Origin of the sequence: Streptosporangium pseudovulgare (assembly GCF_014648055.1) — a bacterium.
Classification (GTDB): Bacteria; Actinomycetota; Actinomycetes; order Streptosporangiales; family Streptosporangiaceae; genus Streptosporangium; species Streptosporangium pseudovulgare.
The window spans coordinates 124,342-235,724 of the sequence record NZ_BMQJ01000009.1 but is presented as its reverse complement, the minus strand read 5'-3'; the positions used below and the strand labels follow the sequence as shown (position 1 = coordinate 235,724).

Annotated in this window: 109 protein-coding genes, 1 tRNA gene, 3 pseudogenes and 1 riboswitch (1 of these 114 running past the window's edge); of the genes and pseudogenes, 67 read left to right on the top strand and 46 right to left on the bottom strand. The window is 72.0% G+C overall.

Annotation, left to right across the window (positions count from 1 at the left end; genetic code table 11):
• Positions 1-412, top strand: partial view of an SAM-dependent methyltransferase gene (locus tag IEZ10_RS19535; protein WP_189247937.1) — the 3' portion only. The gene continues 392 nt to the left of window position 1, outside the view; the window shows 412 of its 804 coding nt (coding positions 393-804); its start codon lies beyond the left edge, outside the window; it ends in the stop codon at positions 410-412.
• An 88-nt stretch (positions 413-500) separates the two neighbouring features.
• Positions 501-583, top strand: a riboswitch (ZMP/ZTP riboswitch).
• A gap of 12 nt (positions 584-595) precedes the next feature.
• Positions 596-1,576, top strand: coding sequence for a bifunctional 5,10-methylenetetrahydrofolate dehydrogenase/5,10-methenyltetrahydrofolate cyclohydrolase (locus IEZ10_RS19530; protein WP_189247936.1), 981 nt, complete (start codon positions 596-598; stop codon positions 1,574-1,576).
• Between the two features lie 46 nt (positions 1,577-1,622).
• On the opposite strand, the gene IEZ10_RS19525 is transcribed toward IEZ10_RS19530, so the two are convergent.
• Positions 1,623-1,982, bottom strand: a complete 360-nt coding sequence (locus IEZ10_RS19525; RefSeq protein ID WP_179820064.1) for a DUF1801 domain-containing protein — start codon at positions 1,980-1,982, stop codon at positions 1,623-1,625.
• A gap of 162 nt (positions 1,983-2,144) precedes the next feature.
• Positions 2,145-2,714, bottom strand: a complete 570-nt coding sequence (locus tag IEZ10_RS19520) for a flavoprotein (protein WP_189247935.1) — start codon at positions 2,712-2,714, stop codon at positions 2,145-2,147.
• A gap of 342 nt (positions 2,715-3,056) precedes the next feature.
• On the opposite strand from IEZ10_RS19520, the gene IEZ10_RS19515 reads away from it, so the two are divergent.
• From IEZ10_RS19515 to IEZ10_RS19505, 3 genes are all read left to right on the top strand, one after another.
• Positions 3,057-3,887 (top strand): GNAT family N-acetyltransferase, encoded by an 831-nt coding sequence (locus IEZ10_RS19515; protein WP_229811422.1) that lies wholly within the window; start codon positions 3,057-3,059, stop codon positions 3,885-3,887.
• A gap of 40 nt (positions 3,888-3,927) precedes the next feature.
• Complete coding sequence (locus tag IEZ10_RS19510) at positions 3,928-4,560, top strand: LysE family translocator (protein WP_189247934.1); 633 nt, start codon at positions 3,928-3,930, stop codon at positions 4,558-4,560.
• 215 nt (positions 4,561-4,775) lie between these two features.
• Entirely contained in the window at positions 4,776-5,018 is a 243-nt protein-coding gene (locus tag IEZ10_RS19505; protein ID WP_189247933.1) for a cell division protein SepF, read from the top strand.
• A gap of 120 nt (positions 5,019-5,138) precedes the next feature.
• Here IEZ10_RS19505 and IEZ10_RS19500 read toward each other — a convergent pair whose 3' ends face one another.
• Positions 5,139-5,357, bottom strand: a complete 219-nt coding sequence (locus IEZ10_RS19500; RefSeq protein ID WP_189247932.1) for a hypothetical protein — start codon at positions 5,355-5,357, stop codon at positions 5,139-5,141.
• A gap of 143 nt (positions 5,358-5,500) precedes the next feature.
• Between IEZ10_RS19500 and epsC the strand changes: the two genes are divergently transcribed.
• The 9 genes from epsC to araA all read left to right on the top strand — a co-directional run bounded on the left by epsC (position 5,501) and on the right by araA (position 15,928).
• The gene (gene epsC, locus IEZ10_RS19495; protein ID WP_229811421.1) at positions 5,501-6,334 is read left to right on the top strand and encodes a serine O-acetyltransferase EpsC; all 834 of its coding nucleotides are present in this window, start codon (positions 5,501-5,503) and stop codon (positions 6,332-6,334) included.
• A 109-nt stretch (positions 6,335-6,443) separates the two neighbouring features.
• Positions 6,444-6,806, top strand: a complete 363-nt coding sequence (locus IEZ10_RS19490; RefSeq protein ID WP_189247931.1) for an arsenate reductase family protein — start codon at positions 6,444-6,446, stop codon at positions 6,804-6,806.
• Positions 6,807-7,418: 612 nt separating this feature from the next.
• Positions 7,419-8,393, top strand: coding sequence for an ABC transporter substrate-binding protein (locus IEZ10_RS19485; protein WP_229811420.1), 975 nt, complete (start codon positions 7,419-7,421; stop codon positions 8,391-8,393).
• 90 nt (positions 8,394-8,483) lie between these two features.
• Positions 8,484-9,995 carry a sugar ABC transporter ATP-binding protein gene (locus IEZ10_RS19480; RefSeq protein WP_189247930.1) on the top strand — a complete coding sequence of 504 codons (1,512 nt, stop codon included), beginning with the start codon at positions 8,484-8,486 and terminating at the stop codon, positions 9,993-9,995.
• Positions 9,992-11,089, top strand: a complete 1,098-nt coding sequence (locus IEZ10_RS19475; protein ID WP_189247929.1) for an ABC transporter permease — start codon at positions 9,992-9,994, stop codon at positions 11,087-11,089. Before IEZ10_RS19480 ends, IEZ10_RS19475 begins: the two co-directional genes overlap by 4 nt.
• Complete coding sequence (gene yjfF / locus IEZ10_RS19470; RefSeq protein WP_189247928.1) at positions 11,086-12,069, top strand: galactofuranose ABC transporter, permease protein YjfF; 984 nt, start codon at positions 11,086-11,088, stop codon at positions 12,067-12,069. The genes IEZ10_RS19475 and yjfF overlap by 4 nt, the downstream gene beginning before the upstream one ends.
• 57 nt (positions 12,070-12,126) lie before the next feature.
• Positions 12,127-13,776: a ribulokinase gene (araB, locus tag IEZ10_RS19465; protein ID WP_189247927.1), complete on the top strand. Its 1,650-nt coding sequence runs from the start codon at positions 12,127-12,129 to the stop codon at positions 13,774-13,776.
• Entirely contained in the window at positions 13,773-14,450 is a 678-nt protein-coding gene (locus tag IEZ10_RS19460) for an L-ribulose-5-phosphate 4-epimerase (protein ID WP_229811419.1), read from the top strand. The genes araB and IEZ10_RS19460 overlap by 4 nt, the downstream gene beginning before the upstream one ends.
• A complete protein-coding gene (araA, locus tag IEZ10_RS19455; RefSeq protein WP_189247926.1) occupies positions 14,447-15,928 on the top strand; it encodes an L-arabinose isomerase in 1,482 nt (493 codons plus the stop codon). The genes IEZ10_RS19460 and araA overlap by 4 nt, the downstream gene beginning before the upstream one ends.
• Before the next feature lie 96 nt (positions 15,929-16,024).
• On the opposite strand, the gene IEZ10_RS19450 is transcribed toward araA, so the two are convergent.
• Entirely contained in the window at positions 16,025-17,071 is a 1,047-nt protein-coding gene (locus tag IEZ10_RS19450; RefSeq protein WP_189247925.1) for a saccharopine dehydrogenase family protein, read from the bottom strand.
• Positions 17,072-17,183: 112 nt separating this feature from the next.
• Here IEZ10_RS19450 and IEZ10_RS19445 point away from each other — a divergent pair, with 112 nt between their 5' ends.
• On the top strand, positions 17,184-18,272 hold the full coding sequence (locus IEZ10_RS19445; RefSeq protein ID WP_189247924.1) for a helix-turn-helix domain-containing protein: 1,089 nt from the start codon (positions 17,184-17,186) through the stop codon (positions 18,270-18,272).
• Here the strand turns inward: IEZ10_RS19445 and IEZ10_RS19440 are convergent.
• Positions 18,239-18,685 (bottom strand): GNAT family N-acetyltransferase, encoded by a 447-nt coding sequence (locus tag IEZ10_RS19440; protein WP_189247923.1) that lies wholly within the window; start codon positions 18,683-18,685, stop codon positions 18,239-18,241. The two genes, IEZ10_RS19445 and IEZ10_RS19440, sit on opposite strands and share 34 nt — an antisense overlap.
• Positions 18,686-18,717: 32 nt before the next feature.
• Between IEZ10_RS19440 and IEZ10_RS39050 the strand changes: the two genes are divergently transcribed.
• Positions 18,718-18,897, top strand: coding sequence for a hypothetical protein (locus IEZ10_RS39050; protein WP_229811418.1), 180 nt, complete (start codon positions 18,718-18,720; stop codon positions 18,895-18,897).
• Positions 18,898-18,908: 11 nt separating this feature from the next.
• Complete coding sequence (locus IEZ10_RS19430; protein WP_189247922.1) at positions 18,909-19,616, top strand: class I SAM-dependent methyltransferase; 708 nt, start codon at positions 18,909-18,911, stop codon at positions 19,614-19,616.
• 43 nt (positions 19,617-19,659) lie between these two features.
• Here IEZ10_RS19430 and IEZ10_RS19425 read toward each other — a convergent pair whose 3' ends face one another.
• Positions 19,660-20,052, bottom strand: a complete 393-nt coding sequence (locus IEZ10_RS19425; protein WP_189247921.1) for a winged helix-turn-helix transcriptional regulator — start codon at positions 20,050-20,052, stop codon at positions 19,660-19,662.
• 136 nt (positions 20,053-20,188) lie between these two features.
• Between IEZ10_RS19425 and IEZ10_RS19420 the strand changes: the two genes are divergently transcribed.
• The 8 genes from IEZ10_RS19420 to IEZ10_RS19385 all read left to right on the top strand — a co-directional run bounded on the left by IEZ10_RS19420 (position 20,189) and on the right by IEZ10_RS19385 (position 25,963).
• Positions 20,189-21,049, top strand: a complete 861-nt coding sequence (locus IEZ10_RS19420) for an NAD(P)H-binding protein (protein ID WP_229811417.1) — start codon at positions 20,189-20,191, stop codon at positions 21,047-21,049.
• A gap of 166 nt (positions 21,050-21,215) precedes the next feature.
• Positions 21,216-21,986, top strand: coding sequence for an NAD(P)H-binding protein (locus tag IEZ10_RS19415; protein WP_189247920.1), 771 nt, complete (start codon positions 21,216-21,218; stop codon positions 21,984-21,986).
• Between the two features lie 91 nt (positions 21,987-22,077).
• A complete protein-coding gene (locus IEZ10_RS19410; RefSeq protein ID WP_189247919.1) occupies positions 22,078-22,698 on the top strand; it encodes a winged helix-turn-helix domain-containing protein in 621 nt (206 codons plus the stop codon).
• Entirely contained in the window at positions 22,695-24,077 is a 1,383-nt protein-coding gene (locus tag IEZ10_RS19405; protein ID WP_229811416.1) for an MFS transporter, read from the top strand. Before IEZ10_RS19410 ends, IEZ10_RS19405 begins: the two co-directional genes overlap by 4 nt.
• A 628-nt stretch (positions 24,078-24,705) precedes the next feature.
• Positions 24,706-24,984 (top strand): hypothetical protein, encoded by a 279-nt coding sequence (locus tag IEZ10_RS19400; protein WP_189247918.1) that lies wholly within the window; start codon positions 24,706-24,708, stop codon positions 24,982-24,984.
• Positions 24,981-25,379: a PIN domain-containing protein gene (locus IEZ10_RS19395; protein ID WP_189247917.1), complete on the top strand. Its 399-nt coding sequence runs from the start codon at positions 24,981-24,983 to the stop codon at positions 25,377-25,379. The genes IEZ10_RS19400 and IEZ10_RS19395 overlap by 4 nt, the downstream gene beginning before the upstream one ends.
• Before the next feature lie 18 nt (positions 25,380-25,397).
• Complete coding sequence (locus IEZ10_RS19390; RefSeq protein WP_308426282.1) at positions 25,398-25,658, top strand: type II toxin-antitoxin system RelE/ParE family toxin; 261 nt, start codon at positions 25,398-25,400, stop codon at positions 25,656-25,658.
• A gap of 5 nt (positions 25,659-25,663) precedes the next feature.
• Positions 25,664-25,963, top strand: coding sequence for a helix-turn-helix domain-containing protein (locus tag IEZ10_RS19385; protein ID WP_189247915.1), 300 nt, complete (start codon positions 25,664-25,666; stop codon positions 25,961-25,963).
• A 217-nt stretch (positions 25,964-26,180) separates the two neighbouring features.
• Here the strand turns inward: IEZ10_RS19385 and IEZ10_RS19380 are convergent, their stop codons facing one another.
• Positions 26,181-26,984 carry an aminotransferase class IV family protein gene (locus IEZ10_RS19380; protein WP_189247914.1) on the bottom strand — a complete coding sequence of 268 codons (804 nt, stop codon included), beginning with the start codon at positions 26,982-26,984 and terminating at the stop codon, positions 26,181-26,183.
• A gap of 118 nt (positions 26,985-27,102) precedes the next feature.
• Between IEZ10_RS19380 and IEZ10_RS19375 the strand changes: the two genes are divergently transcribed.
• Positions 27,103-27,447, top strand: a complete 345-nt coding sequence (locus IEZ10_RS19375; protein WP_189247913.1) for a MerR family transcriptional regulator — start codon at positions 27,103-27,105, stop codon at positions 27,445-27,447.
• A gap of 156 nt (positions 27,448-27,603) precedes the next feature.
• Here IEZ10_RS19375 and IEZ10_RS19370 read toward each other — a convergent pair whose 3' ends face one another.
• Together IEZ10_RS19370 and IEZ10_RS19365 are read right to left on the bottom strand one after the other, a co-directional pair.
• Positions 27,604-27,894, bottom strand: coding sequence for a hypothetical protein (locus IEZ10_RS19370; protein WP_189247912.1), 291 nt, complete (start codon positions 27,892-27,894; stop codon positions 27,604-27,606).
• A gap of 221 nt (positions 27,895-28,115) precedes the next feature.
• Positions 28,116-28,568, bottom strand: a complete 453-nt coding sequence (locus IEZ10_RS19365; protein WP_189247911.1) for a carboxymuconolactone decarboxylase family protein — start codon at positions 28,566-28,568, stop codon at positions 28,116-28,118.
• Positions 28,569-28,740: 172 nt separating this feature from the next.
• Between IEZ10_RS19365 and IEZ10_RS19360 the strand changes: the two genes are divergently transcribed.
• The 4 genes from IEZ10_RS19360 to IEZ10_RS19345 all read left to right on the top strand — a co-directional run bounded on the left by IEZ10_RS19360 (position 28,741) and on the right by IEZ10_RS19345 (position 34,821).
• Positions 28,741-31,557, top strand: coding sequence for an AfsR/SARP family transcriptional regulator (locus IEZ10_RS19360; RefSeq protein ID WP_229811415.1), 2,817 nt, complete (start codon positions 28,741-28,743; stop codon positions 31,555-31,557).
• A 230-nt stretch (positions 31,558-31,787) separates the two neighbouring features.
• Positions 31,788-32,771 (top strand): BtrH N-terminal domain-containing protein, encoded by a 984-nt coding sequence (locus IEZ10_RS19355; protein WP_189247910.1) that lies wholly within the window; start codon positions 31,788-31,790, stop codon positions 32,769-32,771.
• A gap of 179 nt (positions 32,772-32,950) precedes the next feature.
• The gene (locus IEZ10_RS19350) at positions 32,951-33,949 is read left to right on the top strand and encodes an ATP-binding cassette domain-containing protein (RefSeq protein WP_189247909.1); all 999 of its coding nucleotides are present in this window, start codon (positions 32,951-32,953) and stop codon (positions 33,947-33,949) included.
• Entirely contained in the window at positions 33,946-34,821 is an 876-nt protein-coding gene (locus IEZ10_RS19345) for an ABC transporter permease (protein ID WP_229811414.1), read from the top strand. Before IEZ10_RS19350 ends, IEZ10_RS19345 begins: the two co-directional genes overlap by 4 nt.
• A gap of 6 nt (positions 34,822-34,827) precedes the next feature.
• On the opposite strand, the gene IEZ10_RS19340 is transcribed toward IEZ10_RS19345, so the two are convergent.
• Both IEZ10_RS19340 and IEZ10_RS19335 read right to left on the bottom strand, forming a co-directional pair.
• The gene (locus IEZ10_RS19340) at positions 34,828-37,938 is read right to left on the bottom strand and encodes an ATP-binding protein (protein ID WP_189247908.1); all 3,111 of its coding nucleotides are present in this window, start codon (positions 37,936-37,938) and stop codon (positions 34,828-34,830) included.
• Positions 37,939-38,050: 112 nt separating this feature from the next.
• A complete protein-coding gene (locus tag IEZ10_RS19335) occupies positions 38,051-39,319 on the bottom strand; it encodes an MFS transporter (protein WP_189247907.1) in 1,269 nt (422 codons plus the stop codon).
• Between the two features lie 91 nt (positions 39,320-39,410).
• Here IEZ10_RS19335 and IEZ10_RS19330 point away from each other — a divergent pair, with 91 nt between their 5' ends.
• Positions 39,411-40,313 (top strand): LysR family transcriptional regulator, encoded by a 903-nt coding sequence (locus IEZ10_RS19330; RefSeq protein WP_189247906.1) that lies wholly within the window; start codon positions 39,411-39,413, stop codon positions 40,311-40,313.
• Positions 40,314-40,780: 467 nt separating this feature from the next.
• Here the strand turns inward: IEZ10_RS19330 and IEZ10_RS19325 are convergent, their stop codons facing one another.
• The 3 genes from IEZ10_RS19325 to IEZ10_RS19315 form a co-directional block, all read right to left on the bottom strand.
• Complete coding sequence (locus IEZ10_RS19325; RefSeq protein ID WP_189247905.1) at positions 40,781-42,184, bottom strand: non-reducing end alpha-L-arabinofuranosidase family hydrolase; 1,404 nt, start codon at positions 42,182-42,184, stop codon at positions 40,781-40,783.
• Positions 42,185-42,905: 721 nt separating this feature from the next.
• Positions 42,906-43,409 (bottom strand): nucleotidyltransferase domain-containing protein, encoded by a 504-nt coding sequence (locus IEZ10_RS19320; RefSeq protein ID WP_189247904.1) that lies wholly within the window; start codon positions 43,407-43,409, stop codon positions 42,906-42,908.
• Between the two features lie 286 nt (positions 43,410-43,695).
• Positions 43,696-44,775, bottom strand: coding sequence for a serine hydrolase domain-containing protein (locus IEZ10_RS19315; RefSeq protein ID WP_189247903.1), 1,080 nt, complete (start codon positions 44,773-44,775; stop codon positions 43,696-43,698).
• A 438-nt stretch (positions 44,776-45,213) separates the two neighbouring features.
• Between IEZ10_RS19315 and IEZ10_RS19310 the strand changes: the two genes are divergently transcribed.
• From IEZ10_RS19310 to IEZ10_RS19300, 3 genes are read left to right on the top strand one after another with little or no spacing between them, the layout of a single operon-like run.
• The gene (locus IEZ10_RS19310; protein ID WP_189247902.1) at positions 45,214-45,810 is read left to right on the top strand and encodes a hypothetical protein; all 597 of its coding nucleotides are present in this window, start codon (positions 45,214-45,216) and stop codon (positions 45,808-45,810) included.
• Positions 45,811-45,825: 15 nt separating this feature from the next.
• Positions 45,826-47,841: a sensor histidine kinase gene (locus tag IEZ10_RS19305; RefSeq protein ID WP_189247901.1), complete on the top strand. Its 2,016-nt coding sequence runs from the start codon at positions 45,826-45,828 to the stop codon at positions 47,839-47,841.
• Positions 47,838-48,482, top strand: coding sequence for a response regulator transcription factor (locus IEZ10_RS19300; protein WP_189247900.1), 645 nt, complete (start codon positions 47,838-47,840; stop codon positions 48,480-48,482). Before IEZ10_RS19305 ends, IEZ10_RS19300 begins: the two co-directional genes overlap by 4 nt.
• Positions 48,483-48,514: 32 nt before the next feature.
• On the opposite strand, the gene IEZ10_RS19295 is transcribed toward IEZ10_RS19300, so the two are convergent.
• The 7 genes and pseudogenes from IEZ10_RS19295 to IEZ10_RS19270 all read right to left on the bottom strand — a co-directional run bounded on the left by IEZ10_RS19295 (position 48,515) and on the right by IEZ10_RS19270 (position 52,169).
• Complete coding sequence (locus IEZ10_RS19295; RefSeq protein ID WP_189247899.1) at positions 48,515-48,811, bottom strand: hypothetical protein; 297 nt, start codon at positions 48,809-48,811, stop codon at positions 48,515-48,517.
• Positions 48,812-48,885: 74 nt separating this feature from the next.
• Positions 48,886-48,981, bottom strand: a pseudogene (locus IEZ10_RS40560) (IS982 family transposase); the annotation flags it as partial.
• A 46-nt stretch (positions 48,982-49,027) separates the two neighbouring features.
• Positions 49,028-49,681, bottom strand: coding sequence for a response regulator transcription factor (locus IEZ10_RS19290; RefSeq protein WP_189247898.1), 654 nt, complete (start codon positions 49,679-49,681; stop codon positions 49,028-49,030).
• A gap of 24 nt (positions 49,682-49,705) precedes the next feature.
• A complete protein-coding gene (locus IEZ10_RS19285) occupies positions 49,706-50,902 on the bottom strand; it encodes a sensor histidine kinase (RefSeq protein ID WP_189247897.1) in 1,197 nt (398 codons plus the stop codon).
• 182 nt (positions 50,903-51,084) lie between these two features.
• Positions 51,085-51,174, bottom strand: a pseudogene (locus IEZ10_RS19280) (IS5/IS1182 family transposase); the annotation flags it as partial.
• A 13-nt stretch (positions 51,175-51,187) separates the two neighbouring features.
• The gene (locus tag IEZ10_RS19275) at positions 51,188-51,661 is read right to left on the bottom strand and encodes a DUF3995 domain-containing protein (RefSeq protein WP_189247896.1); all 474 of its coding nucleotides are present in this window, start codon (positions 51,659-51,661) and stop codon (positions 51,188-51,190) included.
• A 55-nt stretch (positions 51,662-51,716) separates the two neighbouring features.
• Complete coding sequence (locus tag IEZ10_RS19270) at positions 51,717-52,169, bottom strand: hypothetical protein (protein ID WP_189247895.1); 453 nt, start codon at positions 52,167-52,169, stop codon at positions 51,717-51,719.
• A gap of 395 nt (positions 52,170-52,564) precedes the next feature.
• On the opposite strand from IEZ10_RS19270, the gene IEZ10_RS19265 reads away from it, so the two are divergent.
• From IEZ10_RS19265 to IEZ10_RS19250, 4 genes are all read left to right on the top strand, one after another.
• Positions 52,565-52,723, top strand: a complete 159-nt coding sequence (locus IEZ10_RS19265; RefSeq protein ID WP_189247894.1) for a hypothetical protein — start codon at positions 52,565-52,567, stop codon at positions 52,721-52,723.
• Positions 52,724-52,826: 103 nt separating this feature from the next.
• The gene (locus IEZ10_RS19260) at positions 52,827-52,973 is read left to right on the top strand and encodes a hypothetical protein (protein WP_189247893.1); all 147 of its coding nucleotides are present in this window, start codon (positions 52,827-52,829) and stop codon (positions 52,971-52,973) included.
• A 263-nt stretch (positions 52,974-53,236) separates the two neighbouring features.
• Positions 53,237-53,479, top strand: coding sequence for a hypothetical protein (locus IEZ10_RS19255; RefSeq protein WP_189247892.1), 243 nt, complete (start codon positions 53,237-53,239; stop codon positions 53,477-53,479).
• Positions 53,476-53,901, top strand: coding sequence for a type II toxin-antitoxin system VapC family toxin (locus IEZ10_RS19250; protein WP_189247891.1), 426 nt, complete (start codon positions 53,476-53,478; stop codon positions 53,899-53,901). Before IEZ10_RS19255 ends, IEZ10_RS19250 begins: the two co-directional genes overlap by 4 nt.
• A gap of 1,279 nt (positions 53,902-55,180) precedes the next feature.
• On the opposite strand, the gene IEZ10_RS19245 is transcribed toward IEZ10_RS19250, so the two are convergent.
• Positions 55,181-56,074, bottom strand: a complete 894-nt coding sequence (locus tag IEZ10_RS19245; RefSeq protein ID WP_189247890.1) for a hypothetical protein — start codon at positions 56,072-56,074, stop codon at positions 55,181-55,183.
• Positions 56,075-56,652: 578 nt separating this feature from the next.
• Entirely contained in the window at positions 56,653-57,945 is a 1,293-nt protein-coding gene (locus IEZ10_RS19240) for an NsdA family TPR-like regulatory protein (protein WP_189247889.1), read from the bottom strand.
• 347 nt (positions 57,946-58,292) lie between these two features.
• Here IEZ10_RS19240 and IEZ10_RS19235 point away from each other — a divergent pair, with 347 nt between their 5' ends.
• Entirely contained in the window at positions 58,293-58,586 is a 294-nt protein-coding gene (locus IEZ10_RS19235) for a hypothetical protein (protein ID WP_189247888.1), read from the top strand.
• A 256-nt stretch (positions 58,587-58,842) separates the two neighbouring features.
• Here the strand turns inward: IEZ10_RS19235 and IEZ10_RS19230 are convergent, their stop codons facing one another.
• Together IEZ10_RS19230 and IEZ10_RS19225 are read right to left on the bottom strand one after the other, a co-directional pair.
• Positions 58,843-59,475 carry a hypothetical protein gene (locus IEZ10_RS19230; protein ID WP_189247887.1) on the bottom strand — a complete coding sequence of 211 codons (633 nt, stop codon included), beginning with the start codon at positions 59,473-59,475 and terminating at the stop codon, positions 58,843-58,845.
• A gap of 684 nt (positions 59,476-60,159) precedes the next feature.
• A tRNA-Gly gene (locus IEZ10_RS19225) sits at positions 60,160-60,233 on the bottom strand.
• Between the two features lie 120 nt (positions 60,234-60,353).
• On the opposite strand from IEZ10_RS19225, the gene dcd reads away from it, so the two are divergent.
• From dcd to IEZ10_RS19210, 3 genes are all read left to right on the top strand, one after another.
• Positions 60,354-60,929, top strand: coding sequence for a dCTP deaminase (gene dcd / locus IEZ10_RS19220; RefSeq protein ID WP_189247886.1), 576 nt, complete (start codon positions 60,354-60,356; stop codon positions 60,927-60,929).
• 577 nt (positions 60,930-61,506) lie between these two features.
• On the top strand, positions 61,507-62,124 hold the full coding sequence (locus IEZ10_RS19215; RefSeq protein ID WP_179819942.1) for a DUF47 domain-containing protein: 618 nt from the start codon (positions 61,507-61,509) through the stop codon (positions 62,122-62,124).
• Positions 62,125-63,129 carry an inorganic phosphate transporter gene (locus tag IEZ10_RS19210; protein WP_189247885.1) on the top strand — a complete coding sequence of 335 codons (1,005 nt, stop codon included), beginning with the start codon at positions 62,125-62,127 and terminating at the stop codon, positions 63,127-63,129.
• 119 nt (positions 63,130-63,248) lie between these two features.
• Here IEZ10_RS19210 and mshD read toward each other — a convergent pair whose 3' ends face one another.
• Positions 63,249-64,307: a mycothiol synthase gene (gene mshD / locus IEZ10_RS19205; protein WP_189247884.1), complete on the bottom strand. Its 1,059-nt coding sequence runs from the start codon at positions 64,305-64,307 to the stop codon at positions 63,249-63,251.
• Between the two features lie 129 nt (positions 64,308-64,436).
• On the opposite strand from mshD, the gene IEZ10_RS19200 reads away from it, so the two are divergent.
• Entirely contained in the window at positions 64,437-66,248 is a 1,812-nt protein-coding gene (locus IEZ10_RS19200) for a bifunctional metallophosphatase/5'-nucleotidase (RefSeq protein ID WP_189247883.1), read from the top strand.
• Between the two features lie 195 nt (positions 66,249-66,443).
• Here the strand turns inward: IEZ10_RS19200 and IEZ10_RS19195 are convergent, their stop codons facing one another.
• The gene (locus IEZ10_RS19195) at positions 66,444-67,157 is read right to left on the bottom strand and encodes a response regulator transcription factor (protein WP_189247882.1); all 714 of its coding nucleotides are present in this window, start codon (positions 67,155-67,157) and stop codon (positions 66,444-66,446) included.
• Between the two features lie 207 nt (positions 67,158-67,364).
• Between IEZ10_RS19195 and IEZ10_RS19190 the strand changes: the two genes are divergently transcribed.
• The 10 genes from IEZ10_RS19190 to IEZ10_RS19150 all read left to right on the top strand — a co-directional run bounded on the left by IEZ10_RS19190 (position 67,365) and on the right by IEZ10_RS19150 (position 73,976).
• Positions 67,365-67,616 carry a MoaD/ThiS family protein gene (locus IEZ10_RS19190; protein ID WP_189247881.1) on the top strand — a complete coding sequence of 84 codons (252 nt, stop codon included), beginning with the start codon at positions 67,365-67,367 and terminating at the stop codon, positions 67,614-67,616.
• A 134-nt stretch (positions 67,617-67,750) separates the two neighbouring features.
• Positions 67,751-68,431, top strand: a complete 681-nt coding sequence (locus tag IEZ10_RS19185) for an LmeA family phospholipid-binding protein (protein ID WP_189247880.1) — start codon at positions 67,751-67,753, stop codon at positions 68,429-68,431.
• Between the two features lie 121 nt (positions 68,432-68,552).
• On the top strand, positions 68,553-69,065 hold the full coding sequence (locus tag IEZ10_RS19180) for a sigma-70 family RNA polymerase sigma factor (RefSeq protein WP_179819927.1): 513 nt from the start codon (positions 68,553-68,555) through the stop codon (positions 69,063-69,065).
• A complete protein-coding gene (locus IEZ10_RS19175; protein ID WP_189247879.1) occupies positions 69,062-69,949 on the top strand; it encodes an anti-sigma factor family protein in 888 nt (295 codons plus the stop codon). Before IEZ10_RS19180 ends, IEZ10_RS19175 begins: the two co-directional genes overlap by 4 nt.
• A 175-nt stretch (positions 69,950-70,124) precedes the next feature.
• A complete protein-coding gene (locus tag IEZ10_RS19170; RefSeq protein WP_189247878.1) occupies positions 70,125-70,550 on the top strand; it encodes a thioredoxin family protein in 426 nt (141 codons plus the stop codon).
• A gap of 161 nt (positions 70,551-70,711) precedes the next feature.
• A complete protein-coding gene (locus IEZ10_RS40420) occupies positions 70,712-70,795 on the top strand; it encodes a putative leader peptide (protein ID WP_355638486.1) in 84 nt (27 codons plus the stop codon).
• A 60-nt stretch (positions 70,796-70,855) separates the two neighbouring features.
• The gene (locus IEZ10_RS19165) at positions 70,856-71,251 is read left to right on the top strand and encodes a DUF4395 domain-containing protein (RefSeq protein ID WP_189247877.1); all 396 of its coding nucleotides are present in this window, start codon (positions 70,856-70,858) and stop codon (positions 71,249-71,251) included.
• Between the two features lie 15 nt (positions 71,252-71,266).
• Positions 71,267-72,106, top strand: coding sequence for a sulfurtransferase (locus tag IEZ10_RS19160; protein ID WP_189247876.1), 840 nt, complete (start codon positions 71,267-71,269; stop codon positions 72,104-72,106).
• The gene (locus tag IEZ10_RS19155; RefSeq protein WP_179819916.1) at positions 72,106-72,402 is read left to right on the top strand and encodes a DUF1416 domain-containing protein; all 297 of its coding nucleotides are present in this window, start codon (positions 72,106-72,108) and stop codon (positions 72,400-72,402) included. The genes IEZ10_RS19160 and IEZ10_RS19155 overlap by 1 nt, the downstream gene beginning before the upstream one ends.
• A gap of 278 nt (positions 72,403-72,680) precedes the next feature.
• A complete protein-coding gene (locus tag IEZ10_RS19150; protein WP_189247875.1) occupies positions 72,681-73,976 on the top strand; it encodes a hypothetical protein in 1,296 nt (431 codons plus the stop codon).
• Positions 73,977-74,091: 115 nt separating this feature from the next.
• Here the strand turns inward: IEZ10_RS19150 and IEZ10_RS19145 are convergent, their stop codons facing one another.
• From IEZ10_RS19145 to IEZ10_RS19135, 3 genes are all read right to left on the bottom strand, one after another.
• Complete coding sequence (locus tag IEZ10_RS19145) at positions 74,092-74,856, bottom strand: hypothetical protein (RefSeq protein ID WP_189247874.1); 765 nt, start codon at positions 74,854-74,856, stop codon at positions 74,092-74,094.
• Between the two features lie 317 nt (positions 74,857-75,173).
• Positions 75,174-75,830: a hypothetical protein gene (locus IEZ10_RS19140; protein WP_189247873.1), complete on the bottom strand. Its 657-nt coding sequence runs from the start codon at positions 75,828-75,830 to the stop codon at positions 75,174-75,176.
• The gene (locus IEZ10_RS19135) at positions 75,827-76,468 is read right to left on the bottom strand and encodes a hypothetical protein (RefSeq protein ID WP_189247872.1); all 642 of its coding nucleotides are present in this window, start codon (positions 76,466-76,468) and stop codon (positions 75,827-75,829) included. The genes IEZ10_RS19140 and IEZ10_RS19135 overlap by 4 nt, the downstream gene beginning before the upstream one ends.
• A 165-nt stretch (positions 76,469-76,633) precedes the next feature.
• Between IEZ10_RS19135 and IEZ10_RS19130 the strand changes: the two genes are divergently transcribed.
• From IEZ10_RS19130 to IEZ10_RS19115, 4 genes are all read left to right on the top strand, one after another.
• Positions 76,634-78,595 (top strand): hypothetical protein, encoded by a 1,962-nt coding sequence (locus IEZ10_RS19130; protein ID WP_189247871.1) that lies wholly within the window; start codon positions 76,634-76,636, stop codon positions 78,593-78,595.
• 175 nt (positions 78,596-78,770) lie between these two features.
• Positions 78,771-81,758: an ATP-binding protein gene (locus tag IEZ10_RS19125; protein WP_189247870.1), complete on the top strand. Its 2,988-nt coding sequence runs from the start codon at positions 78,771-78,773 to the stop codon at positions 81,756-81,758.
• A gap of 317 nt (positions 81,759-82,075) precedes the next feature.
• Positions 82,076-83,377: a MurT ligase domain-containing protein gene (locus IEZ10_RS19120; RefSeq protein WP_179819900.1), complete on the top strand. Its 1,302-nt coding sequence runs from the start codon at positions 82,076-82,078 to the stop codon at positions 83,375-83,377.
• Positions 83,367-84,089 carry a type 1 glutamine amidotransferase gene (locus IEZ10_RS19115; RefSeq protein WP_189247869.1) on the top strand — a complete coding sequence of 241 codons (723 nt, stop codon included), beginning with the start codon at positions 83,367-83,369 and terminating at the stop codon, positions 84,087-84,089. The genes IEZ10_RS19120 and IEZ10_RS19115 overlap by 11 nt, the downstream gene beginning before the upstream one ends.
• 29 nt (positions 84,090-84,118) lie before the next feature.
• On the opposite strand, the gene IEZ10_RS19110 is transcribed toward IEZ10_RS19115, so the two are convergent.
• Positions 84,119-84,481, bottom strand: coding sequence for a DsrE family protein (locus IEZ10_RS19110; protein ID WP_189247868.1), 363 nt, complete (start codon positions 84,479-84,481; stop codon positions 84,119-84,121).
• 69 nt (positions 84,482-84,550) lie between these two features.
• On the opposite strand from IEZ10_RS19110, the gene IEZ10_RS19105 reads away from it, so the two are divergent.
• Positions 84,551-85,060 carry a heme-binding beta-barrel domain-containing protein gene (locus tag IEZ10_RS19105; protein WP_189247867.1) on the top strand — a complete coding sequence of 170 codons (510 nt, stop codon included), beginning with the start codon at positions 84,551-84,553 and terminating at the stop codon, positions 85,058-85,060.
• Positions 85,061-85,233: 173 nt separating this feature from the next.
• On the opposite strand, the gene IEZ10_RS19100 is transcribed toward IEZ10_RS19105, so the two are convergent.
• Positions 85,234-86,133, bottom strand: coding sequence for a macrolide 2'-phosphotransferase (locus IEZ10_RS19100; protein ID WP_189247866.1), 900 nt, complete (start codon positions 86,131-86,133; stop codon positions 85,234-85,236).
• A 343-nt stretch (positions 86,134-86,476) separates the two neighbouring features.
• Here IEZ10_RS19100 and IEZ10_RS19095 point away from each other — a divergent pair, with 343 nt between their 5' ends.
• Complete coding sequence (locus tag IEZ10_RS19095; RefSeq protein ID WP_189247865.1) at positions 86,477-88,528, top strand: SpoIIE family protein phosphatase; 2,052 nt, start codon at positions 86,477-86,479, stop codon at positions 88,526-88,528.
• On the opposite strand, the pseudogene IEZ10_RS40415 reads toward IEZ10_RS19095, so the two are convergent.
• Positions 88,529-88,941 (bottom strand): annotated as a pseudogene (locus IEZ10_RS40415) (DUF4158 domain-containing protein).
• 227 nt (positions 88,942-89,168) lie between these two features.
• Positions 89,169-89,480, bottom strand: coding sequence for a relaxase domain-containing protein (locus IEZ10_RS19085; RefSeq protein ID WP_373287409.1), 312 nt, complete (start codon positions 89,478-89,480; stop codon positions 89,169-89,171).
• A gap of 375 nt (positions 89,481-89,855) precedes the next feature.
• Here IEZ10_RS19085 and IEZ10_RS19080 point away from each other — a divergent pair, with 375 nt between their 5' ends.
• The 3 genes from IEZ10_RS19080 to ygfZ all read left to right on the top strand — a co-directional run bounded on the left by IEZ10_RS19080 (position 89,856) and on the right by ygfZ (position 91,873).
• Positions 89,856-90,356 carry a DUF5946 family protein gene (locus tag IEZ10_RS19080; protein ID WP_189247863.1) on the top strand — a complete coding sequence of 167 codons (501 nt, stop codon included), beginning with the start codon at positions 89,856-89,858 and terminating at the stop codon, positions 90,354-90,356.
• A gap of 96 nt (positions 90,357-90,452) precedes the next feature.
• The gene (locus tag IEZ10_RS19075) at positions 90,453-90,866 is read left to right on the top strand and encodes a Fur family transcriptional regulator (RefSeq protein WP_189247862.1); all 414 of its coding nucleotides are present in this window, start codon (positions 90,453-90,455) and stop codon (positions 90,864-90,866) included.
• Positions 90,867-90,886: 20 nt separating this feature from the next.
• The gene (ygfZ, locus tag IEZ10_RS19070) at positions 90,887-91,873 is read left to right on the top strand and encodes a CAF17-like 4Fe-4S cluster assembly/insertion protein YgfZ (protein WP_189247861.1); all 987 of its coding nucleotides are present in this window, start codon (positions 90,887-90,889) and stop codon (positions 91,871-91,873) included.
• 128 nt (positions 91,874-92,001) lie between these two features.
• Here the strand turns inward: ygfZ and IEZ10_RS19065 are convergent, their stop codons facing one another.
• The 7 genes from IEZ10_RS19065 to dtd all read right to left on the bottom strand — a co-directional run bounded on the left by IEZ10_RS19065 (position 92,002) and on the right by dtd (position 99,106).
• Positions 92,002-93,231, bottom strand: a complete 1,230-nt coding sequence (locus tag IEZ10_RS19065; protein ID WP_229811412.1) for a M20 family metallopeptidase — start codon at positions 93,229-93,231, stop codon at positions 92,002-92,004.
• 62 nt (positions 93,232-93,293) lie between these two features.
• On the bottom strand, positions 93,294-94,352 hold the full coding sequence (locus IEZ10_RS19060; protein ID WP_189247860.1) for a ketopantoate reductase family protein: 1,059 nt from the start codon (positions 94,350-94,352) through the stop codon (positions 93,294-93,296).
• Complete coding sequence (locus IEZ10_RS19055; protein WP_189247859.1) at positions 94,349-95,149, bottom strand: SDR family NAD(P)-dependent oxidoreductase; 801 nt, start codon at positions 95,147-95,149, stop codon at positions 94,349-94,351. Before IEZ10_RS19055 ends, IEZ10_RS19060 begins: the two co-directional genes overlap by 4 nt.
• Positions 95,149-96,447, bottom strand: coding sequence for an MFS transporter (locus IEZ10_RS19050; RefSeq protein ID WP_189247858.1), 1,299 nt, complete (start codon positions 96,445-96,447; stop codon positions 95,149-95,151). The genes IEZ10_RS19055 and IEZ10_RS19050 overlap by 1 nt, the downstream gene beginning before the upstream one ends.
• Before the next feature lie 62 nt (positions 96,448-96,509).
• Entirely contained in the window at positions 96,510-97,430 is a 921-nt protein-coding gene (locus IEZ10_RS19045; RefSeq protein WP_189247857.1) for a polysaccharide deacetylase family protein, read from the bottom strand.
• Between the two features lie 5 nt (positions 97,431-97,435).
• Positions 97,436-98,449 (bottom strand): Lrp/AsnC family transcriptional regulator, encoded by a 1,014-nt coding sequence (locus tag IEZ10_RS19040; RefSeq protein WP_189247856.1) that lies wholly within the window; start codon positions 98,447-98,449, stop codon positions 97,436-97,438.
• 231 nt (positions 98,450-98,680) lie between these two features.
• The gene (dtd, locus tag IEZ10_RS19035; protein ID WP_189247855.1) at positions 98,681-99,106 is read right to left on the bottom strand and encodes a D-aminoacyl-tRNA deacylase; all 426 of its coding nucleotides are present in this window, start codon (positions 99,104-99,106) and stop codon (positions 98,681-98,683) included.
• A 57-nt stretch (positions 99,107-99,163) separates the two neighbouring features.
• On the opposite strand from dtd, the gene IEZ10_RS19030 reads away from it, so the two are divergent.
• Entirely contained in the window at positions 99,164-100,111 is a 948-nt protein-coding gene (locus IEZ10_RS19030) for an asparaginase (RefSeq protein WP_189247854.1), read from the top strand.
• Positions 100,112-100,177: 66 nt separating this feature from the next.
• On the opposite strand, the gene IEZ10_RS19025 is transcribed toward IEZ10_RS19030, so the two are convergent.
• The gene (locus tag IEZ10_RS19025) at positions 100,178-100,597 is read right to left on the bottom strand and encodes a hypothetical protein (RefSeq protein ID WP_189247853.1); all 420 of its coding nucleotides are present in this window, start codon (positions 100,595-100,597) and stop codon (positions 100,178-100,180) included.
• Positions 100,598-100,780: 183 nt separating this feature from the next.
• On the bottom strand, positions 100,781-102,529 hold the full coding sequence (locus tag IEZ10_RS19020) for a DUF2207 domain-containing protein (protein WP_189247852.1): 1,749 nt from the start codon (positions 102,527-102,529) through the stop codon (positions 100,781-100,783).
• 146 nt (positions 102,530-102,675) lie between these two features.
• Here IEZ10_RS19020 and IEZ10_RS19015 point away from each other — a divergent pair, with 146 nt between their 5' ends.
• The 4 genes from IEZ10_RS19015 (at position 102,676) to IEZ10_RS19000 (ending at position 107,386) form a co-directional block, all read left to right on the top strand.
• A complete protein-coding gene (locus tag IEZ10_RS19015; RefSeq protein WP_189247851.1) occupies positions 102,676-103,701 on the top strand; it encodes a neutral zinc metallopeptidase in 1,026 nt (341 codons plus the stop codon).
• A gap of 157 nt (positions 103,702-103,858) precedes the next feature.
• The gene (locus IEZ10_RS19010) at positions 103,859-104,572 is read left to right on the top strand and encodes a sulfotransferase family protein (protein WP_189247850.1); all 714 of its coding nucleotides are present in this window, start codon (positions 103,859-103,861) and stop codon (positions 104,570-104,572) included.
• 732 nt (positions 104,573-105,304) lie between these two features.
• Positions 105,305-105,859: an SGNH/GDSL hydrolase family protein gene (locus IEZ10_RS19005; protein ID WP_189247849.1), complete on the top strand. Its 555-nt coding sequence runs from the start codon at positions 105,305-105,307 to the stop codon at positions 105,857-105,859.
• Positions 105,860-106,042: 183 nt separating this feature from the next.
• On the top strand, positions 106,043-107,386 hold the full coding sequence (locus tag IEZ10_RS19000) for an FAD-binding oxidoreductase (RefSeq protein ID WP_189247848.1): 1,344 nt from the start codon (positions 106,043-106,045) through the stop codon (positions 107,384-107,386).
• A gap of 102 nt (positions 107,387-107,488) precedes the next feature.
• Here IEZ10_RS19000 and IEZ10_RS18995 read toward each other — a convergent pair whose 3' ends face one another.
• The 3 genes from IEZ10_RS18995 to IEZ10_RS39035 all read right to left on the bottom strand — a co-directional run.
• Entirely contained in the window at positions 107,489-109,132 is a 1,644-nt protein-coding gene (locus IEZ10_RS18995; protein ID WP_189247847.1) for an endo-1,4-beta-xylanase, read from the bottom strand.
• Between the two features lie 157 nt (positions 109,133-109,289).
• Positions 109,290-110,849 carry a cellulase family glycosylhydrolase gene (locus tag IEZ10_RS18990; RefSeq protein ID WP_189247846.1) on the bottom strand — a complete coding sequence of 520 codons (1,560 nt, stop codon included), beginning with the start codon at positions 110,847-110,849 and terminating at the stop codon, positions 109,290-109,292.
• 196 nt (positions 110,850-111,045) lie between these two features.
• Positions 111,046-111,383 (bottom strand): cellulose binding domain-containing protein (locus IEZ10_RS39035; protein WP_229811411.1); only part of this gene is annotated, 338 nt, incomplete at its 5' end.

Sequence of the window (111,383 nt, the reverse complement as noted above, 5' to 3'; positions counted from 1 at the left end):
CGAAACCATCCTCGACGACCCCCGCGTCACCAAGCACCTCGACTTCACCCGGCCGGTGGGCGTCCTCCTGCTCGCCGTCCTGCACTTCGTCCCCGACGACGACCTCGCCGAGCGGATCGTCGCGACGCTGCGCGACCGGCTCGTCCCCGGCAGCGCCGTGGCGATCAGCCACCTGTCCTTCGGGGACCTCGACGAGAACACCGTCCGCCAGGGACGCGAGCTGTACACCCGGACCGCCGCCGGCTCCCCGATGCCCCGAACCCACGCGCAGATCCTGCGCTTCTTCGACGGCTTCGAACTGGTGGAGCCCGGCCTGACGTCGACCGAGGACTGGCGGCCCGACGCGGACGAACCCCGCCTCCCCAAGATGCCCGGCGTCGACGGCTACAGCGCGGTCGGGCTGCTGCGCTGACGGACGCGCCGCCACGTCCGGCCGGTGGTGCGGGCCTGTCAGCGGCGCGGGCCCGCCGGTGGCGCGGAAGGGGAACGATCGGGCATCCTGGAGGTCAAGCGACTGGCGGCACGGGGATGGCGTCAACCATCGGGGAGCTCGTCGTGGGGGTCGACCGCCTGGGCACCCACTCCGAGGAGACACATGTCCCAGCCTCCGCGTGGTGACCTCGCGTCCACACCCGCCTCTTCCAGCCCTTCCGGTCCTTCCGAAGCCTCCGGCGACGCCGCGGCCACCGCGCGGCTCCTTCCCGGCGGCCCGGTGGCCGAGCGGATCCTCGCCGAGGTGGCCGAACGGGTGGCCGCCCTGATCAGGCAAGGTGTCACGCCCGCCCTGGCGACGGTCCTCGTCGGTGACGACGACGCCAGCGCCGGATACATCCGCATCAAGCAGCGTCAGGCGGCCGAGCTCGGCTTCGCGTCTCCGCACGCCCACCTGCCCGCGGACGCGACCCAGGCCGACCTGCACGCCGTCATCGAATCCTTCAACGCCGACCCGGCGGTGCACGGGCTGCTCGTGCAGTACCCCGTCCCAGGGCACCTGGACTACGATCGGGCGCTGATGGCCGTGGATCCGGACAAGGACGTCGACGGCATGCACCCGCTCAACATGGGACGGCTCGCGCTCGGGCTGCCCGGCCCGCTGCCCTGCACCCCGGCGGGCATCGAGGAACTCCTCGCCCACCACGGCATCCCGGTGTCCGGCCGGGAGGTGGTCATCCTCGGCCGGGGCGCGACCCTCGGACGTCCCCTGGCGATCCTGCTCGGGCAGAAGCGGCCCACGGCCAACGCGGCCGTCACGGTGGTGCACACCGGGGTGCCCGACTGGCCGCGCTACACCCGGCGCGCCGACATCCTGGTCGCCGCCGCCGGGGTTCCGGGCATCATCCGGCCCGAGCACGTCAAGCCGGGCGCGGTCGTGATCGGCGGCGGCGTGCGGTACGCCGGGCGCCGCCTGCTGCCCGACGTGGACGAGTCCTGCGCCCGGGTGGCCGGCGCCATCACCCCCAGGGTCGGCGGCGTCGGTCCCACGACCGTCGCCATGCTGTTCCGCAACGCGGTCGCGGCGGCGGAACGCGCCGCGGCCGCCGCGAACGGCTCCGGGGACCGTACGGTCTCCGGCTGATCGGCCGTCCCGCCCGCGGCCACGGCCGCGGGCGCGGGCGGACCCCCTACTGGTCCATGATCTTGATCCAGTCGTTCACCAGCTTCTCAAGGGTCTCCCGGCCGGCCTCGACCTCGGCCATGGAGTGGAACTTGACGTAGGCCCTGCCCTTGGGGCCCGCCTCAAGCAGCCCGGTCTCGTCGCTGAGCAGCGACCCCTTGTGGAAGATCACCGGGACGTAGTTCTTCACCCGGGGGTTGAGGCTGGCCATGTCCTCCTTGTAGAAGAAGCTGGGGCCGCCCCACTTGATGTCTTCCTCGATGTCGGGGCTCACCTTGGCGATGATGTCCCTGACGGCCACGATCTCGGCCTTCATCGGGTGGTCGAGCTTGCTCAGGAAGTCGTCTACTTTCTTCGTGTCGCCCATGGTCGAACCGTATGCACGCGCGATGCGCCCGGCCACTTCTTCCGCGCGATTCTGGGGTCGCGTGTTCCGATTCAGGGGTTCGGGAACCGGTTCGGCGAAGGCGCGGGGCGCCCGCGCCGCGACCGCCGAACCGGCAAGCCTGTTCCGGGGCGGCCCCGGGTCTCAGGAACCGGCGACCTCGCCGGGCGCCTCACGGCGCAGCCGTCCGAGGGCGTCGAGAGCCCGCGCCCACGGCCGGTCCTCCGGGTCCCCGGCCCGGTCGTGGGCGGCCGGAGGGCCGGACCGGCCCTGCCCCGCCAGGATCGAGACGCCTTCGGCCCGCAGACTCTCGACGCTCCGGCGGAAGGGCGCCCGGGAGGCGAGGGCGTCGTTGACGAAGGGCAGCACGACCACCGGAATGCCCAGGCCCGGAGCCTCGGCGAGGAGGCCGAGGGCGTAGGTGTCGGCGATGCCCAGCGCGAACTTGTTGATCGTGTTGAAGGTGGCCGGGGCGACGATGATCGCGTCGGCTCGCGGCGGCTTGGGCTCGTCCGGCCTGCGGTAGCGGCTGCGGACCGGACGGCCCGTCTGCCGTTCCAGGGCGGGGACGTCGATGAAGTCCAGTGCGGGCGGGGTGGCGACGATCTGGACGGTCCAGCCCTCGTCCCGCGCGAGCCTGACGAGGCGGCCGACGTCGCCGGCCGCGCCGGAGGCGCACACGATGACGTACAGAACGCCGTTTCCCCAGGTCATGTGATGCTCCTTTGTGTTCATGGCGGCTGTGTTCATGGCGACGCTGCGCGTCGCGGCTCGGGGGCTCAAGCCCGGTGCCTTCCCTCGTCACTTCGTCGCTTCGCTCCTGCGTTCCTCGGTCCAGACACCGGCGCCCCCTCGCGGGCTCATGGCGACACTTCGTGTCGCGGCTCGGGGGCTCTTGCCCGGTGTCTTCCCTCGTCACTTCGTCGCTTCGCTCCTGCGTTCCTCAGTCCAGACACCGGCGCCCCCTCGCGGGTCCAGACACCGGCGGCCCCTCGCGGGTCCGGTCAGCGGCGAGCCCTCTGGGAGACTGGCACCGCGTGACGGGAGGAGACGAAGGTGCACGATGCCACGGACATGGAGACGCCTTCGCGGCGGGGGGCCGTTCCGGCCGGGTCCGCCTGGCGGATCGAGCGGTGCGCGGCGCTGGCCTGGCCCGCCGCGGTCACCGAGGAACATGAGGGCTGGCTGCTCCGGCACAGCTCGGGCGTGACGCGGCGGCGCTCCAACTCCGCGCTGCCGCCGCCCGCTCCGGTGCGTTCGATCGAGCACGTCGAGAGGTTCTACCGCGACCGCGGCGCCCCGGTCCGCGTCCAGATCAGCCCGGCCGAACATCACCGGGAGCTGGACGCCCGGCTGGCCGGCCTCGGCTACCGCGTCGAGAGCGGGGTCGCCGTCCTCACCGCGCGCACCGGGGACGTCGTCGCCGCCACGGCGCGGGCCACCGCGATACCCGCGGCCGAAGTACGGGCGGACGCGGCGCCGGCCGTACCGGTCGTCGAGGTGGCGGGCGACCCGGGCGGGTGGCTCGCCGTGTTCGCCGATCTGGACGGCCACTCCGACAGCGAGACCGTCGGCAGGGAGGTCATCTCGCGGATCGCCGGGCCCGCCGCCTTCCTGAGCGTCTCGCACGAGGGCCGGGCCGCCGCGATGGGGATGGTCGTCGCCGACTCCGGCTGGGCCGGTGTCTTCTGCATGGCCACCCGGCCGGACCTGCGGCGCCGGGGGCTGGCCGCCGCGGTCCTGGGGGCCGGTGCGCGCTGGGCGGCGGGGCAGGGCGCCGACCGGCTGTACCTGCAGGTGGAGAAGGACAACCTGGCGGCCCGCGCCCTCTACGAGCGGGTCGGTTTCACCTACTCGCACGGCTACCACTTCCGGACCTCCCCCTGACCCCGCTTCCGGGAGAGCCGGAGGCGATACCTTGCCGAACGTGGACGTTCAAGCATCGATCGCCTCATTCGCGGTCGTCGTGGGGTTCCTGACCATCACTCCCGGACTGGACACCGCGCTCATCCTGCGGACGTCGCTGCTCTCCGGCCGGGGGCACGCCTGGGCCGTCGCGCTGGGCATCCAGGCCGGGACGCTCCTGTGGGGCGCACTGGCCGGCGCCGGGCTCGCGGCCCTGCTGGCCGCATCCTCCCTCGCCTACGAGATCCTCCGCTGGGCCGGGGCCGCCTACCTCGTGTGGATGGGCGCCCGGATGCTCTGGCAGAGCCGCGGGAGCGGTGAGGAGGAGGCAGCGGAGGCGGAGCGACCCCGGGGCGGACGGTGGCAGGCGTTCCGCCGTGGCCTGCTGACGAATCTGCTGAACCCGAAGGTGGGGGTCTTCTACGTCGCGATGCTGCCCCAGTTCATGCCGCATGACGCGCCCCCCGCCCTGATGGGCACGCTGCTGGCGGGCGTCCACGTGGGCGAGGGGCTGCTGTGGAGCGCTCTGCTCATCGGCTTCACCGGCCTGGCGCGCGGCTGGCTGCGCCGGCCGTCGGTCCGCCGCGGCATCGACCGGCTCACCGGCCTCGTCGTCGTCGGCTTCGGCCTGCGACTGGCGGTCCAGCAGTCGTAGTCTCCGGATTCGGTGCTTTCCGGACCCATCCGCGCCCCGGCTTCGGCCAGGTCGCACTCGCCTTCTGACCGCGTTCCCGTGAACCGGCCCCCTCCGGCCGGGCCACGCCTCCGGGTGGTGCGACCCCCGGAAGACCTCGCGGACGCCGTGCGCCACGCCCGCCCGCCGCTTCCGGTGCGCCTTGACCGGGGTCACGAACAGGGCAGACTGGAGCGGTGATCAAGACGCTCCGTCCGCAGAACTACAACGAGGCGCTCCACGTCGGGCACTTCTTCCGTACGGGCACCCCGGTGGTGATGGACCTCACCGAGCTGCCGGACGCCGAAGCCAAACAGTTCGTCGACTTCGCCGCCGGCCTGGTGTTCGGCAGGAGAGGGGACATGGACCGGCTCTCGCCGAAGGTGTTCCTGCTGATGCCGGCCGGGATGGCCGCTCCCGCCCGCGACGGCGCCCGATAGGCGCCTGACCGGGGACGGCTTCCGGGCCGCGCACCGGGCCCCCTTCACCATGGCTTTCCCCGGGGAGCCCACCGGCCGCTCACCGCGATGTCTCCGGGGCGGCGGCCGGTGGACGCCGCCTCAGGGGTGACGCCTGTCGGCCTGTCGCATCTCCTGCTCGATGAGCAGCCTCGCGTCGGCGCCGCCGTACGTCTGGTGGAGCCGGGCGCCCCTCAGCAGGCTGGGCGGCATGGAGATCCGCCTGTGCCCGGGACGTCCCCTGGACCTGAGGACGTCGGCGGCCCAGATCACCGCCGCTCCGCCGATCAAGACGGCGAGGACCCACGTGAACGCGTTCATGCCATGTCCCTTCCGGGGGCAGGGGAACTGTGCGCCTTTGCAATCAACGGTAACTCCCGGCCCCGCCGGGCGCGCGCGGAGCCGCGGGCCCGGCGGGGACCGCGCCGTCACGCGGTCCGCACGCGGGAAGAACGGAGGCCGGGATGCGGGCACGCGTGAAGAAGCGAGCCGGATCCGGCGCCCCCGACGATGAGGTGATGTACCAGCCCCACCCGGCACATGGGTGCCCCGCCGAGCCGGCGCCGCGCGGAGACCGTCCGCGGGGGCTGCTGCGCACCCTGGAGGAGGACCTGCGGACGATCGTCGAGCGGGATCCGTCCATCCGCAACCGGCGGGAGGCGCTGCTGCACCCGGCGCTGCCGGCCATGTGGCTGCACCGGGTCGCCCACCGGCTGTACCGGCGCGACCGGCGGCTGGTCGCCCGGTCGCTGATGCTCCTGGCCCGCGGGTTCACCGGGGTGGAGATCCATCCCGGCGCGGTGCTCGGGCGCAGGGTGTTCGTCGACCACGGCTCGGCGGTGGTGATCGGGGAGACCGCCGTCGTGGGGGACGACGTGACCATTTACCACCAGGTGACGCTGGGCGCGGTCGGGTGGTGGCGCGACAACCGGCGGGCCGGCGGGGAACGGCGGCACCCGGTGATCGGCGACCGGGTGGTGCTGGGCGTCGGCGCGACCGTCCTCGGCCCGGTGCACGTGGGGGACGACGCCGTCATCGGGGCGCGGGCGCTCGTTCTCGGCGACGTCCCGGCCGGCGCGCGGGCCCTCGCCCCGGTCAGGGCCGTGTCACCGGGGCCGCCGGTGCCACGCCCCGACCATTCCCACGCCGAGGGCAGGCCCCTTGTCGGCGCCGGTGCCGCGCCCGCCGCAGAACGGCCGTCCCCACGCCGGGGGCAGGTCCCGCGACCGGCTCGTCCCGGCGCCGGTCACGCGCCGCAGGCACGCGGCGGGACGGGCGAAGCGGCCGGAATGACGTGACCGCGGCCGGATGACCCTCTTCCCGCCGGTCACCTCTACGCTGCTGGGAACACCCGGCTCCCCGGGCTCCAGCCGCGTACCCGCCGCCCAGGCGTCGAAGGAAGACCATATGGAGATCTGGATCAACCCCGACTGCTCCAAGTGCCGTTCCGCGCTGTCCGTCCTGGACGCCGAACAGGCCGACTACACCGTCCGCCGTTACCTGGAGGACCCGCCCAACGAGCTGGAGCTCCGCGAGGTGCTGACCCGGCTCGGCCTCGAACCCTGGGACATCGCCCGGACGGGTGAGCCGGCGGCCGCCGGGCTCGGCCTGGACGGCTGGTCCCGCACCCCCGCGGACCGAGACCGCTGGATCCGGGCGCTGGCCGCCCACCCGGTCCTGATCCAGCGCCCCATCATCACCGCCGACGACGGATCGGCCGTCGTCGGCCGCAGCGAGGAGGCCGTCCGCTCGGTGCTCCCGCGCCGGTAGCCGTCGCCGCCACACCGGCCTCCGGCGGCGAGCGTTCCGCCGGAGGCCGGCGCCGGGACGGCTGAGCCGGTCCGCGGCCGGTGCTGCGCCGGTCGCCGCGCGCGGCGCCGGGCCGATTGCCGCGCGCGGCGCCGGACTGCCCGGCCTGGTCGTCGCGGCCGGTGGACGGGCGGATTTCGACGCGTGGAATTCACGCGGTATCGGCGCGACGAAATTCGGGATGGCGGCGGAGCCCGGCTGCCGGCGCCGTGGAAATCGCGCGGCCCTGCGCGGCCGGGTCTGGAATCCCGGGCCGCGACTCCCTTTCTCACCTGCGGTGACGCCGCCGCACGGCGTTTCGGATCCGTATGTGCGGCCCGTTGGTGAGCGTTAACATCCAGAACCCGAACCCCATTTAAGAACTCTTCGGAGAGAACGTCAACGGGTGTTAACGGATTATTTCGGTGTGACCAGAACGTAACCGGAGGCCACCTTGACGACAAGTAATGTTAGCGCTCACAGTCTTCTCAGGCCGAACGCGAGGAGCATTCGGCGGGGCCGAGCGCCGGGCATCGAGGCCGGGCGAAGGGGGGGCTCCGTCGTCCCGGCACTGACACCCAGAAAGGAACCCCCGTGTTCAAGAGGATCTCGGCGCTGGTCCTGGTCGGCGTCACGACACTGGCCATGGCCGGATGCAGTGGTTCAGGCGGCTCGGGCGGCTCGTCCGACGGGAAGATCGTCATGGGCTTCGCCCAGGTCGGCGCGGAGAGCGGCTGGCGCACGGCCAACACCAAGTCGGTCCAGGAGTCCGCCAAGTCGGCGGGCGTCGAGCTGAAGTTCTCCGACGCCCAGCAGAAGCAGGAGAACCAGATCAAGGCGATCCGCTCCTACATCCAGCAGAAGGTCGACGTCATCGCGTTCTCGCCGGTCGTCGAGTCGGGCTGGGACACGGTGCTGAACGAGGCGAGGAATGCCAAGATCCCGGTCATCCTGACCGACCGGGCCGTGGACTCGCAGGACAAGAGCCTCTACAAGACCTTCCTCGGCTCCGACTTCGTCGAGGAGGGCAAGAAGGCCGGCCAGTGGCTGGTCGACCAGTACAAGGACGGCACCGACCAGGTGAACATCGTCCAGCTTGAGGGCACGACGGGGTCCGCCCCGGCCAACGACCGCAAGGCGGGCTTCGAGCAGGTCGTCTCCGCCGACCCCAGGTTCAAGGTCGTCGCCTCGCAGACCGGCGACTTCACCCGGGCCAAGGGCAAGGAGGTCATGGAGGCGTTCCTCAAGGCCAACCCGAAGATCGACGTCCTGTACGCGCACAACGACGACATGGCGCTCGGCGCGATCGAGGCCATCGAGGGCGCCGGAAAGGTGCCCGGCAAGGACATCAAGATCATCTCGGTGGACGCGGTCCACGACGGCATGCAGGCGCTGGCCGACGGCAAGATCAGCTTCATCGTCGAGTGCAGCCCGCTGCTCGGCCCCCAGCTCATGGACCTGGCCAAGAAGGTCGTGAAGGGCGAGCAGGTCCCCGACCGCGTCGTGACGGAGGAGACCACGTTCACCCAGGAGCAGGCGAAGGACGCGCTGCCCGGTCGCAAGTACTGACCCCGGACCGGCCGTCCCCGCTCCACGGGGGCGGCCCGCCGGCCGGTGAGGAGAGCCGGTGAGGACAGCCGACGAGGAGAGAGACGCCACATGGCCCCACCCGCGCCGATCCTGCGGATGAAAGGGATCGGCAAACAGTTCCCCGGCGTGAAGGCGCTGGACGGCGTGGACTTCCGGTTGCTGCCCGGCGAGGTCCACGCGCTCATGGGAGAGAACGGCGCCGGCAAGTCCACGCTGATCAAGGTGCTGACCGGCGTGTACGACATCGACTCCGGCGAGATCGAGCTGGCGGGCCGCCCGGTGGCCTTCCCCGGCCCGCAGGCCGCCCGGCAGGCCGGCATCAGCACGGTCTACCAGGAGGTCAACCTCTGCCCGAACCTCTCCGTCACCGAGAACGTCGTCATCGGCCGGGAACCCCGTCGCCTCGGCCGCGTCCGCTGGAAGGAGGCCCGCCGCCGGGCCGCCGAGCTGCTGGGCCGCCTCGACCTCCACATCGACGTGTCGGCCCCCCTGTCGGCGTACTCGCCGGCCGTCCAGCAGATGGTGGCCATCGCCCGGGCCCTGGACGTCGACGCCCGGGTCCTCATCCTCGACGAGCCGACCTCCAGCCTCGACAAGGACGAGGTCGCCCAGCTGTTCCGGGTGATGCGGCGGCTGAAGGAGCAGGGCATCGCGATCCTGTTCGTCTCGCACTTCCTCGACCAGATCTACGAGATCGCCGACCGCATGACGATCCTGCGCAACGGCCGGCTCGTGGGGGAGTACCTCACGAGCGAGCTGAGCCAGGTGGACCTGGTCGCCAAGATGATCGGCCGTGAGCTCGCCGACCTGGAGCGGCTGGAGGACAGGCCGCCCGCCAGGGAGGGCGCGCCGCTCGTGGAGGCGGACGGGCTGGGCCGGTCCAGGGCGATCGAGCCGTTCACGCTGACCATCCGCGAGGGCGAGGTGGTCGGCCTGGCCGGGCTGCTCGGCTCGGGCCGTACCGAGATCGCCCGGCTGCTGTTCGGCGCCGACCACGCGGGAACGGGCTCGCTGCGGATCGGGGGAGAGCCGGTCGGCCTGCGCACGCCCCGGGCGGCGATCCGCCACCGCCTCGCCTTCTGCTCCGAGAACCGGCGGGAGGAGGGGCTCGTGCCCGACCTCACCGTGCGGGAGAACATCGTCCTCGCGCTGCAGGCGGCCCGCGGGTGGACCCGGCCGATCCCTCGGCGCAGACAGGACGAGCTGGTCGCCAAGTACGTCTCCGCGCTGAACATCCGCCCGGCCGACCCCGAGCAGCCCGTCAGGAACCTCAGCGGCGGCAACCAGCAGAAGGTGCTGCTGGCCCGCTGGCTCATCCTGGAGCCCCGGCTGCTCATCCTCGACGAGCCCACCCGCGGCATCGACATCGGCGCGAAGGCGGAGATCCAGCGCCTGGTGGCCGAGCTGTCCGGCGGCGGGATGGCCGTGCTGTTCATCTCCGCCGAGCTGGAGGAGGTCCTGCGGCTCAGCCACCGGGTCGGCGTGCTGCGCGACCGCCGTCTCGTCGCCGAGATCGACAACGACGAGCGGCTGACCACCGGCGCCCTGATGGAGACGATCGCGAGCGGAGCCGCGTCATGACCGCACCCGCACCCGCACCCGCTTCCGTACCCGCGTCCGTCTCGCCCGGACGCCGCCTGCTCGGACACCGCCTGTTCTGGCCCGCCGTGATCCTGGTGGCGCTGCTGATGATCAACCCGGTGTTCACCGACGGCTTCTTCAAGGTCGAACTCAAGGACGGCCACCTCTACGGCAGCCTGATCGACATCGTCAGGTTCGGCGCGCCGCTGATCCTCGTGGCGCTGGGCATGACGCTGGTCATCGCGACCCGCGGGATCGACCTGTCGGTGGGCTCGGTCGTGGCGATCTCCGGGGCGCTCGCGTGCCTGCGGATCAGCGACCTCGGTGACCAGAACTCGGCGGGCGGCGTGCTGGCGGCGGCCGGCGTCGCCCTCGCGCTGTCGGTGGCGCTCGGCGCCTGGAACGGCCTGCTCGTCGCGGGCGTGGGGGTCCAGCCCATCATCGCGACGCTGATCCTCATGGTCGCCGGGCGCGGCCTCGCCCAGCTCATCACCGACGGCCAGATCATCACGGTCAACAGCGCGCCGTACAAGCTGATCGGCGGGGGCTACTGGCTCACGCTGCCGTTCGGGATCGTCATCGTGCTCGCGGTGCTGGCGCTGACCGCGTTCCTCACCCGGCGGCTCGCCCTCGGCCTGCTCATCGAGTCGGTCGGCGGCAACGCCGAGGCGAGCCGGCTGGCCGGCATCGGCGCGCGCGGGGTGATCCTGACCGTCTACACGTTCTGCGCGCTGTGCGCGGGGATCGCCGGGCTCATGATCAGCTCGAACGTCTCCAGCGCCGACGGCAACAACGCCGGGCTGTGGATCGAGCTGGACGCGATCCTGGCCGTCGTGATCGGCGGCACCCCGCTGTCGGGCGGCCGGTTCTCGCTCGGCGGCACCGTGCTGGGCGCGCTCATCATTCAGACGCTGACCACCACGATCTACTCGATCGGCGTGCCGCCGGAGACGACGCTGCTGTTCAAGGCGCTCGTGGTGACCGTCGTCTGCCTGGTCCAGTCCCCGGCCTTCCGCGCGAAGGTCTTCCACCGGCGCCGCCGCCCCGCGGGCGCGTCCCCGGTGGCGGAAGAGAAGGTGAGGGTCTCGGCATGACCGTCGCGACCGTCCCGGGCCGCAGGGTCCGGGTGCCGCGCAGATACGTCCCGGTCCTGGTCACGGCCGCGCTGTTCCTCGCCATGTTCGCCGCAGGGGGCATCCGGTACGAGGGGTTCGCCACCGGGCAGATCATCCTCAACGTCTTCATCGACAACGCGTTCCTGCTGGTCGTGGCCGTCGGGATGACCTTCGTGATCCTCGCGGGCGGCATCGACCTGTCGGTCGGCTCGGTGGTGGCGCTGTCCACCATGGTCGCCGCGACGCTGCTGAAGCAGGGCTGGTCCCCCTGGCCGGTGATGGTGCTCGTGCTGCTCATCGGGGCGGTCCTCGGCCTCGGCATGGGCGCGATCATCCACTACTTCGAGATCCAGCCGTTCATCGTGACGCTGGCCGGGATGTTCCTGGCCCGCGGCCTGTGCTACACGATCGGCACCCGGTCGATCCCCATCGACGATCCGGTGTTCACCGCGTTCGCGCAGACGCGGATCGACCTCGGCGCGGACATGTGGATCTCGCCCGGCGTGGTGGTCGCCGCCGCCGTGGTCGTCGTGGCGGCGTACACGCTCCACTACACCCGGCTCGGCCGGAACGTGTACGCCACCGGCGGGAACGAGCAGTCGGCGCTGCTCATGGGCCTCCCGGTGGCACGGACGAAGATCGCCGTCTACACGATCAGCGGCTTCTGCTCCGCGCTCGGCGGCCTGGTGCTGTCGTTCTACATGCTGTCCGGGTACGGCCTGCACGCGGTCGGGATGGAACTCGACGCGATCGGGGCCGTCGTGATCGGCGGCACCCTGCTGACCGGCGGCTCGGGCTACCTGTTCGGCACCGTGCTGGGCGTGCTCGTGCTCGGCCTGATCCAGACGATCATCAGCTTCGAGGGCACGCTGAACTCCTGGTGGACGCGGATCCTCATCGGCCTGCTCCTGTTCGTCTTCATCCTGATGCAGCGCCTGATCACGGCCCGCAGGCGGTAGCCGCCGGGACGTCCCCACCGTCGAGTCCGGAGAGCGCGTGACGAGTTTGGAGAGCATGTGAGCGATAACGGCGAGCGCTACGTCGTCGGCGTCGACTTCGGGACCCTGTCGGGCAGGGCCGTGGTGGTGCGGGTGAGCGACGGCGCGGAGCTGGGCGGCGCGGTCCACGAGTACACCCACGGGGTGATCGAGGACGCCCTCCCCGGGGAGGGCGTCCGCCTCGGCCCCGACTGGGCGCTGCAGGCGCCCCAGGACTGGATCGACGTGCTGCGGCGCGCCGTACCGGAGGCCCTGGCGGCGTCGGGAGTCCCGCCGGAGCGGGTGATCGGCGTCGGCACCGATTTCACGGCCTGCACGGTGCTGCCCGCCACGGCGGACGGCGTCCCGCTGTGCGAGTCGCGGCCCGGCCGGCCGCACGCCTGGCCCAAGCTGTGGAAGCACCACGCGGCGCAGCCGCACGCCGACCGGATCAACGCGCTGGCCGCCCGGCGCGGTGAGCCCTGGCTGCCCCGGTACGGCGGCAGGATCTCCTCCGAGTGGGAGTTCGCCAAGGGCCTGCAGGTCCTGGAGGAGGACCCGGAGACCTACGCGCTGGCCGACCGCTGGATCGAGGCCGCCGACTGGATCGTCTGGCAGCTCACCGGTGTGGAGACCCGCAACGTCTGCACCGCCGGCTACAAGGGGATCTTCCAGGACGGCGGCTACCCCTCCGAGGACTTCCTGGCCGCGCTCAACCCCGCCTTCGCCGGTTTCACCGGCAAGCTCGGCCGGGAGCTCGCGCCGCTCGGCGGCCTCGCCGGTCGGCTGACCGCGCGGGCCGCCGGGTGGACGGGCCTGCCCGAGGGCGTCGCGGTGGCCGTCGGAAACGTCGACGCGCACGTCACCGCGGCCGCCGCCGACGCGGTGCGGCCCGGCCAGATGGTCGCCATCATGGGCACCTCCACCTGCCACGTCATGTGCTCCGACCGCCTGGCCGAGGTGCCCGGGATGTGCGGGGTGGTGCGCGACGGCATCGTGCCCGGCCTGTGGGGCTACGAGGCGGGCCAGTCCGCCGTCGGCGACATCCTCGCCTGGTACGTGGACCACTGCGTGCCCGCGCCGTACGCCGGGCGGGCCGCGGAGCGGGGCCTCGGCCCGCACGAGTACCTGACGGAGCTGGCCGCGGAGCAGAACGTCGGGCAGCACGGGCTGGTCGCGCTCGACTGGCACGGCGGCAACCGCTCCATCCTGGTCGACCACACCCTGTCCGGCGTGATCGCCGGGCAGACGCTCGCCACCCGGCCCGAGGACGTCTACCGCGCGCTCATCGAGGCCACCGCGTACGGCGCCCGCCTGATCGTGGAGACGTTCGAGGGCGCCGGCGTGCCGGTGGAGGAGTTCGTGGTCGCCGGCGGCCTGCTGAAGAACCCCTTCCTCATGCAGGTCTACGCCGACGTGCTGCGCCGGCCGCTGTCGGTGATCGGTTCCGGGCAGGGGCCGGCCCTCGGCTCGGCGATCCACGCGGCCGTCGCCGCGGGCGCCCACCCCGACATCACGGCGGCCGCGGCGGCGATGGGCAAGCGCGTCACCGGCGCCTACCTGCCCGACCAGAAACGGGCCGACGCCTACGACCGGCTGTACGCCGAGTACCGCCGGCTGCACGACCACTTCGCGGACGGCGGCATGCTGCACCGGCTCCGCGCGATCAGGAACGAGGCGAGCGCGTGAACGGGGACAAGCGTGTGATCGAGGAGCTGCGGGAGAGCGTCTGCCGCCTCCACGCCGAGCTGGTCCGCTACGACCTCGTGGCGTGGACCGCGGGCAACATCTCCGGGCGGGTGCCCGGGGCGGACCTCTTCGTCATCAAGCCCAGCGGCGTGTCGTACGACGACCTGACCCCGGAGTCGATCGTCGTATGCGACCTTTCCGGCGACCTCGTCGAGGGGTCGCTCGCGCCCTCCAGCGACACGGCCGCGCACGCCTACGTCTACCGGCACATGCCGGAGGTGAACGGGGTGGTGCACACCCACTCCACGTACGCCTCCGCCTGGGCGGCCCGGGGCGAGCCGATCCCCTGCGTGCTGACCGCGATGGCCGACGAGTTCGGCGGAGAGATCCCGGTCGGGCCGTTCGCGCTGATCGGCGGCGACGACATCGGCCGGGGGATCGTGGAGACCCTGACCGGGCACCGCTCCCGCGCGGTCCTCATGCGCAACCACGGGGTCTTCACGATCGGCGAGTCGCCGAAGGCGGCCGTCAAGGCGGCCGTGATGTGCGAGGACGTCGCCCGCACCGTGCACGTCGCCCGCCAGCTCGGCGCCCCGGCGCCGATCGCCCCGGACGACGTCGACAGCCTGTACGACCGCTACCAGAACGTCTACGGACAGAGGAGTCACCGGTGAAGCTATGGTTCCTGACCGGCAGCCAGGGCCTGTACGGCGAGGACACGCTGCGCCAGGTGGCCGGGCAGTCCCAACAGATCGCCGGGAGACTGGGCGAGGCGCTGCCGTTCGAGGTGGAGTGGCGGCCGGTGCTCACCGACGCGGCGGCCATCCGCCGGGTGTGCCTGGAGGCGAACGCCGACGACGACTGCGGCGGCCTGATCGCGTGGATGCACACGTTCTCCCCGGCGAAGATGTGGATCGCCGGGCTCGACGCGCTGCGCAAGCCGCTGCTGCACCTGCACACGCAGGCCAACGTCGAGCTGCCGTGGAGCTCCATCGACATGGACTTCATGAACCTCAACCAGGCCGCGCACGGCGACCGGGAGTTCGGCCACATCCAGGCCAGGCTCGGGGTGCCGCGCAAGACCGTCGCCGGGCACGTCGGCGACCCCGCCGTGGCGGCGCGCGTCGCCGCGTGGGCGCGGGCCGCCGCCGGGCGGGCCGAGCTGGCCTCCCTCCGGCTCGCCCGTTTCGGCGACAACATGCGCGACGTGGCGGTGACCGAGGGCGACAAGGTCGAGGCCCAGCTCCGGTTCGGCGTGTCGGTCAACACCTACGGCGTCAACGACCTGGTCGAGGCCGTGGAAGCCGCGTCGGACGCCGACGTGGGCGCGCTGGTCAAGGAGTACGAGGACCTCTACCGGATGGCCCCCGAGCTGCGCGCGGACGGCGGGCGGCACGACTCCCTGCGCTACGCGGCCCGCATCGAGCTGGGCCTGCGCGCCTTCCTGGAGGCCGGCGGGTTCCGGGCGTTCACCACGAACTTCGAGGACCTCGGCGGGCTGCGGCAGCTCCCGGGGCTCGCCGTACAGCGGCTCATGGCCGACGGCTACGGCTTCGGCGGCGAGGGCGACTGGAAGACGTCGGTGCTGCTGCGCACGCTGAAGACGATGTCGGCCGGACTGCCGGGCGGCACCTCCTTCATGGAGGACTACACCTACCACCTCACCCCGGGGGAGGAGCTGATCCTCGGCGCGCACATGCTGGAGGTCTGCCCCAGCATCGCCGAGGGCACGCCCTCGTGCGAGATCCACCCGCTGGGCATCGGCGGCCGGGAGGACCCGGTGCGGCTGGTGTTCGACGCCCGGCCCGGACCGGCCGTGGTGGTCGGCCTGGCCGACATGGGCGACCGGTTCCGCCTGGTGGCCAACGAGATCGACGTCGTCGTCCCGCCGGAGCCGCTGCCGCGCCTGCCGGTGGCCCGCGCCGTCTGGCGGCCGCGGCCCGACCTGCGGACCTCCGCCGAGTCGTGGCTGACGGCCGGCGCGCCGCACCACACCGTGCTGTCCGCGGCGGTCGGGGCCGAGGAGCTCACCGACCTCGCCGACATGCTCGGCGTCGAGCTGCTCGTCATCGACGCCGAGACCACCTCCCGGCGGTTCGCCAGGGAACTGCGCTGGAACCAGGCCTACTACCGGCTCGCGCAGGGGTTCTGACACGCCCGTGGCGGTCGGCGAGGAGGATCTCGCCGGCCGTCCCGCCGCACCGGGTGGGGAGCCGCCGCGACCGCGGCGGCACGGGCGGCCCGCCCGTCACGGGCGCAGTTCGAAGGAGATGTACGGGGACAGCGCGCGGAGGAAGTCGGCGGCGTCGAAGATCTCGCCGGCGGAGGCGACGCCGGCCGTCCTGGTCCGTCCGGTGAGGACGCGGTCGACCGCCTCCACCGCGAGCGGCGCGGTGACGGCGTAGATGTCCTGGCCGCTCGCCACGGCGCGCCGTTCGACGTCGCCGGAGCGTACGACGACGTCGACGAGGAAGGTCTGCGCGGACCGCCCGTGTTCGTCGACCGGGGCCGGCGCCGGCGTGTCCGGGTTCGACAGGTCCCTGGCGGCCTCGACCGCCATGTAGGTGCGCACCTCGGGGATGGGCAGGTGGCTGGGAATGGTGACGACGTCGGCCATCGTGAACTCCCCGATGACGGCCCGGGGCCCCATCGGGTCGGGGAAGGGCCACTCCAGGGTCGGCAGGTCGTCGTTGTGGTACTCCAGCCGGCCGTTCGTGTGACGGACGCGCCGGCCGGCCCGCCGCTCCCCGGAGACCACGCCCGAGGCGCGGGTCCCGGCGGTGGGGTGCCAGCTGCTCAGCCCGTACGCGACGTGCGCCTCGTCGGCCGTGCTCCAGTCGCCCATCGCGGCGGTGGCCAGCAGGTCGCCGAGGCCGCCGTAGAAGGCCATCGCGGGGACGACCGCCACCCCCGCGGCGCGGGCGCGGTCCGCGAAGTGCGCGAAGGTGTCGGCGTTGGCCTCGATCTCGGCCGCCACGTCCACGTACGGGATCCCGGCGCGCAGCGCCGCCTCGATCACGGGGGCGGCCGTCGAGGCGAAGGGCCCGGCACAGTTGATCACGGCCGCCGTGCCGGCCAGCGCGCGGTCGAGCGAGGCCGGGTCGTCGACCGACGCCGGGCGGGCCTCCAGCCCCGACTCGGACGCCATCGTCTCCAGCTTGCCGGCGTCACGGCCGGACAGGACCGGGACGAACCCGCGCTCCCGCAGCTGCGCCGCGACGAAGCGCCCGGTGTGCCCGTACGCGCCGAACACCGCCACCTTGAGACCCGACGCCTCAGATGTCCCCGATGCCATGACTTATCTCCTCGCACTCGAATGGTCTGCCGCGATCCGTGGTGACCATCCTGGCGGCGGCGGGCAACCCGCCGTGAGTGTCCGGAACGCCATTGCCCGTACAATTCCGGACATGAACACTGTCGCGCTGGCCGCCACCGACGGCATGCTGCACTTCGAGCTGTCCCTGGCGTACGAGGTCTTCGCCGCCGTCCCGGCCGGCGTGACGGTCCCCTGGTACGACGTCACCGTCTGCGGGCCGGTCGCCGTACAGGTCGGCCGGTTCCGGCTGGAGCCCGACCACGGCCTCGACCGGCTCCGGCACGCCGACACCGTGATCGTCCCGGGCTGGGCCGACGTCGACGTCGATCCGCCCGCGGACCTGGTCGACGCGGTGCGTGAGGCCCACGAGGCGGGCGCACGCGTGGCCTCCCTCTGCACGGGCGCGTTCGTGCTGGCCGCCGCCGGCCTGCTGGACGGCAGGCGCGCGACCACGCACTGGGCGCACACCGAAGACCTGGCCGCCCGCCACCCCCGGGTGGAGGTGGATCCGGACGTCCTGTACGTGGACAACGGCAGCGTGCTCACCTCGGCCGGCAAGGCCGCGGCCATGGACCTGTGCCTGCACCTCGTCCGCCTCGACCACGGCTCCTCGGTCGCCAACACGGTCGCCCGCCGCCTGGTCGTGCCGCCGCACCGGGACGGCGGCCAGGCCCAGTTCGTCACCACCCCGGTGCCCGCCCCGGACAACCACCCGCTCGCCGAACTGTTCCCCTGGGTGATCGAACGACTGGACCGCCCGCTGACCGTGGAGGACCTGGCCCGCCGGGCGCGGATGAGCTCGCGCAACCTGAACCGCCACTTCAGGTCGGTGACCGGCACCACCCCGCTGCAGTGGCTGCTGACCCAGCGGATCCGTCACGCCCAGGAGTTGCTGGAGACCACCGACGACGGCGTCGACACCATCGCGGCGGCCACCGGCATGGGCACCGCCACGACGCTGCGCCGGCACTTCAACCGCACGGTCGGCGTGCCGCCGGACACCTACCGGCGCACCTTCCGCTCACGGACCCGTCCCGCCCCGGACGGCGGCGGGGCGGACTCCGTCGTTCACGGTTCCGGCGACGGCGGCGGGACGGATCCCGCCGTTCACGGTTCCGGCGGCGACGGCGGGACGGATCCCGCCGTTCACGGTCCGGCGGGGTCCAGTTCGAACCGGTAGACCGACGAGTCCCGGCGCCGGAACCCGGCGCGCTCGTACAGCCGGTTCGCCGCCTCCCGCGACGGCCGGGACGTCAGATCGACCGTGCGGGCGCCCATCCGCCTCGCCAGTTCCAGGGCCGTGTCCGTCAGCGCCGCCGCCACGCCCCGCCCGCGCGCGGCCTGGTCCACCACGACGTCCTCGATGCGCGCGCGGAGCCCGGACGGCAGGGGGAAGGCGACCAGGGTCAGCGTGCCCACGATCCGTCCCTGGAGACGTGCCGCCAGCACCGTGTTCGCCTCGAAGGCCAGCAGCCGGGCCACGGCCTCGCGGCCCGGGGCCCCCGCCGTCGCCGACAGCTGAGGCAGGAGCAGGCCGAGCGCGGCCACGACCTCGTCGCTCGCCTCACGGAGGATCTCGATCTCGACGTCCATGATCCGGATCATGCCCCGGGGGCCGCCGTCCCATGTCTGCGCTGGACGCGGTCAAGGCCCGTGACCTCCAGCGCGACGGCCGGTGCGCGATCCACGCCCATCCTGGCAAGGACGGCGACGCCAAGGTCGCCGGGGTCGCGGTCGAGGTGACCGGTGAGGACGTTCCGCCGCAGATAGGGGATTCGTCCCGCTCGGCGGCCCGTCCGGGATAGCGTTGCCCGCCATGACCGACTTCATCGCCCTCCCCTTCTACGACCTCCTCCACGAGAACGCGCACGTGCCGGAGATCCGCCGGACGCTGCCCCCGCTCCTGGCCGGGGTACGGCGGAGCGTCCTGGAGATCGGCGCGGGGACCGGCCTGATCACCACGTCGCTGGCCGACTGGACCCCGGCCGAGATCTTCGCGCTGGAGCCCTCGGCCGGCATGCGCGGGGTGCTGCTGTCCCGGCTGACCGCGCGCCCGGAACTGCTGGAGCGGGTGACCGTGCTGCCCTGCGACGCGCTGGGCCTGGACCTGGCCGAGCCGGTCGAGGCCATGGTGATGATCAACGTGATGTACGCCCTGGAGCCGGACTACCGCGCGCGGCTCTGGCCGGTGCTGGCCGCCCACCTGGAACCCGGCGGCCTGCTGGTCTTCACCTGGCGCGCCGGCGGCCCGCCGGCGCCGGGTCCGATGCGGGAGCTGGACTCGCGCCGGGTGGGCCGGCACACCTACGCGGTCCTGTCGGAGATCATCGAGTCGGACGGGAAGGAGGCGTGCAAGGCCCGGTACCTCTACCGGATCACCGAGGGCGACAGGGTGGTCGAGGAGGAGGAGATCGTCGGCCACGCCTACCGCCCCTCGCGGGAAGTGATCGAGAAGGAGCTGACCGGGGCGGGCTTCACCCCGGCCGACGCGCCCGAGGGACTCCTCGCCTGGCGACTCCCCTGAGCCGTCGGGCGGTCCGCCCGCCCGAGGCGGCCGGGCCGGAGCGCTACGCGGTCGGCGATGCGTCGTAGTCGTGCCGGGCCTGTTCGACCTTGCCGAGATTGACGGCGGCCCACTCGGCGAGATGGGCGAACAGCGGGGCGAGGCTGCGGCCGAGCTCACTGATCTCGTACTCCACCCGAGGGGGGACCTCCGGGTGATAGGTGCGCACGATCAGGCCGTCGCGTTCGAGCTGACGCAGCCGCTGGGTCAGCACCTTCGGGGTGATCGTGGTGATCCGTCGTTGCAGCTCGACGAACCGCTGGCGGCCGTACGCGTTGAGCGTCCACAGGATCGGCGTGGTCCACCTGCTGAACACGATGTCCACGACCGGGGCGATCGGGCAGGCGTTCCCCGGGTCGGCCGACGCGTCCGTCGGCCAGGACATGTCGCCGCCCATGCGGTCTCCCTCTGAGATAGTCACTTTCCTCTAGGTACCTACTATACCGACGGTGTTAGCGTCGCCTGAGCCGCGGCGGAGTCACCGCCCCGGTGAGGTCCCCGTCCGTTCGGACGTGGAGGACCAGGGTCACGTTATGAGGGAGCTGTTCATGATCGTGGTGACGGGCGCGACGGGCAACGTCGGCCGATCGCTCGTACGGATACTCGCGGACGCGGGGCGGCAGGTGACGGCGACGTCCCGGCGGATCTCGGACGCGGACGTGCCGCAGGGGGTCCGGCACCACCGGGCCGATCTCACCACCCCGGAGGGCCTCCGGCCGGTGCTGGACGGCGCCGACGCGCTGTTCCTGCACGACACCGCCACCAGCGCGCACCTGCTGAGGCCGCAGGACATCCTCGACGCGGCCAGGGCCGGCGGAGTCGGACGGGTCGTGGTGCTGTCCTCCCAGGGGGTCGCGACCCGACCGGACTCGGCCTCCCACGGGATCGTGGGACGGTCCATCGAGGACGCCGTCCGGCGGTCGGGTATGGACTGGACCATCCTGCGGCCCGGCGGTTTCCACTCCAACGCCTACGCCTGGTCGGAATCGGTCCGCACCCGGCGGACCGTCGCCGCGCCCTTCGGTGACATCGGCCTGCCGACCGTCGACCCTGCCGACATCGCCGGCGTCGCCGCCGCGGCGCTGTACGAGGACGGCCACGCCGGGCAGGTCTACGAACTGACCGGGCCCGCCCTCACCACACCCCGGCAGCGGGTCCAGGCGATCGGTGACGCGCTCGGCGAACCCGTCCGGTTCGTCGAGCAGACCCGCGACGAGGCCCGCGCGGAGATGCTGCGGTTCATGCCCGAGCCCGTGGTCGAGACCACCCTGGCCATCCTCGGTGAGCCCACCCCCGCCGAGCAGCGCGTCAGCCCCGATGTCGAGCGGGTCCTCGGCCGCGCGCCGGGGAGCTTCGCCGACTGGGCACGCCGCCACGCCGCCGCCTTCCGGTGATCTCCGTATCGGCGGGCCGGTCACGTCCACCGTTCCCTGCGGGACGCGAGGGCGCCCGCCACCCAGGTCTCGCCGACCGCGGTTCCCACCGGCCGGAAAACCGGTGGCGCCGCGCCGCCCGCCGGGAATTCACTGAGGGCCACCGCACACAGAGTGGAGTCCTCCGTTGATCGCAGTCTCGGCCGCCTCCGGCGCGCTCGGCCGCCTCGTCATCGCTCACCTGCGCACCCGGGCGGAGGTGGTCGCCGTGGTGCGCGACCCCGGGCGGGCCCCGGAGGGCGTCCCGGTACGGCGCGGCGACTACGACGACCCGGCGAGCCTGCGTGAAGCCTTCGACGGGGCCGACCGGCTGCTGCTGATCTCGTCCCCGGAGCTCGACACCGCCCGCAGGATCGGGCAGCACCTGGCCGCCGTGGCCGCCGCGAAGGACGCCGGCGTCGGCGCCGTCGTCTTCACTAGCTTCCTGGGGGCCGACACCGCCGCCACCGGCCTGACCGAGGCGTACCACGCCACCGAGCGGGCCGTCCTCGACAGCGGCCTGCCGTACACGATCCTGCGGCATCCCTTCTACGGCGACCCGTTCGTCCCGCGGGTCTCCGGCGGGGAGCTGACCGCGAGCACCGGGGGGCGCGGCCTGAACACCGCGTTCCGGTCGGACCTGGCCGAGGCCGCCGCGAACGTGCTGACGGGTGAGGGGCACCTGGGCCGGGCGTACGACTTCACCGGTCCGCTGTGGAGCCACCCGGAGGTGGCCGCGGCGCTGGGGGTGCCGTACCGGGAGGTGCCGGACGCCGGTCCGGGCGCCATGAGCTGGATCAACGCCCAGGTGCGCGCGGGCCTGCTGGAGCGGCAGACCCCCGACCTGGAGCGGGTGCTCGGCAGGCCCGCCGAGACGGTCGTCTCCCGCGCCCTGGAGCTTCACGCCGCGCCACGCTGACCGCCCGGCGCGGAAACCGCCGGCCGTCCGGTGCCGAGGTGAATGCACAAGAGTCATTGCACAAGAGCTGTTGTGTATCTAGGGTGAGGTGATGCGCGATCATCAGACGGGCGGCGAGGCGGACGAGACGCCGGAAGCCCGCGTGACGGACCAGGTACGTGAGGTGCGCGAGGTGCGCGACTCGAAGGTGCTGGCCGCGATGTCCCACCCGCTGCGCCGGCGCCTGCTGGACATCCTGCGGGTGGACGGCCCCTCCACGGCGTCCGTGCTCGCCGGGAAGACCGGGCAGGCCGTCGGCAACATCAGCCACCACCTGAAGGTCCTCGCCGCGAGCGAGCTCGTGGAGGAGGTCCCCGAGCTCGCCCGCGACCGCCGGGAACGCTGGTGGCGCAGGTCGCCGGGCGTCCTCAACTGGTCTCCGTCGGACTTCCCCGACGACCCCGTGGCGGAGGCGGCCGAATCCCTGGTCCTGGAGCGGCAGGCCGCCCTCGTCCGGCAGTGGTTCGCCGCGCGTGACGACTACCCCGAGCCGTGGCGGCGGGCCGCGTTCACCACCGACCACTGGGCGAGGCTGTCGGTCGCCGAGCTCGCCGAGCTGGAGGGGAAGATCTTCGCCCTGCTGTCCTCGCTGGCGGACCGGGAGGTTCCCGACGATGGGCAGGAGCGCGAGCTCGTCTTCCTGTCCGTCCGCGCCGTTCCCGGACAGCCGTGACCGCGGCGGCCGCCACACCGGCCGTACAGGGCGGGCCGCTGAGGACGCGCGACTTCCGGCTGCTGTGGATCGGCGAGACGACGAGCATGCTCGGCAGCGCCGTCGCCGGCGTGGCGCTTCCACTGGTCGCCGTGGTCACCCTGGGCGCCGGAACCCTCTCTGTCGGGCTGCTGACCGCGGCCGCCTGGCTGCCGTGGCTGCTGGTCGGGCTGCCCGCCGGCGCGTGGGTGGACCGGCTGCCGAAACGGCCGGTGATGCTGGCGTGCAACACCGTCTCGATGGCGGTGTTCGCGAGCGTGCCGGTCGCGGCGTGGTCCGGTGCGCTCACGATGGCGCACCTGCTCGCGGCGGCCACGGCGGGCGGGGTGGCGAAGGTGTTCTTCAACCTCGCCTACCGCGCCTACCTCCCCGCCCTGGTCGGAGACGAGCGGCTGCTCGCGGCCAACACCAGGCTCCAGGGCAGCGAGTCGGCCGCGCAGGTCGCCGGCCCGGGACTGGCGGGGCTGCTCGCGCAGGGCTTCGGCGCGGTCAGCGGCGTGCTGGCCGACGCGGTCAGCTTCGGCGTCGCCGTACTGTGCCTGCGCTCCATCCGCACGCGCGAGACGCGCCGGGACGGTACGGCGAACGAGGCGCGCCCGGATGACGGGGTGAACGAGGCGCGCCGGAACGGTGCGGCGAGCGAGGCGCGCCGGGGTGGCAAGGGGAACAGGGCGCCCCGGCGTGGTACGGCGAGGCGGCGGTTGCGCTCGGAGATCCGCGACGGGCTGCGGTTCGTCGTGGGCGACCCGTACCTGCGCACGCTCACCGTCTTCAGCGCGCTGTCCAACATCGCGCTGATGGGCTACCAGTCGATCCAGGTCGTGTTCCTCACCCGGAACCTCGGCGCCCAGCCCGGGCAGGTGGGCGTGGTGCTGGCCCTGGCCGGCGCGGGCGGCCTGCTGGGGGCGGCGCTGGCCGGCCGGATCGCCGCGCGGTTCGGGACGGCGCGGGGGTTCCTGCTGTGCGAGGCGTTCGCCGCGCCGATGCTGCTGCTCGGGCCTGCCGGCAGCGGCGGCACGGGCCTGGCGTTCTTCACCGCCGCCGGTTTCGGCGCGGGCGCGGGCATCGTCGCCTCGAACATCCTGACCGGCACCTTCCGCCAGCGGTACTGCCCGGCCGAACTGTTCGGGCGGATCACCGCGAGCACCTCGGCGCTGAACTACGGCGCGATCCCCCTCGGCGGGCTGCTCGGCGGCGTGCTGGGCGAGGTGGCCGGCGTCCGCGGGACCATGTGGCTGATGGCGGCCGTCCAGCTCCTCTCCCTCACCGTCCTGCTGCTCGGCCCGGTCCGCCCCCTGCGTGACTTCCCCGCGAGCCCGCCGGCGCGGAGCCTTCCGTAGCCGGTCCGGTACCTCCCCGCCCCGGCTGGAGGAGGTACCGGACCGGCCGGTCCCGGCGGTGGAGCCGTCCCGCGGAGATCGGCTCCGCCGCCGGGACCGGCTGGCGAACCGTCCCGCGGAGACCGGCAGCAGCAGAAGGCAGAACCAGACGACCACGCCGACAGGCGACCATGCACCACATCGCGCTGGAGGCGGCGGCCCGGCTGGACGACCCGGCCGCGCAGGCCCACGCCCGCGTCGGGCTCGCCCAGGCCCTCATCCGGCTGGGCCAGGACGACGCGAGCGCGTCCCACCTGCGGGAGGCGCTCGACCTGTTCGGCGGGCTCGGCGACCCCGCCGGGCAGGCACCCTGCCTCATCTACCTCAGCGCTGGCCGCCGGACGGCTGAGCGAGGGCGGAGAAACCCTGCGGCGCGCCCTCGACCTCGTCGCCGAACTGGCCCCCGGCGACGGCGACGCGCTCCGCGCCCGGATCAGCCGCCTCAACGAACCGGACGAATCACCGGCCCGAGACTCCTGAGTCTCAGAACTCTTGCGCCTTCGATACGCATCGAGACCGGCCCATCACCTGCATGAAAACCGCCCGCCGCATCCCGCTCTATAGCATTTCCAATGCCATACTTGGAGTCATGGCTGACGATGTGGAGTTTCCTCCCGGTGACGGTCCCACCAACGGGATCTCCGTCACCTTGACCGCCGGCACCCTGCAGGCGATCCGTGACCGGGTCGGCAAGCGGGGTGTCTCGGCGTACCTGGAGAAGGCGGCTCAGCGGCAGATCGAGCGGGACAACCTGGACGAACTGATCGCTGATTTCGACCGGACGCACGGCCCGGCCGATCCGGAGGCGGTGACGGCCAAACGCATCCGGCTCACCGGTGGCACCTCGGACGCCGGGGCGGCCGCGTGAGCGGTGTCCTGGTCCTGGACAGCGAGGGCCTGGCGAAGGCCGTACAACGCGACCGGGAGATTCACGAGTGGCTGACGGCGGCTCGTGACGCGGACCTGCCGGTCGTCACCTCGGCCGCGGTGCTCGTCGAGGCGATCCACCCGAAGATCAGTGATGCCGCGCTGAAGTGGACGCTGTCCCGGTTGCGTGTGGAGCCGGTCACCCAGGCGGTCGCGTACTCCGCCACCACCCTGCTACGCACCGCGGGATTGCACGGCCACAAGTACGCCATCGACGCCATGCTGTGCGCGACCGCACTGCAGCATCCGGGCCGGGTGACGATCCTGACCTCCGACGTGGAGGACATCGAACTGCTCACCGCCGGGCACCCGCGAGTGCGGATCGAGAAGGTCTGACCATGATCCAGCGCCATCGTGGCGGTGGCGCGGAAGCACGAATCGACGGCGGCGAACCGCGAGCCCTACACTCGTCAACTCCGCGGCAAGCTCCGTGAGTTGCGGTTCCATCTTCATCGGGAAGCGGTACGGATCACCTACTGGATCGCCCCGGGCAGGCGGATCATCCTGCTGACGGTGTTCCGTAAGCAGCGGATGCGCGAGTCCGCTGAGGTCGAGCGTGCCTGGCGGGCCATGCGGCGGTGTGTCGCCGAGGCCCACACCGCGGATGAGGAGTGAGCGGCATGGGGGAACGCAGGACGTGGGCTGACAAGAAAGCCGAGATCATGAGCCGCCCCGGCGCGGGAGCGGCCTACGAGGCGGCCAGGATCCGGTTCGAGCTGGGCGAGACGGTACGACGGCGGCGTGAACAACTCGGGCTGACCCAGGCCGAGCTGGCCGAGCGCACCGGGTTGAAGCAGCTGGCGGTGGCGCGGTTCGAGGCGGGCGGGACGATGCCGACCATCCCCATGCTGGAACGGCTCGCGGAAGCTCTGGAGATGCGGCTGAGCGTTCAGTTCCAGCCGCTGCGGGAGGCGAGCTGATCTCGCGAGGCGAGGTTCGGGCTCACGAATACCGAAGCGATGCCAGAAGGGGTTGCCGTTCCGCGGTGCGACGTGAAGGAACACGGTCACCTCGTGGAACGCCGCGACTGCTTCAGCGGGAAGGGCGATGATCTGCTCATCCGGTCGAAGTGGCCGCGATCGCCGAAAAGACGGCGGTGCCCCAGCTGGAAGGGGAGTGGTGCGACGCGTCCGTGCCTCACGGTGAGACGAGCGGTTCGGCCTCGTAGGCCCGGTGCAGCAGTTCCACGAAGGACGGCGCCTCGGACAGGGGTACGGAGCCGATCCTGCGCACCGCCACCCCCGGAGTCCACGAGTTCATGACCACGGCCCCCGCCAGCGCCGGCAGGTCGGCGGGCGTTACCTCCCGGACGCGCTGGGGCACGCCGAGGTGGTCCAGTCGCCGGCGGACGATGCCCATCGTGACCCCGGTCAGTATCCCGGCTTCGGGCCACACCACCGCGGTGCCGTCCCAGAAGGCCAGGTTCCAGATCGTCGCCTCGCTGAGCCGGCCCCGGCGGTCGAGGAAGGCCGCGTCGTCGAAGCCCTGCTCGACGGCCTGGCGGAGGAGATACGTCTTGGCCGCCTCGCCGACGTGCTTCACGGTGGGGAGGAAGCGTTCGTGCTCGACCGCCGCCAGCGCGAGCGGGCCCCGGGGGCCGGACGCGGCGGGGCCGGTGCGCACCAGCAGTTCGAGCCGCGCATCGGCCCCTGACGCGGTGAACTCGCCCGCGGGGGAGTACACCGTGGCCGTCAGCGAAAGGTCGGCCGGGCCTGCCTGCAGCGCCGCTCGCAGGCACGCCCGTACCTGATCGTCGGGCAGCGCCCGGCCGAACAGCGTCATCGAGGCGGAGCGCAGCCGCTCCAGGTGCAGGTCGAGGCCCCGTACCCGGCCGCCGCGCGCCTGCATGGCGGTGAAGTGGGCGTAGCCCGCGAAGGCCAGCGGCGCCAGGTCCCCGGCGCTCGCCGTACGGCCGTCACGGTGGACAACGAAAGACGACATGCGACGCTCCAGCAGTGCGAAACGAAATGGGTCGTGGACGGTCCGTCTGGAATGCCCGTCCGTGAGACGACGTTAGGGCTTCGCATCAATGTGAAGGTCAACTTCGGAGGCGGGCCGCATGCTGATCGGGGAGCTGTCCCGGCGTACCGGGGTGAGCACCCGGTTGCTGCGCTACTACGAGACGCAGGGACTGATCGAGGCCGGGCGCGGGCCGAACGGCTACCGCCACTACGACGAGGACTCCGTGGTCACGGTGCGGCAGATCCGCGCCCTGCTGAGGGCCGGCCTGACCACCGAGGTGATCCGTGTCGTGCTGCCGTGCGCGCGGGGCGATCGCCCGGACTTCGACTGGTGCGCGGAGCTGTGGGACGTCCTGAACGGGGAACTGGCGGCCATGGACGAGCGCATCGAGGGCCTTCAACGCAACCGCGGCGCCCTCGCGGACTTCCTGACGCGACCCTGAGTCCCGGGGCCGTACGGCCGGTGCTTCCTCTCTCGGAACCAAGGCGATTCGCGCCGGATGAACGGCCGGATCCCAGCGGCGGCCCGGGCGCCGGGACGGCCGCGTGAGCGGTGTCCCGGCACCGGACGGCGAAGGCCCGGCAAGGGCCGTGCGGCGTCAGCGCTCGTCGACGACCCGGCCGTTCAGGGCGGTGGCGTCCCCGGTGAGGGCCATGGTCAGCGGCGCCTCCGGGAAGGTGGGCAGCGCGGCGAGCGCGGCGCCCAGCTGCTCGGCGGTCTCCCAGTGCCAGGTGTCGGTGTAGGTGCCGTCCTCAAGCCGGACCAGCACGGTACGGACGAGCCCGGGATGCCCCTCCCGGATGGTCGCGATCAGCGAGTTCCGGCGGGCCAGGAACTCCTCCAGGTCGGTGTCGGCGACGGAGTAGCGGTGCGAGCGGACGGCGGACATGCCGGTGTCTCCTTTACGTGAGGGGTGGTTCGGCGGAGAGGATCCGCCGGTGTCGGTGTTTCCCGGGCGGGGGCGGGGGCGGGGGCGGGGGCGGGGGCCGGGGCCGCTCACCGCGGCGCCGTGGAGGAGGCGGTGCCGGTGTCTCCCGTGCGCGGGGGCCGGGGCGGGCAGGCGGCCCCGGCTCTCCGTGGGCCGGTGTCTCCCGTGCGCGGGGCCGGGGTTCACCAGCTGCCGGCGACCTGCCGGATCGGGGCGTTCAGGCGGTTGAAGAGGTTGGTGACGGCGGTCATCAGCAGGATCGAGGCGAGCTGCCGCTCGTCGAAGTGGTCGGCGGCCCTGTTCCAGACGTCGTCGGGGACACCGTCGGCGCGGTCGGCCAGCCGGGTCGACGCCTCCGCCAGCTCCAGCGCGGCCCGCTCGGCGTCGGTGTAGTACGGGGCCTCGCGCCAGGCGGACACCAGGCTGACGCGCTCGTCGCTCGCACCGAGCTTGCGCAGGTTCTTGTGACCGGCGTCGACGCAGAAGCTGCAGCCGTTGACCTGGCTGACCCGCAGGTGGATCATCTCCATGAGCTCCTGCGGGAGCCCCTGCGACTGGGCGGCCTGCATCAGTTCCATGATCGGCTTCATCGCGGCGGGGATGATCGTGGCGGGGTTCTTCATCCGGGCTTCCATCGTGTTTCCTCCGTCTTGGTTCAGGTGAGATCCGCGGTTCGCGGGAACTCGCCTCTGTTCGCGGGAGACCGTCTCCTTTGTGGGAGACCGTCTCGGTTGGTGTGAGATCAGCTTGTCTGCCCGGGTTGATACATTCGCGATGCGCGCACGATGCGGTGATCATGGGGGGACGATGCTGCGGTTCACTCTTCTCGGCCCCGTCCAGGTGATCCTCGACGGTGAGCCCCTGACCGGCATCGCCCCGCGTCACCGCGCGGTGCTGGCCTACCTCCTGCTCAACGCCGGCCGGGTGATCGGCATCGAGCGGCTGATCGACGCGATGTGGGGCCACGACCGGCCCGACACCGCCCGGTCGCAGATCCACGCCTCGATCACCGCGATCCGCAGGGCGCTGCGCGGCGCGGGAGCCGCGGATCTGCTTGAGACGCGTGCCGGCGGCTACGTCGTGCGGCCGGAGCCCGGACAGGTCGACGCGCGGGAGTTCACCGAGCTGGTGGCCGCCGGCGCGCTGCGCGAGGCCCTGGACCTGTGGAGCGGCGAGGCGCTGGAGGACGTGCACGCGCACTACGCGGGCGGCGCCCGGGAGCTCTGGAACGACCGGCGCCTTTCGGCCTACGAACGCCTGGTGGAGGGCGAGCTCGCCGCCGGGCGGCACGGCGAACTGCTCGATGAGCTCGCCGCCCAGGTGGCCGCCGACCCGCTCCGCGAGAAGCTCAACGGTCACCTCGTCCTGGCCCTGCACCGGGCGGGACGGCAGGCCGACGCCCTCGCCGCGGCGCGCTCCTACCGTACGGCCCTCGCGGACGAGCAGGGCCTCGACCCCGGGCACGCCTTCACCGAGCTGGAGCGGGCGGTCCTGGCGGACGACCCGGCCCTGCGGCCGGCCGGCGCGGCTCCGGCCGTCCCAGGGCCGCCGCGCCGCTCCACCTTCCTGCCCTACGACATTCCCGACTTCTCCGGGCGGGCCGCCGAGCTGGAACGGCTCGTGGGCGAACGGCCGGGGCCGGCGGTCGTCACGATCGACGGCATGGCCGGGATCGGCAAGACCACGCTCGCCGTCCACGCGGCCCACCGGCTGGCCGCCCGCTATCCGGACGGCCGGCTCTTCATCGACCTGCATGCCCACACCGCGGGCCGGGAGCCGCTCGACGCCGCCGCCGCGCTGGAGGCCCTCCTCCGCCAGCTCGGGGTGCCCGCCGACCGCATCCCGGTCACGCCGGCCGAGCGGGGCGCCCTCTGGCGCGCCGAGCTGACCGGCCGCCGGGTGCTCGCCGTACTGGACAACGCCTTCGACGCCGAGCACGTGCGCCCCCTGCTGCCGGGACACTCCGACACCCTCGTCCTGGTCACCAGCAGGCGGCGGCTCGTCGACCTGGACGGCGCCCAGGCGCTCTCGGTGGACGTGCTGGGCGAGGAGGACGCCGCCGGGCTGTTCGAGCGGATCGTGGGCGAACGCGCCCGCCACGAGCCGGACGCCGTACGCGAGGTGCTGCGGCTGTGCGGGCGCCTCCCGCTCGCCCTCCGGATCTCGGCCGCCCGCCTCCAGCACCGCCCGCGCTGGACCGTGTCCTACCTGGCGGGCCGGCTGCAGGAGCACCGCCGGCTCCTGGACGGGGTGTCGGCGGCCTTCACCCTCTCCTACGAGCAACTGGACGAGGCCGAGCGGCGCATGTTCCGCCTGCTCGGGCTGGTGCCCGGCCGCGACATCGACGCCCTCGGCGCGGCCGCGCTGGCGGGGATCCCGGAGGACGAGGCGGAGGAACTCCTCGAAGGTCTCCTCGACGCCCACATGCTCCTGCAGCTCGAACCGGGCCGGTACACCTTCCACGACCTGCTCCGTGAGCACGCGCGCTCGATCGCCGAGGACGACGGCGCCGTCCTGCGGCTGCTCACCTACTACCTGCACCGCTCCCGCGCGGCGATGGACCGGCTCTTCCCCGACAGCCTCGGCGAGCGGGAGGGCATCCCCCGGCCGGCCACCCCGATCGCGCCCGTCCGCGACGCCGCGGAGGCGATCGCCTGGCTCGACGCCGAGCGTTCCAACATCATCGCGACCGCCGTCCACGGACCCGAGATCTGCCTGGGCATGCTGGCCCTGGCGATGCGCCCCTACCTTGACCGGCAGGCGCACCACGACGACGCGCTCACCCTGCACACCCTGTCACTCCGGCGCAGCCGCAGGCTCGGCCGCCGCGAGTTCGAGGCGCGAGCGCTCACCGACCTGGCGTGGACCCACTGGCGGCTCGGCGAGTACGAGCGGGCGGAGGAGTACGCGCACCAGGCCCTCGACGCGTGCGAGGAGACCGCCGAACGGGCCCGGGCGCTGCTCACGCTGGGCAACGTGGCCCTGCGGCGGCGGCAGGACGCTCAGGCGGAGCGGCACCTCAGGCAGGCGCTCGACCTCACCCGGATCGGCGCCGACACCTGGGGCGAGGCCCACGTGCTCGGCATCCTCGCCCTCGTTCTCGACCGGGCCGGCCGTCCGGAGGAGGCCCGGCGCCATCTCGACCTGGCGCTGGCGCTCCACCGCAAGGTCGGCAACCCGGCAGGGGAGGCGATGACCCTCGACCACCTCGGCGTCGTCCTCCGGCACCAGGACGAGCCCGGCCTGGCGCGCACCCGCCACGAGCAGGCCGCGGCCCTCTACCGCGGACTCGGCGACACCGCCGGCGAGGCGGCCGCGCTCAACGGGCTCGCCGAGGCGGCGGGCGACCCGGCCCGGGCGGTCGAGGAGCACACGGCCGCGCTCGCGCTCGCCCACCTGACGCGCAACCGTCCGGAGCAGGCGCGCGCCCACGACGGCCTGGCACGCGCCCACCTCGCGCTCGGGCACCCGGTGCGGGCCCGTGAGCACGGCCGGCTGGCTCTCGGCCTCTACGACGAGCTCCGCGTTCCGGAGGCCGAGGAGGTCCGAGCCTTCCTGGAGCACGCCGGAGATCTCCCGGAGCACGCCGGAGAGCCCGTACGGCGGGACGCCCTCACCCCGTGAGGCCGTGAGCGCTCCGCCGCGGAACGGCCGGTCGATCCGGAGCACCCCCGCCGGAATCCGGTGTCGCTCCCGGAATCCGGCGGTGAACCGCACGGGGGCGTCCGGCGAGGTGAGGATCACACGGCTGGACTCTCCCCCTGTGGGAGGCATCAAGGTATCTCTGATGATCCTGGTGACCGGCCAGGGAGGCGACGGGCACGCTGGTCGCCCGGTTGTGAGGAGAGCGACGTATGCCCATCGTGAAGGACATCGAGGTTCGCGGTACGCACCACTGCGAGACGACGACGCTGGGGGTGCTGCTGCGGCACGAGGGACTCGATCTGTCCGAGCCCATGCTGTTCGGGCTGGGCTCGGGCCTGTCCTTCATCTACTGGGACGGCAAGGGCATGGCGTTCCCCTTCCTCGGAGGCCGCGTCAGGCCCTTCGAACTCACCAGGAACCTGACCGCCAGGCTGGGGCTGACACTGCTGGTCAAGGAGACCACCTCACCGCGAAAGGCGTGGGAGAACGTGGCCGCCCCCATCGACGCCGGCCGGCCGGTCGGCCTCCAGCTCGACTGCTACCACCTGGAGTACTTCCGCTCCAAGGTGCACTTCGGCGGCCATGTGGTCGCCATGTACGGCTACGACGAGCACGACGTCCACCTGGTGGACACCGGGCAGCAGGGAGGGGCGGTGCGCGCCAGCAGGGCTGGCCTAGCCATGGCGCGGGCCGAACGCGGCCCGATGACCGCCAGGAACCGATCCTTCACCATCACCCTGCCGGAGCAGCCGCCCCGCTGGCAGGACCAGATCATCCCTGCCATCAGGGACTGCGCCGACGCCTTCCTGTCCGCTCCCATCGCGAACCTCGGCCACCGGGGCATCGGGAAAGCCGCCGAGCGGGTGCCCGGATGGCTGCTGCGCGCCGGCGACCCGCGGCAGGACCTGCCGCAGGCGGCCGTCCTCATGGAGGAGGCCGGCACCGGCGGCGCCCTGTTCCGCGCCCTCTATCGCGACTTCCTCGGCGAGTGCGCCCAGTTGATCGACGACACCGGCCTCCGCACCGGTCACAGGCTGTACACCGAGGCCGCCACCCTGTGGACGGACGTGGCCGGCCTGATCACGAAGGCCGGGGAGAGCGGCGACGCGGGGCATCTCGAACAGGCCGGCGTCATTCTCCGCGATCTCTCGCGCATCGAGAGGGACGCCATGCAGGTGCTGCGCGGGCTGTAGCCCCGCCCGGATCGCGCACGGCGGACGCCTGCCGTGCCGGTGCCCGCCGTACCCGAGGCGCCGGAGCCGGTGAAACCGGCGGTTCAGCGGTGAAACCACCGTGAAGCCGCAATGAAGCCGACGGCGCGGAAGCTCTTCTCCGACGCCGGGAGATACCCGGCGGAGAGAGGAGACGTGTCATGGCGGACCTCGATGCCGTCCGCGCCGACGGTCTGGTCAAGGACTTCGGGGACTTCCGGGCCGTGGACGAGATCGACCTCCACGTACGGCAGGGCGAGATCTTCGGAGTCCTCGGCCCCAACGGAGCGGGCAAGACCACCACGCTCCGGATGCTCGCCACCCTGCTCCCGATCGACGGCGGCCACGCGGAGATCTTCGGCGTCGACGTCCGGCGGGAACCCCACCGGATCCGGCAGCTGGTGGGCGTCACCGGCCAGTACGCCTCGGTGGACGAGGACCTGACCGCCCGGGAGAACCTCCGGCTGTTCGCCCGCCTGCAGGGCCTGACGAGCGCCCGGGCCAAGGCGATCGCCGGTGACCTGCTCGAACGCTTCGGCCTCCAGGAGGCGGCCGACCGCCCCCTGTCCCAGTTCAGTGGTGGCATGCGCCGCCGCCTGGACCTGGCGTCGAGCCTGATCACCCGCCCACCCCTGATCTTCCTGGACGAGCCCACGACCGGCCTCGACCCCAGGACCCGGGGACAGATGTGGGACACCATCCGCGAGCTGGTCACCGACGGCTCCACGATCCTCCTCACCACCCAGTACCTGGACGAGGCCGACCAGCTGGCCGACCGCGTGGCCGTGATCGACCGGGGCCGGAAGGTCGCGGAGGACACCCCCGACGCCCTGAAGACCCAGGTCGGCGACTCGACCCTGCAGCTCGGCCTCGCGGACGGCTCCGACCTCGCCCTGGCCGCGGACATCGTCCGCCGGCTGCTGGCCGAGGACCCGGTCCTGACCCCGGAGTCGGGACGCGTGAACATCCCCCTCCCCGACCCGAACCGGGCCGCGGACGTCCTGATCGGCCTGCGGGAGGCGGGCATCGGCATCTCCTCGGTGAGCGTCGCCAAGCCGACGCTGGACGAGGTCTTCCTGACGCTGACCGGCCACGGCGCCGACGAACCCCGAACCGGCGAATCCCAGGCCGGCGAACCCTGGATGGAGGCGGCCCGATGACCACGAGCGCCACGACCCCGATGCCCCCGACGACTCCGACGCCCCCGGCCCCCGGCGCCTCCCGGCGCGTCGACCCGTCCGCCGCGGTCGCCCGCACCACGTCCCACAGCTCGTTTCAGGAGACCCTGGTCCAGACCCTGGCGATGGCGTGGCGGGCCCTGAAGAAGATGCGCCGCAAGCCCGAGCAGTTCTTCGACGTCCTCATCCAGCCCCTGCTGTTCACGGCGATGTTCGCGTTCATCTTCGGCGGCGCGATCTCCGGCAGCGTGTCGGACTACCTCCCGGTGCTGATCCCCGGCATCCTCGCCCAGACCGCCCTGACCGTCTGCATGGCGACGGGCGTGCAACTGCGCGAGGACATGGACAAGGGGGTCTTCGACCGCTTCAAGTCCCTGCCGATCGCCAGGATCGCCCCCCTGGCCGGTCCGATGATCGCCGACCTGATCCGCTACGGCATCGCGTCGGTGCTGACGCTCGTCACCGGCCTGGTCATCGGCTACCGCCCCGGCGGCGGCGTGCTCGGCTGCGTCGGAGGCATCGTGCTCACCGTGATCGCGGGCTGGTCGCTGGCGTGGATCTTCACCTGGCTGGGCACGATGGCGCGCTCGGCGCAGAGCGTCCAGGGCATCTCAATGATGATCATGTTCCCGCTGACCTTCCTGTCCAACGCCTTCGTCCCCGCCGAGACGCTGCCCGGCTGGCTGGAGGCGTTCGTGAAGGTCAACCCGGTGTCGCACGTCGTCTCCGCGGTGCGCGACCTGCTCAACGACGGGGCCGTGACGGCCGAGGTCGGCTGGGCGGTCATCGGCTGCGCGGTCGTCGTCGCGATCTTCGCTCCGCTGGCGGTCCGCTCCTACTCCCGCAAGATGTAGGCGGTGTCAGATCACCCGCTCCAGGACGGCGCGGGCCTCGGCCAGCAGGTCGGGGCCGCGCCGTGCTCCGTACCCGGCCTCGATCCGGGAGATGGCGCCGGGGGCGACCCGTTCGGCGTGCGCGGACAGCACCGACCACCGCATCGTCGGGGTGAACCGGTTGTAGGCGAACCGGTCGGCGAGCACGAGCAGCCGGACCGCCTCCTCGTCGGGCATCGACCCCTTCAGCAGACCCCAGATGCCCAGCCCGGCGAGCGCCATCCCCATCGCCGGGAGGTCCGGGAAAGCGCGGTCCAGGTCGAACACGACCAGGACCTCGGCCCGCAGCGCCTCGAAGAGGTCCGCGCCGTCGTCGCCCTCGCCGTACTGCGCGAACGCCGAGAGCGCGATGACCTCGCCCAGGATGGTCCACAGAGTGGAACCACCCGGCGCGCCCGGGACGCACAGGCCCCGGAGCGCCTCGGCCGCCTCGCGGTACCGCCGCAGCCCCCCGGCGATGTCGCCGTCGGCGAGGGCCAGCTCGGCCCTGGCGGCGGCGGCCGACAGGACCTCGCCGTAGGTGCCCTGGGAGGCGAGCGCCTCCAGGTCGTCGGTCATCCGTGCGGCCTCGTCACGGCGTCCCTCGGCGAGCGCCGCCATGGCGAGGGTGGCGCGGATCTGGACGACGTCCTCCATCGCCCCGAGGCGTTCGAGCACCGGAAGCGCCTCGGTGGCATGCCTGGACGCCGACGCGGAGTCACCGAGGTGCGCGTACATGCCGACCAGCTGGGTGCGCAGCGTCGCCCGGTGCCAGGGGCCGCCGTCGTCGCCGACGAGTTCCAGGGCGGCCCGGGCGGCTTCGATCGCGCCGACCGGGTCGCCGGCGTTCTCCCGGCCGTGGCTCAGCCAGTGCAATGCGATCCGGCGGATCAGCGGGTCGGGATCGGCGGCCAGCTCGTCCAGGCCGTTCCCGGAATCCGACACCATGGTGAGCAGGGCGGTCACCAGCGCCCTGACGGACGGGTTCGCCGAGTCGGCGCCCAGCCCGGACAGCAGCCGGGCCGGCGTCCCGATCTCCTCGGGGGAGGCCATGACGGTGCTGAACAGCGCGATGCTCAGGGTCATCCGGGCCCGGTCGAGGAGCCGGGGCGGAGGCGTCCAACCGTCCAGGGCGGCGGTGACGGCCGGGGTGAGGACGGTGCAGCGCGGGTGATCTCCGCGGATCGTCCAGTAGCCGCCCAGAGCGGAGAACAGCACCACGACCGCCTCGGGGTCGGGATCGGCGAGGGCCTCGCGCAGAACGTCGGCGAGGTTCGTCTCCTCCGAACGCAGCCGGTCCATCGCGTCCACCTGCTCCGGCGAGTACAGGCGGGCGCTGTGCCGGTCGGCGTATCCCACGGCCCACGCGCGTACGGCGGCCCGCGCGCCGGCGGTCTCACCGGCCGCGTCCAGCCGCACCCGGCCGAACTCGCGCACCGTCTCCAGCATGCGGTACCGCACCCCGCCGGCCGTCTCCACGACGGTGAGCAGGGACTGCTCCACGAGCTCCTCGACGTCGCCGAGGGCGTCGCCGCCGAGCACCTCCTCCGCCGCGTCGAGGGCGAAGCCGTCCGGGAAGGCGGAGAGGCGGCGCAGGGCCCGGCGCTCCCGCTCGCCGAGGAGGTTCCAGGACCAGTCGATCACCGCCAGCAGCGTCTGGTGCCGCGAGGGGGCGCTCCGGTCGCCGCCTCGCAGCAGCGTGAACCGGTCCTCCAGCCGGCGGGCGATCTCGGCCGGTGACATCACCCGCACCTTCACGGCGGCCAGTTCGATCGCGAGCGGCAGGCCGTCCAGGCGGGCCACGACGGCGCCCACGTCGTCCTCGTCCAGGCGCACACCGGGCCGGGCCGCGGTCGCGCGGTCGCGGAACAGCTCGACCGCGTCACCGGTTCCCAGCTGGGGCAGCGGATAGACGCGTTCGGCGGCGATCGCCAGCGGTGAGCGGGTCGTGGTGAGGACGCGCAGCTCCCGCGTGGTCGCGGCCAGATAGGCGACCAGGTCGGCGACCGCCTCCACCAGGTGCTCGCAGTTGTCGAGCACCAGCAGCGCCGGGGCCAGGTCGAGCTGCTGGGCGATCCGGGCACGGACGTCGGCGCGCTGCCGCGGGGTGAGCGTGCGGCGTCCGGTCACCGAGTCGCGGACGCCGAGCGCCGACCCGACCTCGCCGACCAGGTCCTCGGGCGCGGTCACGCCGACCAGTTCGACGAAGTGCACCACCGGCTGCGGGACCTCGCGGGCGACGGCGTGGGCGAGCCGGGTCTTGCCGAGCCCGCCGGGACCGAGGATCGAGACCACCCGGGAGGCGGCGAGCAGTGCCCGCACCCGCCTGAGGTCGTCGTCGCGGCCGAGCAGCGGGGTCGCGTCGAACCGCACGCCGGCGCGCACGGGGCTGTCGAGCGCCAGCAGCTCACGATGGACCCGCCGCAGCTCCGGGCCGACGTCGGCGCCGATCCGGTCGCGCAGGTCCGACCGGTGGCGCTCGAAGCGGTCCAGGGCGGCGCCCGTTCCGCGCACCGCCGCCTCACTGCGCAGGAGGTCGGCGAGCAGCCCCTCGTCCTCGGGACGGACGCGCGCGGCCTCCTCCAGCCCGGGCAGGGCGGGACCGTGGTCGCCGCTCCGGCTCCGGGCCCGGGCGAGCACGATCCGCGCGGACGCCAGGTCGTGTTCCGCGCGGCGGCGCACCTCGGCCAGCGGGCCGCCGCCCTCGGGCGGCGGCGTCCCGGCGCCCAGCGCGAGAGCCTCCTCCGCCGCCGCGGCCGCCGCGGCGGGATTCTCGGCGAGCAGCGCCCCCGCCCGGTCCGCCAGACCGTGCAGCCGACCGGCGTCGACCAGGTCGGGCGGAACCGCGAGCCGGTAGCCGTTCCCCTCCGTGACCAGTGACGCGGGCCCCACGACCGACCTGGCCCGGGACACCAGGACCTGCAGCGCCTTCGCCGGATTGGCCGGTTCGCCGTCCCCCCACACCTCCGCGACGAGCCGGTCCGCGCTCACGGTCCGGCCGTCGAGCGCGAGGGCCGCGAGCAGGGCCTGAGCCCTCTCGCCGACCACCGGCCGCCCCTGCCACCGCACACCGTCGAGCAGGGTCAGGTGGATCGGCATGCCGCAAGTCTAGGCTTCACCGGGCACTCCGCTCGCTCCCGCTTTCCCCGGTCCCGGCGGGCCCGCTCATCCGGCCCGGTACGCGCCGGGCCGATCCCCTTCGCCACCCGGATCAGGCGCGGCCCTTCGACGAACCGGCCGTCCTGCTCCTGCCCGAGACATCCGAGACGCTCGAGACATCCGTGACTCGCCCGACGCCCGCGACGCCCGCGACGCCCGCGACGCTCGCGCTGACCACGGCGAGCGCCGCTCCCACCCACATCACCGCGGAGAGCGACACGCCGTCCACGATCCGGCCGCCGGCGAACGAGCCGAGCGCGATGGAAACGTTGAAGGCGCCGACGAAGAGAGCCGTGCCCATCTCACCGCCGCCCGACCGCATGATCCAGAGCTGCAGCGTCACGCCCACGCCGCCGTAGCCCAGACCCCACACCACGAGCATGACCAGAGGCAGGCCGACCAGGGGCAACGCCGCCGTGGAGAGCGCGATCAGCGCGGCCAGTGCGACCAGGGCCGGTCTGGGGTTCCTGGCCGCCCACGCGCCTGCCGCGAAGTTACCGGCCACGCCCGCGACGCCGTACAGGAGCAGGGCGGCGCTGACGTAGGCGGGACCGGCGTGTGAGACCTGCTCCAGGAACGGCCGGACGTAGGTGTAGGCCGCGAAGTGGCCGGACACGATCAGGACGGTCAGGACGAGGACGACCCTGAGCGGGCTGGAGAGCCGGGAGAGCCGCCCCTTCGGCGCGGGGGAGGGGGTCTCGTGGGGTGACGGCTCGGCCTCCCCCGCCCGGGACTCGCCGGGCAGGGGCGGCAAGGTGGCGGCCAGCAGTGCGAGCAGGGCCAGGGCCAGCACCCCCATGGAGACGAACGCGGTCCGCCACCCCGCGAACGAGGAGATGAAGGTCCCCGCGGGCACCCCCAGCACCGACGCCACCGACACCCCGGCCAAGATGATCGATGTGGCCCGGCCAACGGACCGCTCGGGCACCAGTCGCAGGCCGAGCCCCGCCGCGAAGGCCCAGAACCCGCCGATGCTCACCCCGGTCAGCACCCGGGCGGCCAGCATGACGGGGTAGTTCGGCGCGAACGCGCCCGCCAGGTTCGCCACCGCCAGCAGCGCCATCAGCCCCAGCAACGTGACACGCCGGTCGAGCCGTCGAGCGGTGATCGCCAGTACCGGCGCGGAGACGGCGGCGACCAACCCGGGCGCCGACATCATCAGCCCGGCCGTCCCGTCGGAGACGCCAAGGCCGGCGGCGATCGAGGTCAGCAGGCCGACGGGCAGCATCTCGCTGGTCACGACGGTGAAGGTGCCCACCGAGACCGAGAACACCGCGAGCCAGCGCGCTCGGGTGGCGGTGGAGACGTCAGTCATGGTCATGCCGTCCAGCCTTCTGCCGTCCACCGGCGGGAACAACGCCGAAGGCCGAAGGCTTGGTTTAGGTGGGCTAAACGACCAGACGGAGGCGGGGATGGAGTTCAGGGAACTGGAGTGCTTCATCGTGCTCGGTGAGGAACTGCACTTCGCGCGTACGGCCGAGCGCCTCTACCTGTCACCCGGCCGGGTGAGCCAGCTCATACGCTCACTGGAGGACAGGATCGGCGGCCGGCTCTTCCGGCGGACCAGCAGGCGCGTGAGCCTCACGCCCCTGGGCGAACGGTTCCTGGCCGACCTGCGCCCCTCATACGACGGCCTCACGAACGCGGTCAGCCGGGCCAAGGCAGGCGCCCGCGAGGTGGCCGGCGTGATCAGGATCGGCTTCCTGGCCACGCCCACGGATGTCGTCACCGGCAGCGTGAGCGCCTTCGAGCGCCGGCACCCGGAGTGCCGGGCAGAGCTCGTGGAGATCCCGCTCTCCGATCCCTTCGGGAAACTGCGGGCCGGGCAGGTGGACATCGCGTTCACGCTGCTCCCGGTGGACGAGCCCGACCTGGCGACGGGTGAGGGGCTGAACCGGGTCTCGTACCGGCTGGGCGTTTCCTCGCGTCACCCGCTGGCCGCCCGTTCGAGCATCAGCGCGGAGGAGTTGGCCGGCGTTCCCCTGATCGGCCTGGACGGCCCGGCTCCGCGCGCGTGGCGCGAGGGTACGGCACCGTCCGCCACCCCCTCCGGCCGTCCGATTCCCAGGGCCGGTGCGGTGGCCACCAGTCAGGAGGGCCTGACCCAGGTGGCGCTCAACCGGGGTGGCATGCTGTTCTGCACCCCCACGGCGGCTTACCACAGGCGCCCGGACATCAGTTTCGTCCCCGTCACGGGGCTGCCTCCCTCGATCCTCGGCCTGGCCTGGGTGAGGGCGGCGGAGACGGCGGCCATCCGGGCGTTCAACGAGACGGCCGTCGGGCACGCGCTCGGGAGAGCGGTCCTGGTGGCATGAGCCATGGCGACAGACGGTCCCGGAACGTCGCGGAAGCCGTCGCCGGGGGCGTCGGCCTACGAACTACGGACCACGGGTCGCCTCGCCGGATCAGGGCGGCCGAAGCGCCCCCGCCAGAGGTGAGAGCCTTGACCGGGCCCGCCCGAGGGATCACCGTGAGTTCGGTGGTCACGACCAGGGGGGGATCTCCATGTTTGGGTTGGGCTGGTTCGAGCTGTTTTTCCTGGCGCTGGTCGTCGTGGTCGTGATCTGGGCGGTACGGGCCCGGCGCCGATAGGCGGGGTGCCGGTGCGGCGGCCGAGAGGTGGGTACGGCGCGCGAGCGGCGCGCCGGTCTCGGCCTGCGGTCCCGCTGCCGGCCGAGACCGGCGCCCATGCCGCACGCCGTGTCGCGACGACGCTCACCCGATTCGGCATACGCCTTCACGGTGGACGTCAGGACACCCGGGCCGGACCCGCGTCGCGCCGTCAGCGCTGCAGTGTCAGCACACCCGGCCGGTAGGGCAGGAGGCCGTAGTCACCACCGGAGCCGGGGCTGCGGCCCTGGTAGAGCAGTTGCAGGTTGCAGGGGTCGACGGTCTTGGTCTGGTCGGGGTTGCTGCGGACCAGGTCGCCGTGGCTGATGTCGTTGGTCCAGGTGGCGCCGCTGTTGGCCTTGCCGGCGAAGGGGTTGCCCTCGGTCGCGGCCTGCGGTGTCCACGTGCCGTCCAGGCTGTTGGCCGTGAACGAGCGGAAGTAGCGGCCCTGTGAGCCCATCGCCTCGACGAGCATGAGGTACTTGTTCTGCCCCTGGAGTTTGTAGACCTCGACCCCTTCGAACAGGTTGGCCTGCGTGTCACTCATGATCGTCGTGTAGTTCGAGCCGAAGCTGCCCGGGAAGTTCCCGATCGGCATGCTGGCCCGGTAGATCTTGCCGTTGTCCCCGGCGAAGAACAGGTACATGTTGGTGCCGTCGCCGATGAGCGTCTGGTCGATGGGCCCGGTCCCGGAGCCGGAGATGCTTCCGGTGAAGAGGGTCTGCTGCGCCGACCAGCCGTTGGCGTTGGTGGGGTCGCTGGAGGTCCGGTAGGAGAAGGCGGTCCCGCCCCACTGGTAGGCCAGCACCCAGATGTTCTTCGGGGCGAAGTAGAACAGCGTGGGCGCGACGGTGGAGAAGTTCATCTTGTTCTGGCCGGCCGAGGCCATGTCGGACCAGTTCGTGAAGGGGCTGAAGTTCATCGAGCCCCAGCTGCTCCCCGTGTCGTGCGTCGTGGCGTAGACGAGGTGCTTGCCGTTGTGGACGACGTTGGTGAAGTCCTTGAGCGAGACCCACCCCGACTTCGGGTTCGCCAGCGGGCCCGTCGACGTCCACCGGTACGTCGATGGAAGAGCGCATGTGCCGGGCGACGTCGGCGTGGACGACGGCGACGGGCCGGTCGAGGGGCTGGTGGAGGGGCTGGGTGAAGCGGTCACGCCACCGGTGCAGGTCACACCGTTGAGGGCGAAGCTCGTCGGTGTCGGGTTGCTGCCGTTGAAGGAGCCGTTGAACCCGAAGTTCGCGCTGCCGCCGGTGGGGAGGCCGCCGTTGTAGTCCACGTTGGTCACGGTGACCTGGGAGCCGGACTGGGTGTAGGAGCCGCTCCACAGCTGGGTGATGGTCTGCCCCGCGGGGAACGACCAGGTCAGGCGCCAGCCGTTGACCGGGTCGCCGAGGTTGGTGATGTTCACGCTCGCGCCGAAGCCGCCCGGCCACTGGTTGCTCACCGTGTAGTCCACGCGGCATCCGGCGGCGGCGTTGGCGGCCGGTGCGGTCACCGCGCCGACCGTGCCGACCGTGCCGACCGCGGCGGCGACCCCGGCGGAGAGCCAGAGCCGGAAACGGGGGATTTTCATGCGTTCTCCTGGGGTGTGTTTCTGCGATGGGAAATCGTCAATGCTCATATGCAGATCCCGGCGCCCTCACGCGTTGGTCTCGGCCACGATCGGGTGGGTCGCCGTGGACATGTCGGGAGGCCGTTCCCGCGCGCCTGTCATCGGCGCCGGTCTTTCTCGACGCGCTCGGCCGCGGCCGGCCGGGAGAGGCCGTCACGAGCGCTCCGAAGGCGGAGAGCCGCAGCTCGGCCGGTGTTCCCGCACAGGTTCGACGGAGACGGCGAGAAGGGATGCCGCCTGCGCGTCGCCGTACTCGGTGAGGGATGACGACCTCACTCCGGTGCCCGAGGGAATCCGCTAGTGTTAGCGTTAACATTTTCTCGCCGGCCGGTCCTCTTCTATTGGTGACGGTGGAGCGGAGCAAACCCGACGCCGCCGGTCGCGTCAAGCCCTGTTCCAGGCTCCGCGCCTCACCGCGCGGGGCTCACCGCCCTCTTACTGGGAGCGGTCCCGATGCCCCGGACGGGCCGCCCTGAAAGTTTCACCCTCCGCCACCCGGATCGGGCGACGCGGACAGGACGGGGACGGGGCCTCCGGCCGGGCTTCCACGAGGCCACGACGCCACGTCCGACGGATGCGCGTGAGCACCTCCGGTCGAGGCCGGCGAATCCCGTTGAGACCCCGGAGCCGGTCAGAGGCCGGGCCGGACCTCGTTGGGAGGTGCTCACCTGCACCAGGCGTATCAGAAGTGGGTGGCGACGCCGTAGATCCTGCGCAGCTGCGCCATGTCGTGCCGGTCCCGGTCGGTCGGCTCGTAACCCTGGTGGAAGTGGATCTGCTGCTTGACCGACAGGCAGGCGATGCTCATGCCGAGAATCGTGCCGGTGGCGAAGGCGTTCGCGGGATAGGGGAAGACGTCCCCCCGGTCGTTGGCCGGCTGCACGGCGGAGCCGTCGGGCTGGAAGGTCAGCGGGTGCAGATCGAGCTCCCGCCCGTCGGGATGGCGCATGACGAACCGGGCGGGCCGCCCGGGGACGATGTCGTGCCTTTCGGCGAAACCGGTGTTCTCCAGGATTCTGACCAGGGTGGGCTCCTGGGTGGCGTCGTGCATCAGGTCCAGGTCCCGGTGGGGGCGGGTGACCTCGCCGACGAGCGCGTCGATGCCCCATCCGCCTCCGACCCAGACCCTGCATCCACCGTCGTGGAGCAGCCGGACGACTTCGACGACATCGCTGGCTTCGAACACGGCGAAGACCCTACCTGCCGTCGCTCAGCCGGAGTGAACCGCCTGATCACACATCACCCGATCCACCGCCGAACCGGAAACCGGCCGGTGGCGGCAGCGCGCTCTTCGGCGGATGAGCCCGGCCTCGCGCGGCTCGGCCGGCGCGCCGAAGCGCTCGGCGATCGAATCGGTGCCGACGATCGGAGGTTCACCACGTCCAGGTGGTCGCGGCCGAGCCGGCGCAGGTTCTCCCCGACCGGTCCGCGCAGCCGCTCCGGCCTGGCGGCGGTCCGCCTGGCCGCCGGACTCAGCGGTCGCACATCGTGGTGACGAAGGCGTCGATCAGGTGCCGCCGATCGCCGGGCACGCCGGTGACGTAGACGGTGGCGGCGCGCCCGGCCCGGTCCCGGCCGCTGAACACCGCGGCCCCCGGCATGTCGCCGGCGGCGAAGTAGGCGTAGCCGCAGCTCGACTTCATCCGGACCACGCCGTAGCCGTAGCGGGCGTCCGCGGGCCAGCCTTCCTGCTCGACCTTCACCGGACGGGTCATCATCCTGCTCAGCGGGACCTTACGCCAGAACCGGTTGAGGTCTTCGGGAGTGGAGACCAGGCCGCCGCTGGGGCCGAACTCGTAGGTGGGCAGCCGGTCGGTCAGGTCCACCTCGCCGTCCTGCGGATGGCCGGGGTGCACCCCGTAGGTGTGGGCGTGCGGGCCGCGGATGCCGTGGTCGCCCTTGGCCGGCCAGTAGGTGTCCCGCATCCCGTACGGCTTGAGGATCAGGTCCCGGCTCACCTGGCGGAAGTCCTTGCCGGTCACCGCGGTCACGATCATGCCGAGGACCAGGTAGTTGGTGTTGGCGTAGGCGAAGGAGCCGCGGGGCGTGGGCTTGCGGGTCAGCGCCACCCGCAGGAAGTCGGGGAAGGGCTCCCTCCACTCGATCGCGTCGAGGAACTCGGGAAGGCCGCTGGTCTGCTGCAGCAGCATCCGGACGGTGATCTTCCGGCCGTCGATCCCGGCGCCGTCGCCGGTGCCGCGCAGCACCCCGGGCAGGTAACGCTCCACCTCGGCGTCCAGGTCGATCTTCTGCTGGTCGGCCAGCCGCAGCACGGTGGCGGCGATGATCGGCTTGCTCACGCTGGCGATCCTGAACCGGCCCTGGGGGCCGATCATCGGCTTCCCGGTGCCCCGCTCCGCGGTGCCGGAGCGCCGGGTCACGGTCGTGCCTTCCGGGCTCCGCACCTGGCTCAACGCGCCCGCCATGCCGTCCTCGGCGGTGAGCAGGTCAAGACGGGACTGCGGCGAGGGCGTCACGGCGGCGGCGAAGGCGGGGGCGACGGGAACGAGGACGAGGGAACCGGCGACGACGGCGGCGAGCGATTTCATCATGCCTCGAGCGTGGCGGGAAGATCGCTCGGGATCAGTCACGCCTGCCCGCCTGTCGGGGTGAGGTGTTCCCTACCATCGAGTGATCGCCAAGCCTCAAGATCACGCGATCTGGGCTGGGGGCACTCCTCCTGCGCGTACGCCGGTCGAGCGACCGCGAGTCCCTCTGACTCCCCGCCGGTCGCCAGCCGTGCGGGCAGGCAACGGCACGGAGCCTCCCGGGCGGCGCACCCTCTGCCACGCCCCGTGGATGCGGGCCGGGCGGGTCAACGGCCGCGACGTCTTCGCCCGCATCCTGCTCCGCCATGCCCGGTGGATGCGGGCCGGGGCGTCGGCGACGGTCCACCGGGGCCGGATTCCCGGCCGGGGCGGGAGACGCACCCCATGCCACCCGGGAACGGCATTCCGCACGCTTTACGTGTTCACGAGAGGAGAAAGAGAATGCGTGTGGTGATCGATCGGCTGGCTCGGGTACCGCTGGTGGCGGTCGGCTTACTGATCCTGTCGAGCGCGGCGATGGCAGCCGGGCACGTGCTGCTGCTGGCGCAGATCCGGGCCGTCGGCGGGGAGGAACTGCCCCAGTGGGTGGCCCGGCTGTCCATCGAGACGTACTGGGGGCTGCTGCCCTCGGCGTTCCTCATGCTGTGGGCGCGCCGCCGGAAGCAGGGAGGACCGCTCGGCCGGATCGGCGCGGCGCTGCTGGCCTGCGGGCCGGTCACCGCGCTGCTCATAGCGGTGGGCGCGCTGGTGTGGGGCGGAATCCTCGGGCGCGGCGACCTGCCCCCGTCGGTGATGACGGTGGAGTCGCTCTTCTACGTCATGATGCTCGGCGTGGCGGTGTCCGGGGTGGCGTTTCTGCTCGATGCCGGAGTGCGCTGGTGGGGAGCGATGCTGCTCATCGGCCTGCTGGGCGACTTCGTCATGCCGATGGCGCTGGCGGCGGTGTACGCCGTGTTCGGCATCATGTTGGTGGTCGGTGCCGCCCGGGCGGGCCGCCGGAGTACCGACGCCGGGACCGCGCTCGACGCGGCGCACTGACCAGCGGGGAAGGCGATGAGCGGAGTCACGGTGACCACCGGCCGGGCGGTCCGGCAGCCGCCGGGCGCGCTGCTCACCCTGGCGGCCGCCGTCGTCATGACCGCGGCCGGTGGAAGCCTCTCGCTGGCCGCCGGTACGGCGCTGGATTGGGCGCTCGTCGGCAACGTCGGACACAGCCTGCTGCTGGGTGGAGCCGGGTGGTGGCTGTCCCGCAGCCGAGGGGGCCGGCCGGTCGGATGGCTGCTGCTCGGCACCGGCACGGCCGGCGCACTCGGCGTGCTCGCCGAGGGGTCGGCCGCCGCGGGGTTCCACGCCGGCGTGCCCGGATGGCAGGTGGCGGCATGGCTGGCGCTGTGGTTGTGGCCGCTGTACGTCGTGCCGCTGTTCACGGTGCTGCCGTCGATCTTCCCGGACGGAAGGGCGCCTTCGGGGAACTGGCGGTGGGCGTCATGGCTCGGCGCCGGGGCGAGCGTGCTGACGGCGGTGGCGGCTGCCGTGGAACCCGGCCCACTGCCGGCCGGGGAGGATGCCGGCCCGCCGAATCCGCTTGCCATCGCTGCCGGCGGGACCCTGATGACCACGGCGGGCCTCGTGGTCGTCGCGGCCGTCTTGTCGAGTCTGGCCAGCCTGGGGGTGCGGTGGCACCGCGCCGGCTCGGCCCAGCGCCAGCAGATGAAGTTCCTGTGGTACGCCATGGTGCTGGTTCTCGCGATCGAGCTGCTCGGCGGGCTGATGCCGTACCACGTCGCGCAGGCGGGCTACTTCCTCATTCCGTTCCTGCTCGTGGGCGCGATCGCGCTGTCCGTACGCCGCTACCGCCTCTACGACATCGATCTCGTGATCCGGCGCACCGTCGTGTTCGCCGTGTTGACCGCGGTGGTGTCCGCGATCTACCTCGGGATCGTCTCCGTGCTCGGCATGGCCGTGGGCCCGTCACCCGGTCTCGCACTGATCGCGTCAGCCGCGGTCGCCGGGTTCGCCGAACCGGTGCGGCGGCGACTGCAGCGGGCGGTCAGCCGGTTGCTCTTCGGACAGCGGGAGGAACCGCTGGAGGCTCTCGCCGGACTGCGACAGCAGCTGAGAGCCGTGGCCGACCCGTCGGAGATGCCCGCCACAACGGCCAACGCGGTCGCCCGGGCTCTGCGTGCCGAATACGTGTCCGTACAGTTGCTCGCCGACGGCGAGTACGGCGAGGTGGCCCGCGTCGGCGTCTCCGGCGTGGAGCCTTCCGTGGACGTGCCGCTGGAGTGGCGCGGTGAGCTGGTCGGGACGTTGACGGTGGGACCGCGCGCACCCGGTGAGGCGTACTCCCGGTCCGACCTGGCGCTGCTCAACGAGCTGGCGTACGCCATCGGCTCGGCCCTGCACGCCGTCCGTCTCGCCGAGGATCTGCGCACCGCGCAGGAGCAGGCGGTGCACGCCATCGCCGATGAGCGGCGCCGGTTACGCCAGGATCTGCACGACGGGCTCGGGCCGTTGCTGTCCGGCATCGGGCTGGCTGTGGACGGCGTCCGCCGTACCCTGAGCACGGACAGTCCGGTGGCGGGGGAGCTGCGCGTCATCGCCGACCAGGCACGCTCGGCGGCCACCGAGGTCCGCCGCATCATCGACGCCCTGCCGTCCGCCGCCGTGGCCGATCTGGGCCTGACCGCAGCGATCGCCGACCACCTCGAACGGTGTGCCGAGCTGCCCGGTGCACCTCTCATCACCTACCACGCGGACGTGGACGAGGCACGGGTGCCGCCCGCCGTGGCCGACGCCGCCTATTTCGTCCTGCTGGAGGCGGTGGCCAACGTCCTGCGGCACGCTGACGCCGTCGCCTGTACGGTGACCCTTTCCACCGGCGGTGGACGGCTGGTCGTACAGGTCGACGACGATGGGGCCGGCATCGGCGAGCGGTACGTCGCCGGCGTCGGTACGGCCTCGATGCGCCGGCGGGTGAGTGAATTGGGCGGTCGGTTCGAGCTGCGCCCCCGAGACACCGAGGGCACGACGGTACGGGCCGGGTTCCCGATGGAGGGTGGCGGATGAACGAGCTGCGGGTGGTGATCGCCGACGATCACCACGTGTTCCGGATGGGGTTGCGCAGGCTGCTCGACAGTGTGCCCGGTATCGGCGTCGTCGCTGAGGCGGGCGACACAGATGCGACGGTCGCCGCGGTCGTGGAACACGATCCGGACGTGGCCATCATCGATCTGCACATGCCTGGCGGCGGCGGGGCCTCAGCGACCGAACAGATCCGGCGCGGAGGGCTGCGTACGCGGGTGCTGGTCCTCACCATGCACGCGGAGCACGCCATGGTACGGCAGGCGATCCGGGCGGGCGCCCGCGGCTACCTCCTCAAAGACGCCGAACCCGACGAGATCATCCGCGCCGTGCACGCGGTGCACGCCGACCAGGCGATCCTCGACTCCGCCGTGGCCGACCGGATGCTCGCGGCGCTCGCGGACACCGCTCCGGCCAACCCGTTCCCGCAGCTCACCGGGCGGGAGCTCGACATCCTGGCCCGAATGGCCGCCGGCCAGTCCAACCAGGCCATAGCCGCCCGGATCGGGATCAGCCTGAAGACCGTGCAGAATCACGTCTCCAACGTGCTGTTCAAGCTCGGCGTCGAGGACCGGGCACAGGCCGTCGCCCGGGCGCGGGACGCGGGAGTCCACCGGCCGACGTGAGCCGCCGGTTGCCGGCCGGGACCCGCCCCTGGCTAGTGGTCCGACGCGTACCACTTGCCGCTGTAATAGGCGCCGCTGTTGCTGGCCGTGCTCGTGCTGCCCAGCCGAACCAGGCTGCCGGCCAGGTAGGTGCAGGATGAGGTGGAGCAGAACTGGGCCCAGATCCGGAAGACGCCCGTAGCGGTTCCGACGGTGCACCTGACGCTCACCGAGTGGCTGGAGCTGGCGGTCTTGTAGCAGCTGGCCGCCGCAGCGGGGGAAGCGGTGCTGCCGATGAGGGCGGTGGCTCCGAGAGCCACGCCGGCGACGCCGGAAAGAATCTTCTTCATCATGATCACGTATCATCACTTGCCGCATTTGATCTTCGCAAGCGCTGTCCACCCGGATACGTACGTCCAGGTCCGGAACGGCCGCACTCGATCGGCGTGGAATCCACCACCCACAGCGGGTCACTCCGCAGGTCGGTGTCACGCGCCGGCGACCGGACGGCCTGCTTACGTGGCGGCCGATGACTCCGCTGTCCGAAAGCACCGTGGCCCTTCAGCTCAGCCGGGGGAGACGAAACCGGACTCGTAGGCCGTGATGACGGCCTGGGTGCGATCACGCGCCCCCAGCTTGGCCAGGACGTTGCCGACGTGGGTCTTCACCGTCTCAGCCCCGATGACCAGCTCGGCGGCGATCTCGGTGTTGGATCGGCCGCAGGCCATCAACCGCAGCACGTCGGCCTCCCGCGCGGTCAGCTTCCCGAGCCCGGGGACGGCACAGGTGGCGGCGTACCGGCTCTGACGGTTCGCGGCGAGTGCGCGGATCGCGGCCGGGAACAGCAGCGATTCCCCGGCGGCGACGATTCGGACGGCCTGGACCAGGTCGTCGGGCCGGCTGCGCTTGAGCAGGAAGCCGCTGGCCCCCGCGCACAACGCGTCATATATGTAGTCGTCGTCGTTGAAGGTGGTCACCACGATGACCTTGGGCGGCTGAGGCAGCGCCAGCAGCAGCCGGGTGGCCTGGATGCCGTCCACCGCGGGCATCCGCACGTCCATCAGCACCACGTCGGGCCGCGTCGTCCGAACCACCGGCACCACTGCGGCTCCATCGGCCGCCTCGCCCACCACCTCCAGGTCGGGTTCGGCGTCGACGATGATCCGCAGACCGGTCCGGATCAGATCCTCGTCATCGGCGATGACCACACGAATCGGCATGCGCCTGACACTATCCACCACCGTTCAGGGACGGAGTGGCAGCCGTAGCGACACATGCCACTCTCCACCCGCGGGACCGGCGTCGAAGTCGCCGCCCAGCAGCGTGACCCGCTCGCGCATGCCACCGATGCCGCGCCCACTCCTGCCAGGCGCCCGTCCCGCCGGATTGCGCACGTCGAGCTCCAGATGGTCGTCGTGCACGGCCAGCGCCAGCCGTACCGGACCGGTCCCGTGACGCAGGGCGTTGGTGAGCGACTCCTGGGCGATCCGGTAGACCTCCCGGGAGACCTCGGTTGGCACGGCGGCCAGATCGCCGGTGACCTCAGCGGCGGCGCCGGTCCCGTGTACCAGGCCGCTCAGGTCGGCGAGCGTCCGCGCCGGGGCCGTGGGCGGCTCGTCTTCCTGTTCGCGCAACACCCCCAGCACCTGGTCCAGCTCCTCCAACGCCGCGCGCGCCGATTCCTCGATCGCCCCCAGCGCGGCCCGGACCGCCACGGGGTCGCGGTCCAGGACCCGGGCGGCCGCCCCGGCCTGCACGGTCACCACACTCAGCGCGTGCCCGATCGAGTCGTGCAGTTCACGGGCCAGGCCGTTGCGGACCGCCTGGCGGCGGACCCGCTCCTCCAGCAGCGCCAGCCGCTGGGCGGGTGAGGGACCCAGCAGCTTCGGCGCCGACCGGGCCAGCAGCGCGCCCGCCCCGGCGGTCAGGTAAACGAGCGCGACCAGGAGGGCGACGCCCAGCAGCGGGCCGCCCCACCAGGCCGCCCGCAAGGTGGGCACGATCCACAGGTCGAACGGGGCACCGATGACCGGCAGCAGAATCGCCACGACCACGAACGGAACCGTCGCCAGCGTCAGTCCCGCCATCAGCCCGCCGACCCCCAGGTGCAGGGTGAACCAGGCGGCGGTGCGCCGTCGCTCACCCCAGCTCCGCCTCCCGGACGCCCACCCGGCGGGCAGCGGGTCGATCTCGGCGCCCAGCAGACTACGCGCCGCCGTCACCTCCAGCGCCCGGACCGGAAGCACCAGCCCGGTCAGAGCCACCAGCGGCAGCACCGCCAGGAAAACCAGCGGCTGGAGCGGGTCGCCTGACGCGGCCGACAACCCGGTCAGGCCACCGATCATGGAACCCACCATCACGTACGGCATCAGCAGCGCTCCGCCGAGGATGAGACAGGCCCATCGCAGATAGGTGACGCGGCTGACAAGGGGTGACAGCATGCCTTCAATCATCCCCAACCGCGGACACCGCACGGCGGGTGAGTCCAGTGGGCGTGGACCAGCATGGCGATGACCATCCCGATGTTCCAGAGGAGCGGACACGTAACAGCAGGGAGTGCTCGCCTCCTTGGGCGTCGTCTCATGCGGTGACCAGACGGTGGTGAATGAGGGCATCCCGCCGGCCAGGAGGCCGTCCGCTCGACGATCCGGCGGTGCCGTCCCAGGCGTCGGCTGGATTCGATCCCGCGGCGAGCGATGCGCGGGGTGACGTCCTGCCCACGACACCTACCTCGTCGAGCTTTCACACCGCTCCACGGGGGCGACCCCGCTCGCTCCGCGCAGCCGCCATCCGGCCGTCGCCCAGCACACCCCCCAGAGAAGAAAGAACGGCGACCACAGCAGCAGATCCCAACGCGCCAGGTCGCGAGCCAGCGAGGCGTGCTCGACCGGGGGCGGGCGAACCCCGGTCAACAGCAGCACGTCGCCGACGAAGCCGAACCCGAGCACGCCGATCGACCGGGCGATCATGAAGACTCCGAGCGTCCCGGTGATCGCGAGCAGCAACCGGCGCGGCACTCTCGCACCCCAGGGCCTCACGGTGGCCAGCGCGACGATGACACCGACCAGTGCGGCACCGGCCAGCAACCAGTGGCTCGCCACGAACAAGGGATCACGGGCGAGCAACTGTTCGCGCAGGTGCGGGGGCAGCGGGTCCTTGTCGGCCAGTGCGTTGGCCCCCAGCGCCTGAGCGAGCTTCATCGATCCGTACGCCGCGGCGCACACCGCGGCCCCGTACGCGCCCACCCGCGCCCGATCAGCCCGTGACACGTCTCGTCGCCGCCGCGTAGGACCGGGTCATCTCCAAGAACAGCCCGATCACGAGGATTCCAAGGACTCCGTGGTACCACTGCCAGCCCACACCGATGCCGACGAACCCGTCCACGATCATGATTCCCGCGCCGCCGCCGACGGCCAGCAGCATCCCGGCCAGCACGAGCAGCATCAACGTTCTCGGCACCCGATGCCCCAGCGCCGTGACCGTGGCGAGGGCGACGCACGCACCCAACACGCCGGACGCGGTTGCGAGCCACTGCGCGGTGGCCGCCTCCATGAAATAGCTTCCGGTCTCGGCAGCCGACACGGGAGGGCCGCCCGGGAACCCGAGCCGGGCCTGCAGAGCAAAAGCGGCCTTCCCCGCGGCGTAACCGAGGAACAGCACCGCCACCGCGTACGCCGGCCAGCGTCGCCGGCGATCAGAGGTAACCATGACCACGAAAATAGAAGCCGCACGTCAAACGTCATTCCCCACGGCAGGGGAGGTGCCTCCCCCGAACGAGGGAGCACCCGCAGCCCCTTCGAGCACGTTCCCGGCCCTCCCGAATCCCGAAGGCCGGTGGCTGACCGAGTTCCGGGCCGACGTCCAGGCCAGACGCGGCGAGGCCGCGCGAGATGGGGAGGACACCCCCGACGGGGACGGGGCGTGAGAATCGCAGCCCTGACAGGGTTCAGGGTCAAAAGGCCCTCTCCCATGGCCCGGGAAGGGAGCCCCTGAACCGCGGAGGTTCGGGAACTTGAACCGGATGGGCGGTGAACCCGAACCGTGTCAGCAGCCCTGATCCTGCCCCTTCAGATCAGTTCCATCTGGACCGACGGGAACGGCCGGTGCTGACCGTGGCCGGGATCTTCGAGCTGGCCGGCCTGGTGGGCCGCCGACCGGCCGGCAGCCTTCGCAAGGTCAAGGAGAACGCCTACCGGCTGCGCTTCCAGCGGCACGGCGAGATGCGCACCCATCTCCGGGCGCGCTCGTGTTTCCCGGCATGAAGGGTGGTCCGCTACGGCGTAGCGGCTTCAACGCTCGCACGCGCTGGGTGGACGTGGTCCGGGAGATGGGTTACCCGGTCTGCACTTCCACGATCTGCGTCACATGAGCAACATGCTTGCCGCCGGGTCGGGCGCCGGACTCAAGGACCTGATGGCCCGGGTGGTTCACGACAATGTGCGGGCGGCGATGATCTGCCAGCATGCCGTACGCGGTGCGGGAAGAATGATCATGGACGCGATCAGCCGGTGACTCGAAGCGCGCGATGAGGACGAGGGCGCCGGGACGGCCGCGGGGTGATCCGGAACCTGATGGCCCGCTGATGGCCCGCGAAGATCGAACAGCTCTGGAAACAATCAAGGCCCGGGTCAGGGAGGTGCTCCCTGACCCGGGCCTTGAGCACCGCCAGTAGCTAGCCGAGCGGCATTCGGACGACACGGATCGACCCGTACCGGGACTGGTCGGTGTAGCGGTGTCGCTGTCGCGAGCGGAACTGCTTGCGTAGACTCGTGGTCATGAGCGCCGGACATGCGCATGAGGAGCTTCATCACCTGGTGGACCGGCTTTCGCCAGACCAGGCGCGTCGCCTCCTGCGTTTGGTGAAGACAGATCCAGAACTGGCTGAGTCAGCGGACGAAGAACTGCCTGAGCCGGTTCGACGCCGTCTGTCGATCGCTGGGATCGGCGCATCCGGCGAAGGCGATCTGTCGGAACAGGTCGAAGATCTGCTGGCGGAGCGGTTCAATCGGTCGGTATGACCGCCACGCTCCTGGACACCGGCCCCTTGATCGCCGTCGTGGACCGCGATGACAAGCACCACGCCTCGTGTGTAGGTCTCCTGGAGCGCCTGGAAGGACCGCTCTTGTTGCCCTCGACCGTCTTGATCGAAGCCGGGTGGACGATCAACAGACACATGGGGCCTGCCGTACACGCGCAGTTTCTTGATCTCGTAACCGAAGAGTTTGAGTTAGTCGATCTACTTCCTGCCGATGTGCGGCGCATGGCCGAACTCGTCCGACTCTATAAAGACGCTCGGCTTGATCCGGCTGATGTATCCGTGGTTGCCATCGCGGAACGTCTCAACGTCACCCAGGTTGTCACGATCGACCGTCGTGACTTCACCTTGATTCGGCCTCGGCATGTGTCGGCATTCAGGCTGCTGCCAGACATGATCGCCTGAGAGATGTGGAGCGGGTGACGGGAATCGAACCCGCGCTGTCAGCTTGGGAAGTCTCTATCGCACCTGGCCCCTGAGTTGGCGAAGTGCTGACCTGCAAGGGAGAGGGCCGAGTACCCGTGATTCCCCGTGAGTCCCCTTTGGTGACCCTCCTGACGGGCACGCAACGGGCACGGCCTGAGAACCCTGTGCGGACGCACGCGCCTCTCCATCGGATCTTCCCGGCCCCGGTCTGCTCGGCTTGCCCTGGGACGACGGCGACGGGAAGGGCCGGCCCCAACTACCTACGGACCTAGCTCTTGCTCCTGGCGATCATCCCGGAGTCGGAGTGCCCCCGCCGGAGGCTGCTCTCTTCGGAGATAATCAATAAGAGTGAAGATGGCCGCTGTGATCACCAGTCCTCCTCCAACCTTGCTCCCTGCATCAGCAAACTGAGCGCCCGTGGCGCCATGCTCCAGGAGGGCCCAGCCAGCACGCAGCAGCATCCAAGACCCGATGATCAGGAATGTTGTGCTAGCGGTTCGCAGGGCGGTGGGCCATGACCCTGTACGTGAACGATGCCGAAGCATGAGCAGGAGAGGTATCGCAAGTACGAACACTAGCCAGACGTAGGAAAACAGTTTCTCTACGTTCACGTGGACGCTCATAACGGGTGATCGTAGGGTAAGGAGTTACTCGTGGGATAGCTTTTGCACATCCACGAGAATGGAAAGGCCAGTTCCGACTCGGAGGTGCCGGGGTCATGCGGCTGTTAGGTCAATGCCCGAGCCTCCTTGTGGGCCGCGGTGGTGTGGCCCCGGTGTGGCGGGTCGGTTGGGTGCGGCGCGCGGGCAGTGCGGCGGGCGGCCCGATTTCCGCCGCCGTTCGGGACCGGCGCCCACGCCGCACGCCCGGACGGCGGGCGGGCGGAGGGCCGTGCGGCGGCGCGCCGCGCCGTCGCCTTGATACCCATAAGAACAATTCGGCAAGAAGAGCCGTTTAATGCGGCCTGTCTAGTCCCGACTGGTACTTGATGTATCGGTCTCAGTTGATGCTTGACGGCTGGTTTAGGGATCTTGCATCGATTCCTCATCGTCCGTGACCGTAGGCCCAAGAAGGAGTCGCGTCAGGAGCCGTTACGTCCGCTCATGCCGAAGAGAGTATGCGGGATTGGACCGAGGGGTTGCAGCTAGTGGCACATGGGTGGCGGAGCATGCCGGACAGAGTTCGGTACTATTAGGGTTAACTACTGGACGTTTGAATTCGGGGTGCGTGTCGGCACGCGTCACTCCTCGATCAAAATTTAATCGAGGTCCTCAGCGTCTTCTTCCGCTTCGCGTACGCGAATCCTTTTAAATACCTCCCTCAGCTCCTCGACGACAGCTTCTTCGTCCTCGATTTTGGCAATGTGGTATTTGAAAAAATCTGCAGACGAGTGACAGAAAATCGGAGCGACAACCTCGCCTAATAGCGGCAGCTCCTGGCGCGTGTAGTAAGTAGCGGTATCAAGCATCGTCGAAGCCCATCGGACTTTCCGGAATAGGCTCAGCGCCATGCCTACTGAAGGCTCGTATGTCGGAAGCGCCAAGTCCTCCATTGCCATCTGCCCGGTCGATTCGAGCCCGCGGTCGACCAGTTCCGATCCGATTGCTTCCGCCATCGCTTTCTTGATCGAGGTCAACTCGCGCACTTCATCGGAGACCGAAGACCTCGCAGCAATGGCGGACCACTCGTTGTAGGTGCTGACCTCTGTCTCGCCGTTCCACAGCGAGTCCAGATGCTCGTACCGTCCGGCCCCGTTGGCGAACCGCTCGACCATGCTTGTCAGATCGGGATCGAGGCCATCCAATGGTCGGACGAGGTACTTCGCCTTACATATGGAGGTACCATGGCTTGTCGGGGTCAAAGCCCCCACGGCGTCTAGCAGGTTCCCAATCTTGTGTGAGTAGCTACGAAGATTGGGGAACGTTCCGGTGGCTGCATACACATTGCAGGCGATAGCCAGCTTACACAAGCGCTCCAAGCCGGACGAATACGAATGCATCCCGACGTGAAGTGCGTAGTTCAAGGCCTTGTAGCCCCCCGGGAACAATTCGGGTTCGGTCGGGACAGAGCACAGCCGTCGAAGCCCAGTCACGGTCAGTTCGGTCGCGAACTGGGTCTCAGCAACGAGACTGTCCCAGATGGCCTGCGTCATCTAGCCCTTCAATCCGAGTCAAGCACGTTTCACAGCGTAGTGAGTGCGAGCGGCCACCTCCTATCCGAGCGTACGACGGAGCGCTCGTCGCGGGCGACCGTATTACAGCTACATCGGGTCGTATTTTTAGGCCAGCCAACGATGCCTCGTCTATGAGGGTGACCAACTGTCCCCTATACAGTCCCGAAAGATCCAGGACGAGCCTGTCTGTGGGGGGTGCGTAGTTGGTAGTCGCGCGCCCCACGGATAGCAACATCTGAGAGCTTTGCCTTGGCTTCCTGGTCGTAAGCAGCAACTATGGACTCAAGGCTGAACGCGCGTCGGCTCACAGGCTGGCTCCGGCGATTGTGACGATACCGGCCCCGAGCATGGCTGCTACCGCCTGTGCTCGTAACGAAGCAGCGGGGGAGTACTTCGAACTCATAGTCACCATCAATCTGGATTGATCATGATCAGTCCAGACTCTTCAGCGGTGACAGTTATGCGCCGAGCCCTTTGATTCGATGGATATCGGGGTGTTCGGATCGTTATCAACCTTCACGTTTTAAGCCCATCGGGCCATAGGAGCACTTGGCTTATCAGTCAAGGAGCTCCGGGTGACGGCTCGTGAGAGCTCGGCGAGCTGTTACGTAACGCTCGTGGAACTCCTCGGCCAAGGCTTCGCGACGGTAGCGCTGGCGTAGGGCGCGGTCGAGGTCGCCGGCTCGGTGGACGAGGTCGGTGAGGGACCGGCGGTCGATATCGAAGGCGGCCATGCCTTGCTCCACTGAGGCGTCGAGGTCGCCGCGGCGGGCGTGGATGATGCCGAGGTCGATGTGGGCGTCGGCGACGCGCATGGGGGCGTTGCTGGTGCCGTCGGTGCGAGTGTGCATCTGGATGGTTTCCAGGGCGTGCTCCTCGGCGCGGTCATTATCTTCGAGCCAGGTGTAGGCGGTGGCGGCGTAGAAAACCCACTTGCCGTGGTCGAACACGAAGTGGTGATCCGGGTTGGTGGGGAGCGGAAGCTTGGCGAGGATGTCGGCTCCGCGAGTGAGGGCCTTGTCTGCTTCTCGGCGGTCGCCGATACGGGCCAGGCCGCGGGCCTCTTGCAGGGTGAGTTGCACCATGGCGCTGGACTGGCCGGCTGTGGCCTGGCCCATGCGGGCGGCGGTGACCACCTCCTCATAACGGCCTTCGACCAGGGCGAACCACGCCGACATCTCATAAGCCCACCCCATGAGCTCACCGTGCCCGACCTGGCGGCCCATCTCATAGGCGGTACGGCGGGCGGTCTCGGCCTCCTCCCGTTCGCCCAGGTCGTAATGCACACATCCCAAGAGCGCGGTCAGCCATCCGGTGATGACCAGGAGTTCGCGATGCTGGTCGAGGGTGATCCGGCCGGACAGCAGGCGGGTGATCTGCGCGAGGCGCTTCTGTGTCCGGTCGCGCAACGTGGCGGCGGGAACGACCGGATAGGCCCGGCACAGTAGATCGACGGCCTCGGCGAGCGCTTCGAGCGTGCCGGTTCCGACATCGGACGCCTGGAGCTGCTGAGCGAGTTCCATGGTCCCGTACAGGTCGGCCTCGGCGCGGAGCGCGTCCATAGGCACGATGGTCGTCGCCTCGATCAGACGGCCCTGGCCGCGCCGGTTCTGGCGAAACCCCAGGGCTTCGGGTTGCAGGCCGGTCAGTTGGGTGAGGGCGCGCCGGTAGGAGGTGTGCGGCCATGAGACCTCGCCGGCCTCCCATCGCCTGATCCGCTCCTCGTCGCACGCTAATCGCTCGGCGATGCCGGTCGGGGTGGCGTTGATCCGGTCGGCCATGTCGGCGCGGGTGAGCTGGTGCTCGTTGCGCCAGGCCCGGAGTTGGACATTCGGGATGTTGTCGGACATCTCGGGTCTTCCTCCCGGCTGGGGGCTCAAGAGGGGGAAAGAAGGGGGGCCTTTCGGGGTCCTAGCGATCACGATTTGCCGGTGGACTTGCCATCAAGCAACCACGGTACGTCAGCCCGCCTTCCGCCGCAGGGAGCGCGGATCACAACGAGGAGATGGCGATGGTGACTCAGCTGGAAGGGAAGCGGCGCGACGCGTCCGTGCCCCTGAGCACCGGGACGTGGAGCCGAATCGCTCGGCTCGCGCCGTGCGCTTCTCCTCGGCGAGAGCGGCGATGACCATTACAGGTACGGAGAACAGGAATGTCTAGACTGCCTCGCGGGCGGCCGGGCCGGAGGGAGCGTCGGATGAATCCGATCATGCAGGCCGCCGCGGCCTTCACCGAACACCAGCGCCGGCAGCGTGAGGCGTTCGCGCTCACTCGTTTGCGCGATGAGCTGCTGAAGCACAAGGTCCATGCCGAGCTGCGTGACAACGACAGCGCTCTGATGGTCCATCGTCCCGGCGGGGTCGGCCTTCCGGTGTGGGTGTTCGTCGGGTACGGCGGGGCCTATTACTCCTGGCAGTCCGCGGAGAAGCGTCACCCGGTGAGTGATCTCCAGGGCGCAGCACAGGTCTTGGCCGACTATGTCGGTCGCTGAGACGGGCATGGCGAGGCGGTGAGTCCGTCGGTTGGAGGGGGCCGGAAGGGCGTTACCTCTTCCTCGCCGTGCCTCCCGGCTCCCCGGCGGGCAGTAGAGCATGGTCGCGCGACCCACCTCCTGTACGCGCGTCTTCCCCCTGTCTCTCCTGCCTGCCGGGGCTGCCTCATGCCCGCCGCGCCATCCTTGGTGGAGGTCCTGCTCCCTGCCGACCGGCACAAGCTGGAAGACGCCTATCCGATCGAATGATCGGCCCCTAATCGAACCAGACCACCAGTCGCACGCCATCGTCTCCGAACCGCCCCGCCAGGGCTCGCATCACCTCGAAGACGTGTTCCCACCCGGTGCCCGGCCCCAGCGCGTGCAGCCGTGTCACCGGGCCGTATTCAAGCGTTGCTCCGGCAGCTTCCCAGCGGCCTGCCGGTGCCTCGACAGGCGAGCCTCCCAGAGGGGGCATGCCATATTGCTCGACCATCTCGCTGGGCCACCGGTCATCGATTCGATACCTGTGGATGCGGTGGGTCGAGGAGCCCGGCCCTGAGCGGACCTGAAGCATTCCGCGCGCGGCCGGGCGGGCGGACATGTCGAGATCACGCAGCTCCGACCAGGCGACCCACGTGCAGCCATGCATGGCGACATCAACCCCCACGGAGCCTTCGTAATCGGTACGGACATGCGCTGACACGTCGGCCGGTAAACCGCGGCCGGCCGCGACCGGGGTCCAGCCGAGCCAGTTACGGACGCCGAAGAGACAACCGAACGCCACGTGGTCATCGCCGTCGTACAGCGGATAGAGGGGCATGGACACTGGCCACGGCTCTCCCTCGTACCACTCTTCAGCGGCGGACGGGTGACGAGCCTCAATGAAACCGTAAATGTCGGTGGGCACGGCGGCAGGTTAGAGGAAGCCGGATCACCGCCACTTACGATCGTCGTTCGTGACCACGAGCCGCCTCTGCATCTGCCCTCTGTGCTGCCGCCGCACTCGGCGCGGCAAGACGGATGCCGGCGCGCTGAGAGGCAAGGCTGGGCCGTTCTAGTCGCTCGTGATGAAGGCGAGGACGACCAGCAGGGACAAGATCGTCCCTATGTCGAACAGCCATTCAGTAACCAGATCAGGGCCAGGATGATCAGGGCGATGCCGCTCCAACGCCGTAGCTTCGCAACCTCTGACGTCATGATCTGGATTCTTGCTCCGATGCCGGAGAGCCGGTGTGGCAGGTCGCGGTCATGGACACCGCCCCGGGAGGTGGGGCTGCCCGGTCTACGCTTCCATGATCTGCGTCACACGGGTGACAAGCTCGCCGCCGGGCCGGATGCCGGGCCCAAGGATCTGATGGCCCGTATGGGTCACGACAACGTACGGGCGGTGATGATCTGTCAGCGTGCCGTACGCGGTGCGGGCAGAGCGATCATGGATGCGATCGACCGGTGACTCGAAGCGCGCGATGAGGATGAGGGAGCCGGGACGGTGGCGGGGTGATCCGGAACCTGACGGCCCGCGAAGATCGAACAGCTCAGAGAACAAACAAGGCCCGAGTCGGGGAGTGCTCCCTGACCTGGGCCTTTCGGGTGGAGCGGGTGACGGGAATCGAACCCGCGCTGTCAGCTTGGGAAGCTGATGTTCTGCCATTGAACTACACCCGCAGCGGTGTGCCGCGTCCACCACTGTAGCGGAAACTCCGACCACTCTCACCGTCTGCGCCGTCCGCGGAGGAGGAGATTTCCCGGCGCGACCGGCGGCGTGGCGTTGGTAGGTTGCCTCACGTGCTGCTTTCCGACCGTGACATCGCCGCAGAGATCGAATCTGGCAGGGTCAAGCTCGATCCCTTCGACCCCGAGATGATCCAGCCGTCCAGCATCGACGTGCGCCTGGACCGTTACTTCAGGGTCTTCGAGAACCACCGGTACCCGCACATCGACCCGGCGGTCGAGCAGCCCGGCCTCACCCGGCTGATCGAGCCGGACGGCGACGAGCCGTTCGTCCTGCACCCGGGGGAGTTCGTCCTCGCCAGCACCTATGAGGTCGTCAGTCTCCCGGACGACATCGCCTCGCGGCTGGAGGGCAAGAGCTCGCTGGGCAGGCTCGGGCTGCTCACCCATTCCACAGCCGGCTTCATCGACCCCGGCTTCAGCGGCCACGTGACCCTGGAGCTCTCCAACGTCGCGACGCTGCCGATCAAGCTCTGGCCGGGGATGAAGATCGGCCAGCTGTGCATGTTCCGGCTCAGCTCGCCCGCCGCGCATCCGTACGGCTCGGAGCGGTACGGCTCGCGTTACCAGGGGCAGCGGGGGCCGACGCCGAGCCGCTCCTACCTGAACTTCCACCGGACCTCGATCTGAGCGACCCGGACCGGGGGCCGTCTGCCGAGCCGGACCGCCCGGCCCGCTCGGCCCGGACCGGGGCGCCCGGACCGCCGGTCCGGGCCGGGCGGCCCGCAGGAGGCAACGGTACGGCGAAGCCCCCGGAAAGTGAACGCAAAGTGAATATCAGATGAACATGAGGCCATAGAGATCCACTCGATCTGACGGGGAATGAGGTATTCGAGTGACGGAGTGACCGAAATCACGGTCGCCGTCCGAAAGCCCTGGATGACCGGGGCCCTGTCATCGCAGGTGGGAGGGCTCGCCTACGCTCGGGGGGCGGGGGAGGGCGTGCACGGGGAGAAGAAAGCGTGGCGGGCGGGTCAAGCCGCAGCTGGCGGTCCTTCTTGCCGGCCCCCGCTCGGCGTAATATGGCCCAAAACCAGCAAAACGGTCATCGGAAAGATGAGCCCAAGGCTTCCTCCGGAAGGGTGCCGCCAGGTATACACCGGGCAGCGGCAGTTGGAAGAGTAGGCGTCTACTGGGTGAAGTTCGGATTTCCGCTGGTAACCCGTACCCTTCTCTGCGGACCATCCCCGCACATCTGGAGAACGACGTGCGCCTGCGTCTCACGCCTAGTGAGGACAGCTACTACGACTTGTTCGCCGACTCGGCGAACAACCTCGTCACAGCGTCCCGTCTACTGGTCGAGATCATCAGCGACGGATCGGACAGGGACGCCCTGGCCGAGAAGATGCGTGCCTGTGAGCACGCCGGTGACGAGCGCACTCACGCGATCATGAACCGGCTCAACGAGAGCTTCATCACGCCCTTCGACCGCGAGGACATCTACCGCCTCGCGTCGAACCTCGACGACGTGATGGACTACATGGAGGCCGCCGCCGACCTCATCGGCCTGTACCAGATCGACCACCTCCCCAAAGAGGTCGTCCGCCAGGTGGAGGTCCTGGAGCGCGCAGCCGAGCTGACCGCGGAGGCCATGCCGCGGCTGCGTTCGATGCGGAACCTCAACGAGTACTGGATCGAGATCAACCGTCTGGAGAACCAGGCCGACCAGGTCTACCGGCGCCTGCTCGCCAAGCTGTTCGGCGGGGAGTACGACGCGCTGACGGTTCTCAAGATGAAGGAGGTCATCGACCAGCTGGAGATGGCCGCCGACGCCTTCGAGCACGTGGCGAACACGATCGAGTCGATCGCGGTCAAGGAAAGCTAAGTGGACCTCACGCTCGTACTCGTCATCGGCGTGGTCGCCGTGGCGCTGGCGTTCGACTACACCAACGGCTTCCATGACGCCGCGAACGCGATCGCGACCTCGGTCTCGACCCGCGCGCTGACGCCCCGGGCCGCCCTGTTCATGGCCGCCGCCATGAACTTCCTGGGCGCCCATCTGGGCACGCAGGTGGCGGCGACGGTCGGCAAAGGCATCATCGACGCCCCCAAAGGGGTCCACGGCCTGGTGATCGTGGTGTCCGCGCTGGTCGGGGCGATCTCCTGGAACCTCATCACCTGGTACTTCGGCCTGCCCTCGTCGAGCAGCCACGCGCTGATCGGCGGCCTCGTCGGCTCGGCCCTGGCCTCGTCGAGCGTCGTCCACTGGGACGGCGTGATCGAGAAGGTCGTCATCCCGATGGTCCTGTCGCCGCTGATCGGCTTCGTCCTGGCGGCGATCGTCATGATCGGCATCCTCTGGGGCTTCCGCCGTTCCCAGCCGGCCAAGACGAACCGGGGCTTCCGGCACGCCCAGACGGTCTCGGCCGCGGCCATGGCCCTGGGCCACGGCCTGCAGGACGCGCAGAAGACCATGGGAGTCATCTTCCTGGCGCTCGTCGTCGGCGGGTTCCAGCACGAGGGCGACCCGATCCCCCAGTGGGTGATCCTCTCGGCGGCGGCCGCCATCTCGCTGGGCACCTACGCCGGCGGCTGGCGGATCATGCGGACGCTCGGCCGCCGGATCATCGCGCTCACGCCCCCGCAGGGCTTCGCCGCCGAGGCCGCCGCGGCCTCCGTGCTCTACACCGCGGCCATCGGCTTCGGCGCCCCCATCTCCACCACGCACACGGTCACCAGCGCGATCATGGGCGTGGGCGCCACCAAGCGCCTGTCGGCGGTGCGGTGGGGCGTCGCGGGCAACATCGTGATGGGCTGGATCCTCACGATCCCCGCCGCCGCGGCCGTCGCCGCGGTGTGCTACTTCGCGGTCCACTGGCTGGTCGAGTAGCGAATCGAGCGGTCGAACTGAGCGCCGGCCGGGGACGTCCCGGCCGGCGCTCCGCCGTCTCCACCGCCTTCACGGCCTCCGCTCCACCGCCTTCACGGTCTCCGCGGCCGGGCGGTGCCCTACCTGCGGTACATGACGTCGACGTCCCACCGGGTGAAGCCCAGCTTCTCGTAGAGGCGGACCGCGGCGACGTTGCTCTCGTCGGCGTACAGCATGACCTGCGAAAGGCCCAGGGAGCGCAGGTGGGCGAGGCCTGCCAGGGTGAGCGCCCTGCCCAGCCCGCCGCCCTGCTCGTCCGGATCCACGCCGACCACGTACACCTCCCCGATCGGGTCGTGCGCGTGGTCGCCGTCGCCGTGCACCTTGGTCCAGTGGAAGCCGACCAGCCGCCCGCCCCCGGCGCGCCCACCGGCCGGCCCGTCGTACGGCTCAGCGCCCGGTCTACCGGCTGCTCCGTCGTACGGCTCAGCGCCCGGCCCGTCGGCCGCCCCGCCGTACGGCCCGTCGCCCGGCGTGCCGGCCTCCCCACCCGGCGGCTCCTCGGCCGCCCGCTCGGCGAGGAAGAAGCCCGCCGGGTCGAACCACGGCTCATGCTCGCGCCGCCGCAGGTCGTCGAGCGTCCACGTGCCCTGCTCGGGGTGGTGGGCGAACGCCTTCGCGTTGAGGGCGACCCACGCCTCCTCGTCCGAGGAGCCGGGCTCGAACGTGCGCAGCCGTACACCCGCGGGCAGTTCGAAGGGAGGGAGGGGCTCGGTCAGCGGGCGGCGCATCTGCCACAGCGACCTGACCCTGCCGAACCCCGCCGACGTGGCCAGCGCCTCGGCCCCCGGGTGCCCGCCGTGCGCCCACAGGCGCAGCCGCCCCCCGGTCCGCTCCAGCACGGCCGCGAGCAGGCGCCGTCCGTGGCCGCGCCGCCGGAACGCCGGGTGGATCACCAGCTCCCCGCTCGGCCCCTCGACCGGGTCGGTCGGATCGATGTGGGCGTAGCCCGCGAGGACGTCCCCGTCGTAGAGGAGCACGGCTCCCGCCCGGTCGTCGCCGCCGTAGCGGAGATGGAGCATCACGTGTTCGTTGAGCGGCCTGACCCCGTCGGCCTCCGTGGCGGCCGCGACCACCTCCATGACGGCGGCCACCTCCGCCTCGCCGAGCCTTCCTCGCTGTTCCACACGCACGTTCATGCTCTGGACTCTAGGCGGAGCCCGGAACGGGAAGGTTGTCCGGACCGGCTGAATCACCCACTTCCGGCGGGGTGAATCGTTACCTCCTGGACATTGCTTACATAGATTGCCGTTTTAGGGTCGTGGGTCATGATGTCTCGCTCCCTCCAGCGGCTGGCCCTCGCCGGTGCCCTCGCCGGCAGTGGCCTCGCCCTCGCGGCGGGGTCGGCCCAGGCGGGGTCGGCCCAGGCGGCCGACCGGCCCGCCAAGACGGTGCCGGTCCGCCTGCTCGCCCTCAACGACTTCCACGGCAACCTGGAGCCCCCGACCGGGTCCTCCGGCCGTATGGTCGACGAGACGGGCGCCACCGTCGACGCCGGCGGCGCCGCCTACATCGCCACGCACATGGCGCAGCTGACCGACAAGAACACGCTGAAGGTCGCCCAGGGCGACCTGATCGGCGCCAGCCCCCTGATCTCCGCCGCCTACCACGACGAGCCGTCGGTGGAGTTCCTCGGCAGGCTCGGCGTCACCGCCTCGGCCGTCGGCAACCACGAGTTCGACGAGGGATACGGCGAGCTGCGACGCATCATGTACGGCGGCTGCCACCCGGTGGACGGCTGCTCGCCCGCCGGGCGGTGGAAGGGCGCGCGGTACGACTACCTCGGCGCCAACGTCCTGTTCAAGCAGTCCACCGGGACCGCCGAGAAGCAGGCGCTCGCCGCCTTCGGCGCGGGGAACCCGGCCTCGCTGCGATCGCTGCTGAAGGACTACGGCATCCCGGCCCTGCCCCCGGTCGCCATCCGCTGGATGAACGGCGTGCCGATCGGCTTCATCGGCCTGGTCACCCAGAGCACCCCCGGCATCGTCACCTCCGAGGGCATCAAGGACCTGCGGTTCATCGACGAGGTCAAGGCCGCCAACGTCGCCTCCAAGCTCCTGTCGCTGGTCGGCGTCAAGGCGCAGGTCGTGCTGGTGCACGAGGGTGACCAGGTCGCCGCGGGCAAGTCGCCCGACTCGTGCAGCGCCGAGCCGGGCGCCGGCACCCGCATCGCCACCCAGGTGGACCCCCAGATCGACATGGTCCTCACCGGCCACTCGCACCAGGCGTACCTGTGCCAGGTGACCGACCCGGCGGGCGGCAAGCGCCTGTTCAGCCAGGGCGGCTCGTTCGGCCGGGTGATCACCAAGGTGGACTTCCAGGTGGACGTCCGCACCCGCGACGTCGTGCGCTCCACGGTCGCGGCCGACAACCAGGTCGTCACCCGGACCGTGGATCCGGACGAGGACACCTCCACGTTCGTCCAGACGTGGAAGGACCGTGTCTCGCAGATCGCCAACAGGCCGATCGGAAAGATCACCGCTGACATCGTCAACACCGCCGCCCCGTCCGGGGAGTCGCCCCTGGGCAACCTCATCGCCGACGGCCAGCTCGCCGCGACGAAGACCGGCGGCAACGCGCAGATCGCGCTGATGAACCCGGGCGGCGTGCGCGCCTCGCTCAGCTACGCGAGCTCCCCCGCCGACGAGGGCGACGGGGTCGTGACGTACGGCGAGGCCTTCACGGTGCAGCCGTTCAACAACCTCATGCAGGTCGTCACGCTCACCGGAGCCCAGCTCAAGACCGTCCTGGAGCAGCAGTTCACCGGCGGGCCCAACGCCCAGCCGTTCACCAAGATCCTGCAGCCGTCGTCGAACTTCACCTACACCTACAGCACGAGCGCGCCGTGGGGTTCGAAGGTCTCCGACATGAAGATCGACGGTGTCGCCGTGACCGACACCCAGACGATCCGGGTCGCCGCCAACAACTTCCTCGTCGGCGGCGGCGACACGTTCCAGGGCTTCACGGCCGGCACCGACCTGTGGAGCGGCCCGCTCGACATCGACGCCTTCACCGCCTACCTGACCGCGGCCGGGACGATCACGCCGCCGGTCCCGAACCACATCACCGTCGCGCCCTGACCCGGCGCGAAGCTCGACCGGCCGCCTCCCGCCGCGCGCGCGGGGGGCGGCCCGGCACCCGGGCCCGCCACGTGCGGCCCGTCGCCGCGCCCCGGGAGCCCGTGGGGCGGGCCCCGGCCCTCGCCTCCGAGGTCCTCGCGCGTGCGCCGCTACGAAATGCGGGCCGGTGCCCCGGCCCTCAGGACGGGGAGCGCGTCAATTGTGGGCGGGCTCGCGCCTGTCGGTGGCCTCCTCGCCCCGCTCGGGGACGAAGCGGTACCCGACGTTGCGCACGGTGCCGATCAGCGCCTCGTACTCGGCGCCGAGCTTGGCGCGCAACCGCCGGACGTGGACGTCCACGGTCCGGGTACCGCCGAAGTAGTCGTAACCCCAGACCTCCTGCAGGAGCTGGGCGCGGGTGAAGACCCGCCCGGGGTGCTGGGCGAGATACTTCAGGAGCTCGAACTCCTTGAAGGTCAGATCCAGCGCGCGGCCGCGGAGCCGGGCGGTGTAGGTGGCCTCGTCGATCGTCAGGTCACCGTTGCGGATCTCGTCGGGGACCTCCTCGGCGGCCGCCTGGTTCAGCCGGCCCACGGCCAGCCGGAGCCGGGCCTCGACCTCGGCGGGGCCGGCGGTGTTGAGGACGACGTCGTCGGCGCCCCACTCGGCGGTCATCGCCGCGAGCCCGCCCTCGGTGACGATCACGAGGAGCGGGCAGGTGATGCCGGTGGTCCGCAGCAGCCGGCACAGGCTCTTGGCGTGGACGAGGTCGCGGCGCGCGTCGAGCAGCACGGCGTCCGCGGGTGGTGCGTCTATCAGGGCGGACGCTTCCGCGGGGGCGACCCGGACCGGATGCAGCAGCAACCCCAGCGCCGGGAGCACCTCCGCAGAGGGCTCCAGGGCGTTGGTGAGCAGCAGCAGATTGCTCACAGTGCCTCCTTCCGCGTCGTGCGGCGAAAAGCCGTACAAACACGTAAAGGACCCGGGGGCTACGTCGCCCAGGTCCCGTAGTAGGTGAGGATAGCCCACGGGGTCGAAGGAACCAGCGGCCGTCCACCTGATGAACACCGGTTACATCCGGTGAGTTACCCGTGACGACGCCGTCACCATGCGTGTTTCGAAGGAGTTGGTCAGAAGATGGCGAAAGGTGTGATCCGCTACTGGGCCGCCGCGAAGGACGCGGCCGGCGTCGCCGAGGAGCCCTTCGAGGCGGAGACCCTGGCCGATCTCGTGGCGGATGTCACAGCGGGCCGCGAACCGCTGGCCCGGGTCGTCAGGAGGTCGTCGTTCCTGGTGGACGGCGACCCGGTGGGGCTGCGGGCGCACGACGCCGTCGCGCTTCCCGAAGGGGCGACGGTGGAGGTGCTCCCGCCCTTCGCCGGGGGGTGACGGCCGGGCTCCGCCCCGGCGACAAGAGGCCGAAAACGTCACACACCTGGTAATGATGAGGTGTTTCCCGGGAAATTACCCGGGGGACGCCGCCATGGCGTTCGGGCCGGAACCGGGGACGGACAGGGAGTCGGATGCGTAAGCTGGCCGCTTTTCTGATTGTGCTGCTCGTTCTCGTGGGCGTCCTCGACCGGGTCGCGGCCGCCGGGGTGGAGCGGGAGATCGCCACCAGGGCGACCGCCGAGTACGACCTCGCCTCTCCACCCGAAGTGGATATCAAGGGCATTCCTTTCCTGACCCAGGCGATCTCCGGGCGGTACGACGAGGTCCGGGTCGCCACCGGCGCCCTGGAGATCTCCGGCATCCGGCTGGCGGGCGTCGACTTCACCCTCTACGGGGTCACCGCCCCGCTGCGGGACCTGGTGCTCGACGGCGGCAACGTGAAGGTCCGCGCCGACCGGGTCGCCGGGACCGCGATCGTCTCGCTGGACACGCTGAACCGCAGGGCCCCGCAGGGGTTCAAGGTCGCGGTGGACGGCGACGCCCTCAAGGTGGACGGCGAGCTGACCGTCCTGGGCCGGAAGGTGGCCGCGGAGGCCAGGATGAGGATCGGGGTCGAGGGGGACGGGCTGCGGATCGCCCCGGAGAAGGTCACCCTGGCCGGCGGCATCCCGGTGCCGAACGCCGAGAAGGCGATCTCCTACCGGATCCCGCTCCGGAACCTGCCGTTCAACCTCAAGGTGACGGGCGTGAACGTCGTGCCGGAGGGGCTGCGGATCTCCGGCGAGGCGACGGACGTCCCCCTCCAGGGCTGACCCGGCCGCCCCGGCCGGTCGTCTTCTGCGGCCGGCCGGAGAGGCGTCCGGAGCCGGTCGGTTTCCGTGGTCGACTGGAGAGGTGCCCGAACCGATCCGCCCCGCCGTACGTCATGGGGGTGTGAGCCGAGCCGGAACCGCCGACGAGCAGCTCGTCAGGGCGCTCTTCGACGAACACGGCGGGCCACTCTACGGCTACGTCCTGCGGCTGACGGGCGATCCGGGGAGAGCGGAGGATGTCGTGCAGGAGACGCTTCTGCGGGCCTGGCGGCATCCCGACGCGCTCAGCGGCCGTCCCATCCGGGCGTGGCTGTTCACGGTGGCCCGCAACCTCGTCGTCGACCAGCATCGGGCGCGCAAGGCGCGTCCCCCGGAGACGGGGGACGAGGCGCTCGCCGTGCTGCCCGCCGACGACGAGCTGGAGCGGGCCGTCGAGTCGTGGGCCGTCGCCGAGGCGGTGGCCACGCTGCGGCCCGAGCACCGTGAGGTGCTGGCCGAGGTCTACTACCGGGGGAAATCGGTCAAGGAGGCGGCCGAAACGCTGGGCGTGCCGGCCGGAACGGTGAAGTCGCGCACGTACTACGCGCTTCGGGCGCTGAAGCTGGCGCTGGAGGAGCGGGGGCTCGCGCCATGATGATGATGTGTGACGAGGTCCGGATGTCGCTCGGCGTCTACGCGCTGGGGGCGCTGGATCCTGAGGAACGGGTGCTCGTGGAGGCGCACCTCGCCGAGTGCGCCGCCTGTCGGACGGAGGCCGAGGAGCTGGGCGGGGTGGCCGCCCTGCTCGGCCGGGTCGCCGAGGAGGACGTGGCGCAGGCGGTCAGCCCGCCCCGGGTGGTGCTCGACCGGCTGCTCAGCGAGCGGCTGCACGACGACAGGGCCAGGAAGCGCCGGACGGCCCGGGCGCTGCTCGCCGTGGCGGCCTCGGTCGTGGTCGTCGGGATCGGCGGGACGGTGTGGATGACCGCCGGGCAGCCCGCCGCGGACCGTCCGGCCGCGGCTCCGGCGGCCTCGCAGTCCCGGCCGGAAGCCTCCCGGAGCGGGACCCTCCTGCGGGACCAGGGGTACGGCAAAGCCGCGCCGAAGCGCTCCGCGCCGTCCGAGAACCCTGAGAGCGAGGTCAGGATCCTGCTGGAGGCCCCGCAGGGCCGTGAGTTCGAGGGTCGCGACGGCGCCGCCCACGCCACGGTGACGGTGACGGCGGGCGCCGGACCGAGCGCCGGACCGAGCGCGGGACCGGCCGCGTCGGCGGGCGCGGAGCGGGGCGCAGCGCCGAGCGCGGTCACGGTCACGCTGTCCGGGGTGCCCGGCGGGACCCGCTGCCGCCTGGTGGCGGTCGGCGCGGACGGCGTCCGCCGGACGGTCACCGAGTGGACCGTCGGCCGGGCCGTCCACGGCAACCCCGGCGTCTCCGCCGGGAGCGCGGTCACCGGGACCACGACGCTCCGGCCCGAGGACATCGAGCGGTTCGAGGTCGTCGCCGGCGGCAGGGTGCTGCTCCGCCTCGCCCCCCGCTGACGGCCGGTATCTGCCCGACGGCCGGACGCCTCCCGCTCCGGGCGGCGTCCGGCCGGGGCGGGGCCCCTCGTGCCCTCCCCTCCGTGTCCCGCCGTCCTCCGCCCATCCGGGACGCCTCCCCGGAAGGCCCCGGGCGGACGGGAATGACCGCCGCCGGCGGCGCGTTGTCGGCTCCGTGACCGGACTCGCGGTGCTGCTCGTCACGCTCGCCCTGGCGACGCTGACCGGGGTGGTGCTGCGGCGGCGCGCCGTGCCGCGCGACACGGGAGGCGGGAGGAGAGGCGACATGGGACGCCTGACGTCCGAGCAGCTCGCGGCGGAGCTGGGGGAGCGGGCCACTCTCGTGCAGTTCTCCAGCGCCTTCTGCCAGCCGTGCCGGGCGACCCGCCGGGTCCTCGCCGAGGTCGCCGGGATGGTGCCCGGCGTGGCGCACGTGGAGATCGACGCCGAGGCGCGGCTCGACCTCGTCCGCGCGCTGAACATCCTGCGCACCCCCACCGTGCTGGTCCTCGACGGATCGGGTCGCGTGGTGAGACGCGCCTCCGGACAGCCCAGGAAGGCCGACGTGATCGGGGCCCTGGGACTCGCCGTCGGCGACTGAACCGGGTCCTCCGAGCCGTGGTCTCCGAACCGGGGCCTCCGAGCCGTGATCTCCGAACCGTGATCCTCCGGACCGCGACTCTCCCGTCCGCCGAACATGGATGTCTCACGAATTGGACGGGGATGTGACAGAGGGCGGGACGTCGGGGTAATCTCGTTCGTATGATCCTGACGACAGAGCTGCTGACGAAGCGGCGCGCGGTCGACTTCTGCCGCGTGACCACCGCGCTCTGTCGCTTTTCCTAAGGGCGATCTCAAGCGGCCCCGCGCCGCGCCGATCCGCACACCCTTGGGGAGCATCGAGCGATGCACGTCGATCCCAGAGCACTCCGTTTCGCCGCGACCGTGACGACCGCCGTTCTCGCGATCGTCCTGATCACGGGGAGCACGTGGCTGCTCGCCGCCCAGGCCGTGGTCTTCGGGCTGGGCGTCTTCGGAGCGTCGCCGTACGGGATGGTCTTCAAAGGGATAGTGAAGAGCCCGCCCAGTGTGCTGGAGGACGCCGCCCCGCCGCGCTTCGCGCAGGGGATCGGCCTCGCCTTCACCCTGGCGGCCCTGGTCGGATACATCACACGGATCACGCCGCTGGCCCTCGGCGCCACCGCCGCGGCCCTCTTCGCCGCCTTTCTCAACGCCGTCTTCGGCTTCTGCCTCGGCTGCGAGATGTTTTTGATCATCCGCCGATCACTGCCTGCAAGATAATTCCGGAGGATTGCCATGAGCCGTTCCGCCACACTGGTGGACGCCGACTGGGTCGAGGCCAACCTCGGCACGCCCGGTGTCGTTCTCGTCGAGGTCGACGAGGACACCAGCGCATACGAGAAGGGTCACATCCGGGGCGCCGTGCGGATCGACTGGAGGACCGACCTCCAGGACCCGGTCCGCCGCGACTTCGTCGACCGCGAGGGCTTCGAGGCACTGCTGTCCGCCAAGGGGATCTCCAACGACGACACCGTCGTCCTCTACGGCGGCAACAACAACTGGTTCGCGGCCTACGCCTACTGGTACTTCAAGCTCTACGGCCACGAGAACGTCAAGCTCCTCGACGGCGGCCGCAAGAAGTGGGAGCTGGAGTCGCGCGAGCTGGTCAAGGACGTCCCCGAGCGTCCGGCCACCCAGTACCGCGCCCAGGAGCAGGACGGTTCGATCCGCGCCTTCCGTGACGACGTCGTCGCCGCGATCGGCAAGCTCAACCTGGTCGACGTGCGCTCGCCCGACGAGTTCACCGGCAAGCTGCTCGCCCCCGCCCACCTCCCGCAGGAGCAGGCGCAGCGCGCCGGCCACGTGCCGACCGCGCGCAGCATCCCCTGGTCGAAGGCCGCGAACGACGACGGCACCTTCAAGTCCGACGAGGAGCTGAAGGCCCTCTACGAGGCCGCCGGCGTCGACTTCGGCAAGGACACCATCGCTTACTGCCGCATCGGCGAGCGTTCGGCCCACACGTGGTTCGTGCTGCACGAGCTGCTCGACCAGGCCAACGTCAAGAACTACGACGGTTCGTGGACCGAGTACGGCTCGCTCGTGGGCGTGCCGATCGAACTGGGAGAGGCCCGATAATGACTGACGGATGCGCTGCTCCGGAGCAGACTGTTGCTCTTCCGGCCGGGATCGACCTCTCGACCCAGGCCGTCATCCAGGGGGTGGTCTCCGGCGCCGGCACCGCGTACGCGCGCCTGCTGGACCACTCCGGCGAGTTCACCGGCGAGGTCGTGGTGTCCGACGAGGGCGTCTTCCGCTTCTTCGCCGCTCCCGGTGACTGGACCGTCCGCATCATCGCGGGCGGCGGCGTCACCAAGGACATCCCCGCCCAGGCCCGCCTGGGTGAGGTGACCCAGCTCAGCGTGACGGTCTGACCGTCCGGACCCGTTCCGGCGGCCGGCCCGTCCGGCCCGCGTCACGGCTCTGAGGGCCGGCGTTCCCCGCGAGGGGGCGCCGGCCCTCTCGCGTTCCCGGCCCTCTCGCGTTCCCGGCGTTCCCCGCGAGAGGGCCGGGCTCCCGTTCCGGCTCGGATGCCGCCCGGGGCCGGGCTCCCGGTGGCCGGCGCCGAACCCGGGTCCCGGACGGGCGTGTGGGTCCGGTACGGCCGGCGACGCCGATCGCTACGATTCGTCGGGTGCCCGGAACGCCTGTCATGCCTCAGACGTCAGCCCCGACGCCGCCGCGGGCCGTCGGCCGGGCCCCGGCCGCGCCCACGGCGTACTCGCTCCCCCTCCACGCGCTGCGGATATTCGGGTCCCGCGCCGCCTCGCTGGTGCTGTGGTTCTCGGCGGGGCGGGCCGTCCGCGCCGGCCTGATGTGGGCGGGCACCGAGGTCTCCCACGGCGACCACCGGCAGGTGCGGCTCGTCGTCACGATGCTGATCTTCACGTTGATCGTGCTGAACGAGCTCGTGGTCACGGTGGGCATGCTGCACTCGGTGCGCGGCGCGCTCCGGGAGATCCGGGTACGGCGGGCCGGAGACGAGGCGGACGAGAGCCTGTTCGGCGCGCTCAACCGGGCCACGCTGGTCTTCGCCACCATCTACCTGGCCTGGAGCTTCCACGTCGAGGACGCCAGGGAGTTCGTCGCCCTCGACCGCACCCGCAACGCGGGCGAGGACCTGCTGCTCCGGCCGCTCACCGGCGAGGAGTCCACCACCGGGACCGGCCTCATCGCCCTCGACGTCCGGCTCTCCATCGCCATCGCCGTGGCCGCCTACCTGCTCAGGGGGCTTTTCGGCTGGTGGCACGCGCAGGGCAGGGTCAGGGGCAGCGGGATGCTGGCCGCCTTCTTCGAGTTGGCGTTCGCGTTCTACGGCATCAACGCGATGTTCACCCTCGTCCAGGCCCGTTCCGACTGGCTGTCCCAACGGGTGGTCGTCGACGCGCTCGGCGACCAGGTCAAGTGGCTGGAGGAGAACGTCCCGGGCTGGAAGGAGATCGCGGCCCGGATCGGGGAGGTCTGGCCGTACGTCGTGGACGCGCTGATCGGGCCGCTGACCTGGCTGACGGTCGCGGCGCTCGTCTACGGCGCGTTCGCCGAGGACACGAGGTCGGTCGTGCGGGGGACCCGGCTGGACACCGTGGCCGGACGGATGGAGCGGACCCACTCCCTCACCCGGTCCACCATGACGCGGATGACGGCCGGGTTCCAGGAGCGCTGGGTGCCGCCGGTGAACGCCTTCCGGCTCGCCGCCCGCGGGGGCGCCGCGCTGTTCGGCATGTTCTGCCTGTGCTACGTGCTCGTCCGGGTGGGCGCCGACCACGCCACCCAGGGCGTCAAGATGCTGATCGGCAACCCGGAGCCCTTCAGCTGGGTGGCGTGGGGTGCCGCCGCGTCGGTCCTGCGCGACCTCGTCGTCGACACGCTGACGATCTGCCTGCTGGCGGCGACGTTCGACATCGCCGCCACCCGCGCCAGGGAGACCGGCGAGGCCGTCGGCGCCTGAGGCGCTTCCCAGCGTCCGAGAGGCGTCGGAGAGGCGTCCGGGGGTGTCCGGGGAGTGTCCGAGGGGCCGTCGGCCGCCGGACGGCCCCCGGCGGAACGGGAGGCCGGTGAGGTCGTCAGCGCCTGAAGCAGAGGACGTTGTCGTTCAGTTCGCTCTCCCGCGCGGTGCGCTTCATCGAGTCCTCGAAGGACTCGTTCTCGATCGTCCGGAAGGAGCTCGGACGCACGCACACCGACACCTCGCGGGCGAGGGCCCTGGGCACCAGGCTGAGCACGTCGTAGTGGTACGGCGTGCCGACCCTGTGCTCGGCGGCGTCGAGGGGGACGTCGTCCTCGGTGATCTGAGCCACCCAGGACCGGCCGTCGGGGTGGCGCACCTCGACGTCGGGGATGCCGCGCCGGATCACGCCCTCGGGGTCCAGGGCGGTCCGGGTCAGCCTGATCCTCAGCCACCGCCGGTCCGGCTCCAGCGGGCGGTCGCCGGGCAGGCCGTCCGACTCCTCCACGGCCACCTGCCAGGAGACATGCTGGAACGTGGCGGTCCGGCCGGCGGCGAACGTGTGGACACGGTCGTCCGGCCGCGCGTCTTTGTAGGTCAGGTACCCGTCCCACGTCGGGACGGCCACGGCCACGGCCAGTGCCAGGACCGCCGCGGTGACCCGGAGCGCGGTGCGGGCCGGACGCCGGGCGGGGGCGGGAGGCGCGGGGAGGTCCCCGCGCGCGGCCCCGGGGATCTCCAGCGGGCCGGGCGGCGGCGCGGACCGGGGCAGCGGGGCCGACCTGACCGCGGGGAACGGCTGCGTGGAGGCGCCCCCCGGCTCGTCCCGGGCCACGGGGGGCCAGACCTGGCGGTCGGGGAAGGCACGGTGCCCACCGGACATCCAGGGCGCCCCGCCGGCGGCGGGCCCGGGACCACCCGGGTGGGGCGCAGGGGCCGGCCCGGGGTCGCCTGGGTAGGGAGCCGGAGCCGGTCCGGGGCGGTCCGTACGGGGAGCCGGAGCCGGTCCGGGGCCGCCCGTACGGGGAGCCGGAGCCGGTCCCGGGCCGCCCGGACGGGGAGCCGGTGTGGGCGCCGCCGGGCCGGGGGACGCCGGTCCCCGGCCGGGGACCGGCGCCGCGGACCGGGGGCCGTGGGGAGGGGCGTCCTGGGCGCGCGGGGTGAACCAGCCGCCGGAGTCCCGGCCGCCGGGAGGCGCCGTCACGGCTTGCCCGCCAGCGTGTGGACGTCCTTCGCCGTGGAGACCAGGCGCGCCGCGGCGGCCTCGTCCAGCCCGAGGTCGATCTCCACCTCGGGGGCGGAGGGCTCGATCAGCGCTCCGTTCCCCTCCTGCGGATGCACCACGATCCGGGCCCCGGCCAGCTCGGCGGGCGGGACCTCGAAGACCGCGACCCTCCTGGTCCACCAGCCCCACTGGATGAAGGGGCCCGTGATGGTCAGGTCGCCGTTCACCTTGTCGGTGGCGGCGTACCGGCGTCCGCTCTCCGTCAGGAGGACCGGCGGGGCGATCCGCTGCGGGACCCGGGTGGACGTCGCGGCCAGGTCGACGACGAGGAAGATCCCTTTGGTGGTGGCCCGCTGCGCCGTGCCGGAAGAGGTGCCGGACGAGACGCCGGACGAGGCGCCCGGGGACGTGCCGGCCTCGATGGTCCTGGCGGCGTGGACCCCCTCCGCCCGCACCGAGATCCGCGAGGCGGTGACCGTCTCCCCGAGGCCGCCGGTCCAGGTGAGGGGGCCGCTGTGGTCGTCGCGGGAGAAGGCGAACGACTGGGCGGCGACCGCCGTCGCGGCGAGGGCCGCCCCGGCGAGCAGACCGCCCAGCCTGCGCCACCGGCCGGGGGCCGGCCTGACCATCACCCGGCCGCCTTCCGCCGGACGGGCAGGGTGACCTGCGCGGCGACGACCGGGGGCCCGTCGTCGTCCTTGGCCAGGAGCCAGCCGACCTCCTGGGTGAACCCCTCGGCGTGCTCGAAGGTGCCGACGTCGAGCCGCACCTGCCCGGGCGGGCGCCGCCCCTCGGGCAGCTCGTACCGCACCACGACGGTGGACTCCATCCCCGGGTGCAGCTGCTTGCCGGGCACGCCGTCGGCCTGGACGGACACGTCGGGGCCGAAGTCGCTCCTGATCTCCGGGGTCATCCTCAGCAGGGACCCGGCGAAGAAGTAGCCGGGCTTCCCGCCCTGCCCCGGCGCTCCCACGCCGGTGGTCTCGTCCCCCTTGTTGGTCACCTGGAACACGATCTCCAGGTACCGCTTGTCCGGCTCGCCGTACCGGCCGGGCCGGACGGTGGTGCGGGACTCCACGAACCTCGTGGTGAACTCCCCCTGGTCGAGGACGGCGCCGGGCCCCAGCCGCCTGGGTGGGTCGTCGGGCGCCTCGTCGAGGCCGCCGAGGGCCGCGGTGATCCCCAGGCCGGTGGCCGCGACGAGCGCGGCGACCGGCACCGCGATCGGGCGACGCCGTCGGGCCGCCGCGCCGCCGGGGGGAGACGTCATGGCACAGGATGGTAATCGCTGATCTTCATGTCGTTCGACACACAGGTCCCACCAGCACTGGATAACCAACGGAAAATACAGCAGATTGGTGGGAACGCCGCCCGGAACGGAGATCCAGCTCCTACGCTGTCACCGAGGCGGCGAGGGTCCTATGGCGGAGGTTCCGTGGCGGACGTGCATCCCGAGCACGCGCAGCTCCAGGCGGACCGGATCTACCTGGGCTGGCAGTATGCCCTGCTCCACCCCGACCCGGGCCCCGCGCCCAGACGTCCGTCCCCCGCCGACGAGACCGTCGCGGCCGACCTGCCGAAGATCGACCCCGAGTGGGCGCGCAGGGAGCGGCTCAACGAGAACCTGCTGAACCGGCCGATGCGGACCTTCCGCGCGTTCATGGGCGTGCTGGCCGCGCTCATCCTCGTCCTCGGCGTCAGCCACCTGCTGAGCTGGTCGTTCGCGGCCGCCGGGCTGGTCGCGACCTGCGGGGTGGCGGTGTTCTGCAGCTACTCCATCCATCAGGGCGGCAGGACGGTCCGCCACCGCATCCGCGAGCACGAGGAGGCCGGCGACCGGCTGCGCAGGGAACGCGACAGGACCCTGTACCGCGCCCAGGAGGAGCACGCCGCCCGCTACCGGGAGTGGGCCGAGAAGAAGGAGCGCCACGACCGCCAGCTCACCTGGTACGCCGTGACCGTGCCGGACGAGCTCGACCGGATCGACGTCGCCGGGGGCACGCTGGCCGGCTGGTCGGCGCTGATCACCCTGCTCGGAGCGACCCGCCTCTACAGCGGCGGCCACCTGACGGTCCTCGACCTGTCGGAGGGCGCGGTCGCCAAGGACCTGATCGAGCTGGCCCGCCGCGGCGGCGACGACCCGCTGGTGTGGGTGCTCCCGGTGGACCTGCCCCGGCTCGACCTCGGCGCGACGCTCGCACCCGAGGCGTTCGCCGATGTGCTCGCGCACGTGGTGAGCGTCAGCGAGGAGCACCGCACCACCCGCGACCTGTCGTTCGACAACGCGATCCTGGAGCGGGTCCTGGAGGTCCTCGGCGAGAACGCCACGATCAACCAGGTCACCGCCGCGCTGCGGGCGCTGGCCCAGGTCGGCGACCCCCGCGAGGACCTCAGGCTCGGCCTGATCACCGCCACCCAGCTGGATCGCATCGGCACGCTGTTCGGCCGGGGCGTCAGCGACCGGGTGGTCATCGAGCGGGCCTGGGCGCTGGAGTCGCAGCTGCGCAAGCTGGAGACGCTCGGCTCCGAGGCCGTACGGCTGCCGCCCGCGCGGCTGCGCGTGGTGTCGATGGACCGCCAGGCGGGCGTGTTCGGCAACCGGGTCCTCGGGACGTACGTCGCCACGGCCCTCACCCACATCCTGCGCCAGTCGCCCGCCTCCGAGCGGCCCTGGTACCACACGATCGTCGTCGCGGGCGCCGACAAGCTCCGCGGCGACGTCCTGGACCGGCTGATGGACGCCTGCGAGACGTCCAGGACCGGGCTGGTGCTGACCTACCGGTCGCTCACCCCGACCGTGCGGGAGCGGCTCGGCCGGGGGCACGCGGCGGTGGCGTTCATGCGGCTGGGCAACGCCGAGGACGCCCGGGTGGCCAGCGAGCACGTCGGCACCGAGCACCGCCTGGAGCTGGCCCAGCTCACTGAGACGATCAGCGCCGCCGGGGCCGGGATGGACGGCGGCTACGTCTCCACCGTCGGCCACACCGACGACGGCGACGACCGTGACGCCGGCCGCCCCGATCTCAAGGAGGACATCACCTCCTCCACCGAGTGGGGGCGCCGCGCGACCGAGGCGATGGGCGAGACCGAGCGGGTGCTGCACCGCTCCAGGGAGTTCCTCGTCGAGCCGCACGAGCTGCAGCAGCTCCCCACCACCTCGGTGATCGTCACTGACGCCACCGCCCACGGCCGCCGGGTCCGCCTCGCCGACGCCAACCCCGCGATCCTCACCTTCCCCAAGACGACGCTGGGGGAGTTCGAGGAGATCAAGGAGGCCGTGCTGGAGCGCGGCCGGCGGGAGGAGGAGCCGGAGGTCCCCGCGCCGGGTCCGTTCGTCGACGCGCCGCCCAACCTGGGCCCTCCGCCGGCCCGGCTCGACTGGCGCACGCGTCAATGAAGCGTTCTTTTCCGGTAAGGGGATGGTCAGCAGGCGGGTGTCCTCCACCGTGGAGGTCCGACCCTGGTCGCCGGGGTGGTCCGCCTCCCGGCCCGCACCGGCCGGTACGGCGGGGCCGCCCGTGACGCGTCAACACCCCGGCGTCGAGCCGGGTCCCCCGGGTGGAGACCAACAGATGCAGCCAAGCGTGTCCCTTCCCGCCGGTGGTCTGACCGGCCCCTGGTACCGGATTCAGGCGATCACCGCGCCGTCCCGCAGCTCGTCGGCGGAGTGGGACTTCGTCACGGTCCTGCCGGCCGTGCTGTCGGCCGCGCAGCGCAACCGGCCGTTCGTGGTCGGCTGGCTGTCGCGCGGCTCCGGCGCCCCGCTGGAGCTCGTCACCAACGCCGGGCCGCTGACCCCGCCGCGCCCGCCACGCCGGGCGGCCGACATGGCGGCCGAGGCCGATCCGGTCCCGGCCGCCTCGGAGCCGCTGCTGTTCCCCGCCGGGGCCAGGGGCGTGCGGATCGGCGACGAGTGGCTGCGCGACCTGGCGGACCTCGCCTGGACCGCCTGCCCCGGCCGGCAGGCCCCGCCGCTCGGCGGGCGCCGCGAGCCGGACGCCGACGAGGTCAGGCGGCCCACGCTGTTCGAGTCCACGCTGGTCACGCTGATGTCGCGGCCGTTCGCCTGGCTGGTGGTGGCCGAGCGGACCGACCTGCTGGACGCCGAGGTGGCGCACCTGCGAACCCAGCTCAACGTGCTGCGCCAGTACGGCGACGCCTCCGAGCGCTCCCGCTACGACGCCGAACGCGCCGAGCGGCGCATGCAGGAGCTGGACGCCTTCCGCGAGGCCGGGCTGTGGAGCGTACGGGTGCTGGCCGGGGCGGCCGGGCCCGAGGAACTGCGGCAGATCGCGCCGGTCCTGGTCGGCTCGGCTGAGATGAGCCACCACCCCTACCGGCTGCGCAGCGCGCTGTCCGGCCCGGTGTACGGCTTCGCCGAGGCGCTGTCGGTCACCCTGCAGGACCCGGCCGACGGCAGCGCCGCGCCGTTCGCCGCGACCGCGGGGGCGCTGGCCGCGCTCGCCGGGCTGCCGCGCCGGGAGGTGCCGGGGGTCCGGGTGCTCGACGCGGGTTTCTTCGACGTCACCAGCGAGGCGGAGGCCGTCTCCGGAGCCGGGACCGTCGAGCTTGGGTCGATCCTGGACGGCCAGAACCGGGCGGTCGGCTCGTTCCGGGTGCCGCTCGCCACCCTCAACCGGCACGCCTTCGTCACCGGCGCCACCGGCTCCGGCAAGTCGCAGACCGTCCGGCATCTGCTGGAGCAGCTCACCGGCGCGGGCATCCCGTGGCTGGCCATCGAGCCCGCCAAGTCGGAGTACGCCGCGATGGGCGGCCGGGTCGAGCACCTCGCCCCGGTGACGGTGATCAATCCGTCGGCCCCCGAGGCGGTGCCGTTCAGCGTCAACCCGCTCGCGCCCGAGCCGGGCTACCCGGTCCAGGCGCACATCGACATGGTGCGGGCGCTGTTCATGGCCGCCTTCGACGCCGAGGAGCCGTTCCCGCAGATCATGTCGCTGGCCCTGCAGCGGGTCTACGAGGCCAACGGCTGGGACGTGGTGACCGGCTGGGCCGCGCCCGGCGCCGCCGTACGGCCGGCCGTGCCGACCCTCGCGCAGCTCCAGCAGCACGCCATGGACGTCATCCAGGAGATCGGCTACGGCCGGGAGGTCCAGGCCGACGTCGAGGGGTTCATCTCGCTGCGGCTGCGGTCGCTGCGGGTCGGCTCGGCGGGCCGGTTCTTCGAGGGCGGCCACCCCGCCGACATCGGCGACCTGCTCCGGCGCAACGTGGTGCTGGCCATCGAGGACGTCGCCAACGACGAGGACAAGGCGTTCCTGATGGGCACGCTGATCATCCGGATCGTGGAGCACCTGCGGATGCGGGCCAGGACCGAGCGGAGCAGCGGCCTGCGGCACGTCATCGTGATCGAGGAGGCGCACCGGCTGCTGCGCGACCGCGGCGCCGGGCGGGCCAGCACCCACGCCGTCGAGCTGCTGGCCGGCATGCTCGCCGAGATCCGCGCGTACGGCGAGGGCATCGTGGTGGCCGAGCAGATCCCCACCAAGCTGGTCTCCGACGTGGTGAAGAACACCGCGCTGAAGGTGGTGCACCGCCTGCCGGCCGAGGACGACCGGCAGCTCGTCGGGGCCGCGATGAACCTCAGCGAGGAGCAGTCGCGGCAGGTCGTCTCCCTCCAGCCGGGGACGGCGGCGGTCTTCGCCGACGGGATGGACCGGCCGCTGCGGATCCGGGTGCCGCTGGGGGAGGACCGCGAGCGGGCCGTACCCGGCGCCCTGGGGCACACGCCGCCGATCAACGGGCGCCGCTCGGCGGCCTGCGGCCGGGAGTGCCGGACCGGCCGGGCCTGCACGCTCGTGGAGCTGCGTGAGGCCGACCTGCTCGCCGACGCCCCCGAGTGGGCCTGGCTGCGCATCTGGACCGACACGCTGGTGCTGGCCTTCTGCACCGACCGGCCGCTGCCGGGGGTGCCGCGGGCTCTCGCGGACCTGTGGGCGGAGCTGCCGCTGCGGCGCCGCGAGTGCCTGCTGGCCACGGCGGTGGAGCGCGCCGTGGCCCCCCGGGCGTGGTCGCTGCGGACCGTCGCCGACCCGGCGAAGCTGACCGAGCGGGTGGCGGCCACCGCGACCCGGCTGCTCGGCCCGGAACGGGAGGGCGCGGAGCGGCCCGGCCCCGAGTGGGTCATCCCGCAGGTCCGCTGGCTGCACGAGGTGGACCGGCTGTTCCCGCACGACCGGCCCGCGCCCGATCCGCGCTCGCCCGCCCCGGCCCCGGACTACCCGCTGGTCACGCCTCCGCCGGGTGGCGCCGAACTGCTCGGGCACCGGGCCAGGGCGCTGCGCCACCACCCGCTGTCCATGGAGGCCGACCGCAACCGGGCGCTGGCCTGGCGGGTCATCCTCGGCGACGACGAGCGCGAGAGCGTGGAGCGGGACATCCAGACGGTGACGATCGGCGTCGACCCCGCCGACCGGCTCCGGCACGTCGCCCAGACGATGGGGGCGGGGTGGCTGGAGACCGTGCTGGCGTGGCCGCGCCGGTTCGTGCTGCCGTTCGACGCGGCCGCGCCGGAGGACGTCGAGCTCGCCTTCACCGACTGACCCGCGCCCGCCGTACGGCGGGCGGCACGGGCGGCGTGGCCGGGACGGCACGGGCGGGACGGCACGGACGGCACAGGCGGAACGGCGCGGACGGCACGGGCGGCACGGACGCTTTGGAGACGGCACCCCGTGAAGGGGGAACCAGGCGCGCCGTACGAACGGGACGGACGGTGCGACCTTCGTGATCGGCCCTTTCACGGGCGTTGCCGGACCGTGACCATGCCGAACCCCGGCTAGGATCGCGGCATGAACGATTCGGCGGACCAGCCCCGGATGCTGAGTCGTCCCGCGACGGGGCCGCTGGGCGAGGAGAGGTCATGACACAGCTTCCGCTGCGGGCTCAGCTCGCGAGCGCTCTCGGACGGACGGCCGCGACCCTGTCCCGGGCCACCGGCCGCGGCGACGGATCGGTGATCGGCGGCCGGATCGGCCTGGCGCTGGAGCCCGACCTGCTGAGCCAGCTCGCCCGGGACCGCAGGCTCGCACTGGTGAGCGCGACCAACGGCAAGACCACCACGACCCGCCTGATCACCTCCGCCCTCCAGGAGCTCGGCGACGTCGCCACCAACGCCTTCGGCGCCAACATGCCCGCCGGGCACGTGTCGGCGCTGGCATCGGCCAAGGACGCTCCGTACGGCGTGCTGGAGGTCGACGAGAAGTACCTCCCCGCGGTGATCGACGCCACCGGCGCGGGCGTGATCGCCCTGATGAACCTCAGCCGCGACCAGATGGACCGGGCGGGCGAGATCTGGCTGCTCGCCCAGAAGTGGCGGCGGGCCCTGGCCGGCAAGAACACCCACGTGATCGCCAACGCCGACGACCCGCTGGTCGCCTGGGGCGCCTCCACCGCCGCCCGGGTGACCTGGGTGGCGGCCGGGCAGCCCTGGAAAGAGGACTCCTGGTGCTGCCCCGAGTGCGGCGGCCCGCTCGACCGCAAGGGGGTCGACTACACCCCGCCGGGCGGCCACGTCGCCGGCGCGGCCCCCCTGGCGATGGTCCCGCGCCCGGTCGAGGACGACTGGGCCTGCCGTGAGTGCTCCTTCCGCCGGCCCCAGCCCTCCTGGTTCCTCGACGACGACGCGGTGATCGACCCGCGCGGGCAGCGCTGGGTCCTCGACCTCCAGCTTCCCGGCCGCGCCAACCGGGCGAACGCCGCGATCGCGCTGGCCACCGCCGAGGCGTTCGGCCTGCCGGTCCAGGCGGCGCTGCCCCGGCTGCGCGAGGTCAGGTCCGTCGCCGGCCGCTACACCACGGTGGAGCGCGACGGCCGTCGCGCCCGGCTGCTGCTGGCCAAGAACCCCGCCGGCTGGCTGGAGGCGTTCGACGTGCTCGACCGCTCGCTGCCGGTCATCCTCTCGGTGAACGCCCAGGGACCCGACGGCCGCGACACCTCCTGGCTGTGGGACGTCGACTACCGCGTCCTGCGCGGCAGGCCGGTCTTCGTGACCGGGGAGCGGATGCTCGACCTCGCGCTCCGGCTGGACGTGGCGAACGTGCCGTTCCAGCTCGTGGCGTCCTTCGAGCAGGCGCTCGCCGCGCAGCCGCCGGGCAAGGTCGACGTGATCGCCAACTACACCGCCTTCCAGCAGATCCGAGCGGAGTTCGACCGTGCAGTCTGACAGCATCCTGCGGCTTGTCTGGATCTACCCCGACCTGCTGAGCACCTACGGCGACCAGGGCAACGTCCTGGTCCTGGAGCAGCGCGCCCAGCGCCGCGGCATCCCGGTGCAGACCATCCACGTCCGCTCGGCCGACCCGGTGCCGGACAGCGGCGACATCTACCTCATCGGCGGCGGCGAGGACCGGCCGCAGATCCTGGCCGCCGAACGGCTGCGCCGCGACGGCGGCCTGCACCGTGCCGTGGCGCGCGGCGCGGCCCTGCTGGCGGTCTGCGCGGGCTACCAGATCATGGGCAGCACGTTCGGCGGCGAGGAGGGCCAGCCGGTCCAGGGCATCGGCCTGCTGGACATCGCCAGCGGCCGGGGCGCCGGCCGGGCGGTCGGCGAGCTGGCCGGGGAGGCCGACCCCGCCCTCGGCATCCCGATGCTCACCGGGTTCGAGAACCACATGGGCGTCACCCGGCTGGGGCCCGGCGTCCGCCCGCTGGCGCGCACCGCGGTCGGCACCGGCAACGGCGACGGCACCGAGGGCTGCTACGCCGGGAAGACCATCGGCACCTACCTCCACGGCCCGGCGCTGGCCCGCAACCCGGGCCTGGCCGACCTCCTGCTCACCTGGGCGGTCGGCGCGCAGCTCCCGCCGATCGACGACTCGTGGTACGACCGGCTCCGCCAGGAGCGGCTGACGGCGGTGCTCCCCCAGCAGGCCTGACGACCCGCCTCCCGGCGGATCGCCGCCCTTCAGTAGACCAGCGCCTGGACGCCCTCGGCGAGGACCTCCTCGACGAAGGTGGGAGCTCCCGCGATGCGCACGCCGTCGATCAGGTCGTCCGCCGTCATGTCCCGCCGGGCCGCGCACTGGGTGCACAGCGTCACCCGGCCCCCGGCGAGGACGGCGTCGAGCAGGTCTCCGAGCTGGGCCGCGTGCGGGAGCGTGAACTCCTTGGCCCGGCCGGGCAGGGCGAACCACGACGCCTCGCCGGTCAGCCACAGCGAGACGGGAACCCCGCTCGCCAGCGCCGCCGCGGCCACCGTGAACGCCTGGTTGCAGCGCTCGGGGGCGTCCGCGCCGGCGGTCACCTTTATCACCAGTGAACGTGCCATGGTACGCAGCCTAATGCGGGCGGGAACCGGGGGCGCGAGCCGTACCGGGGCGGCCTTAGGCTCGTGTCCATGGACGTTCCCGAACTGCACCCCGACCTTGAGCCGATCGCCTTCCTCCTGGGCCGGTGGGAGGGCGCCGGAGTGGGCGGATACCCGACGATCGAGAGCTTCAACTTCGGGCAGGAGATCGTCTTCGGTCACAACGGCAAGCCGTTCCTGACCTACACGAGCCGCACCTGGCTCCTGAACGACGCGGGCGAGCGGGTCCGCGAGCTGGCCACCGAGACCGGTTACTGGCGGCAGCTTCCCGGCCGCCAGCTGGAGGTGTGCCTGACGCACCCCACCGGGATCGTGGAGATCTACGTCGGCGAGGTCGTCTTCCACAAGATCGAGCTGCGCACCGACGTGGTCGCCCGCACCGCCACCGCCAAGGAGTACACCGCGGGCCACCGCCTCTACGGCCTGGTCAACGGCAACCTGATGTGGGCCTACGACATGGGCGCGGTGGGACAGCCGATCCAGTCGCACATCTCCGCCGAGCTCAAGAAGGTGGCCGACTTCGTGCCGGATGCCGGCTAGGGCCGGCAGGGGCCGACCGGGCCGCCGCGTGTCCGAGAGCCGGACGGGCGGCACCCGGGCAGGAGCGTTCACTCCTGGGCCGGCCCATCTCGTGTGCCCCCACGGACCTCCGGGAACGACGACGGCGCGCCTTCACCCCGGTGAGGCGCGCCGTCCTGGGACCGGGCAGGGCATCAGGCCCCGGGGTTCAGCATCGCCGCCGCAGTGGCCAGGTCGCTCTCGGCTCCGGTGGTCAGCGCGTACAGGGCGTACCCGATCGGGGAGGCGTCCCACAGGTGCTTCGCCTGGGCTGCCAGGCCGGGGTGGACATGCCCGCCCGCCTGCTCGTACGCGGTGAGGGTGGCCTGCAGCATCTCCTCGCCCGCGGCGCCGTACTGGGCGGACAGGTCACGGGCGGGGTCGTCCACGCGGGCGGTGGTCCAGTCCAGGACCCCGGTGATCGTGCCCTCCTCGTCGAACAGCACGTGCGCGGGGTAGATCTCGCCGTGGGTCATCACGGTCCGCTCGGGCCAGCAGGTGTCGTCCTCGAGCCAGGCCTGCCAGGCCTCCGTCAGGGCGGGGGAGACGGTGAAGGCCTCGCTCACACGGGCGATGTCGTCCCGCCACGCCTGACGTACCCGGGCCGGGGTGCGGACCTCGACGCCCGCCGCCTCGGCCTGCTCCGGGGTGATGGAGTGCAGACGGGCCAGCAGGCGCCCCAGACGCTCGGCGTAGCCCGGGCTGGCGGGGTCCATGTGCCAGTCGGGCTCCCCGGCGTCGGTCAGGGTCAGGCCCGGGGAGCCGGGCAGGGCCGGGTAGGCGATCAGCTCGGGGGAGCGGACCTGCCAGTCGGGGACCGCGACGCCGTGCTCGGCCAGGACGGGGGCGACCAGGTCGAGGATGCGCGTCTCGGCGGCCATGCCCTCGGAGACGTCGGCGCGGCGCGGTACGCGCAGCACCCACCTCCGGTCGGTCGCGTCGGAGGCCATGACGACGCGGTAGTCCAGGCCCGCCTCGTTCACGGTGGCGCCCTGCGCGGACAGGCGCGGGCCGTGGGCGGCGGCAAGGGCGATGACGTCATCGATCGTGTTCATTGGATCAAGATCTCACCCGCGTCCACGCCACTTCCAGCTTCCCCCCTCCGAGCCATGCCGCCTTCGAGCTTGATCGTCATCCGGTAAGGGCGTTCTTGGTGCCTATCGCGCTGCTTGCCCTTCTCCTTGATCATTGTGAGAGACACCACACGTTGACACCGACTCTGTCGACGCCACGCGGGGCTCCCGGTGCGCTGGGCGTCGGGGCCATCGCCTACCTGGAGGAGCAGTCGGGCCCGGTCCCGTCGGGCGTCCACGGCTGACCGGCCCCCGCGGCGCGCGTTCGGGGCGGATCGTGCGCGGGTAGGGGGAGGGAGGCTGTTAGCCGTCGGGGGAGGTCACGATGGGGGCTGACGGCGAGCCCGCAGGCAGCGGGCTGGCGTTCGAGGTGCTGGAACCGGCGCCGGTAGGCGTGGCGGTCGCGCGCGGCCCCGACCACCGCCTGGTCTACACCAACGCCGTCTACCGCTCCCTGTTCGCCGTCAGTCGCACCGGGCTGCCGGTCGAGGAGGCTTTCGCGGAGTTCGTCCAGGTGCACTTCCGCGCGCAGTTCGACCGGGTCTACGCCACCGGCGAGCCGTTCGTCACCACGGCGGAGCCGGAGTACGTCGTCGGGCCGCAATGCGACGAGCGGCGGTTCTTCACCTCCAGCCTGTCGCGCGTGGTCTTCGGGCCGGGCGACTATGGCGTGCTCGAAGTGGTGATGGAGGTGACAGACCAGGTCACCGCGGCCCGCCGGATCGAGGCCATCGCCGAGGAGCGCCGCCGCATCCTGCACCGCTACGAGAGCCTGATGAAGGTCAGCGCGCAGATCGTCTGGGTGACCACCCGCGACGGCTACGTGCACGAGCCCAGCCCGAGCTGGGAGCGGGTCACCGGGCAGCCGTGGGAGGAGCACCGCGGCCAGGGCTGGCTGAAGATGGTCCATCCCGACGACCGCCAGGACACGATCAGGTCGTGGTCCCGGGCGGTCGGCAGGGCCACCGACACCTGGGAGCACGTCTACCGGCTGCACACCGCCGACGGCTCCTACCGGCACTTCGAGCTGCGCGCCGTGCCCATCTGCGAGAACGGCCGGGTCGTGGAGTGGGTGGGGTCGTGCACCGACATCGAGGAGCAGTGGCAGGAGCAGCGGCGGCAGCGCCTGCTCGACAGCGCCGCGGCGGCCACGGCCCAGCTCACCAGCCTGGAGGAGATGCTCGGCGCGCTGTCGGACGTCATCGTGCCCGAACTGGCCGACGGCTGCGGCGTCTACCTCATCACCGACCTCACCGGCGAGCGGCGCGGCGGGGGGCCGTTCGTCATCGAGCGGTTGGTCACCGCGACACGTCGCGGCCTGGTGCCGCTGTCGCCGTACAGCGAGGAACAGCTCGACGACGGCAACGCCTTCGTGACGGTCGTACGCCGGCGGCGGCCCGTGCTGCAGACGTTCCCTGCCGGGTGCCCGCCGCCCGGCCTGGCGCCGGCGAGCACCCGTGCGTGGCTGGCGGCCAGCGGCGCCAACAGCATGCTGGTCCTGCCGGTCGTGGTCGACGGCGCGGTCCCCGCCGTGGTCGGGGTGGTGACGTGCGAGGACCGTCCGGCGATCAACCGGGCCGACATCACGCTGCTGGGCGACATATTCGGCCACGCCCACGACGCCCTGAGCCGGGCCATCCGCTTCCAGCGCACCCAGCAGGTCGCGCTGGCCCTGCAGTACAGCCTGCTCGCCGAGCCGCCGCGTCTGACCGGCCTGCGGATCGTGGCCCGCTACCGGGCCAGCCCCAGCGCCGCCGAGGTGGGCGGCGACTGGTACGACTCCTTCGTCCTGCCCGACGGCGTCCCGGCGCTGGTCATCGGCGACGTGGCGGGGCACGACCTGTCGGCGGCCGTTCTGATGAGCCAGTTGCGCAACATGCTGCGGGCGCTGGCGATGGACCGCTGCAAGCCGCCCGGCGAGATCTTGACCCGGCTCAACGCCGTGATGGAGTCGCTGTCCTCCGATGTCACGGCCACGTGCGTGTTCGCCCGCGTGGAGGAGGGCACCGGCGGCCACCGGCTGCGGTTCGCGGTGGCCGGCCATCCGCCGCCCCTGCTGGTCACCGCCCAGGGCCACGGACGCTTCCTGGAAGAAGCCGTCAGCCCGCTGCTCGGCTTCCCCGACGACGAGACCCGCGTCTCCCGGACCGAGCCGCTGCCGCCGGGCAGCACGCTGCTGCTCTACACCGACGGGCTCATCGAACGGTCGGGCGAGCACCTGGACCTCGGCCTCGGCCGCCTGCGCCGGGTGGCGGAGTCGCTCGCCGCCGAGCCGCTGGAGAGCTTCTGCGACCAGGTGCTCAGCGGCCTGCCCAGCACCGGCCTCGACGACATCGCCATCATCGCCCTGCGGCTCCCGCCCGCGGCCGAGGAGTGATCACGAGGGCAGCGGAATGCTCTCGCGCAGCATGTGCACCACGGCACGGTCGAACAGCGCCCGCGGCCACTCGATCGTCGACCACACCCGGGCGGCCAGGTGGTCGCGGACCTCCTGCTCGCGTTCGGAGAACTCCGACAGCTCCGGCAGGTCCCGGATCTCCCAGGCGTGCTCGTAGCCTTCGGCCTGGTCAGGTACTCCGGCGCGCACGCCGGGTCGATGCCGAGCCGCTCGGTGATGAACTCCAGCACCTGTCCCGGTACATCCAGTGGGTCTTCGGCCAGGAAGGTGCCGAGCATCCGCACGGTGCCCCACTGCACCGCCCACCCCGGCTTCGTTGCGGGGCGGCGCTCACCGGCCGGCGCCTGCAGCGTCTTGGCGTCCAGCCGGAAGAACCGCTCGAGCTCGGCCACCGACACCAAGGGCCGAAACTGGCGATAGCGGGCTACTTACTCATCTAAGAGGAAATCCACAGGCATGAGCAGGCGCGTCAGGGCGTTCGACCAGGGGGAACAGCCATCGTCACTGAATCGACGTCAAGATCGACTCTCTGGCGCCAAAATCCGGTCCGATCCTCCCCGGAGGCATCTGTCCGGGCGGTGACCCGCAACGGCCGCCGGCAGTGCTCACAGCGGCGCACCTACCCCAGCAGGCCGCTGGCAGGTATCCGCGTGGCGAGCCGGCCGTCGCCCTGGTGGCCGCGCCGGCCGTAGGCCACCCACCCCTCGACCGCGGCGACCGTCTCGGCCACCGCTTCGGCGAAGGTGTTCTCCACCACAGCCGACACCGCCGGGGTGGACAGGCCGTACAGCACGCTGACCGACTTCTCCACATCCAGCATGAGGTCGTAGCCGCGGTTGCCGACGCGCACCCGGGCGTTGCGCCAGCGGCACGCCTCGGCCGGCCGGTCCGCAGGGTAGACGGCCGCCAGGTCGACACCGGCCGCGCTCATCAGCCAGCCGGTAGGCCACCTGCCGGGGCCGGCGGACACCCGGGGAAAGAAAAGAACCCCGGGCCTGCTCCCGCCGTTCGCGGCGGGGCCGGATGGACCATAGACGGGATCTTCGCGTCCCGCCCTCCGGCAGCCCGGGGTTCCGGTGATTGTCATGGATTCGCCGAACGTCGCGAGACGTCCGGACAGAGTCCGGAGTCGCGGCGTCCTAGCGGACAGCCACCTCGCTAGCCCAAGAACTGTCAACCATTGTCTGGACCACCTCCTTTCTGCGTGCCCCAAAGCTACGCGCTCGGGTCAGCTGCGGGCAAACCTTTTTCCGCCGGGCGTCAGGTGGTGCCGAAACCTCGTCGACGAGTCCGTTGCCGACCCCCTATGTTGCAGATCATGGAAGAAAATCCCATTGCGGCTCAGTGCGACTGCGGTGCGGTGGCCGGCCCTCTGGGCGTATGCGTGGACTACTACCACGCGATCCTCGCCGAGGAGCAGGCTGATCCTCAGATGTACCGGTGGCACGCGCCTGTGGTCTGCGCGTACCTCCTGCAGCATCCCTCCAGAGCTCATGAGAAGTATCTCGACGGCCAGTTCCGACAGTTGCAGCTCTATCTGGACAAAGGTCTCGACGCGCTGCTTCGCGTGGCGGCCCATCAGGTGGCGCGGAACAGGCACGGGGCAGGATCGGGCTACGACATGGCGCCGTTGGCGGCATACGAACCGCTCCCGCCCGGTGGACCTCCGCGGCACTTCCGCGCCACGTTCTGCGGGTTGCCGTTCAGGGACGGCAGCTTCGTGTCCGACGGTCATTCGACGTACGGAGACCGCATCGAGGCCATCGTCGGAGCGACCGTGGAGTCCTGGAGATCCGTCCAGGCGTGAGACCCGGAGGCGGCTCCGCACCACCTCACCGGACGTGACCCGGGCCGAGCCCGCGGCGGGCTGCTCCCGCGGCGGAACAGACCCTAGACTCTGGGCATGTCCGAGACGTCGTGGCACGAGCAACTGCGGGCGCACGGTTACCGGGTCACCCCGCAGCGCCAGCTGGTGCTGGAGGCCATCAAGGCCGCCGAGCACGCCACTCCCGAGGAGATCTGCGCCAAGGTGCGGGAGACCGCGCGCGGGGTGAACATCTCGACCGTCTACCGCACCCTCGAACTGCTCGAACAACTCGGTCTGGTCACCCACACCCATCTCGGGCACGGCGCCCCGACCTACCATCTGGCCGCCGACGCCGACCACGTGCACCTGGTCTGCCACGAGTGCGGTGAGATCGACGAGGTCGCGCCCGAGCTGGTGCGCGACCTCGTGACCAGGTTCGACGAGGAGATGGGCTTCGCGGTCAACGTCCACCACCTGACGGTGTTCGGGCGTTGCCGTAAGTGCCGCTGAGGGCTCGTAGGCTTGGGACCATGCGAAGCCCTCTGCTGGACACTCCCGGCGCGGTCGCGGCCGAGGCCCCCGACGCCGACGTCGCCGGACATTACGGCGACCCGTTCGCCGAGCAGCGCGCGTTCCTCGCGGGCGAGGCGATGGTCGACCGGAGCAACCGCGAGGTCGTACGGATCTCCGGGCCCGACCGGCTGAGCTGGCTCAACGACCTGACGTCGCAGAAGCTCAATGACCTCAAGCCCGGCGTGCCGACCCAGACGCTGTTCCTGGACGCCCAGGGCCGCGTGGAGCACCACCTGACGCTCGTCGACGACGGCGAGGCCGTTTGGGCGCACGTCGAGCCGGGCACGTCGGCCGAACTGGTCGCGTTCCTGGAGAAGATGCGGTTCATGCTCCGGGTCGAGATCGCCGACGTGACCGGCGACTACGCGGTCGTGTCCGTCGCCGAAGGGACGCCGGTCACCCCGCCCGAGGGGTCCGTCGTCATCGGGGGCGACGTGCTGCTGCCGCGGGCGTTGCTGGCCGACCGGCTGGGCGGCATGGCCCTGGCCGGGCTGTGGGCCTACGAAGCGCTGCGGATCGAGGACCACCGTCCCCGCCTGGGCTTCGAGACCGACCACAAGACGATCCCGCACGAGGTGGGATGGATCGGCCCGGCGCTGCACCTGGGCAAGGGCTGCTACCGGGGCCAGGAGACCGTGGCCCGGGTGCACAACCTCGGCCACCCGCCGCGCCGCCTGGTCTTCCTGCATCTGGACGGCAGCGTGGACACCCTGCCCCGGCACGGCGACCCGGTGACCCACGACGGCGCGGAGGTCGGCTTCGTCGGCAGCGCCGCCCGGCATCACGAGCTCGGCCCGGTCGCGCTGGCCATGGTCAAGCGGACCGTGCCGGTGGACGCCACGCTCCAGGCCGGGGGAGTGGCCGCGGCGCAGGAGGTCGTCGTGCCGCCGGACGCCGGCCGCAACGTCACCATCGACCCCGCCCTGCGCCGCCGCATCCGCTGAGGCGGCGGCGCCGCCCTCCGGCGGCGGGTCCCTGAGGAACAAGCCCGGCCCCTCGGAGAAGGGCCGGGCTGTCCGGTGACCCCGGTTCGCCGGAAAGGCTCCGGCCGCCGGATGGCGACGGCCGCCGGTCAGGAGGCCATCGTGTGCAGGAGCGCGGCGGTGAGGGCGGCGCGCTCCAGCATGCCGTCCACGCTGATGTGCTCGTGCCGGGCGTGCGCGCCCGCGCCGACCGCGCCGAGCCCGTCGAGGACCGGCAGGCCCAGCGCGGCGGCGAAGTTGCCGTCGCTGGCCCCGCCGACCGAGCGCTCGCACAGGTCGAGGCCCAGCCGGGCCGCCACGTCGCGGGCCCGCCCGAACAGGCGGGCGGTGCCCTCGCTCCGCTCCATGACGGGACGGTTCCACCCGCCGGTGATCTCGATCGAGGCGCGGGGGTCGTGCGGGCGCAGGGCGGCCAGGGCCGCGTCCACCCGGGCCGCCTCGGACTGGCTGGCGACGCGGACGTCCACCTCGGCGCGGGCCGCGCCGGCCACGACGTTGGAGCCCGTGCCGCCCGAGACGACGCCGACGTTGACGGTCGTTCCGGCGTCGAGGTCGGTGAGGTCGTGCAGCAGGCGTACGGCCCGCGCCAGCTCGTCGATCGCGCTGGCGCCCTTGGCCGGTTCGAGGCCGGCGTGCGCCTCGACCCCGGTGAACTCCAGGCGGAAGATGCCGACGCCCTTGCGCTCGGTCTTCAGCGCCCCGTCCACGCTCGCCTCGAACACCAGCGCCGCGGCGACGTCACCGGCGGCCTCCTCGATCAGCGGCCGGGAGGCGGGGCTGCCGATCTCCTCGTCGCCGTTGAGCAGCAGCCGCAGCGGCGGCCGGGGAAGCCCGGCGGCGTCGAGCGCGCGCAGCGCCCAGACGAGCTGGACCAGCCCCGCCTTCATGTCGAAGACGCCGGGGCCGCTCGCCCGGTCCCCCTCGACGGTGAACGGCCAGGAGGCGAGGGTGCCGGCCGGCCACACCGTGTCGTAGTGGGCGAGCAGCAGGATCGGCGCGGTCCCCCGGCCGGGGTAGTCGTTGACCCGGATGTCGCCGTACGGCCCGCCGTCGACGCGCCGGGTGGCCGCGGGGGCGCCCAGCCGGGCGGTCAGGTAGTCGTCGAGCCACGCGAGGCCCGCGTCGAGCAGCGCCCTGTCGTTGCTGGGGGTCTCCAGCGAGACGTAGTCCGACAGGTCGGCGAGCATGTCGGCGCGGTGCTCCGCGATCCAGGCGTGCAGCGCGGGCGCGTCCGTCACGTCGTCCAGGCTCCCCGCGTCCACCGTGTCCCGCACATCGCTCATGCTCCCCGCGTCCACCGTGTCCCGCACATCGCTCATGCTCCCCGGCTCCTTCGTGTCCTGCACATCGCTCGTGCTCTCCGCGCCCGAGTCTCCCGCGTTCATCGGGCGGCCTCCAGGTCGCGCAGGTGGTCCTCGCTCATCGGGGCGCGTCCGGCCTCGACGTCGGCGAGGCGGGCGAGCACGCCGCGGGTCAGCGGGGTGGCGACGCCGGCCGCGTCCGCCTCGGCGAAGACGGCCCCGTAGTGGTCGCGCACCTCGACGGGGCGGTGCCGTACGGCGATGTCGCGCCAGATCCCGCTGCGGTCCTTGGGCTGGGTGCGCAGCCAGGCGGTGAGCCGGTCGGTCGCCGCCTCGCGAACGTTCTCCGGCGTGCCGGGCAGGTAGGCGGCGGGGTCGAACGCGTCGAACGGCTCCAGCCGGTGGCCCAGCCGCGCGGCGACCGCGAACACCTCGGCCACCAGGGCGTACATCAGCGGGCGGTGCCGGTCGATCAGGTCGGCCATCGGCGCGTCGGCCAACGCGGTCGCGGTCAGCATGATCCCGAAGCCCAGCTTGGACCACAGGTAGCCGTTGATGTTCCCGGTGGCCTTGGCGCCCAGCCCGGCGAGGTCGGAGACGATCCGGTCGACCCGGGGACCGGACTCGCCCGACAGCTCGCCGACCACGAAGGCGCCGGGGCCGCCGTCGCGGATGACGCCCGGCTCCACCACGTCGGCGAAGAGGTTGACGAACGCGCCCACGACGCGGTCCGCGCCGACGTGCTCGGCGATGAGCCGCTCGTTGAGCCCGTTCTGCACCGAGACGACGAAACCGTCGGGGGCGAGCCGGGGCGCGATCCAGCCGGCCGCGCCGTCGGTGGCCTGGGCCTTCACGCACAGCAGGACGTGCCGCAGCGGGCCGTCCACCTCCTCGGGGGTGGCGGCGCGGACCCGCGCGGTCTCGTCGCCCGCCGCCCGGCGGAGCACCAGCCCGTCGCGGCGGACCGCGGCGACGTGCGCGGGGTCGGCGTCGACGAGCAGCACGTCGTGCCCGCCCCTGGCGAGGTGGAAGGCGACGCTCCCGCCGATGGCCCCGCCGCCGACGATCGTGTACGGCGCGCCCGGGGCGACTCCCGCGGTCCCGGTGGTGCCGGTCGTGTCGGTGTTCCGGTCTGTCATGCGGTCTGCACCTCGCTCGTTCCCTTCCAGTGCAACGGCAGGGCGGTCGTGCCCGCCGAGGCTCCGCCGTCGACCCGCACCACCGTGCCGGTCACCCATTCGGCCTCCTGCCCGGCCAGCCAGCGCACGGCCCGGGCGATGTCGAGGGGCAGGCCGCGCCGTCCCAGCGGGTTGGCGGAGACGGCGTCGGCGTACTCCTCGGTGACGGGGTTGGCGGCGCTGTCGACGGTGACGAATCCCGGGCTGACCGCGTTGACCCGGACGCCGAGCGGGCCGAGTTCGACGGCCGCGGCCTTGGTGAGCATCTCCAGGGCGGCCTTCGACGTGCAGTAGTGCGCCGCGCCGGGGCGGGCCCGCAACGCGGCGCCCGAGGCGATGTTCACCACCGAGCCGGTACGGCCCGCGGCGGCGCAGGCCCGGCCGAAGGCCGCGGTGACCAGCATGGGCGCCCGCACGTTGACGTTCTGCACCCGGTCCCACTGGGCGGCGGTCATCTCCAGGAACGGCGTCGCCGGGTAGATGCCCGCCGCGTTGACCACGACGTCGACCGGCCCGCGGTCCCGCCAGGCCCAGTCGAGCAGCTCCGCGGCGGCGTCCGCGCCGGCCAGGTCGGCGACGATCTCGCCGACGTCGGCGCCGTGATCGGCGCGCAGCCGTCCGGCCAGGTCGGCCAGGGTGTCGGCCCGCACGTCGACGGCGGTGATCCGCGCTCCCTCCGCGGAGGCGAACAGTTCGCAGGTCCCGGCGCCGATGCCGCTGGCCGCTCCGGTGACGAGCACGTGACGTGGCCCGGCCATCAGGTCAGCTCCTTTCCCTTGGTCTCGGGCATGGTGGTGTAGACGATCACGCCGACGAGGGCCGCGGCGACCACGTAGAGCCACACCTGGTCGCGGTAGCCGTTCGAGCTGAGCCAGGTGGTGACGTACGGGGCGGTGCCCCCGAAGATCGCGACGGACAGGGCGTACGGCAGGCCGATGCCGGTGGTGCGGACCTCGGCGGGGAACTGCTCGGCCATGATGACGGCGCAGTTGGCGGAGTAGCCGACCAGGAAGACCATGCCGACGATCTCGATGACGAGCAGGGCCCCGAAGCCGCCGTCGAGGAAGTGGAAGGCCGGCCAGGCGATGACGAGGAAGCCCAGGGCGAAGGCGGTCATCGTGGGTTTGCGGCCGATCCGGTCGGAGAGCAGGCCGCCGAACGGCAGCAGGATCAGGAAGACGACGACCGCGATGGTGTTGGCGAGCAGGGCCTCGTTCAGCGGGATGCCGGTGTCGACGTGGGCGTAGGTCGGCATGTAGCTGACCCAGATGTAGTAGAGGAGGGTTCCGGCGATGGTCACGCCGGCCACGCGGAGCGCGGCCCGCGGGTGCTCCCGGAACATCGCGGTGAGCGGGTTGGCGCGGGTCCGGCCGGACGCCTCGACCTTGGCGAACGCCTCGGTCTCGGGGACCGAGACCCGCAGCCACAGGCCGATCAGGCCGAGCAGGCCGCCGACGGCGAAGGCGATGCGCCAGCCCCAGCTGCCCAGCGCGGCGTCGTCGAGGAAGGAGGTGAGGACGGTGCCGAGCGCCGAGGCGATCAGCACGCCGCCGCCGACCGAGACCTGCTGCCAGGACCCGGCGAACGCGCGCCGCCCGCTCGCGGCCGACTCGATGAGGAAGGCCGACGAGGTGCCGAACTCGCCACCGGCGGAGAAGCCCTGGACCAGCCGGGCGAGCACCAGGACGACCGGGGCGGCGAGGCCGATGGTGTCGTAGCCGGGGCAGATCGCGATCACGAAGGACGCCGCCGCCATCAGCGTGATGGTCAGCGTCATGCCCTTCTTGCGGCCGTGCCGGTCACCGTACGCGCCGAGGATCGCGCCGCCGATGGGGCGCATGAGGAAGCCCACGGCGAAGACCACCAGGGTGGACAGCAGGCTCGCGGTGGGGTTGCCGGAGGGGAAGAACTGGCGGGAGAACACCGACGCGAACGTGGTGTAGATGGCCCAGTCGACCCACTCGACGGTGTTGCCGATCGCGCCCGCGACGATCGCCCTGCGCTGCGCCGGGGTGAGGCGCGTGGCGGGTGCTCCGGCGGCTGTCTGGACGTTCATGGGGGTTCCTTCGGTGCTCTCTCGGGCGCTCGGGCCGGCTGTACGGCGGGCGGGTGCGGGGCTCACGGGGACTCCCGCAGGACGTACTCGGCGATGTCGGCGTGGGTGGCGTACCAGACGCCGTCGTGCCCGGCGATGTGGTCGAGCAGCTCGGCGAGCGCCGCCATCCGGGAGCGGTGCCCGATGATGTGGGGGTGCATGGTGAGCTGGAACAGCCCGCCCTCGGCGTAGGCGGCGTCGAACTCGTCGCGCCAGATGCCGGCGACGTCCCGCGGCGGGGTGTACGGCCGGAGCGCGCCGTAGCGCTCCATCATCAGGTACGGCGCGTCGTCCCTGATCCACTCGACCGGGATCTCCACGATGCCGGTCGGCTCGCCGTCGGCCAGCAGCTCGTACGGCTCGTCGTCGGCCATCAGCGAGGAGTCGTAGACGAGGCCGAGCTCGCGGGTGATGGCGAGCGTGTGGTCGGAGAAGTCCCACGAGGGGGTGCGGATGCCGACCGGGCGGGTGCCGCTGAGCCGCTCCAGTGTGTCGGCGGCGCGGAAGGCGAGCTCCCGCTCGTCGGCCGGGTCGAGCAGCATGTTGCGCTCGTGGATCCAGCCGTGCATGGCGACCTCGTGGCCGGCGGCGACGTAGTCGCGCACCTCGCCGGGGTGCAGCAGCGCGGACACCGCCGGCATGAAGAACGACGCCGGGATGCCGTGGCGGTCCAGCAGGCGCAGGACGCGGGGCGCGCCGGCGCGGGCGCCGTACTCCCCCTGGGAGAGCTTGCCCGGGCGGGTCTCGCCCTCGCGCAGCGGGATCGTCTCGTGGTCGGAGTCGAAGGAGAGCGCGACGGCGACCCGGGCGCCGCCGGGCCAGGAGGCGGGGGTGAGGCTGCGCCCGGCGCGCACCCGGTCGACGTGGCCGCGCCAGGTCTGCTCGGACCACTGCCAGGGCTGCTGCTCGGGGGCTTCGGTGGGGTCGGGGACACGGGCGGTCATGGCGGTCACGGTTCCTTCCGGTCCGATCGGGCGGCGGGGGTGGGGACCCAGGCGCGCTTGAAGGTGGTGAGCTGGAGGGTGACGTCGGCGGCCCGCAGGCCGGGCAGCGATCCGACGTCGTCGGTCATGTAGCGGAACAGGTCGCCGTAGTGGCGCAGCGCCACCTGGGCGGCGAGGTTGAAGCGTCCCGTGGTGGCCGACAGGTAACGGGTCAGGGGGTGCGCGGCGAGCTGCTGGCCCGTGGTCTCCAGCCGGCCGGGCTCGACCTCCAGCCACAGCATGAACTCCACGGCGTAGCCGAGCACCTCGGGTTCGGCGAGTGTGCGGAACCGCAGGCAGCCCCGCCGGACGAGCGACTCGACCCGCCGCTTCGCCGTCGACTCGCTGCTGCCGACGGCCGCGGCGAGGGCCTTGTACGGCATCCGCCCGTCCTGGCCCAGGACCTGGACGATGGCCTGCTCCAGCTCGTCGAGCCGCTCCGGGGAGCCGTCCCGGAACCGGTCCTCGAAGGGGAGCTCGGCCGCGTCCCGCAGCTCGGCGGCGGCCTCCGGGTCGAGGACGCCGGGGTTCCAGTCGTGGTTGGAGACGAAGGTACGGATGACCGCGTGCGTCTCGCTCTCGATGACCCGGTCGCCGCCGGGCATGTCGGCGATCATCACCCGGCCGAGCGCGGCGTGGTTGGGCACGACGAACTCGGCGACGCAGTCGGCGGCGCCGGACACCACCGCCACGAACCGCGCCTCGGGCCGGGCCGCGATCGCGCCGGCGACGTCGTAGGTGGTGCCGGGCCGGCAGCGGAACCGGGTGAGGACCGGCACGCCGAGGCCGCACCGCAGCACGTCCACCACGCCGATGACGCGGAGCATGCCGCTCTCGCCGAGTACGGCGGCGCGGCGGACCACGGTGGACTCGCTCGCGCCGACGAGGCGGGCGACGAGACTCCAGGGGGCCCGCCCGTTCAGCTGGAGGGCCGCGACGATCGCGCGGTCCAGCTCGTCGACAGGGACGCCAGGTTGCATGCGACCCAGAATTGCTGACGGAATCCCCCAGATGCAAGCCTAAACTGACGTAATCTGCGATTCGCAGGTAAAATCTGATGAGTCGGACATGGGGGACAGGGAGTATGTCCGCGGACAGGCCGTCCGGGGCCGCCGCCGGGCGGGCTGTCGGCCGGGCCGTTGGGCGGGCAGCCGGAAGTCACCGGCGGGCGGACCTCCGGGTCCGCCGGCGGGGCTTTCCCGGATCTCCGGTCAGACGTCCAGGACCAGGGTGATGGGTCCGTCGTTGACCAGGGCGACCTTCATGTCGGCGCCGAAAACCCCGGTCTCCACCCGGGCGCCCAGCGCGCGCAGCTCGGCGCAGACCGCCTCCACCAGCGGCTCGGCCACCGGGCCGGGCGCGGCGGCCTGCCACGTGGGGCGGCGGCCCTTGCGGGCGTCGCCGTACAGGGTGAACTGGCTGACCACGAGCAGCGGCGCGCCCACGTCGGAGCAGGACTTCTCGCCGGACAGGATCCGCAGGCCCCAGAGCTTGGCGGCGAGCCTCGCGGCCTCGGTCGGGGTGTCGGTGTGCGTCACCCCCACCAGCACCAGCAGGCCGGGCTCGTCGATCGCCCCGGCCGTCACGCCGTCCACAGTCACCGAAGCGGAACTCACCCGCTGCACCACCGCACGCATGCCCCCCATCATCTCGCGCGCCCGGCGACCCTAGAATCCACGCGAAAGGAGACAAAGGTGTCTGCTGAGTCGTTGGTTGTCGAGGTTGTCCGCTCGGGGTTCGTGGAGTCCACCCACCGGGCGCGAATGCTGGCCGTCGAGGCCGGCGGGTCCCCGGTGAGGGTGCACGGCGCGGTCGACGCCCTGGTCTCACCGCGCTCGTCGATGAAACCGCTCCAGGCCCTGGCCATGGTGCGCCACGGCCTGGCCCTGGAGGGCGAGCTGCTCGCGCTGGCGTGCGCCAGCCACTCCGGGGAGCCGTTCCACGTGGAAGGGGCCAGGAAGATCCTGTCCGGGGCCGGGCTGGACGAGAGCGCGCTGCGCTGCCCGGAGGACCTGCCCGGGGACGACGCCGCCCGCGACGAGGTGCTGCGGTCGGGCGGCGGACCGGCCCGCGTCCACATGAACTGCTCCGGCAAGCACTCCGCGATGCTCGCCACCTGCGTCGCCAACGGCTGGCCCGTGGAGACCTACCTCGACCCGGCCCACCCGTTGCAGCGGGCCATCCGCGAGGTGGTCGAGGAGCTGACCGGCGAGCGCGTCGCCGCCACCGGCGTGGACGGCTGCGGCGCCCCGCTGTTCTTCGTCTCGATGGTGGGCGTGACCCGGGCGTTCCGCGCGTTCGTGCTGGCCGAGCCCGGCACCCCCGAGCGGCGCATCGCCGACGCCTTCCGCGCCCACCCCGAGTGGACGTCCGGCACCCGGCGGGCCGAGGCCCGGCTGATGCGCGCCGTTCCCGGCCTGATGCTCAAGGCCGGTGCCGAGGCGTTCGACGCGTTCGCCTTCAGCGACGGACGCGCCGGAACCGTCAAGATCGAGGACGGCGGCCAGCGGGCGCGCACCCCCGTCACGGTCGAGGCGCTGCGCGCGCTGGGCTTCTCCGGCGCCGGCCTCGACGAGCTGGCGGCCGGGGTGCTGTACGGCGGCGGCCGGCCGGTCGGCGAGGTCCGCCTGCGCCGCTCCTGACCGCCCGCGGTCGCGCCGCCCTCGGCGGTCACACGCCGCTGAGGGCGGCCCGGACCTGCGCGGTGGTCAGCTCCCGCGGAGCTCCTCGGCCACCAGCCCCGCCCCGATGCCCAGCAGCCAGACGTCCTTGACGATGCCGATCCCCTCGGGGGTGGGGCGCAGGCTGCCCTGCCGCCGCAGGCCCGGGGTCCGCAGGTACAGGCCCATCAGCCCGCCGGCGAAGGCCGCGAGGGCGGCGCCGGCCAGCGCCGACGGCACCACCGGGAGCAGGAGCGCCGCGCCGAGGGCGATCTCCGACTTGGCGAGCCAGCGGGTGAACTCCTCCGGGTCCAGGTCCTTGAGGAACGGGTAGGTCCCGGCGGCCATGCCGTGGGTCTGCCGGGCGCGCTCGCCGTTCGCGGCGGCCATGGACAGCCCGGACTCCAGGATGACGAGCCCCGCGGCGACGCGGGCCGGAAGCTGGTGCGGTCGGGCGGTGATCCTCATGGCGGCTCCTCCCAGTCGTCGGTGAGACGGGCGGGGGACCGTGGTCCTTCCCCCGCCCGCGAGGCGCACGCCCGATTTGATCCTTTCTTGGCGAGGAACCGCCCCGGACAGCCCGCGGTGCTCCTGGCGTGGTGCCGCTCCGGACCCGCCGCGGCTCCCGGTGAGGCGCCCCCCCGGAACCGCCTACAGGGAGCGGAGCTGCCGGGTCGCGGAGATCGCGCCCGACGTCGTCGTGGTGAACGTCCGCATCGAGTCGGCGAACTTCGACAGGTCCCACTCGGCGGGGCCGTGGTACCAGTACAGGTTGTCGGCCTGCTGCCCGTTGCCGGTGACCGAGGAGACCACGCGGGCCCAGCGGTCCACGCTGTCGAAGATCACCGCGTACGGCAGGTAGCGGGAGAACAGCTCCACCCGCTGGGCCTGGGGCACGTCGGCGCCGATCTCGCCCCGGGCGAGATACTCCCGGAAGCCGAGGGTGTGGGCCAGCGCCGCGGACCCCCTGGCGGTCTTGGCCGGCATGTACTGCCCGCCCACGGCCAGCGCGGCGCCCGCGATGATCAGGGCCAGGCCGAGCACGCCGTACGTGGTGAACCAGGCGAGCGCGACGGTGGCGAGCACCCCGGCGAAGGTGAGCACCACGCCGACGGTCGTCCAGCGGGTGCGGACGGTGTCGGGGCGGCGGGCGAACCAGCCCTGGGTGACCACGTCCCGGTAGAGCGCGTCGCGCACCTTGCCGAGGTTCGCCGCGAACGTGCCCGTGAGCTGGGAGAGCGGCACCGCGTCGCGGCCGTCGAAGATCGCGTCGTAGAGCGCCCGCTCGTACGGCATGAGCGCGCCGACCTGGGCGCCCGGCAGCCGCACGAGCGTCCAGTCGGGGGCGTCGTAGGTCTGGCGCGGCTGCTCGTCGATGCGGAGGTAGCCGCGGACGGCCAGGTCCACGATGGTGGCGGTCACGTCGACCACGTCGGCCTGCTCGTCCACGAGCGTGCCGATCTGGCCGGGGCGCACGCCGTCCGGCGGGGCGAAGTGGCCGTTCTGCACCGCGTCGAGCGCGCCCGACTCGTGGCCGACCACGCGGGCGTCGCGGCCCCGCGTCCAGTAGAGGAGGCCGACGCCGCCGAGCAGCAGGACCAGCAGGCCGGCCAGCGCGCCGCCGGTGACGGTGTTCAGCGTGAAGGCGTTGGACAGCTCGAAGCGGCGCTGCAGGATCGGCGCGCCCTTGGTGGCGCCCGCCGGGTAGCCGACGACGACGGTCAGCACCTCGTTCGCCCCGAGCTCCTGCTGCTCGAAGTCCGCGGTGGTCCCGGTGTGGTCGGGGGAGGCGGCGGTGCAGCCGATCGCGGAGGACAGCACGCCCGCGAAGCAGGACAGGCTCTGCAACTGGGCGGGCCCGGTCACCTTCACCGTGGACAGTTCCACCGGGACCGGCCAGCCGCCCACGGCGTACCAGCGCAGCTCCTGGGCGTCGCCCAGCGGGGTCACCGCGCCCTTGACGTCGTACTCCAGCGTGGCGGGGCTCCGGCCGGTGACGGTGAGCGAGTCTCCCCGCAGGGTGCCGCCCCGCAGGTTGGTGACCTGGTAGACCCGGTCGTGGCCGTCGTCGTAGCGCGTCCGGGTGACGAGTTTGCGGGTCGGCCCGGTCCCCGTGAACTCCAGGGTCTCCTTGACGTGCAGGACGCCGTCCGGCCGTAGCTGGAGCTCGACGGCGTCCTTCGTCACCCTCCCGTCCGCCGCGGCGTTCCGGGCCCCCGCGGCGCGTCCGGGCCCGGTGATCGGCGCGGTCACCGCGGCCCGCCCGGCCTGCGCGGCCTGCGCGGCGTCCGTGGTCCGTCCCGCCGGTACGGTGGCCGCGCCCGCCGCGAGGGCCGGGGACGCGCCCAGGGTGAGCGCGAGGGCGGCGGCCACGGCCAGGCCCCTCGCCGCTCGATGCATCAAAGATCCCGCCATGGCTCGGGAGCCTATCGAGAACCGCCCATCCGTGGCGGCCGGGCGGTAACCAATTTTTCAGTCCTTAAACCTCCATATGTGTATATCCGCTAGATTGCCGGGCGGAGATCATTCTTCGGGAAGGCGGTCACATGCGGTCGCGCGGGTCGAGCCCCCTGGTCTTCGGCGTTCTCGGACTCCTCGCCACGGCCTTCACCGCGGTCGTGGTCGTCGCCGGCCTGGCCGGTGGGGACGACGTCGAGGCCCCGGCCACCCCCGGGTCGGGTCCCGTGGCCACCGAGAGTCCCGCACCCGAGCCGATCGAGGGCGCCGAGGTCGCCCCGCCCAGCTTCCGGCCCCCGCAGCGGCTGAACCTCGGCTCGGCCCCCGGCTCCCGCGTCGCGCTGGCCGCCGCCCGCCGCCAGGTCGTCGACCTGCGCACCATGCGGCGGGCCGACACCGCCGCCCGTCTCAAGCGCAACCCCCTGTACGGCACCGGCGTGATGCTTCCCACGACCTGCCGCGCCCCGCGCCCCTCGACCCGGTCGCAGGACATGCTCGCCTACCTCAACGCCGTCTCCTCCTGTCTGGACCGGGCCTGGGCGGGCAAGTTCTCGCAGGCCGGGGCGGTGTTCCAGGCGCCGCGCCGGGTCTACTGGTCCCGTCCGGGCCGCGGCCCCTGCGGCACCTACCCCGCCCAGAACGCCGCCGCCTACTACTGCCCCGCCAACCGGGGGATGTACATCGGCCTGGACCATGTGATCGAGCAGACCGGCGGGCGGAACCCGGCCGGGAACCACGTGCCCTACCTGACGGTCCTCGCCCACGAGTACGGCCACCACGTGCAGTCCATGGCGGGCATCGGCGGCGCCTGGTGGTGGGAGGTCTCCGACCGGTCCAAGGCCGCCCAGAACGCCTACAGCCGCCGGTCGGAGCTCCAGGCGCAGTGCCTGGCCGGGGTCTTCGCCCGCAGCGTCCGCACCCCGCTCGCCATCACCGGCTCGCGCTGGCAGGAGGTGCTGGAGTCGGAGTACGGCCGCGGCGACGACCAGAACGGCGCGGGCCTGCGCGACCACGGCAGCGGCGAGCACTTCGCCGCCTGGATCCACCAGGGCTGGCGGTACGCCAAGGTCGGCTACTGCAACACCTGGGTCGTCCCCTCCTCCCAGGTCAGCTGACCTCCGCGGGGGTTTCCTCGTCCCGCGCGCCGCCCTTGTGAGCCGCCGCCCCGGATGGCCGTTCCGGGACAGGAGAATCCCGGCGGGTGTGGACGAACGGCGCCGTGGGCATGCCGCCGGAGGACGAGTACGGAGATCGTCGAATGCGAGGGACGGCATGCTGAAGGTGATCGGCGCGGGGTTCCCGCGCACCGGGACCAGTTCGACCAAGGCCGCGCTGGAGCGGCTGGGGTTCGGCCCCTGCTACCACATGTTCGAGATCCTTTCCAATCCGGACCACGTCGAACGGTGGCTGCCCGCCGCCTCCGGCGAGCCGCTGGACTGGGAGCGGGTGCTCGAGGGCTACCGGTCCACCCAGGACTGGCCGGCCAGCTTCTTCTGGCGCGAGCAGGCGGAGGCGTATCCGGACGCCAAGGTCGTCCTGACCGTGCGCGACCCCCACCGCTGGTACGACAGCATGGGGATGCTGCTCGCCAACGGGCCCGGCCGGGAGCTGCCGCCGGGCATGCCGGAGGGGGCGATCGCCGTGTTCCAGGCGATGGCCGGGCTCCGTCCGGTCCTGGACATGATCGGGCGGAGCGTCTTCGGCGAGACCTGGAACTTCGGGGAGAGGCTGCCGAGCGAGAAGGTCGCCGTGGAGGCGTTCCACCGCCACGTGGACGCGGTCCAGAAGAGCCTGCCCGCCGACCGGCTGCTGATCTTCGACGTCCGGGAGGGCTGGGAGCCGCTGTGCGACTTCCTGGGGGTCGACGTTCCCGAGGGTGAGCCGTTCCCGCACCTGAACGACTCCGACACCATGCGGCGGATGATGGAGCGGCTGGTGACCGAGGGCAGCGTCGAGAGTCCCTTCGGGGGCGGCCGGCGCGGCTGAGCCGGCCTCCGGCGCGGGGCCGTACGGTGGGCCGGGGCTCGGGAGCGGACACGGCCGGGCGGGATTCCGCCGGTGGTTCCGGACGGGTGGTTCCGGCCTGCCGGATCCGGGCCGCGTTGGACGGGCCCCCCTACCGGTACTACGGGGTGGCGGTGACCACGACACGAGGCTGGGGTAGGGGGCCCGTAATGCCAGATACTGCCTATTTGTGATGCTTTGGGCAAGGCCCAACCTGCAATATTTCAAAAACCTACCCCTGACGGCAGACCGGATGAGGCGGGAGTGAACAGAAGGGATCGAAGGGGCGGCTGGGAGCCCGCCGTCCCGGTGGTCCCGCCGCCGGATCCGTGCCGGGGGAATTCCACGATCCGCGGACCGGCGCTCCCGGCCCGGGCTAGGATGCCGGTCTGCTCATGACGGTCCCGCCGGGCGGCGGCGCCGGAGTCCTCGCCCGGTCGGCGCGGTGCTCCGGACGGCGAGCGCGAGCCGCCGCGCCCGCGGGATCGGCCCCGTCGGCGCCTTTGCCGGCACCCCTGTCGGCAGCCCAGAGATCCCCGAGGTGGCATGCGCGGGCCCGTGCCTGGACGACCCCGAGCATGGACACTCGCCTTACTTGTCGGGATTTACTGCCTTATTTCGGGATGCGCGGCCGGGGGGACCCGGACGGCCGGACCGGGGGCGGGGACGCCCGGCGACCACCTCGGGTCCGGCCGGGCGGCGGCCCCGCTGGTCATGGTCATCGGCGACAGCTTCACCGCCGGCTCCGGTCCGGTCGAGCCGTGGGAGACCTACGCCGCCGAGACGGCCCGCGAGCTGGGCTGGCAGCTCGTCACCGCCGGGGCGCCCGGGACGGGCTACGTCAACCCCGGCAGGGTGGGGCGCACGTTCCTCGGCTCCTTCGCCCTGGAACTCTCCTGGCGGCCGGCCCCCGACCTGCTGATCGTCTCCGGCGGGCACAACGACCGCGGTGTCTCCCCCGGCCGGGTCGGACAGGCGGCCGGGGTCCTGCTGGAGGCGGTCCGGGCCCGCTGGCCGGACACCAGGATCGCCGTGGTCGGCCCCATCTGGATGACCCCGGCGCCCCCGTGGGCCCACGAGGTGCGGAACGCCGTCGCGGCCGTCGCAGCCGGGGAGCGGGCGCCCTTCCTGGACCCGATCGACCGGCGCTGGGGCGGTGACGCGCTGCTGCCCGACGGGGTCCATCCCACCCGCGAGGGCCACGTCCGCCTCGCCCGCTGGCTCGTCGCCGCGCTCCGCGAGCACGGGATCGGCCGGGACGTCCGCTGACATCCCGTTGACACCCCGCGGCCGGCCCGCCGCACCGCTCGGGAGCGGCCGGGCCCTCCGGACCCGCGGGTCCGGCGGGACGGCCGGTCCGCCGGCCCGGGACTCAAGCCGTATGCAAACCGCTCCCAGCTCTTCCGCAAGTCGCCTCCGTGACGATGGCGACGCGAAGGAAGAGGAGAGATCATGACATTCGGGGACGACCTGCGGCGCACGGTCAGAGGACGGGTACTGGCCGCCGGGGACGAGGGGTTCGAACAGGCCAGGAAGGCGTGGAACCTCTCGGTGGACCAGCGGGTCAGGGCCGTGGTGGAGGCCGAGGACGCCGACGACGTGGCCGCGCTGGCCGCCCACGCCCACCGGGCGGGGCTGTCGGTGGCCGCCCAGCCGAGCGGCCACGGCGCGTCCGGCGACACGGACGGGGTGATCCTGCTGCGGACCCGGCGGCTCGGCGGCGTGGAGGTGCGGCCGGAGCGGCGCACGGCCCGGGTCGGGGCGGGCGTCGCGTGGGGCGAGGTGCTGTCGGCGACGAGCCCGTACGGTCTGACCGGGCTGGCGGGCAGCTCGCCCGCGCCCAACGTGGTGGGCTACACCCTCGGCGGCGGCCTGAGCTGGTTCGGCCGCCGGTACGGCTTCGCCGCCGACAGCGTCCGCGCCTTCGAGGTCGTCGACGCCGACGGCCGCCGGGGCACGGTGACCGCCGACTCCGACGCCGAGCTGTTCTGGGCGCTGCGCGGCGGCGGCGGGGACTTCGCGCTGGTCACCGCCATCGAGTTCGATCTGCACCCGGCGCCCGCCCTGTACGGCGGGCGCGTCATGTGGCCGGCCGAGCGGGCCCCGGAGGTGCTGGCCGCCTTCCGGGAGATCACCGAGGACGCCCCCGAGGAACTGACCGTGTGGTTCCAGCTGCTGAACCTGCCGCCGCTCCCGGAGCTCCCGGAGTTCCTGCGGGGCCGGTCCGTGGTGACCGTGGACACCACGTTCCTGGGCGAGGCGGGTGAGGCCCGGGCGCTGCTGCGCCGCCTCGACGAGCTCGACGGGTCGATCATGGACAGCCGGGGGATGCTCCCGGTGGCCGAGCTGGGCGGCGTCTGCGCCGAGCCCACCGCCCCGTCGCACAGCCTCACCCGGGGGGAGCTGCTGACCGCCCTGGACGACACGGTGGCCGGGGCGCTGCTGGCCGAGCCCACCGCCCCGCTGGCCGTCGTGCAGCTCCGCCACCTGGGCGGGGTGCTGGCCCGCCCGGCCGAGGGCGGCGGCGCCTGCGGCCACCTCGCCGAGCCGTACATCCTCGGTCTGATCGGTGTCGTGCCGGCCCCCGGGCTGGTGCCCGCGGTGGCGGACCGGCAGGAGGCCATCGTGGCCCGTCTCGGGCGGTACGTCAGCGGGCGCAAGCCGTTCACCTATCTCGGGAAGGGGGAGCGGGCGGCGGCGGCCTTCCCGGACGACGCCCTGGCCCGGCTCCGCGACGTCAAGCGGGCCCGCGACCCGCGCGGGGTGTTCCGGAGCAACCACCCGGTCCTGGACTGAGGCCGGAGAGCGCCCGGCGCGGCCGGCTCCGCGGGGAGCGGTGGAGGCCACGCCGGGTCGCGGGGAGGCGTCAGGGGCTGCTCAGGGGTTCCTCGGGGAGCCTCAGGAGAGGGCGGGGGCGGGCGGGGTGCCGGTGCCGTTCCAGGAGCCGATGTAGCCGAAGGTGGTGGAGCCCCCGGCGGGGATCGTGCCGTTCCAGTCGGCGTTGGTGAAGGTGTAGGCGGGCCCGCTGCCGCTCATCCTGGAGCTCCACGCCTGGGTGACGCCGACCCCGGAGGGGTAGATCAGCGTGGTCTTCCAGGAGGTGACGGCGCTCGCGCACCTGAGGGTGATCTCGCCCTGGAAGCCGCCCGGCCAGGAGTTGACCAGCCTGTAGGAGGGCGTGCAGCCGGTGGACTGCCCGGCCAGGGTGGTGAAGTCCACCGTCCCGGAGGCCGGGGAGGTGTTCCCGGCGGCGTCGCGGGCGACGACGTGGACGGTGTAGGCGGTGTTCGGGGTGAGGCCGGTCAGGGTGAGGGAGGTGCCGGTGGCCGAGCCGAGTCTCGTGGTGCCGGAGTAGACGTCGTAGCCGGTGACGCCGACGTTGTCGGTCGCGGCGGTCCAGGTCAGCGTGGCCCCGGAGGAGGTGACGGCCGACACGGACGGCCTGCCCGGCGCGGTCGGCGGCGTGGTGTCGGAGGGGTCGGGGCCGCCGGCGGCCAGCGCGTCGTGGATCGCGGTGTAGGCGGGCTTCCTGCCGTAGTTCTCGTCGTACGGCAGGGCCGCCCCCTCACCCGGGAAGGTGTCGGGCACCCAGGAGTACTTGTCGGTGAAGCCCCAGATCGTGACGCCCACGCACCGGCTCACCGCGAGGCAGGCGTCCATGACGTTGCGGTAGTAGGTGGCCTGCTGGGCGTCCTTGGCCGAGTCGCGGGGGGTCTTCATCCGGATGTCGATCTCGGTGAACCGGACGTCCACCCCGAGGTCGGCGAAGCGCTGGACGTTCTCCCTGACCTGGCCGGGGAAGCCGTACTGCAGGGAGAGGTGGCCCTGGAAGCCGACGCAGTCGATCGGCACGCCCTGCCCGCGCAGCGTCTTGACCAGGTTGTACATGGCGGTGCTCTTGGAGTTGACGCCTTCGACGTTGTAGTCGTTGATGCAGAGCTTGGCGTCGGGGTCGGCGGCGCGGGCCGCGCGGAAGGCGTCGGCGATGTAGCCGCCGCCCAGCTTCCGGTACCAGAACGAGTCGCGCATCGTCCCGTCCTCGTTGAACGCCTCGTTCACGACGTCCCAGGACCTGACGACGGGGTTGTCGGCGTAGCGTCCGACGACCTTGGCGATGTGGCTGTTCATCGCCGAGCGCATGCCGGCGGCGTCGAGGTTCTCCACCCAGTTCGGCGTCTGGCTGTGCCAGACCAGGGTGTGCCCGTGCACCTGCTGGCCGTTCTGCTCGGCGAAGGCGACGACGGCGTCCGCGCCGGAGAAGGTGAACTGGTTCGGGCTCGGCTCGGTGGACTCCCACTTCATGGCGTTCTCGGCCGTGATCTGGTCGAACTCGGTGGCCGCGATGGTCCGGTAGGACGACTCGTTCGCCAGCTGGGTGGTGGCCACCGCCGTGCCGATGAACTTGCCACGGGCCTCGGCGTGCGCGCGCAGCGGCTGTGAGGCGTGGGCGGGGGACGCCGCCACGACCGCCGTGACGACGGCCGGGGCGATCGGCAGGAGGGCGAGCGCTCCGACCGCGATCGCCCTGCGGGTTCGTGACATGGGTGTTCCTTCCTGGGGGGGAGACGGGCCCGGCGGGACCGGGACCCGGGGGCTGGAAACCTTGCGGAACTTGATCGAAACTTTCAGTTCCGGTGTGAGGGGAGGGGGTACGGCCCGGCCGGGCCGTACCCCCTCATGGACGGGTCGTCAGGGGCCGTCAGGGAAAGGTGGGCGCGGGCGGGGTGCCGGTGCCGTTCCAGGAGCCGATGTAGCCGAAGGTGACCGATCCTCCGGCCGGGACGCCGCCGTTGTAGCCGACGTTGGCGAAGGTGTAGGTGGGTCCGTTGCCGGTCATCGTGGCGTTCCAGACCTGGGTGACGCCGACCCCGGAGGGGTAGGTCAGGCTGGTCTTCCAGGAGGTGACCGCGCCGGCGCACCTGAGGGTGATCTCGCCCTGGAAGCCGCCCTGCCAGGAGTTGACCAGCTTGTAGGACGGCGTGCAGCCGCTCGCCTGCCCGGCCAGGGTGGTGAAGGAGGCGGTGTCGGAGGCGTCGGAGACGTTCCCGGCGGCGTCGCGGGCGACGACGTGGACGGTGTAGGCGGTGCTCGGGGTGAGGCCGGTCAGGGTGAGGGAGGCGGTGGTGGCCGAGCCGAGCCTCGTGGTGCCGGAGTAGACGTCGTAGCCGGTGACGCCGACGTTGTCGGTCGCGGCGGCCCAGGTCAGCTTGGCGCCGGTGGAGGTGACCTCGGAGACCGCGGGCCTGCCGGGCCTGCCGGGCTTCTGGGTGTCGGGGGTGCCGGGGTTGCCGTAGACCGTGGCCTCGCGGGAGGTCTGCGCGATGCCGTTGGCCCCGTTGAAGAGGCGCCGGCCCCAGCTCGTCAGGCCGGCGGTGTTGAAGTCGGTCACCTGGTCGAGATACTCGACGCCGCCGCCGTTGCCGCTCCAGGACCAGCCGAGGTAGCCGATGCCCCGGGACTGCGCCTGGGCCATGATCGTGTCCTCGTCGGGGTCGCCGTCGGAGTGGTTGAACCCGAACTCGCCGACCACCAGCGGCAGGTTCGCCGTCTGGAAGCGCTGCATGTAGTCGGTGACCTCGGCGGCGGTGTCGAACACGCCGTACATGTGGATGGAGAAGACGGTGTTGCGCTGCGGGTCGGCGGCGAACACCGTCGCCGCGTTGTCGCGCATGGTGAAGCTCCAGTCCTGGCCCCAGTTGGGCGCGTCGACCATGAGCAGGTGCTGGAACCCGGCGTCCCGCATCCGCTTGATCGCGGCGGAGGTCGCCTGGGTCCAGCCGGGGGTGGTGGCGTTGTTGCCGAACGGCTCGTTGCCGATGTTGATGACGACGTGGTCCTCCTGGCCGGCGACCGCGCTCTTCACGCTGATCCAGTAGTCGACGGCCTGGTCGAGGGTGTAGGCGCCGCTCTGCTCGCCGTACCCGGTGGTGTCGTGGTTCTCCAGCACGCAGATCAGCTTGTTCTGCGTGCACAGCGAGACGACGTTCGCCACGTCGGAGGCGGTGTTGGGGGTCCAGCGCCCGCCGCTCAGCACCACGCGGACCGTGTTGGCGCCGAGGGACTTGATGCCGGCGAAGGAGGCGGTCTGGGACGGGTACCAGGTGTGCGCGTGGCTGGTGCCGCGCATGACGAACGGGGTGCCGTTCCCCTCAAGGATCTTGGTGCCGCTCACGTGGAGTCCGGTGGCGGCGTGGGCGGGGGGCGCCCAGACGAAGAACGACGCCAGGAGCGCGACGAGGAATGCGAGTCGTGTTCTCATGCCTGCCTCTTCCGGGAGTGACCCGGAGGTCGTACGAGGGCGGGGGGGTGTCGTGGGGGCTGGGGGAGAGGGGCCCGGCCGGACGGAGGGGTCCGTCACGTCCGGCCGGGGGTGTGGGGCCGCGCCCGCGGCGGGGGAACCGGGGCGCGGCGTTCCGGGACCGGCCCGCCGCGGCCTGTGGCCCCGGCGTACGGGGTCAGTTCGCGGCGCAGGTCACCGCGGGGACGGCGTTGGTGCCGTTCTGGGTTCCGGTGAACCCGAAGGCGGCCGTGGCGCCGGGCGCCAGGTTGCCGTTCCAGGAGATGTTCCTGACGGTCACGTCCGCCCCGCTCTGGGTGTGGGAGCCGTTCCAGAGCTGGGTGACGGTCTGGCCGTTTGCGAACTTCCAGCTCACGGTCCAGCCGCTGACGGCCGAGGCGCCCTCGTTCCTGACCGTCACGTCCGCCTGGAAGCCGCCGCCCCAGGAGCCGGTGACCTTGTAGGCGGCGGTGCAGCCGCCGGCCGGGGGCGCCGTCGTGGTGAACGACGTGCTCG

Coding starts and splice junctions, on each gene's coding strand:
- IEZ10_RS19530 (WP_189247936.1), top strand. CDS start 596: ATGTCCCAGCCTCCGCGTGGTGACCTCGCGTCCACACCCGCCTCTTCC.
- IEZ10_RS19525 (WP_179820064.1), bottom strand. CDS start 1,982: ATGGGCGACACGAAGAAAGTAGACGACTTCCTGAGCAAGCTCGACCAC.
- IEZ10_RS19520 (WP_189247935.1), bottom strand. CDS start 2,714: ATGACCTGGGGAAACGGCGTTCTGTACGTCATCGTGTGCGCCTCCGGC.
- IEZ10_RS19500 (WP_189247932.1), bottom strand. CDS start 5,357: ATGAACGCGTTCACGTGGGTCCTCGCCGTCTTGATCGGCGGAGCGGCG.
- epsC (WP_229811421.1), top strand. CDS start 5,501: ATGCGGGCACGCGTGAAGAAGCGAGCCGGATCCGGCGCCCCCGACGAT.
- IEZ10_RS19490 (WP_189247931.1), top strand. CDS start 6,444: ATGGAGATCTGGATCAACCCCGACTGCTCCAAGTGCCGTTCCGCGCTG.
- IEZ10_RS19480 (WP_189247930.1), top strand. CDS start 8,484: ATGGCCCCACCCGCGCCGATCCTGCGGATGAAAGGGATCGGCAAACAG.
- IEZ10_RS19475 (WP_189247929.1), top strand. CDS start 9,992: ATGACCGCACCCGCACCCGCACCCGCTTCCGTACCCGCGTCCGTCTCG.
- yjfF (WP_189247928.1), top strand. CDS start 11,086: ATGACCGTCGCGACCGTCCCGGGCCGCAGGGTCCGGGTGCCGCGCAGA.
- IEZ10_RS19450 (WP_189247925.1), bottom strand. CDS start 17,071: ATGGCATCGGGGACATCTGAGGCGTCGGGTCTCAAGGTGGCGGTGTTC.
- IEZ10_RS19445 (WP_189247924.1), top strand. CDS start 17,184: ATGAACACTGTCGCGCTGGCCGCCACCGACGGCATGCTGCACTTCGAG.
- IEZ10_RS19440 (WP_189247923.1), bottom strand. CDS start 18,685: ATGGACGTCGAGATCGAGATCCTCCGTGAGGCGAGCGACGAGGTCGTG.
- IEZ10_RS39050 (WP_229811418.1), top strand. CDS start 18,718: ATGTCTGCGCTGGACGCGGTCAAGGCCCGTGACCTCCAGCGCGACGGC.
- IEZ10_RS19430 (WP_189247922.1), top strand. CDS start 18,909: ATGACCGACTTCATCGCCCTCCCCTTCTACGACCTCCTCCACGAGAAC.
- IEZ10_RS19425 (WP_189247921.1), bottom strand. CDS start 20,052: ATGGGCGGCGACATGTCCTGGCCGACGGACGCGTCGGCCGACCCGGGG.
- IEZ10_RS19420 (WP_229811417.1), top strand. CDS start 20,189: ATGAGGGAGCTGTTCATGATCGTGGTGACGGGCGCGACGGGCAACGTC.
- IEZ10_RS19410 (WP_189247919.1), top strand. CDS start 22,078: ATGCGCGATCATCAGACGGGCGGCGAGGCGGACGAGACGCCGGAAGCC.
- IEZ10_RS19400 (WP_189247918.1), top strand. CDS start 24,706: ATGGCTGACGATGTGGAGTTTCCTCCCGGTGACGGTCCCACCAACGGG.
- IEZ10_RS19385 (WP_189247915.1), top strand. CDS start 25,664: ATGGGGGAACGCAGGACGTGGGCTGACAAGAAAGCCGAGATCATGAGC.
- IEZ10_RS19380 (WP_189247914.1), bottom strand. CDS start 26,984: ATGTCGTCTTTCGTTGTCCACCGTGACGGCCGTACGGCGAGCGCCGGG.
- IEZ10_RS19375 (WP_189247913.1), top strand. CDS start 27,103: ATGCTGATCGGGGAGCTGTCCCGGCGTACCGGGGTGAGCACCCGGTTG.
- IEZ10_RS19370 (WP_189247912.1), bottom strand. CDS start 27,894: ATGTCCGCCGTCCGCTCGCACCGCTACTCCGTCGCCGACACCGACCTG.
- IEZ10_RS19365 (WP_189247911.1), bottom strand. CDS start 28,568: ATGGAAGCCCGGATGAAGAACCCCGCCACGATCATCCCCGCCGCGATG.
- IEZ10_RS19360 (WP_229811415.1), top strand. CDS start 28,741: ATGCTGCGGTTCACTCTTCTCGGCCCCGTCCAGGTGATCCTCGACGGT.
- IEZ10_RS19355 (WP_189247910.1), top strand. CDS start 31,788: ATGCCCATCGTGAAGGACATCGAGGTTCGCGGTACGCACCACTGCGAG.
- IEZ10_RS19350 (WP_189247909.1), top strand. CDS start 32,951: ATGGCGGACCTCGATGCCGTCCGCGCCGACGGTCTGGTCAAGGACTTC.
- IEZ10_RS19345 (WP_229811414.1), top strand. CDS start 33,946: ATGACCACGAGCGCCACGACCCCGATGCCCCCGACGACTCCGACGCCC.
- IEZ10_RS19340 (WP_189247908.1), bottom strand. CDS start 37,938: ATGCCGATCCACCTGACCCTGCTCGACGGTGTGCGGTGGCAGGGGCGG.
- IEZ10_RS19335 (WP_189247907.1), bottom strand. CDS start 39,319: ATGACCATGACTGACGTCTCCACCGCCACCCGAGCGCGCTGGCTCGCG.
- IEZ10_RS19330 (WP_189247906.1), top strand. CDS start 39,411: ATGGAGTTCAGGGAACTGGAGTGCTTCATCGTGCTCGGTGAGGAACTG.
- IEZ10_RS19325 (WP_189247905.1), bottom strand. CDS start 42,184: ATGAAAATCCCCCGTTTCCGGCTCTGGCTCTCCGCCGGGGTCGCCGCC.
- IEZ10_RS19315 (WP_189247903.1), bottom strand. CDS start 44,775: ATGATGAAATCGCTCGCCGCCGTCGTCGCCGGTTCCCTCGTCCTCGTT.
- IEZ10_RS19310 (WP_189247902.1), top strand. CDS start 45,214: ATGCGTGTGGTGATCGATCGGCTGGCTCGGGTACCGCTGGTGGCGGTC.
- IEZ10_RS19305 (WP_189247901.1), top strand. CDS start 45,826: ATGAGCGGAGTCACGGTGACCACCGGCCGGGCGGTCCGGCAGCCGCCG.
- IEZ10_RS19300 (WP_189247900.1), top strand. CDS start 47,838: ATGAACGAGCTGCGGGTGGTGATCGCCGACGATCACCACGTGTTCCGG.
- IEZ10_RS19295 (WP_189247899.1), bottom strand. CDS start 48,811: ATGAAGAAGATTCTTTCCGGCGTCGCCGGCGTGGCTCTCGGAGCCACC.
- IEZ10_RS19290 (WP_189247898.1), bottom strand. CDS start 49,681: ATGCCGATTCGTGTGGTCATCGCCGATGACGAGGATCTGATCCGGACC.
- IEZ10_RS19285 (WP_189247897.1), bottom strand. CDS start 50,902: ATGCTGTCACCCCTTGTCAGCCGCGTCACCTATCTGCGATGGGCCTGT.
- IEZ10_RS19275 (WP_189247896.1), bottom strand. CDS start 51,661: ATGAAGCTCGCTCAGGCGCTGGGGGCCAACGCACTGGCCGACAAGGAC.
- IEZ10_RS19270 (WP_189247895.1), bottom strand. CDS start 52,169: ATGGTTACCTCTGATCGCCGGCGACGCTGGCCGGCGTACGCGGTGGCG.
- IEZ10_RS19260 (WP_189247893.1), top strand. CDS start 52,827: ATGAGCAACATGCTTGCCGCCGGGTCGGGCGCCGGACTCAAGGACCTG.
- IEZ10_RS19255 (WP_189247892.1), top strand. CDS start 53,237: ATGAGCGCCGGACATGCGCATGAGGAGCTTCATCACCTGGTGGACCGG.
- IEZ10_RS19250 (WP_189247891.1), top strand. CDS start 53,476: ATGACCGCCACGCTCCTGGACACCGGCCCCTTGATCGCCGTCGTGGAC.
- IEZ10_RS19245 (WP_189247890.1), bottom strand. CDS start 56,074: ATGACGCAGGCCATCTGGGACAGTCTCGTTGCTGAGACCCAGTTCGCG.
- IEZ10_RS19240 (WP_189247889.1), bottom strand. CDS start 57,945: ATGTCCGACAACATCCCGAATGTCCAACTCCGGGCCTGGCGCAACGAG.
- IEZ10_RS19235 (WP_189247888.1), top strand. CDS start 58,293: ATGAATCCGATCATGCAGGCCGCCGCGGCCTTCACCGAACACCAGCGC.
- mshD (WP_189247884.1), bottom strand. CDS start 64,307: ATGAACGTGCGTGTGGAACAGCGAGGAAGGCTCGGCGAGGCGGAGGTG.
- IEZ10_RS19200 (WP_189247883.1), top strand. CDS start 64,437: ATGATGTCTCGCTCCCTCCAGCGGCTGGCCCTCGCCGGTGCCCTCGCC.
- IEZ10_RS19190 (WP_189247881.1), top strand. CDS start 67,365: ATGGCGAAAGGTGTGATCCGCTACTGGGCCGCCGCGAAGGACGCGGCC.
- IEZ10_RS19185 (WP_189247880.1), top strand. CDS start 67,751: ATGCGTAAGCTGGCCGCTTTTCTGATTGTGCTGCTCGTTCTCGTGGGC.
- IEZ10_RS19175 (WP_189247879.1), top strand. CDS start 69,062: ATGATGATGATGTGTGACGAGGTCCGGATGTCGCTCGGCGTCTACGCG.
- IEZ10_RS40420 (WP_355638486.1), top strand. CDS start 70,712: ATGATCCTGACGACAGAGCTGCTGACGAAGCGGCGCGCGGTCGACTTC.
- IEZ10_RS19165 (WP_189247877.1), top strand. CDS start 70,856: ATGCACGTCGATCCCAGAGCACTCCGTTTCGCCGCGACCGTGACGACC.
- IEZ10_RS19160 (WP_189247876.1), top strand. CDS start 71,267: ATGAGCCGTTCCGCCACACTGGTGGACGCCGACTGGGTCGAGGCCAAC.
- IEZ10_RS19155 (WP_179819916.1), top strand. CDS start 72,106: ATGACTGACGGATGCGCTGCTCCGGAGCAGACTGTTGCTCTTCCGGCC.
- IEZ10_RS19150 (WP_189247875.1), top strand. CDS start 72,681: ATGCCTCAGACGTCAGCCCCGACGCCGCCGCGGGCCGTCGGCCGGGCC.
- IEZ10_RS19145 (WP_189247874.1), bottom strand. CDS start 74,856: ATGTCCGGTGGGCACCGTGCCTTCCCCGACCGCCAGGTCTGGCCCCCC.
- IEZ10_RS19135 (WP_189247872.1), bottom strand. CDS start 76,468: ATGACGTCTCCCCCCGGCGGCGCGGCGGCCCGACGGCGTCGCCCGATC.
- IEZ10_RS19125 (WP_189247870.1), top strand. CDS start 78,771: ATGCAGCCAAGCGTGTCCCTTCCCGCCGGTGGTCTGACCGGCCCCTGG.
- IEZ10_RS19120 (WP_179819900.1), top strand. CDS start 82,076: ATGACACAGCTTCCGCTGCGGGCTCAGCTCGCGAGCGCTCTCGGACGG.
- IEZ10_RS19110 (WP_189247868.1), bottom strand. CDS start 84,481: ATGGCACGTTCACTGGTGATAAAGGTGACCGCCGGCGCGGACGCCCCC.
- IEZ10_RS19105 (WP_189247867.1), top strand. CDS start 84,551: ATGGACGTTCCCGAACTGCACCCCGACCTTGAGCCGATCGCCTTCCTC.
- IEZ10_RS19100 (WP_189247866.1), bottom strand. CDS start 86,133: ATGAACACGATCGATGACGTCATCGCCCTTGCCGCCGCCCACGGCCCG.
- IEZ10_RS19095 (WP_189247865.1), top strand. CDS start 86,477: ATGGGGGCTGACGGCGAGCCCGCAGGCAGCGGGCTGGCGTTCGAGGTG.
- IEZ10_RS19085 (WP_373287409.1), bottom strand. CDS start 89,480: ATGAGCGCGGCCGGTGTCGACCTGGCGGCCGTCTACCCTGCGGACCGG.
- IEZ10_RS19080 (WP_189247863.1), top strand. CDS start 89,856: ATGTTGCAGATCATGGAAGAAAATCCCATTGCGGCTCAGTGCGACTGC.
- IEZ10_RS19075 (WP_189247862.1), top strand. CDS start 90,453: ATGTCCGAGACGTCGTGGCACGAGCAACTGCGGGCGCACGGTTACCGG.
- ygfZ (WP_189247861.1), top strand. CDS start 90,887: ATGCGAAGCCCTCTGCTGGACACTCCCGGCGCGGTCGCGGCCGAGGCC.
- IEZ10_RS19065 (WP_229811412.1), bottom strand. CDS start 93,231: ATGAGCGATGTGCGGGACACGGTGGACGCGGGGAGCATGAGCGATGTG.
- IEZ10_RS19060 (WP_189247860.1), bottom strand. CDS start 94,352: ATGACAGACCGGAACACCGACACGACCGGCACCACCGGGACCGCGGGA.
- IEZ10_RS19055 (WP_189247859.1), bottom strand. CDS start 95,149: ATGGCCGGGCCACGTCACGTGCTCGTCACCGGAGCGGCCAGCGGCATC.
- IEZ10_RS19050 (WP_189247858.1), bottom strand. CDS start 96,447: ATGAACGTCCAGACAGCCGCCGGAGCACCCGCCACGCGCCTCACCCCG.
- IEZ10_RS19045 (WP_189247857.1), bottom strand. CDS start 97,430: ATGACCGCCCGTGTCCCCGACCCCACCGAAGCCCCCGAGCAGCAGCCC.
- IEZ10_RS19040 (WP_189247856.1), bottom strand. CDS start 98,449: ATGCAACCTGGCGTCCCTGTCGACGAGCTGGACCGCGCGATCGTCGCG.
- dtd (WP_189247855.1), bottom strand. CDS start 99,106: ATGCGTGCGGTGGTGCAGCGGGTGAGTTCCGCTTCGGTGACTGTGGAC.
- IEZ10_RS19025 (WP_189247853.1), bottom strand. CDS start 100,597: ATGAGGATCACCGCCCGACCGCACCAGCTTCCGGCCCGCGTCGCCGCG.
- IEZ10_RS19020 (WP_189247852.1), bottom strand. CDS start 102,529: ATGCATCGAGCGGCGAGGGGCCTGGCCGTGGCCGCCGCCCTCGCGCTC.
- IEZ10_RS19015 (WP_189247851.1), top strand. CDS start 102,676: ATGCGGTCGCGCGGGTCGAGCCCCCTGGTCTTCGGCGTTCTCGGACTC.
- IEZ10_RS19010 (WP_189247850.1), top strand. CDS start 103,859: ATGCTGAAGGTGATCGGCGCGGGGTTCCCGCGCACCGGGACCAGTTCG.
- IEZ10_RS19005 (WP_189247849.1), top strand. CDS start 105,305: ATGGTCATCGGCGACAGCTTCACCGCCGGCTCCGGTCCGGTCGAGCCG.
- IEZ10_RS19000 (WP_189247848.1), top strand. CDS start 106,043: ATGACATTCGGGGACGACCTGCGGCGCACGGTCAGAGGACGGGTACTG.
- IEZ10_RS18995 (WP_189247847.1), bottom strand. CDS start 109,132: ATGTCACGAACCCGCAGGGCGATCGCGGTCGGAGCGCTCGCCCTCCTG.
- IEZ10_RS18990 (WP_189247846.1), bottom strand. CDS start 110,849: ATGAGAACACGACTCGCATTCCTCGTCGCGCTCCTGGCGTCGTTCTTC.